Source organism: Paenarthrobacter sp. 10N417 (assembly GCF_056394745.1).
Window position 1 is genome coordinate 57,672 of record NZ_JBFTIL010000010.1, and the last position, 105,691, is coordinate 163,362.

At 62.1% G+C, this 105,691-nt stretch carries 98 protein-coding genes and 1 pseudogene (1 of these 99 running past the window's edge); 50 read left to right on the forward strand and 49 right to left on the reverse strand.

Features of this window, described 5'->3' with window-relative positions:
- Both AC1DCM_RS14035 and AC1DCM_RS14040 read left to right on the forward strand, forming a co-directional pair.
- A protein-coding gene (locus AC1DCM_RS14035; RefSeq protein ID WP_477518699.1) for an acyl-CoA dehydrogenase family protein crosses the window boundary here: on the forward strand, positions 1 to 71 show its 3' end. Its footprint begins 1,120 nt before the window's first position; the window shows 71 of its 1,191 coding nt (coding positions 1,121-1,191); its start codon lies beyond the left edge, outside the window; the stop codon is at positions 69 to 71.
- Between the two features lie 217 nt (positions 72 to 288).
- Complete coding sequence (locus AC1DCM_RS14040) at positions 289 to 2,025, forward strand: urocanate hydratase (protein ID WP_477518700.1); 1,737 nt, start codon at positions 289 to 291, stop codon at positions 2,023 to 2,025.
- 98 nt (positions 2,026 to 2,123) lie between these two features.
- On the opposite strand, the gene AC1DCM_RS14045 is transcribed toward AC1DCM_RS14040, so the two are convergent.
- Complete coding sequence (locus AC1DCM_RS14045; protein ID WP_477518701.1) at positions 2,124 to 3,776, reverse strand: MDR family MFS transporter; 1,653 nt, start codon at positions 3,774 to 3,776, stop codon at positions 2,124 to 2,126.
- Between the two features lie 132 nt (positions 3,777 to 3,908).
- Positions 3,909 to 4,382, reverse strand: a complete 474-nt coding sequence (gene rraA, locus AC1DCM_RS14050; RefSeq protein ID WP_477515483.1) for a ribonuclease E activity regulator RraA — start codon at positions 4,380 to 4,382, stop codon at positions 3,909 to 3,911.
- 159 nt (positions 4,383 to 4,541) lie between these two features.
- On the opposite strand from rraA, the gene AC1DCM_RS14055 reads away from it, so the two are divergent.
- Entirely contained in the window at positions 4,542 to 5,846 is a 1,305-nt protein-coding gene (locus AC1DCM_RS14055; protein ID WP_477518702.1) for an MFS transporter, read from the forward strand.
- Here AC1DCM_RS14055 and AC1DCM_RS14060 read toward each other — a convergent pair.
- The 6 genes from AC1DCM_RS14060 to AC1DCM_RS14085 all read right to left on the reverse strand — a co-directional run bounded on the left by AC1DCM_RS14060 (position 5,843) and on the right by AC1DCM_RS14085 (position 14,743).
- Positions 5,843 to 7,690, reverse strand: coding sequence for an FG-GAP repeat domain-containing protein (locus AC1DCM_RS14060; RefSeq protein WP_477518703.1), 1,848 nt, complete (start codon positions 7,688 to 7,690; stop codon positions 5,843 to 5,845). The two genes, AC1DCM_RS14055 and AC1DCM_RS14060, sit on opposite strands and share 4 nt — an antisense overlap.
- A 51-nt stretch (positions 7,691 to 7,741) precedes the next feature.
- Positions 7,742 to 8,980 (reverse strand): FG-GAP repeat domain-containing protein, encoded by a 1,239-nt coding sequence (locus tag AC1DCM_RS14065; protein ID WP_477518704.1) that lies wholly within the window; start codon positions 8,978 to 8,980, stop codon positions 7,742 to 7,744.
- Between the two features lie 120 nt (positions 8,981 to 9,100).
- Positions 9,101 to 10,384, reverse strand: a complete 1,284-nt coding sequence (locus tag AC1DCM_RS14070) for an FG-GAP repeat domain-containing protein (RefSeq protein ID WP_477518705.1) — start codon at positions 10,382 to 10,384, stop codon at positions 9,101 to 9,103.
- Positions 10,385 to 10,526: 142 nt separating this feature from the next.
- Entirely contained in the window at positions 10,527 to 12,248 is a 1,722-nt protein-coding gene (locus AC1DCM_RS14075) for an FG-GAP-like repeat-containing protein (RefSeq protein ID WP_477518706.1), read from the reverse strand.
- Positions 12,249 to 12,419: 171 nt separating this feature from the next.
- Positions 12,420 to 13,565, reverse strand: a complete 1,146-nt coding sequence (locus AC1DCM_RS14080) for an FG-GAP repeat domain-containing protein (RefSeq protein WP_477518707.1) — start codon at positions 13,563 to 13,565, stop codon at positions 12,420 to 12,422.
- A 50-nt stretch (positions 13,566 to 13,615) separates the two neighbouring features.
- Positions 13,616 to 14,743 carry an FG-GAP repeat domain-containing protein gene (locus tag AC1DCM_RS14085; protein WP_477518708.1) on the reverse strand — a complete coding sequence of 376 codons (1,128 nt, stop codon included), beginning with the start codon at positions 14,741 to 14,743 and terminating at the stop codon, positions 13,616 to 13,618.
- Positions 14,744 to 15,025: 282 nt separating this feature from the next.
- Between AC1DCM_RS14085 and AC1DCM_RS14090 the strand changes: the two genes are divergently transcribed.
- The 3 genes from AC1DCM_RS14090 (at position 15,026) to AC1DCM_RS14100 (ending at position 17,769) form a co-directional block, all read left to right on the forward strand.
- On the forward strand, positions 15,026 to 15,634 hold the full coding sequence (locus tag AC1DCM_RS14090; protein WP_442004505.1) for a TetR/AcrR family transcriptional regulator: 609 nt from the start codon (positions 15,026 to 15,028) through the stop codon (positions 15,632 to 15,634).
- 281 nt (positions 15,635 to 15,915) lie between these two features.
- Positions 15,916 to 17,106: an NAD(P)-dependent malic enzyme gene (locus tag AC1DCM_RS14095; RefSeq protein ID WP_477518709.1), complete on the forward strand. Its 1,191-nt coding sequence runs from the start codon at positions 15,916 to 15,918 to the stop codon at positions 17,104 to 17,106.
- Between the two features lie 159 nt (positions 17,107 to 17,265).
- Positions 17,266 to 17,769: a DUF456 domain-containing protein gene (locus AC1DCM_RS14100; protein WP_477518710.1), complete on the forward strand. Its 504-nt coding sequence runs from the start codon at positions 17,266 to 17,268 to the stop codon at positions 17,767 to 17,769.
- 75 nt (positions 17,770 to 17,844) lie between these two features.
- Here the strand turns inward: AC1DCM_RS14100 and AC1DCM_RS14105 are convergent, their stop codons facing one another.
- On the reverse strand, positions 17,845 to 18,792 hold the full coding sequence (locus AC1DCM_RS14105) for a polysaccharide deacetylase family protein (RefSeq protein WP_477518711.1): 948 nt from the start codon (positions 18,790 to 18,792) through the stop codon (positions 17,845 to 17,847).
- Complete coding sequence (locus AC1DCM_RS14110) at positions 18,789 to 20,369, reverse strand: purine-cytosine permease family protein (RefSeq protein ID WP_477518712.1); 1,581 nt, start codon at positions 20,367 to 20,369, stop codon at positions 18,789 to 18,791. Before AC1DCM_RS14110 ends, AC1DCM_RS14105 begins: the two co-directional genes overlap by 4 nt.
- Before the next feature lie 109 nt (positions 20,370 to 20,478).
- On the opposite strand from AC1DCM_RS14110, the gene AC1DCM_RS14115 reads away from it, so the two are divergent.
- Complete coding sequence (locus tag AC1DCM_RS14115) at positions 20,479 to 21,993, forward strand: PucR family transcriptional regulator (RefSeq protein ID WP_442004510.1); 1,515 nt, start codon at positions 20,479 to 20,481, stop codon at positions 21,991 to 21,993.
- A gap of 84 nt (positions 21,994 to 22,077) precedes the next feature.
- On the opposite strand, the gene purU is transcribed toward AC1DCM_RS14115, so the two are convergent.
- Genes purU through glyA form a run of 7 tightly spaced genes read right to left on the reverse strand, consistent with a single transcriptional unit; the run spans position 22,078 to position 30,919 of the window.
- Positions 22,078 to 22,977, reverse strand: a complete 900-nt coding sequence (gene purU / locus AC1DCM_RS14120) for a formyltetrahydrofolate deformylase (RefSeq protein ID WP_442018584.1) — start codon at positions 22,975 to 22,977, stop codon at positions 22,078 to 22,080.
- Between the two features lie 2 nt (positions 22,978 to 22,979).
- On the reverse strand, positions 22,980 to 24,371 hold the full coding sequence (locus tag AC1DCM_RS14125; protein ID WP_477518713.1) for an L-serine ammonia-lyase: 1,392 nt from the start codon (positions 24,369 to 24,371) through the stop codon (positions 22,980 to 22,982).
- Entirely contained in the window at positions 24,371 to 25,015 is a 645-nt protein-coding gene (locus tag AC1DCM_RS14130) for a sarcosine oxidase subunit gamma (RefSeq protein WP_477518714.1), read from the reverse strand. The genes AC1DCM_RS14125 and AC1DCM_RS14130 overlap by 1 nt, the downstream gene beginning before the upstream one ends.
- Positions 25,008 to 27,953 (reverse strand): 2Fe-2S iron-sulfur cluster-binding protein, encoded by a 2,946-nt coding sequence (locus AC1DCM_RS14135; RefSeq protein ID WP_477518715.1) that lies wholly within the window; start codon positions 27,951 to 27,953, stop codon positions 25,008 to 25,010. Before AC1DCM_RS14135 ends, AC1DCM_RS14130 begins: the two co-directional genes overlap by 8 nt.
- 2 nt (positions 27,954 to 27,955) lie before the next feature.
- A complete protein-coding gene (locus tag AC1DCM_RS14140; RefSeq protein WP_477518716.1) occupies positions 27,956 to 28,297 on the reverse strand; it encodes a sarcosine oxidase subunit delta in 342 nt (113 codons plus the stop codon).
- 16 nt (positions 28,298 to 28,313) lie between these two features.
- Positions 28,314 to 29,534, reverse strand: a complete 1,221-nt coding sequence (locus tag AC1DCM_RS14145; RefSeq protein ID WP_477518717.1) for a sarcosine oxidase subunit beta family protein — start codon at positions 29,532 to 29,534, stop codon at positions 28,314 to 28,316.
- Positions 29,531 to 30,919 carry a serine hydroxymethyltransferase gene (gene glyA, locus AC1DCM_RS14150; RefSeq protein WP_477518718.1) on the reverse strand — a complete coding sequence of 463 codons (1,389 nt, stop codon included), beginning with the start codon at positions 30,917 to 30,919 and terminating at the stop codon, positions 29,531 to 29,533. Before glyA ends, AC1DCM_RS14145 begins: the two co-directional genes overlap by 4 nt.
- 151 nt (positions 30,920 to 31,070) lie before the next feature.
- Here glyA and AC1DCM_RS14155 point away from each other — a divergent pair, with 151 nt between their 5' ends.
- The 4 genes from AC1DCM_RS14155 to AC1DCM_RS14170 all read left to right on the forward strand — a co-directional run bounded on the left by AC1DCM_RS14155 (position 31,071) and on the right by AC1DCM_RS14170 (position 36,295).
- A complete protein-coding gene (locus AC1DCM_RS14155; RefSeq protein WP_442004517.1) occupies positions 31,071 to 31,742 on the forward strand; it encodes a GntR family transcriptional regulator in 672 nt (223 codons plus the stop codon).
- 1,009 nt (positions 31,743 to 32,751) lie between these two features.
- Positions 32,752 to 34,119 carry an MFS transporter gene (locus AC1DCM_RS14160; protein ID WP_477518719.1) on the forward strand — a complete coding sequence of 456 codons (1,368 nt, stop codon included), beginning with the start codon at positions 32,752 to 32,754 and terminating at the stop codon, positions 34,117 to 34,119.
- A 29-nt stretch (positions 34,120 to 34,148) separates the two neighbouring features.
- Positions 34,149 to 35,405 carry an aminopeptidase P family protein gene (locus AC1DCM_RS14165; protein WP_477518720.1) on the forward strand — a complete coding sequence of 419 codons (1,257 nt, stop codon included), beginning with the start codon at positions 34,149 to 34,151 and terminating at the stop codon, positions 35,403 to 35,405.
- 86 nt (positions 35,406 to 35,491) lie between these two features.
- Positions 35,492 to 36,295, forward strand: a complete 804-nt coding sequence (locus AC1DCM_RS14170) for an IclR family transcriptional regulator (RefSeq protein ID WP_477518721.1) — start codon at positions 35,492 to 35,494, stop codon at positions 36,293 to 36,295.
- Between the two features lie 155 nt (positions 36,296 to 36,450).
- Here AC1DCM_RS14170 and AC1DCM_RS14175 read toward each other — a convergent pair whose 3' ends face one another.
- Positions 36,451 to 36,930 carry a DUF4383 domain-containing protein gene (locus AC1DCM_RS14175; protein ID WP_431117001.1) on the reverse strand — a complete coding sequence of 160 codons (480 nt, stop codon included), beginning with the start codon at positions 36,928 to 36,930 and terminating at the stop codon, positions 36,451 to 36,453.
- A gap of 154 nt (positions 36,931 to 37,084) precedes the next feature.
- Between AC1DCM_RS14175 and AC1DCM_RS14180 the strand changes: the two genes are divergently transcribed.
- The 3 genes from AC1DCM_RS14180 to AC1DCM_RS14190 all read left to right on the forward strand — a co-directional run bounded on the left by AC1DCM_RS14180 (position 37,085) and on the right by AC1DCM_RS14190 (position 38,982).
- On the forward strand, positions 37,085 to 38,056 hold the full coding sequence (locus AC1DCM_RS14180) for a hypothetical protein (protein WP_477518722.1): 972 nt from the start codon (positions 37,085 to 37,087) through the stop codon (positions 38,054 to 38,056).
- A 93-nt stretch (positions 38,057 to 38,149) separates the two neighbouring features.
- Positions 38,150 to 38,518: an ArsR/SmtB family transcription factor gene (locus AC1DCM_RS14185; RefSeq protein WP_477518776.1), complete on the forward strand. Its 369-nt coding sequence runs from the start codon at positions 38,150 to 38,152 to the stop codon at positions 38,516 to 38,518.
- Positions 38,515 to 38,982, forward strand: a complete 468-nt coding sequence (locus AC1DCM_RS14190; protein WP_477518723.1) for an SRPBCC family protein — start codon at positions 38,515 to 38,517, stop codon at positions 38,980 to 38,982. Before AC1DCM_RS14185 ends, AC1DCM_RS14190 begins: the two co-directional genes overlap by 4 nt.
- Here AC1DCM_RS14190 and AC1DCM_RS14195 read toward each other — a convergent pair.
- Positions 38,979 to 39,620, reverse strand: coding sequence for a LysE family translocator (locus AC1DCM_RS14195; protein WP_477518724.1), 642 nt, complete (start codon positions 39,618 to 39,620; stop codon positions 38,979 to 38,981). The genes AC1DCM_RS14190 and AC1DCM_RS14195 overlap by 4 nt on opposite strands.
- Positions 39,621 to 39,723: 103 nt before the next feature.
- On the opposite strand from AC1DCM_RS14195, the gene AC1DCM_RS14200 reads away from it, so the two are divergent.
- The gene (locus AC1DCM_RS14200) at positions 39,724 to 40,179 is read left to right on the forward strand and encodes an Lrp/AsnC family transcriptional regulator (protein ID WP_477518725.1); all 456 of its coding nucleotides are present in this window, start codon (positions 39,724 to 39,726) and stop codon (positions 40,177 to 40,179) included.
- 19 nt (positions 40,180 to 40,198) lie between these two features.
- Here AC1DCM_RS14200 and AC1DCM_RS14205 read toward each other — a convergent pair whose 3' ends face one another.
- Complete coding sequence (locus tag AC1DCM_RS14205) at positions 40,199 to 40,657, reverse strand: Lrp/AsnC family transcriptional regulator (RefSeq protein ID WP_442018628.1); 459 nt, start codon at positions 40,655 to 40,657, stop codon at positions 40,199 to 40,201.
- Positions 40,658 to 40,995: 338 nt separating this feature from the next.
- Between AC1DCM_RS14205 and gluQRS the strand changes: the two genes are divergently transcribed.
- Positions 40,996 to 41,883: a tRNA glutamyl-Q(34) synthetase GluQRS gene (gene gluQRS, locus AC1DCM_RS14210; RefSeq protein WP_477518726.1), complete on the forward strand. Its 888-nt coding sequence runs from the start codon at positions 40,996 to 40,998 to the stop codon at positions 41,881 to 41,883.
- Between the two features lie 24 nt (positions 41,884 to 41,907).
- Positions 41,908 to 43,032 carry a serine hydrolase domain-containing protein gene (locus tag AC1DCM_RS14215; RefSeq protein ID WP_477518727.1) on the forward strand — a complete coding sequence of 375 codons (1,125 nt, stop codon included), beginning with the start codon at positions 41,908 to 41,910 and terminating at the stop codon, positions 43,030 to 43,032.
- A gap of 202 nt (positions 43,033 to 43,234) precedes the next feature.
- Here AC1DCM_RS14215 and AC1DCM_RS14220 read toward each other — a convergent pair whose 3' ends face one another.
- Entirely contained in the window at positions 43,235 to 43,897 is a 663-nt protein-coding gene (locus AC1DCM_RS14220; protein WP_477518728.1) for a hypothetical protein, read from the reverse strand.
- A gap of 163 nt (positions 43,898 to 44,060) precedes the next feature.
- Positions 44,061 to 44,702, reverse strand: coding sequence for a TetR/AcrR family transcriptional regulator (locus AC1DCM_RS14225; protein ID WP_477518729.1), 642 nt, complete (start codon positions 44,700 to 44,702; stop codon positions 44,061 to 44,063).
- A 124-nt stretch (positions 44,703 to 44,826) separates the two neighbouring features.
- On the opposite strand from AC1DCM_RS14225, the gene AC1DCM_RS14230 reads away from it, so the two are divergent.
- Both AC1DCM_RS14230 and AC1DCM_RS14235 read left to right on the forward strand, forming a co-directional pair.
- Positions 44,827 to 45,615 (forward strand): SDR family NAD(P)-dependent oxidoreductase, encoded by a 789-nt coding sequence (locus tag AC1DCM_RS14230; RefSeq protein ID WP_477518730.1) that lies wholly within the window; start codon positions 44,827 to 44,829, stop codon positions 45,613 to 45,615.
- A 267-nt stretch (positions 45,616 to 45,882) separates the two neighbouring features.
- Positions 45,883 to 46,419, forward strand: coding sequence for an HD domain-containing protein (locus AC1DCM_RS14235; protein ID WP_477518731.1), 537 nt, complete (start codon positions 45,883 to 45,885; stop codon positions 46,417 to 46,419).
- A 25-nt stretch (positions 46,420 to 46,444) separates the two neighbouring features.
- Here AC1DCM_RS14235 and AC1DCM_RS14240 read toward each other — a convergent pair whose 3' ends face one another.
- The 4 genes from AC1DCM_RS14240 to AC1DCM_RS14255 all read right to left on the reverse strand — a co-directional run bounded on the left by AC1DCM_RS14240 (position 46,445) and on the right by AC1DCM_RS14255 (position 50,716).
- The gene (locus AC1DCM_RS14240) at positions 46,445 to 47,650 is read right to left on the reverse strand and encodes a type II toxin-antitoxin system HipA family toxin (RefSeq protein WP_477518732.1); all 1,206 of its coding nucleotides are present in this window, start codon (positions 47,648 to 47,650) and stop codon (positions 46,445 to 46,447) included.
- Entirely contained in the window at positions 47,647 to 47,901 is a 255-nt protein-coding gene (locus AC1DCM_RS14245) for a helix-turn-helix transcriptional regulator (RefSeq protein WP_477518733.1), read from the reverse strand. The genes AC1DCM_RS14240 and AC1DCM_RS14245 overlap by 4 nt, the downstream gene beginning before the upstream one ends.
- A 124-nt stretch (positions 47,902 to 48,025) precedes the next feature.
- Entirely contained in the window at positions 48,026 to 49,270 is a 1,245-nt protein-coding gene (locus tag AC1DCM_RS14250) for a low temperature requirement protein A (protein WP_477518734.1), read from the reverse strand.
- Between the two features lie 132 nt (positions 49,271 to 49,402).
- Positions 49,403 to 50,716 carry an ATP-binding protein gene (locus AC1DCM_RS14255; RefSeq protein WP_442006812.1) on the reverse strand — a complete coding sequence of 438 codons (1,314 nt, stop codon included), beginning with the start codon at positions 50,714 to 50,716 and terminating at the stop codon, positions 49,403 to 49,405.
- 212 nt (positions 50,717 to 50,928) lie between these two features.
- Between AC1DCM_RS14255 and AC1DCM_RS14260 the strand changes: the two genes are divergently transcribed.
- Genes AC1DCM_RS14260 through AC1DCM_RS14270 form a run of 3 tightly spaced genes read left to right on the forward strand, consistent with a single transcriptional unit; the run spans position 50,929 to position 54,414 of the window.
- Positions 50,929 to 52,086 (forward strand): FG-GAP repeat domain-containing protein, encoded by a 1,158-nt coding sequence (locus AC1DCM_RS14260; RefSeq protein ID WP_477518735.1) that lies wholly within the window; start codon positions 50,929 to 50,931, stop codon positions 52,084 to 52,086.
- Positions 52,073 to 53,233 (forward strand): FG-GAP repeat domain-containing protein, encoded by a 1,161-nt coding sequence (locus tag AC1DCM_RS14265; protein ID WP_477518736.1) that lies wholly within the window; start codon positions 52,073 to 52,075, stop codon positions 53,231 to 53,233. Before AC1DCM_RS14260 ends, AC1DCM_RS14265 begins: the two co-directional genes overlap by 14 nt.
- Before the next feature lie 29 nt (positions 53,234 to 53,262).
- Positions 53,263 to 54,414 carry an FG-GAP repeat domain-containing protein gene (locus tag AC1DCM_RS14270; RefSeq protein ID WP_477518737.1) on the forward strand — a complete coding sequence of 384 codons (1,152 nt, stop codon included), beginning with the start codon at positions 53,263 to 53,265 and terminating at the stop codon, positions 54,412 to 54,414.
- A gap of 47 nt (positions 54,415 to 54,461) precedes the next feature.
- Here AC1DCM_RS14270 and AC1DCM_RS14275 read toward each other — a convergent pair whose 3' ends face one another.
- Positions 54,462 to 55,223 carry an SDR family NAD(P)-dependent oxidoreductase gene (locus AC1DCM_RS14275; RefSeq protein ID WP_477518738.1) on the reverse strand — a complete coding sequence of 254 codons (762 nt, stop codon included), beginning with the start codon at positions 55,221 to 55,223 and terminating at the stop codon, positions 54,462 to 54,464.
- Complete coding sequence (locus AC1DCM_RS14280) at positions 55,223 to 56,131, reverse strand: fumarylacetoacetate hydrolase family protein (RefSeq protein WP_477518739.1); 909 nt, start codon at positions 56,129 to 56,131, stop codon at positions 55,223 to 55,225. The genes AC1DCM_RS14275 and AC1DCM_RS14280 overlap by 1 nt, the downstream gene beginning before the upstream one ends.
- 145 nt (positions 56,132 to 56,276) lie before the next feature.
- Between AC1DCM_RS14280 and AC1DCM_RS14285 the strand changes: the two genes are divergently transcribed.
- From AC1DCM_RS14285 to AC1DCM_RS14320, 8 genes are all read left to right on the forward strand, one after another.
- On the forward strand, positions 56,277 to 57,575 hold the full coding sequence (locus tag AC1DCM_RS14285; protein ID WP_477518740.1) for an L-fuconate dehydratase: 1,299 nt from the start codon (positions 56,277 to 56,279) through the stop codon (positions 57,573 to 57,575).
- 42 nt (positions 57,576 to 57,617) lie between these two features.
- Positions 57,618 to 59,150, forward strand: a complete 1,533-nt coding sequence (locus AC1DCM_RS14290; RefSeq protein ID WP_477518741.1) for a sugar ABC transporter ATP-binding protein — start codon at positions 57,618 to 57,620, stop codon at positions 59,148 to 59,150.
- Complete coding sequence (locus tag AC1DCM_RS14295; RefSeq protein ID WP_442018614.1) at positions 59,147 to 60,184, forward strand: ABC transporter permease; 1,038 nt, start codon at positions 59,147 to 59,149, stop codon at positions 60,182 to 60,184. The genes AC1DCM_RS14290 and AC1DCM_RS14295 overlap by 4 nt, the downstream gene beginning before the upstream one ends.
- Positions 60,185 to 60,254: 70 nt before the next feature.
- Positions 60,255 to 61,256 carry a substrate-binding domain-containing protein gene (locus AC1DCM_RS14300; RefSeq protein ID WP_477518742.1) on the forward strand — a complete coding sequence of 334 codons (1,002 nt, stop codon included), beginning with the start codon at positions 60,255 to 60,257 and terminating at the stop codon, positions 61,254 to 61,256.
- 105 nt (positions 61,257 to 61,361) lie between these two features.
- Positions 61,362 to 62,654: an alpha-L-fucosidase gene (locus tag AC1DCM_RS14305; RefSeq protein WP_477518743.1), complete on the forward strand. Its 1,293-nt coding sequence runs from the start codon at positions 61,362 to 61,364 to the stop codon at positions 62,652 to 62,654.
- Positions 62,647 to 62,961 carry an L-rhamnose mutarotase gene (locus tag AC1DCM_RS14310; protein WP_477518744.1) on the forward strand — a complete coding sequence of 105 codons (315 nt, stop codon included), beginning with the start codon at positions 62,647 to 62,649 and terminating at the stop codon, positions 62,959 to 62,961. Before AC1DCM_RS14305 ends, AC1DCM_RS14310 begins: the two co-directional genes overlap by 8 nt.
- Positions 62,946 to 63,923: an aldo/keto reductase gene (locus tag AC1DCM_RS14315; RefSeq protein ID WP_477518745.1), complete on the forward strand. Its 978-nt coding sequence runs from the start codon at positions 62,946 to 62,948 to the stop codon at positions 63,921 to 63,923. Before AC1DCM_RS14310 ends, AC1DCM_RS14315 begins: the two co-directional genes overlap by 16 nt.
- Complete coding sequence (locus tag AC1DCM_RS14320; protein WP_477518746.1) at positions 63,916 to 64,785, forward strand: amidohydrolase family protein; 870 nt, start codon at positions 63,916 to 63,918, stop codon at positions 64,783 to 64,785. Before AC1DCM_RS14315 ends, AC1DCM_RS14320 begins: the two co-directional genes overlap by 8 nt.
- Before the next feature lie 18 nt (positions 64,786 to 64,803).
- Here the strand turns inward: AC1DCM_RS14320 and AC1DCM_RS14325 are convergent, their stop codons facing one another.
- The 7 genes from AC1DCM_RS14325 to AC1DCM_RS14355 all read right to left on the reverse strand — a co-directional run bounded on the left by AC1DCM_RS14325 (position 64,804) and on the right by AC1DCM_RS14355 (position 72,071).
- Positions 64,804 to 65,475 carry a FadR/GntR family transcriptional regulator gene (locus AC1DCM_RS14325; RefSeq protein ID WP_442018619.1) on the reverse strand — a complete coding sequence of 224 codons (672 nt, stop codon included), beginning with the start codon at positions 65,473 to 65,475 and terminating at the stop codon, positions 64,804 to 64,806.
- Between the two features lie 183 nt (positions 65,476 to 65,658).
- Complete coding sequence (locus tag AC1DCM_RS14330; protein WP_442006798.1) at positions 65,659 to 67,170, reverse strand: amino acid permease; 1,512 nt, start codon at positions 67,168 to 67,170, stop codon at positions 65,659 to 65,661.
- 140 nt (positions 67,171 to 67,310) lie between these two features.
- Positions 67,311 to 68,726 (reverse strand): aspartate ammonia-lyase, encoded by a 1,416-nt coding sequence (locus AC1DCM_RS14335; protein ID WP_442006797.1) that lies wholly within the window; start codon positions 68,724 to 68,726, stop codon positions 67,311 to 67,313.
- A 13-nt stretch (positions 68,727 to 68,739) separates the two neighbouring features.
- Positions 68,740 to 69,744, reverse strand: a complete 1,005-nt coding sequence (locus AC1DCM_RS14340) for an asparaginase (protein WP_477518747.1) — start codon at positions 69,742 to 69,744, stop codon at positions 68,740 to 68,742.
- 17 nt (positions 69,745 to 69,761) lie between these two features.
- Entirely contained in the window at positions 69,762 to 70,487 is a 726-nt protein-coding gene (locus tag AC1DCM_RS14345; protein ID WP_442006795.1) for a FadR/GntR family transcriptional regulator, read from the reverse strand.
- 85 nt (positions 70,488 to 70,572) lie between these two features.
- Positions 70,573 to 71,853, reverse strand: a complete 1,281-nt coding sequence (locus AC1DCM_RS14350; RefSeq protein ID WP_477518748.1) for a type II toxin-antitoxin system HipA family toxin — start codon at positions 71,851 to 71,853, stop codon at positions 70,573 to 70,575.
- Positions 71,847 to 72,071 carry a helix-turn-helix domain-containing protein gene (locus tag AC1DCM_RS14355; RefSeq protein WP_477518749.1) on the reverse strand — a complete coding sequence of 75 codons (225 nt, stop codon included), beginning with the start codon at positions 72,069 to 72,071 and terminating at the stop codon, positions 71,847 to 71,849. The genes AC1DCM_RS14350 and AC1DCM_RS14355 overlap by 7 nt, the downstream gene beginning before the upstream one ends.
- A 164-nt stretch (positions 72,072 to 72,235) precedes the next feature.
- Here AC1DCM_RS14355 and AC1DCM_RS14360 point away from each other — a divergent pair, with 164 nt between their 5' ends.
- From AC1DCM_RS14360 to AC1DCM_RS14375, 4 genes are all read left to right on the forward strand, one after another.
- Complete coding sequence (locus AC1DCM_RS14360; protein ID WP_477518750.1) at positions 72,236 to 72,742, forward strand: hypothetical protein; 507 nt, start codon at positions 72,236 to 72,238, stop codon at positions 72,740 to 72,742.
- 78 nt (positions 72,743 to 72,820) lie between these two features.
- Entirely contained in the window at positions 72,821 to 73,429 is a 609-nt protein-coding gene (locus tag AC1DCM_RS14365) for a hypothetical protein (protein ID WP_477518751.1), read from the forward strand.
- A 60-nt stretch (positions 73,430 to 73,489) separates the two neighbouring features.
- Positions 73,490 to 73,951 (forward strand): DUF3817 domain-containing protein, encoded by a 462-nt coding sequence (locus tag AC1DCM_RS14370; protein ID WP_477518752.1) that lies wholly within the window; start codon positions 73,490 to 73,492, stop codon positions 73,949 to 73,951.
- Between the two features lie 410 nt (positions 73,952 to 74,361).
- Entirely contained in the window at positions 74,362 to 75,510 is a 1,149-nt protein-coding gene (locus AC1DCM_RS14375; protein WP_477518753.1) for a Fic family protein, read from the forward strand.
- On the opposite strand, the gene AC1DCM_RS14380 is transcribed toward AC1DCM_RS14375, so the two are convergent.
- The 6 genes from AC1DCM_RS14380 to AC1DCM_RS14405 form a co-directional block, all read right to left on the reverse strand.
- Positions 75,507 to 76,436, reverse strand: a complete 930-nt coding sequence (locus AC1DCM_RS14380) for a hypothetical protein (protein ID WP_477518754.1) — start codon at positions 76,434 to 76,436, stop codon at positions 75,507 to 75,509. The two genes, AC1DCM_RS14375 and AC1DCM_RS14380, sit on opposite strands and share 4 nt — an antisense overlap.
- Positions 76,437 to 76,444: 8 nt before the next feature.
- Complete coding sequence (locus AC1DCM_RS14385; protein WP_477518755.1) at positions 76,445 to 77,122, reverse strand: DUF6318 family protein; 678 nt, start codon at positions 77,120 to 77,122, stop codon at positions 76,445 to 76,447.
- 122 nt (positions 77,123 to 77,244) lie between these two features.
- Positions 77,245 to 77,451, reverse strand: a complete 207-nt coding sequence (locus tag AC1DCM_RS14390) for a hypothetical protein (protein ID WP_477518756.1) — start codon at positions 77,449 to 77,451, stop codon at positions 77,245 to 77,247.
- Positions 77,452 to 77,996: 545 nt separating this feature from the next.
- Complete coding sequence (locus AC1DCM_RS14395; RefSeq protein ID WP_477515537.1) at positions 77,997 to 78,374, reverse strand: RNA-binding S4 domain-containing protein; 378 nt, start codon at positions 78,372 to 78,374, stop codon at positions 77,997 to 77,999.
- A 150-nt stretch (positions 78,375 to 78,524) separates the two neighbouring features.
- A complete protein-coding gene (locus tag AC1DCM_RS14400; RefSeq protein WP_477518757.1) occupies positions 78,525 to 79,628 on the reverse strand; it encodes a sulfite oxidase in 1,104 nt (367 codons plus the stop codon).
- A gap of 162 nt (positions 79,629 to 79,790) precedes the next feature.
- The gene (locus tag AC1DCM_RS14405; RefSeq protein WP_477518758.1) at positions 79,791 to 80,825 is read right to left on the reverse strand and encodes an aldo/keto reductase; all 1,035 of its coding nucleotides are present in this window, start codon (positions 80,823 to 80,825) and stop codon (positions 79,791 to 79,793) included.
- Positions 80,826 to 81,072: 247 nt separating this feature from the next.
- On the opposite strand from AC1DCM_RS14405, the gene AC1DCM_RS14410 reads away from it, so the two are divergent.
- Positions 81,073 to 81,564, forward strand: coding sequence for a flavin reductase family protein (locus tag AC1DCM_RS14410; RefSeq protein WP_431116957.1), 492 nt, complete (start codon positions 81,073 to 81,075; stop codon positions 81,562 to 81,564).
- Here the strand turns inward: AC1DCM_RS14410 and AC1DCM_RS14415 are convergent.
- Positions 81,561 to 82,448, reverse strand: a complete 888-nt coding sequence (locus tag AC1DCM_RS14415) for a hypothetical protein (protein ID WP_477518759.1) — start codon at positions 82,446 to 82,448, stop codon at positions 81,561 to 81,563. The genes AC1DCM_RS14410 and AC1DCM_RS14415 overlap by 4 nt on opposite strands.
- Before the next feature lie 187 nt (positions 82,449 to 82,635).
- Between AC1DCM_RS14415 and AC1DCM_RS14420 the strand changes: the two genes are divergently transcribed.
- Positions 82,636 to 83,040, forward strand: coding sequence for a YchJ family protein (locus AC1DCM_RS14420; protein WP_477518760.1), 405 nt, complete (start codon positions 82,636 to 82,638; stop codon positions 83,038 to 83,040).
- A 4-nt stretch (positions 83,041 to 83,044) separates the two neighbouring features.
- Here AC1DCM_RS14420 and AC1DCM_RS14425 read toward each other — a convergent pair whose 3' ends face one another.
- Positions 83,045 to 85,009 carry an acyl-CoA dehydrogenase family protein gene (locus tag AC1DCM_RS14425; protein WP_477518761.1) on the reverse strand — a complete coding sequence of 655 codons (1,965 nt, stop codon included), beginning with the start codon at positions 85,007 to 85,009 and terminating at the stop codon, positions 83,045 to 83,047.
- 63 nt (positions 85,010 to 85,072) lie between these two features.
- Positions 85,073 to 85,375: a hypothetical protein gene (locus tag AC1DCM_RS14430; protein WP_477518762.1), complete on the reverse strand. Its 303-nt coding sequence runs from the start codon at positions 85,373 to 85,375 to the stop codon at positions 85,073 to 85,075.
- Positions 85,376 to 85,677: 302 nt separating this feature from the next.
- Between AC1DCM_RS14430 and AC1DCM_RS14435 the strand changes: the two genes are divergently transcribed.
- The 3 genes and pseudogenes from AC1DCM_RS14435 (at position 85,678) to AC1DCM_RS14445 (ending at position 91,884) form a co-directional block, all read left to right on the forward strand.
- Positions 85,678 to 87,135 carry a DUF3375 family protein gene (locus AC1DCM_RS14435; protein ID WP_477518763.1) on the forward strand — a complete coding sequence of 486 codons (1,458 nt, stop codon included), beginning with the start codon at positions 85,678 to 85,680 and terminating at the stop codon, positions 87,133 to 87,135.
- A pseudogene (locus AC1DCM_RS14440) lies at positions 87,128 to 88,006 on the forward strand (DUF4194 domain-containing protein); the annotation flags it as partial. The gene AC1DCM_RS14435 and the pseudogene AC1DCM_RS14440, both read left to right, overlap by 8 nt.
- A 407-nt stretch (positions 88,007 to 88,413) precedes the next feature.
- Complete coding sequence (locus AC1DCM_RS14445; RefSeq protein ID WP_477518764.1) at positions 88,414 to 91,884, forward strand: ATP-binding protein; 3,471 nt, start codon at positions 88,414 to 88,416, stop codon at positions 91,882 to 91,884.
- Between the two features lie 68 nt (positions 91,885 to 91,952).
- On the opposite strand, the gene AC1DCM_RS14450 is transcribed toward AC1DCM_RS14445, so the two are convergent.
- Positions 91,953 to 92,456, reverse strand: coding sequence for an FBP domain-containing protein (locus tag AC1DCM_RS14450; protein ID WP_377655101.1), 504 nt, complete (start codon positions 92,454 to 92,456; stop codon positions 91,953 to 91,955).
- 391 nt (positions 92,457 to 92,847) lie between these two features.
- On the opposite strand from AC1DCM_RS14450, the gene AC1DCM_RS14455 reads away from it, so the two are divergent.
- From AC1DCM_RS14455 to AC1DCM_RS14480, 6 genes are all read left to right on the forward strand, one after another.
- Positions 92,848 to 93,933: an iron-siderophore ABC transporter substrate-binding protein gene (locus tag AC1DCM_RS14455; RefSeq protein ID WP_477518765.1), complete on the forward strand. Its 1,086-nt coding sequence runs from the start codon at positions 92,848 to 92,850 to the stop codon at positions 93,931 to 93,933.
- Positions 93,934 to 93,938: 5 nt separating this feature from the next.
- Positions 93,939 to 95,054 carry a FecCD family ABC transporter permease gene (locus tag AC1DCM_RS14460; protein ID WP_477518766.1) on the forward strand — a complete coding sequence of 372 codons (1,116 nt, stop codon included), beginning with the start codon at positions 93,939 to 93,941 and terminating at the stop codon, positions 95,052 to 95,054.
- Entirely contained in the window at positions 95,051 to 96,160 is a 1,110-nt protein-coding gene (locus AC1DCM_RS14465) for a FecCD family ABC transporter permease (RefSeq protein WP_477518767.1), read from the forward strand. Before AC1DCM_RS14460 ends, AC1DCM_RS14465 begins: the two co-directional genes overlap by 4 nt.
- Position 96,161: 1 nt before the next feature.
- The gene (locus tag AC1DCM_RS14470; protein WP_477518768.1) at positions 96,162 to 96,986 is read left to right on the forward strand and encodes an ABC transporter ATP-binding protein; all 825 of its coding nucleotides are present in this window, start codon (positions 96,162 to 96,164) and stop codon (positions 96,984 to 96,986) included.
- Complete coding sequence (locus AC1DCM_RS14475; RefSeq protein ID WP_477518769.1) at positions 96,983 to 98,038, forward strand: siderophore-interacting protein; 1,056 nt, start codon at positions 96,983 to 96,985, stop codon at positions 98,036 to 98,038. The genes AC1DCM_RS14470 and AC1DCM_RS14475 overlap by 4 nt, the downstream gene beginning before the upstream one ends.
- Before the next feature lie 343 nt (positions 98,039 to 98,381).
- Positions 98,382 to 99,218: an SGNH/GDSL hydrolase family protein gene (locus AC1DCM_RS14480; protein WP_477518777.1), complete on the forward strand. Its 837-nt coding sequence runs from the start codon at positions 98,382 to 98,384 to the stop codon at positions 99,216 to 99,218.
- Between the two features lie 15 nt (positions 99,219 to 99,233).
- Here AC1DCM_RS14480 and AC1DCM_RS14485 read toward each other — a convergent pair whose 3' ends face one another.
- A complete protein-coding gene (locus AC1DCM_RS14485; RefSeq protein WP_477518770.1) occupies positions 99,234 to 99,521 on the reverse strand; it encodes a YciI family protein in 288 nt (95 codons plus the stop codon).
- A gap of 68 nt (positions 99,522 to 99,589) precedes the next feature.
- Between AC1DCM_RS14485 and AC1DCM_RS14490 the strand changes: the two genes are divergently transcribed.
- Both AC1DCM_RS14490 and AC1DCM_RS14495 read left to right on the forward strand, forming a co-directional pair.
- Entirely contained in the window at positions 99,590 to 100,069 is a 480-nt protein-coding gene (locus AC1DCM_RS14490) for a MarR family winged helix-turn-helix transcriptional regulator (RefSeq protein WP_216927438.1), read from the forward strand.
- Positions 100,070 to 100,108: 39 nt separating this feature from the next.
- Positions 100,109 to 100,873, forward strand: a complete 765-nt coding sequence (locus tag AC1DCM_RS14495) for an SGNH/GDSL hydrolase family protein (protein WP_477518771.1) — start codon at positions 100,109 to 100,111, stop codon at positions 100,871 to 100,873.
- A gap of 10 nt (positions 100,874 to 100,883) precedes the next feature.
- On the opposite strand, the gene AC1DCM_RS14500 is transcribed toward AC1DCM_RS14495, so the two are convergent.
- From AC1DCM_RS14500 to AC1DCM_RS14510, 3 genes are read right to left on the reverse strand one after another with little or no spacing between them, the layout of a single operon-like run.
- Positions 100,884 to 101,705 (reverse strand): FAD:protein FMN transferase, encoded by an 822-nt coding sequence (locus tag AC1DCM_RS14500; RefSeq protein ID WP_477518772.1) that lies wholly within the window; start codon positions 101,703 to 101,705, stop codon positions 100,884 to 100,886.
- On the reverse strand, positions 101,689 to 102,159 hold the full coding sequence (locus AC1DCM_RS14505; protein WP_477518773.1) for an FMN-binding protein: 471 nt from the start codon (positions 102,157 to 102,159) through the stop codon (positions 101,689 to 101,691). Before AC1DCM_RS14505 ends, AC1DCM_RS14500 begins: the two co-directional genes overlap by 17 nt.
- Complete coding sequence (locus AC1DCM_RS14510) at positions 102,156 to 103,616, reverse strand: ferredoxin reductase family protein (protein ID WP_477518774.1); 1,461 nt, start codon at positions 103,614 to 103,616, stop codon at positions 102,156 to 102,158. Before AC1DCM_RS14510 ends, AC1DCM_RS14505 begins: the two co-directional genes overlap by 4 nt.
- Positions 103,617 to 104,011: 395 nt before the next feature.
- On the opposite strand from AC1DCM_RS14510, the gene rpmB reads away from it, so the two are divergent.
- Genes rpmB through rpsN form a run of 3 tightly spaced genes read left to right on the forward strand, consistent with a single transcriptional unit; the run spans position 104,012 to position 104,725 of the window.
- Positions 104,012 to 104,248, forward strand: a complete 237-nt coding sequence (gene rpmB / locus AC1DCM_RS14515; protein WP_011776361.1) for a 50S ribosomal protein L28 — start codon at positions 104,012 to 104,014, stop codon at positions 104,246 to 104,248.
- Positions 104,248 to 104,415 (forward strand): 50S ribosomal protein L33, encoded by a 168-nt coding sequence (gene rpmG, locus AC1DCM_RS14520; RefSeq protein WP_003798558.1) that lies wholly within the window; start codon positions 104,248 to 104,250, stop codon positions 104,413 to 104,415. Before rpmB ends, rpmG begins: the two co-directional genes overlap by 1 nt.
- 4 nt (positions 104,416 to 104,419) lie before the next feature.
- A complete protein-coding gene (gene rpsN / locus AC1DCM_RS14525) occupies positions 104,420 to 104,725 on the forward strand; it encodes a 30S ribosomal protein S14 (RefSeq protein WP_216927432.1) in 306 nt (101 codons plus the stop codon).
- Positions 104,726 to 105,691: the final 966 nt, after the last annotated feature.

The window sequence follows — 105,691 nt, forward strand, 5'->3', positions numbered from 1 at the left end:
ACGAAGGGACATATGAAATCAACACCTTGGTGGCTGGCCGGGCGATCACGGGACTTGCGGCGTTCGTTTAGCACCCCCTGCCATCCCAAAGCGATGAGTGCTTCATCATCCCTTCCATCGTCCGGTACTTCGGACAGGATGCTCGCTTTTTCCTCCCTCAACCTAGGAAAATCCGGCCTACTTAGATCAGTAGCTCGTGGGCATAAAGAGACTCAGATATGAAGCTCCCTGTGCTTGGAGACAAACCATGGATCAAACGTTCCATGGATATTTCACGAAGGAGTCATCATGGCACCCGCCGATTTCACTACTGGTGCCCGTCCGGTTAAGGCCGCGCGGGGTACTGAGCTTACTGCCAAGTCGTGGCAGACTGAGGCGCCGTTGCGTATGTTGATGAACAATCTGGATCCGGAGGTCGCTGAGCGTCCGGATGATTTGGTGGTTTACGGCGGTACGGGCCGTGCTGTTCGGTCCTGGGCTGCGTTTGATGCGATCACCCGGACCCTGGAGACGATGGAGAAGGACGAGACCTTGCTGGTGCAGTCCGGCAAGCCGGTGGGTGTCTTCCGCACCCACGAGTGGGCGCCGCGCGTCCTGTTGGCGAACTCCAACCTGGTGGGGGACTGGGCAACGTGGCCGGAGTTCCGCCGCTTGGAGGCCGAGGGCCTGATGATGTACGGCCAGATGACCGCCGGGTCCTGGATTTACATCGGCACGCAGGGCATCCTGCAGGGCACGTACGAGACGTTCGCCGCGGTCGGGAATAAGCTCGCTGCGGAGGGTCGCCACCCGGCGCCTGCTGCTGATGGTTCGTCGGAGGGACCGTTGGCTGGGACCCTGACCCTGACCGGTGGGTGTGGTGGGATGGGCGGTGCGCAGCCGCTGGCCGTGACCCTGAATGATGGTGCGTGCCTGATCGTGGACGTGGACGTGGACGAGACCCGTCTGCGCCGCCGCGCCGGGAAGCGGTACCTGGATGAGGTCGAAACGGATCTGGATGCCGCGATCGCGAAGGTCCAGAAGGCCAAGGCCGAGCGCCGTGGCTGGTCGGTGGGGTTTGTGGGTAACGCCGCGGAGGTGTTCCCGGAACTGCTGGCCCGTCATAAGGCCGGGGAGGTGACCTTTGATGTGGTCACGGACCAGACGTCCGCGCATGATCCGTTGTCGTATTTGCCGGAGGGCATCACGGTGGCGGAGTGGCACACGGAGGCTGCTGCGGATCCGGAAGGGTTCACGAAGAAGGCCCAGGCGTCGATGGCCCGTCAGGTGCAGGCGATGGTGGAGTTCCAGGACGCCGGGGCCGAGGTCTTTGATTACGGCAACTCGATCCGTGATGAGGCGCGCAAGGGCGGGTATGACCGGGCGTTTGAGTTCCCTGGGTTCGTTCCGGCGTATATCCGTCCGTTGTTCTGCGAGGGCCTGGGCCCGTTCCGTTGGGTTGCGCTGTCGGGGGATCCGGAAGACATCGCGGTGACGGACAAGGCGATCAAGGAGTTGTTTCCGGAGAACACGCACCTGCACAAGTGGCTTGACGCTGCGGCGGAGCGGGTGGAGTTCGAGGGCCTGCCGGCACGGATTTGCTGGCTCGGGTACGGCGAGCGGGCCAAGGCGGGGTTGTTGTTCAACCAGCTGGTGAAGGAGGGCAAGGTCAAGGCCCCGATCGTGATCGGCCGTGACCACCTGGACTCCGGTTCCGTCGCGTCCCCGTACCGGGAGACCGAGGCCATGGCCGACGGCTCGGACGCGATTGCTGACTGGCCGTTGCTGAACGCCCTGCTGAACACCTCCTCGGGCGCTACCTGGGTGTCGATCCACCACGGCGGCGGTGTCGGTATCGGCCGGTCCCTGCACGCCGGGCAGGTTTCCGTGGCTGATGGCACTGACCTGGCCGCGGAGAAGCTCGAACGGCTCCTGACCAACGACCCCGGCATGGGCGTCATCCGCCACGTCGACGCCGGCTACGACCGCGCCGTCGAAGTCGCCAACGAACGCGGCGTCCGCATCCCCATGAATGAAGGCAAGTAGGCAAGAACCACAAAAGGAATGGCAGGTGGTCCACGGACTACCTGCCATTCCCCTGTCGAACGACTGAACCGTCTAAAAGTCCAGCAGTTCCTCAGGACTTAGTGGGCCGGGACAGATTCCTTGGCTGCTGCCTTCGGGTCCATGAGCTTCTTGTTAGGCAACGCGAAGCTGATGAGGAAGGCGACGAGCATCAGGCCAGCTGCCGTGAGCATCACAGTGTCAATTGACTGCGCGAAGCCCTCGGTGATGGGCCTGGTGAGGGTGCTGTTGGCTGCGTGAAGCCAGCTGGTGTCGTTCAGGGAATCGTTGTTGGCGCCATTCTTGAAGAAATCGAAGAGCTTGGCATTCGCGGGATCTGCCGCCACGGCCGGATCCTTCATCACCGCTTGGTAGTCCGGGCTGGAAGCAGCGGTCTTCATGCCATCGGCGATCTTGTCCGCGGCCAGGCTGAACAGCATGGAGATGAACACAGCCGTGCCCACAGCTCCACCCATGGAACGGAAGAATGCCGCCGTGGAGGTTCCGACGCCCATGTCCTTCGGGGGCACCGATACCTGCATGGCGAGTGTCAGCGGCTGCATGCAGAAGCCCAGGCCGACACCGAAGAACACGGCAATGAGTCCGGGAACCCAGAGACCCGTGTCCACGCCGAGCACCAGGCCCATGACGAGTGCGGCTCCAGTCAGGGTTGCCGTACCCAGGATGGGGAAGATCCGGTAAACGCCCGACGAGGAGATGGTGCGCCCGGCGCTGATCGAACCGAACAGGATGCCCACGGTGAACGTGATCATCATGAGCCCGGCTTCGGTGGGGGTGAGCCCCTTCACCAGCTGCAAGTACATGGGGAGCATGGCGATGGCGCCGAACATGCCGATGCCGATGATGAAGTTCAGCAGGGATGACAAACCGAAGGTTGCGTTCTTAAAGAGACGCAAGGGGATCAGCGCGTAGTCCCCGGCCCGCATCTCGGCGAACAAGAAGGCCACGATGCCAACGACGCCAAGGCCGTAGCAGATCCAGGATGAACCCGATGCCCAGCCCCAGGACCGGCCTTGCTCGGCGACAAGAAGGAGCGGAACGATTGCCAGGGTGATGGCTGCCGCGCCCCAATAGTCGATCTTTTGTTTCACGTGCCGTGCAGGGAGGTGAAGGAACATAAAGACCACGGTGAGTGCGGCCAGGCCAATGGGAAGGTTGATGAAGAATACCCAGCGCCAGCCGTCGAAGCCCAGGATGGTCGATGTTCCCGCGAAGGCGCCGCCGATGACAGGGCCAAGGACGGAGGAGATGCCGAATACGGACATGAAGTAGCCCTGGTACTTGGCCCGGTCCTTCAAAGCAACGATGTCGCCGATGATGGTCAGTGCCAGCGCCAAAAGGCCACCTGCGCCAAGGCCCTGAACGCCACGGGCGATTGCAAGCTCCGTCATGGAATGGACCGACCCGGCATAGAGGGATCCGGCCAGGAAGATCAGGATGGCTGCCAAGTACAGCGGACGGCGCCCGAAGATGTCGCTGAGCTTGCCGTAGAGCGGCGTACTCACAGTAGAAGTGATGAGGTACGCGGTGGTGGCCCAGGCCTGGAGTGACAAGCCGTCGAGGTCGTTGGCGATGGTGTAGATGGACGTCGACACAATGGTCTGGTCCAGTGAGGACAGGAACATGCCGAGCATGAGTCCCACCATGACGGTGAGCGTCTGACGATGGGTCAGGACCTCGCCGGCGGCCCGGACGGGCGCAGATTTGGACATATCTTCTCCAGAGGTGGCAGAAAAGTGGATTTAAGCAGGATAGTTGCTTTCAGTAACTATCCTAATGCCTGTTTGATTCCCGGAAGAAGAATGTTTCTTGAACAACCTTCGTAAGTCGGCCAGTCCCCGGGGTCAGCGCTCCACAAGAATGCCATCCGGATCGCTGTAGATCATGACACCGGGTTGGATCCTCACACGGTCAATCACCAGCTGGACATCAACCTCACCTACGCCCGTCTTAGCGCTCTTCTTCGGGTTGCTGCCCAGCGCCTTGATGCCCAGCGGCAGGCGGGCAAGGGCTTCGCGATCCCTGACGGCTCCGTTAATAATCACGCCTGACCAGCCATTGGCCACAGCACTTTCAGCGATCATGTCTCCCATGAGGGCAGTCCTCAATGATCCCTGTCCATCAACCACCAGAACGGCTCCTTCGCCGGGCGTCCCAAGGACGGTCTTCACCAGCGCGTTGTCCTCGAAGCACCTGATGGTGCGTACCTGTCCGCTGAAGTGCGTGTGACCGCCCAGGTTCTGGAACTGGACTGCAACCGACTCCAATTCCTCGCCTCGATCGTCATAGAGATCAGCCGTATTAATCTGCTCGCTCATGTCCTTCTCCTCCATACGTTTGAGGCCACACTAACGCGTGCGCCACGTGAGCGGCACGGGCACGTCGTGGGCTATGTGGATAACTGAGGTGAACTTCGGTTCCATGCCCTTCACCCGCGCTAATCTGAATCCAGACGTTCAATCTAGGGGGAACCTGCCATGAGCCTGTCCGACCTGCCCGGTCCTGTACCGGACCCCGCCATAGTCCGGGGCGGCACGGCCACAGCTCTCGCCGAACCAGTGGACCGGGTCCGCACCCTGTGGATTACTGGCGTCGTGCTCATCAACGTGGGCATCAATGCCGCATTCTTCGGCCCCATCCAGGTGCTCCTTGGGCAGCAGGCGGCGCACTTTGACGAAGCCCAAAAAGAAGCGATCCTCGCTCTGGTCACGGGCTGCGGCGCAGCCGTCTCCTTGGTGGCCAACCCCTTGTTCGGCGCTTTCAGTGACAGGACTGTGTCCCGCTTCGGACGCCGCGTTCCGTGGGTCCTCGTGGGAGCGATCCTAGGGGCAGTGGCACTCGTAGGACTGGCGGGAGCGCCGAACGTCGCAGTCATGACGGTGCTGTGGTGCTTGGTGCAGACCGGGTGCAACGGCGCTTACGCTGCCATCACGGCAGCGATTCCAGACCGCGTTCCAGTGCCCCAACGCGGCACTGTCGGTGGTTTGGCAGCCATGGGACAAACAGTTGGCATCCTGGCAGGCGCGGTGATTGCCGCCGTCGTGGCTGGAAACTTTGCCGCAGGCTACCTGGTGTGTGCAGCGGCGCTGCTGGCCGGCGTCGTGCTTTATCTGTTCAAGAATGACGACCAGCCGCTTCCAGCCCAGGCGCGTCCACCGTTCAGTCTTGTGCGTTTTTTCCAAGGCTTCTGGGTCTCCCCGAAACGCTACCCGGATTTCGCCTGGGCATGGCTCACGCGCTTGCTGGTGAATATTGGCAACCACATGGTCACGCTCTATCTGCTGTTCTTCCTCAGCGATGCCGTGCACGTGAAGGAAACCGAGGGCATCGAACCTGCATTCGGAGTGCTTATCCTGACCGGTCTGTATGCGGTCATGGTGATTATCACCAGCGTGATCGGGGGAACATTGAGCGACCGGATGGGCAAGCGGAAGCCTTTGGTGATCGCGTCGTCCGTGATCATCGCTATAGCGTCATTGATCCTCGGGTTTGCACCGACGTGGGCCGGCGCCATTACGGGCGCCATTGTCCTGGGCATCGGTTTTGGTGCCTATCTGGCCGTTGATTTCGCACTGATCACTCAGGTCCTGCCAACGGCGCTGGACCGTGGCAGGGACCTGGGTGTGATCAATGTGGCGAACTCGCTGCCGCAGGTGGTTGCCCCGCTGATTGCTTTCCCGTTTGTCACGTACTGGGGCGGCTACGTCTCGCTGTACGTAGCCGCCGCAGTCATCGGATTGCTGGGCGCCGTGTTCGTGGTGAAGATTAAGAGCGTTGTCTAGAAGACGGCGGTGAAGTTGCCCCAGCCCCAACCGACGACGGAGGACCCACTCCATCCACCCGCGCCGTTTCCGTAGTACATGTGCATTCGACCGGAATAGTCGATCCCATAAACATCCTGATGACCGTCTGCGTTGAAATCGCCGGCCGCTCCAACTCTGGCCATCACCTGCCACCCAACCCCTATGACCTGGCGTTGATCGATGGTGGAGCCATCGACTTGGTAGCTATAGAGCAGCCCGGAGGGAGTTCGGCCCATCAAGTCCTCGACGCCGTCGCCGTTGAAGTCGCCGGCTGGGAAGACCGTGTTGAACATGTTCCAACCAGTTCCGATCGGGTATCCACCGTAGGTCAGGCCACCACCGCTGTAGCTGGCGAATTGCCACAAGGTTCCGTTGGCGTCGCGGCCGTAAATGGCGCTATGGCCACCGTCGATGTTCGTACTGGTTGCTGAAAAGATGGTGTTGAAGACATTCCAGCCTGTGCCGATTTGCCGCGGTTGGAGCCATCCGCCTTGGCCGTCTCCCGGATAGAGGAAGAGGCGGCCCTCGGTATCCCGGGCCACGACATCGTTCTTGGCATCGCGGTCAAGATCGCCTGTCTTGAAGATGGACGTCATCCCAGACCATCCCTGCCCGACAGCGCGGGGCGCCTGCCACCCGCCCTGTGCTGACGTGGGATACATGCTAAGGATGCCGGACCGGTCGCGGGCCAGGAAATCCGTTGTTCCATCGCCATCGAATCCACTGGACCAGTGGGAATCCTTGATATTTTCCTTCCATTCGCTGGTCACAACCCGCAAAGTGTCCCAGCCGGACGAAACGGTGACCTCAGCCGCGACAAAGTGCTCGGAGTAGGCATGAGCCTGGTCCTGCGGAGTCGGACGATAGGTTGCACCGCTCGGTCGCTCCGCATAGGGAGGTCCGACCCAGCGGTACTTGACAATTGGGCTTGCCCCGGGCGGAATGGATACCTCGGAAAGGCTGAAGTCAGTTCGCAGAATGGAGCCAACAGCTCCTTCACCCAATACCTTGGGGCGACGAGGCTGAATAACGGGGCCTGCCGATTTCGAGACGACCATCGTGGGCAGAAATCCAGGTGAATAGACCTTCGCTCTGAAGGAAACCATCGAGCCTACGGCAAAAGAGGACAGGTAATAGTCATAGGACTTGTACTCGAGGTCCACCCCGTCAAGCATCCACTGGTAGTCAGCATGGGATACTCCGCCTTTCCACGTTCCAAGGTTGGTTCTCGCCCAAATCCCGGTTTCAGGCGGCCCCTCAATGTAGGCAGGCGTCAGGTTAACGTTTGGCTGAAGTTTTATAGCCGGGTTACTGACGGTGAACGTAGCCTGCGGAAAGTCATCCGTCACAGACGAAGCCCCGCTGTATTTTCGGGGGTCTATTGTCGCGGATGAACCGTCAGCAAAGCGAACCCTGGCCTGTCTGAGTGTGTATTTTCCGGTTGCCTCGCTTGCCTGCACGGTGCGAACTGCTGTCCCGTTAAGTTGTGGCTGGGCATCAGGAGAGAGTTTCCAGAACATGAAGCTCTCCGTTGCCCCGGATTCATCCAGCATTACAAAATCTACCGAGGTTGCAGGTCGTGCAACCGTGAAATTCAATCGGAGCTCACCACCCACGGGAACGGTTGCCGTGCTTGCTGCGCTGATGCTCAAGAACGCCGGATCCGGCGGCCATACGTAGGACTTCACGGCTGACGAACGAGCGCCTATTGGCGCTGCCTCAGCAGTTGGGGTGTGCAGAAGAAGACTCGCCAGCATGACCGTTGACACTAGTGCCAGGATACGCAGATGGCGGCCTGAGAATCGGGTGGAACAATTCGTCATGTCCAAGTCTCCTAAAGAGAAGCTGCGTTGCCAAAGGGCGGAAGAATGCGCCTAGAAGACGGCGGTGAAGCTACCCCAGCCCCAACCGACGACGGGTGAACCCTTCCACCGATAGCCGTAGATGCCGGAGTGGCGTATGCCCGAGGTATCGCCCAGATACATTGTCAGGCGGCCGGCGTTGTCGATTCCGTAGACATCGGAGTCTCCGTCCCCGTTGAAGTCGCCGGCTACGCCGATGCGTGCCAGTGATTCCCAGCCCCACCCGATGGAGCCGGCAAAACCTCCAGGCAGGCCATATTCTTCGAACCACCCGTTTCGTTGCGTGGTTCGCACTTCCAGGTTTCCCCAGAAAGGGCGGGTGAGAACAACAAGGTCCGAAGTGCCAAGGAAATGTCCGGCACCGACGACATAGTAGCTTTCCCACCCCGGCCCGATCTTGTATGGGGAGAGCCATCCACCCCGGCCGTTCCCTGGATAGAGGAACAGATTGCCCGCGTTGTCCTTTGCCAGGATGTCGTTTGTACCGTCACCGTTGAAGTCGCCGGGCGCCACAAGGTCCTTGAATCCCTGCCATCCCTGGCCGATCTGGAAGGCCTTCTTCCACCCTCCAGAACCATTTCCTTGGTAGAGGAAGAGACGTCCCTGGGGGTCCCGGGCTATGACGTCGACTGTGCCGTCGCCGTCGAAATCACCGGGAGAGACCAACAGGTCGAAGTTGTTCCAACCCCAACCGATCACTTGGGTTGCCTGCCAATTGCCGTGCCCGTCCGTGGGGTAGAGCAACAAACGGCCGGAGGAGTCACGGGCGAAGATATCAAGTGTGCCGTCGCCATTGAATCCGCGGGCGCGCGCCGCTGCTGCAACCCGCAACGGGTTGGCCGCCTGGACCGTGAGTTGCGAGTCGGCGTCGTAGACGATGGTAACGCTCGCAGCTATTACGCGTCCCAAGTCAGCTGATGTTGCGCGATACGTTAGGCCACTTGCGCCCGGAATCTCCACTCCATCCCTGGTCCAGGAGTAAGAAACGGACGGAGCTCCTCCCTCAGGTGAAACATGGGCAAACGTCTGCGAGATGTCCACCTTTAGCAAACCGCCGACGGTTGGATCGCCGCCCAGTTGGGGTGTGCCGTTGATATATACCAAGCGGGAAGGCACTCCAAGCGCCGGTACGGAACCATGTGCAGGCAGGGCCGGAGCCACAAGAAGACCCGCCACCAGGGACGCGGTCAGGATTGACAGTAAACGGCGCAGCCGTGGCGCGACGCTGGGTGAAGGAGTACAGGGCTCCAAGGGATCCTCCAAGGGAAGGGTTGGGCGAGATCCAACCGGCGGTAGTAAGGGTCATGCAGTGCTAAAGCAGGGACCCCGCCCAATCAATCCGGTCGGGGCCCCTTCCAACGAGATAAAGCCCTAGAAGACAGCGTTGAAGCCGCCCCAGCCCCAGCCAACTACAGCGGAGCCCTTCCAGCCGCCTGAGCCGTTGCCGTAGTACATGCGCATCTGACCCGAAGTGTCGATGCCCCAGACGTCGTTGGCGCCATCGCCGTCGAAGTCGCCGGCGCCGCCGAGCTTGGTGATGGCGTTCCAGCCCTGGCCGATCACACGGCTGGTGGTCCAGCCGCCATGACCATTGCCACCGTAGAAGACGAGGTTTCCGGCGCCGTCACGGGCCAGCACATCAGGCTTGTGGTCGCCGTCGAAATCACCCGGGGAGAACAGCGAAGTCATGCCGCCCCAGCCCCAGCCAATCGTCGAAGCAGCCAGGAATCCGCCTTGGCCGTTGCCCGGGTACAGCACGAGCTCACCGGAAGACTTGCGGGCAAGGAGGTCGTTGTTGCCGTCCCCACTAAAGTCGCCTGCCGCGAAGATGGTGCTGAAGATTCCCCAACCCCAACCGATCTGTTGTCTCGGGTACCAACCGCCGTGCCAGCCGGCTGGATAGAGGAAGAGCGAGCCGGCGCTGTCACGGGCGATCACGTCATTCTCGCCGTCGTTGTTGAAGTCGCCGGCAGCGAACATCGTGTTGAAGATATTCCACCCCGAGCCGACTTCATATGCCTGCTGCCACGTGCCATTTCCACCGGTGGGGAACAAGCCGAGGCGGCCCCAGGAGTCCCGGACGAACAGGCTCATCGTGTACGAATCCCAATACTCTGCGCGGTAGAAGCCAGACGTGTGGGGACGATCGATGTCTACGGGAGTCACGTAGTTGAAGTCCAAGGCATCCAAGGCCACAGCCGCAGTTCCGGACGAGGGGAGGTTGCCGGGGTTGTGGATCAAGGAACCGTCGCGCCAGTAGCCAACTTCCTGACCAGCGGCGGTTTGAATCTGCATGTACTGGGCAAGGTATGTTCCCGGCGGTGTCCCCTGTGCAAAGAAGACGTCGAACGAGTACGTCGAATCAGCGGAGCTGTACGAGCCCTGCGTCATCGTCGTGTGGAGTTTACCCGTTGCTGTATTCCGGAACAGGACGTACACGTCGGTAATCGGACCGGATGCCTGGAAGGTAACGTGTGATGTTGCCTGCCCTCCAGTGCTGATCGCGTCTGGCGTCGTGGAGACCGCTACAGGTACCGGTGCGAACGTGTCATCGGCATGGGCTGCGGGTGCCAAACCCAGACCGCCGACCAAAATAACGCTGCCCATAAATGCGGCCAGCCAACTGCGCACGCGGCGCAGAGGAGTGCTCCCCATGTTTCCCCCAAATCAGACCGGTCGCAGATGGCCAGCGCGTGTAAGTGACTTGAGAGTACATGGAGACGCGGACAGTCTGGGAATTTGCTGGCAAAAATTCAAGCAAAAGACAAGTCAAACCCAAAACGCAACCAAAATCGGCTTAGAAAACCGCCGTGAACCCGCCCCAGCCCCAGCCAACAACGCCGGCGCCTTTCCATCCTCCGATGCCGCTGCCGTAGTACATGTTCAGTTGGCCGGCGGTGTCGATGGCCCAGACGTCGTTGAAGCCATCTCCGTTGAAATCGCCGGCCCCACCAATGCGGGACATGACGTTCCAGCCTGTGCCAATGGACCGGGCGGTTGTCCATCCGCCGTTGCCGTTGCCACCGTAGAGCCGCAGGTTTCCGGTGCTGTCGCGGCCCAGGACGTCAGGGTTGCCGTCGCCGTCGAAGTCCCCGGGCGAGAAGACCTGGCTGAGGGCGTCCCACCCTTGGCCCACGGCGCCGGGGGCTTTGAAGCCGCCCGTCCCGTTGCCTGGGTACAGCACCAAGGCGCCCAAGGGAGTGCGGGCGAGGACATCGTTGTTGCCGTCGCCGGAGAAGTCGCCTGCGGCGATGATGGAATCGAAGACGTCCCAGCCCCAGCCGATTTGCTTGCGTGGAAGCCAGCCGCCAGTCCCGTTGCCCGGGTACAGGAACAAGGCCCCGTCGTGGTCCCTGGCGATGACGTCATTGAAACCGTCTCCGTCAAAGTCGCCCGCGTTGAAGACGATATCGAACACGTCCCAACCAAAGCCGATAGTCCGGGGAGTTTGCCAGTGGCCAGCGCCGTCAGTGGGGTAGAGGAGCAGGTTCGCCGCAGCATTCCGCGCGAACAGGTCCATGGAGGCCCCGGCGTCGAAACCTGCTGTGTGCGGCTTGTTCCGAATCACGGTGCGGCCGAAAACCGTAAACGGGCGGGTGGCCGTCACTGGATTACCCGCCTGGACTACTGCCCGGAAACCAACGACGGCGCCACGATCCGCTGCCTGTAGCGTGTAAGTCTTCGTCGTCGCACCGCTGATCAACGTACCGTTGCGCACCCATTCATACCTGACGCTTACGGGCCCGCCGGCTGTCCCACTGGAAACACTGCCTTCGTTGAAGACGCCGGTGAGCTTCTCGCCCACGATCAGCTTGCCCTGGAGGGTAGGAGCGGTTGCTGTGATGGGTGACGTGGGAGTCAGTGGGAGCGAGGATGCCGACACAGCCCGGTAGCCTGCCCGCGTGGCCGTGACCCGTACTGACAGCGTCTGGTCCAGGTCTGCTTCTGCAATGCGGTAAGTGTTGAGCGTGGCTCCAGGGATCGGCTGGCCATTGCGCAGCCACTGGTAGGCGAAGCCGGTGGGCGTTTGGGTCCAAGAGCCGTTGTCCGTCGTCAACACTTGGTCGTAGCGGGCTACGCCGGTGATGGTTGGCGGCTTGGTATTTGGATTGTCCACCAGCGGGAAATTGGGATTGTTGACGGCGAAGTCGACGCCGTCCAAGGCCCCCGGCCGCTGGGTTGGTGCTTCCAGCCCCTGCGAAAGGAAGAGGATGTTGCCGTCGCGGCCGTAGCGGACAACCCCCTGGCCCACGGGGAGCAGGATGTTGACGCTGAGGAGTTTGTAGCGCCCGGTTCGCTGGAAGGCGCTCCCGTCCACGGGCACTTTGGCTTGCGCACTGTAGGGCCCGGACAGCTGGCTGGTAGGTCCGTAGAGGGTGGCCTGCTCCAAGGTGTCCTCATTGACGTAGGTGAAACCTACTTCCTTCGCGGGACCGCTCAGGGTGAAGGACAAAGAGATAACACTCCCGGGACCCACCGTGGCTGGCGAAGTACGGGTGACCACTGTGGGAAGAGGCACGTTTGGTCCCGCAGCCGTAGCGCTGGGAGGCGGGACTGCAATTGCCAGCGCAGAGCACAGGAGGATGGCTAGAAGGATGTGAAAACCCGTCCGTACTGAATGCACAAAAGCTGAATGCACAAAAGCCCCTGGCCGCACAGATGAAAAAGTCGTCATGGTATCCCCCAATCCCTAGAACAAGGCGTTAAACCCGCCCCAACCCCAGCCAATGGTTTGGGCGCCGTTCCAGCCGCCGTCGCCGTCGCCGTAGTAGGCCAGCAGCTGGCCGGATCCGTCCACTGCATAGACGTCTACATTGCCGTTACCGTCGATGTCACCGGCGGCGCCAATAGCCGCCATGCCGTTCCAACCTTGCCCGATCACGGCCATGCCTGCCCAGCCGCCAGCTCCGTTGCCCTTGTACAGGCGCAGGGCACCTGAGGTGTCGCGAGCCAGGATGTCCACGTTGTGGTCGCCGTCAAAGTCGCCGGGCGTGACGATCTTGTTGACCACGTTCCAGCCGCTGCCAACAAGAGATCGGCTGAGCCAGCCGCCGTCGCCGTTTCCGGGGTAGAGGTAGAGCAGGCCGCCGGAGTCGCGGGCGAGGATGTCGTTGTTGCCGTCCCCATTGAAGTCGCCAGGGGAGACTATCGAGTTAAAGCCATTCCATCCCGAGCCTATTTGGCGGCCTGCGGAGAACCGGCCATCTCCGGTTCCTGCGTAGAGGAAGAGGTTCCCGGCCGAGTCCTTGGCGAGAATGTCGTTGTTGCCGTCCCCAGTGAAGTCGCCGGGGGAGAGGACGGTCCCGAAACCATTCCAGCCCGGACCCACGGTTCGGGCGGATTCCCAGGCGCCGCCAACGCGGGGATACAGCATGAGGGTGCCGTCTGCGCGGCGGGCAAGCAATTCGAAGGTGCCACGCCCGGTAAAGCCGTTGGCCCGGTTGGAGGCGGAGATCTCTACAGTCTCGGCGCTGCCAACTTCCATGGGGTCACAAGGATAGTTCGAGGCGACGTAAGCGGCGATGGTCTTGCCGCGGTCCTCTTCGGTGAGCCTGTAGTTCCACCACTCCGTGTGGTCGTCAGCGTGCTCGCCGTCACGGGTCCAGTAGATGTGGTAGTCGGGGCCAGCGGCCTGGCCGCAGCCCCGGTAGGAAGCAGGATCGATCTCCACGCTGAGCGTGGAGCCAACAAACGGCGCACCGTGAACCACGGGATCTGTGGGGTCCATGGTTGCCATGGCAGGTGCCGGGGCGAAAGCGACGGCGGCAATAAGCGCGGCCGCAATCCCGGCTACCGCTCGGCGCACGCCTGATGCACGGCATGATAGAGCGTTCATTGTGTCCTCCCCAGACTTATGCGCCTAATCTTACCGCGGCTGGGACTCCGCTAGAAGATTGCTGTGAAACCGCCCCAGCCATTGCCGACGACCTGGGATGTGCGCCATCCCGTCCGACCATCGCTGTAATAGATCACCAGGCGGCCCTGCTGGTCCACGCCGTAAACGTCCGGGAAGCCATCATTGTCGAAATCACCGGCAGCACCAGCGGCTTTGAGGACATTCCAGCCGACGCCGACCAGCCACGACCGCGTCCAGCCGCCCGCCCCGTTCCCGCCGTAGAAGTACAGGTAGCCGTTGCGGTCACGCGCCAACACGTCCACCTTGCCATCGCCGTTGAAATCGCCGGGCGTCAGCAGGGTGTCCATCACTTGCCAGCCCTGCCCGACGGCGGTCCTCGCCAGCCAGCCTCCGGAACCATTGCCCGGGTACAAATAGAGGGCGCCGCCGGGTTCCCTGGCCAGGATGTCGTTGTTGCCGTCCCCATTGAAGTCGCCGGGACTGACGATTGAGTCGAAAATGTTCCAGCCCTTGCCGATGGTCTGGGCCGGCTTCCAACCCCCGGTTCCGTCACCGGCATAGAGATAAAGAGTGCCTGCTGAATCCCGTGCGATCACGTCGCCCTTGCCGTCACCGTTGAAGTCTCCGGGGGAAAGGACAAGGTTGAAGACGTTCCACCCCCAGCCCACGGTGCGGGCGGCATCCCACGCGGCGCCCGTCCTCCCGTACAGCATCAACGAGCCGTCGCTTCCACGCGTCAGGAGTTCGAAGCTGCGGCCCGTGAATCCGTTGGCCCGGTTGGGTGCAGCGACGGGTCCGGTCTCGTCGCTGTGGAGGGTTTCGCCTCCGCAGGCGGTTTTGCTGGCGGTCAGGTGCACGGCCATCCGCGCGCCCGTGTCATCCTGCTGCAGGAGGTAGCTGCGCCCGGTTTCGCCCGCCACAAGGAAGCCGTCCCTTGTCCAGTAAACGGTGAAGTCCGGGCCCTTTCCGCCGCCGCAGCCATAGAAGGTGTACGGGCCGATTTCCGTTGTTAGCGTCTTTCCAACAAACGCATCGCCGATGACTACGGGGTCCGGTCCGTTGCTGGATGCGCCCGACGCCGGCAGGGGGCTCAGTGCCACCGCCGCCACAGCGGCGGTCAGCAGCGCTGCTGCCATCCGACGTCGAAAATTCCCCATAGTGGTCTTCCTCCCGCGCGTGCCAACCCAACTGAGTCGCCGTTGATGCCGTTTTGAGCGCCCAGAACGAGCTGATCTGCGACTCAGTTGTTTGTCCGTAATCTTCCTGCAGTGTATGTGTGGCACCCGCCCTTTCCCGGGAGCGGCATGGGATGCGTTCAAAGCGGGGCGCTCTCAGGAAACGGTCATTTTGCTCACGTATCATTGATGCGATCGGCCTGCCGCGGGTCTTGTGACCCAAGCCGGCCGTTTCCTTGCCAGCCTGCCAAGAGATCGCCGGAAATGCCCGAACCGTTTTCCCTGGAACCGTACTCCCTTGATCTGACGACGGGGTTGCCCCGTATGGCTGCCGCACCGACCACGCCGCGGCAGCAGCTGCGCTATGCCCGCATCCTGAAGACAGCGGCGGGCTTTGCCCAACGTCAGTTCGACACCTTGAGTTTGTCGGACGTTGCCGCCAAAGCGGACGTCCCGCTGGGCACGCTTTACCGCTACTTCCCCTCCACAGCGCACCTGATGTTGGCCGTCTACCGGCAGCAGTTGCGCGAGCTTCGCGACGGCGTGCGCCAGAGGAAGGGCAAGGGCCATGCTTTGTCAGGTCTGATGATGGAGATCTTCCACCTGAGGGTCATGCAGCCCGGCGTGGAGCACTGCCTCATCCGGCCTGCCGGGAAAGATAGCGATACCGCCCAGCTGCTGCGCGAGATTGATCTCTTGTCCGAAGAAGTTGTGGGTTCCTTGAGTAAAGAGCCCGGAAATGACGCCCCGAAGGCCAGGATTCTGTTGCATCTGGTCAGTGGTCTGGTCCAGGCCGTCCGGTGTCGTCGCTTGTCGCTCTTTGAAGCCGAAAAAGACCTCAAGAAGGCGTGCAGCCTGCTGACCGGAGAATGACGATATAGGTCTTCCGGTCTAGACCACCGGCTCTTAAGAATGCGTTTTTTCGCGTGAGCTGGATCACTTTTGAATCTGCCCAAACGTTTTACTCTCGAATCGTCTCTCTTGGTATTGAATCTTGTACCCTCCATGCTTCCCTACGCTGGAAGTACCGAAGCGGCTAGCAGCCCATACCTGCAGATGCACCTTCCGGGCCAGCCACCCTTGGTCCGAACCAGCAGTTCTGTTCCTGCCCGAATCATGCCGTGGGTCCACGGCTAGCCTGAGGAGACAAAGACGTGTCCATTGAGACAATCGCTACTGACAATGACGCCTTGGTACTGAGCGAAGAAGAGATCTTCGCAGCACACGAGGGCGGCAAGCTCACGATTTCCAGCACCGTTCCCCTGAACAACAAGCGTGACCTTTCCATCGCGTACACCCCGGGCGTCGCCCAGGTCAGCCGCGCGATCCACGCCAACCCCGAGCTCGCCCGCACCCACACCTGGGCTGAGCGCCTGGTTGTTGTTGTCAGCGACGGCACCGCCGTACTGGGCCTGGGCAACATCGGCCCCAGCGCTTCCCTCCCGGTCATGGAAGGAAAGTCTGCCCTCTTCAAGTCCTTCGGCGACCTCGACTCCATCCCGCTGGTTCTCAACACCACCAACGTGGACGAGATCATCGAGACCTTGGTCCGCCTCCGCCCGAGCTTCGGTGCAGTGAACCTTGAGGACATCTCCGCTCCACGTTGCTTCGAACTCGAAGAGCGCCTCATCGAAGCACTCGACTGCCCCGTCATGCACGACGACCAGCACGGCACCGCCGTCGTGGTTCTCGCTGCCCTGACCAACGCTGCCAAGGTGACCAAGCGCGAACTTTCGGGGCTCAAAGTCGTTGTCTCCGGCGCAGGTGCCGCCGGTATTGCGATTGCCGAGATTCTTCTGGCTGTTGGCATCAAGGACGTCATCCTGCTCGACTCCAAGGGCGTAGTCAACGCTGAGCGTGCCGATCTTGTGGCCGATCCCGGCAGCGTCAAGGCCCGCATGACTCAGCGCACCAACCCCCGCGGCATCACAGGTGGTCCGGGCGAGGGCCTGACCGGAGCCGATGTGTTCGTAGGCGTTTCCTCCTCCAAGCTGGATGAAGAACACCTGAAGCTCATGAACGATCAGTCGATCGTGTTCGCCCTGTCCAACCCGGACCCTGAAGTTCTCCCCGAGGTTGCCCAGAAGTACGCGGCCGTAGTTGCCACGGGCCGCAGCGACTTCCCGAACCAGATCAACAACGTGCTGGCCTTCCCAGGCATCTTCCGTGGCGCACTGGACGCCAAGGCCCGCCGCATCACGCCCGCAATGAAGATCGCCGCTGCACGCGCAATCGCTGAGCTGGCCGAGGAAGACCTCTCCGCTGACTACATCGTGCCGAGCCCGCTGGACGCCCGAGTGGCACCGGCAGTCACCGCGGCTGTTGCCGCAGCAGTGACCGAATAGCGGTTACGACTAACCAACCGACGACGGCGACGCCTCCCATGCTGGGGAGCGTCGCCGTCGTTGTTCGTTAAGGAGCAACGCGGGGTCACTTGTGGCCCATGTTGGCCTCCCAAAGGGGCCAGAAGTGACCCCGGGTTGCTGGCCCATAGACTTGGGGCCATGAATGCCGAACTCGTCGTGACTATCCTGTGCGGCCTGGCCATTGCGGTTGGGGTTGCCGGGACCATCATCCCTGTCCTTCCGGGAAGCATCCTCATTGGTGCGAGCCTCCTCGCGTGGGCAATTTGGGGCGGCGCCGGAACGCTCGGCTGGGTGATCTTCGCCATCGGCGTGGTGTTCGTAGTGGCCGGAATGGCTGCCAGTGCTGTGCTCACAGGGCGAAAGCTGAAACAGCACGGGATTCCCAACAGGTCCGTTGTGATTGGGATAGTTCTCGGCGTGGTGGGAATGTTCGTGATTCCGGTGGTCGGACTCGTGGTGGGGTTCGCCGTCGGGCTCCTGCTGAGCGAGGTCCAGCGGACCCGTGACTTCCGCACCGCTGTCCGTACGAGCGGCGCCGCGCTCAAGGCGACCGGCATCGGGATTCTCGTGGAGTTCGGTCTTGCTTGTGCCGCCGCGAGCACCTGGATCATTGGGGTTTGGATCAACGCCGTAAGCGCTTAAGGACCTCCGCCGAGATGGCAGCAGACCCCCATGTGCAGCCAGAACATGGGGGCGTGCTGCCATCTCGGCGAAGTGTTAGCTGAGGGTGGGTACCCGTACCTGGGCCGGGCGGAAGGAAGCACCGGCTCCTGGGAACAAGGGGACGTCGATCCGGGCGTGGGTGTGGATTTCCTGAACCGTATCCTTCGTGTGCTGTGCGATCTCGGCAAGAGTGGTGACCCACATGCCCTCAAGTCCCTTGACCCGTTCGATCAGCTGCTCCAAGGCGACGGCCCTGGACGGCCGACCGGAGATGAACGGGTGGTTGGTCAGGACGAAGCAGCTGCCCTGGGCATGGTGCGCCTGGGCGTCAAGAGTCCACATTTCCAAGGCCTTGGCCGGGCTTTCGATGACGCCGCTGCCCGTGATGCCGGGGTAGAACGCGTACTGCTCCCAGTCATCCAAGGCCCAGTCAACGGGAATCTCCACGATGTCCCGGGGGTCGTCCTCGGCCACTGACATACGGTAGGGGGCATCGCCGTCGAGCAGGCTTGAGTCGTAAAGGAAGCCTCGGTCCGCGAGCAGCGCGGGCGACTGCCAGTTCAACTCCCACCACGGAGCCCGGTAGCCCACTGGCCGAACACCGGCAACGTTGGCCAGTGCTTCCAAACCCCGGTCCAGGTAACTGGCCTCGGTTGCGGCGTCGATGGCCTGCATTGGCTCGTGAAGGTAGCCATGGTGGGCTATTTCGTGCCCACCGTCAGCGATCCTGCGCACTACATCCGGGTAGCTCTCCGCAGTAAATCCAGGGATGAAGAACGTTCCCTTGATGTCCTGGCGATCCAGGATCTGCAGGAGCCGCGGGACGGCGATTTTGGGACCATACGACTGGTGGCTCATGAGGGACATGCGCCGGGTGCTGGAGGGATCGTGGGCGATGGTGCAGGACTCGGCGTCGACGTCGAAGGTGAAGGACGCTGCGGCTTTGAAGCCCTCTGGCCAGGTGATCGGGTGGAGGGAGTCCGCGAAGGCGGGCTGGCTCATGCTGTGGTCCTTTCGGAAGCTACGGGAACTGCCGGAGCGCCCGGGGCAGCTTGAGTGACGGAGACGTGATTCGAATCAGCAAGGACAAACTTTCGGTGTGCCCGCGGCCCGAGGATTGCGTAGGCTGCGGCGCTGGTAAGTCCGCCGGCCAGCCATGAGAGATCCCAGCCGCCAAGTGCCACCGCGATGGGGCCTTGCATCACTGGTATCAGCCCGTACATGAACAGCCAGGTGCAGAAGATGCCAACCAGCAGGGAGACGATACCGGCCCAGTTGATCACAGGGAGGCGCTTGGTGCCGACCCCGTCGAAGAGCCGTTCAACCTTTCCGGGCCAGCGCTTCTCCAGCCAGAAGTAGTGCACCAACATGACGCCGCCCCATGCAGCTACCCACGCAACGAGGCCGATCAGCCAGGCGTCGAGCACCGAGGCGAAGTCCTCCTGGAAGATGAAGAACACCACGGCGAGCAGCGAGAAGACGCCGACGAACAGGTTGAGCTTGCGACGATTGATATTGATGTCCAGGGCCTGTGTGGCCACTGAGAAGGTGTAGATGTTCAGGATGTTGGTGGCAATGGGGCCGTGCAACACCATGAGGAGGACAGGAAGGGCAAGGACTCCGAAGTTCTGAACGATCAGTTTGCCGGGGTCGATCTCGCCGCTGTTGGTCGCAAGGCTCGCGCCGAGGACGCCGAGCCAAACCACGGGAATGAACTGGCCAAGGACCGAAGCCAGGTAGACCTTGCGCTTGGGAACGGAGGTGCTGACGAAGCGCGAGTAGTCCGCGGCGTACGTGAACCAGGTGATGCCCCAGCCGATGCCAATGGCGGTCATTACGGCGCTCATTGCAGCGATCCGCTCGGATCCCTCAAGGATGTGGCCAGCTGGACCGGCGTAACCCCAATCGATCTTCATGCCGATCCATGCAACGGCGGACATGACGGCCAGGATGATGATGGTGGGCGGAACAGTCCACTTTTCGAAAGCAGCGATCGCCTTGTAGCCGAACCAGGCAATGGCAACCTGGGCGGCCATGATGACGGTGGCGACGCCGATCTTCCAGACGTAGTTCTTTGCGGTGGGATCCACCCAGCCCAGCGTTCCGAAGAGAGCCATGACAAGGTCCAGAATGATCCACGTATTGACCGCGCACCACCCGATGACCAGGAGTGCCTGGATTGCGGCGGGGAGGTAGTTGCCGCGCCGGCCGAAGGCGGCCCGGGCCAGGACCATGCCTGTGGCGCCGGTCTTTTGGCCAAGGAGGACGAAGCAGCCAAACAGCAGCATGCCGATCAGGTTGCCCAGGACGAGGACAAAGACGGTGTCGGCAAAGCCGAGGCCGAGGTGGATTCCGAGTGCGCCCAGCACCCAGTTGATGGGAGCGAGGTTGGCGCCGGCCCAGATCCAGAACTGGCCTGAGACCTTGCGCGTACGGTCTGACTCGGGGATGGGCTGCAGCCAGGCTTCGCTGTCATGGGCCGGCGCCGTTGCCGGACCTGACTGCGCTGAGCCTGGCCGCGCTGAAGCAGGCTGCTGTGACGCAGGCTGCGATGACGCAGGGGAGAGGTTGTCTTGCATGAGGGAGATCCTCCGTGTGTGAAAGGGACTCCTTCAGCGTATGTGCCACACATCACAGCAACAAGATACGATGTGTCTAAAGAAACTGTATTCCACCTTACGGAGTGTCATGTCAATCCTTCTGGGCCAAGCCTTGGAACGTGAAAGCCTCAAAGCCGCCGAGCCCCGTCTCCTTAACTCAGTGGCGGATGCCCTGACCCGGCCCGTCCGTTGGGTGCACTCCAGCGAGGTTTTGGACATCGCTCCGCTCCTCAGCGGTGGCGAACTGCTCCTCAGCGGCGGCCAGGCGCTTGCCCTTGAGAGCGCCGAACGGCAAGCCCAATACGTCCGGGCGCTAGCGGCCCGTGGCATAGCTGCACTGGCACTCGAAACCGGATCGACACTGCCCGAAGTTCCCGGTCCCATGCTGGAGGCTGCCGAAGCCGCAGGCCTGCCCGTTATTGAATTGCGTCACGTTGTTCCTTTCGTTGCCGTCATGCAGGAGATCAACTCGCTCCTGGTCAGCGAGTCCGTCGAACAGCTTCAACGCGGCGATCAAACCAGCCACGCGATGGCCGCCGAACTCGCCCATGGCGGCGGACTTGACCAACTTCTGGCTGTTTTGGCAGAAAGGACAGGTTCCAGCGCGCGGTTGGTATCGCCGTCGGGCCTCACCCTGGGTTCCGCGGCGAGCTCGGCAGCAGGGTCTGCAGCGGGTCCAGCGGCCGGCTCGGATTCGCTGGCGGAGGACAGTGGGCTCATCACGGTTGATGTGCCGGTGCGTGGCGTCCTCGCCGCCCGCTTGGAGCTGCACGTGCCCGACGACGGCGATAGTGGCCTCGCGCGCGTGGCGGGAGAGCGGTCCGTGGACATCCTTGGCCTGGCCCTGTTGCAGCGGATGCCGCCAGGATTGAAGGAGTTGGCGGGCATTGAACTGATGCGTGCCATCAATTCCGGGAGCCAATCGTGGCAGCTCCAGCAGCTTGGGCCGGCGTCGGGCTTTCCCGTGAACGGCCAGGTTGCTGCGCTGGTGATCCGCTCCACCGGTGCAGGGCATCTTCGCTCGGCCCTTGATGCACTGCTGCGTATACACGTGCCGCACAGTGCCAGCTATGCGGATAATGCGGAGCTGATCGCGCTCGCTTCCCTTGGGGATGGCGCAGCAACCCGGGCAGCCCTGATGGATGCTCTCCGGGCCTTGGAGACGCCAGCCGGATCTGCGATAGCGCTTGGCCCCGTGGGCAAGGGGATCGATGAGGCTCCCTGGTCGCTGGCCGAGGCGCGACGGACGCTGGACCTGGATTTAGTGGGTGGTGGAGTGGTGGATGCTGAAGCCTTCGCCGTGGAACGCCTCGCTGAGGAACATCTCGACCCAGCCACCCGGGAAGGGTTCGTGCAGCGGCAGTTGGGTGCCGTCGTCGAGCATGACCGGCTGCGGCGATCCCAGCTTCTGCGGACGCTGACCGTCTGGCTGGACACTGGCTGCAACACAGCCCAGGCTGCGCGCGAACTGCACCTGGAACGGCAGTCCATGCACCACCGGCTGCAGCGGATCTTCGAGCTGTGCGGGGGAGACCCAAGGGGAACGGGCAGGCTCGCCGCCCTGCATTTGGCGGCGCGGCTGGCCCGTTTGCAGCTCCTTTAAACGCCAATTCGATGGTTCCCTGCACACACCGCCGTTCGCAACAGCGTCTGTGCAGGGAACCATCGAAATGGGGCGCGCAAGGCCTTACTTCAGCACAATCGTCCTGTTCCCATTCAGGATGATCCGCCCCTCGCAGTGCCAACGAACGGCGTTGCTGAGGGCCTTGCACTCCGTGTCCCGACCGGCGGCTACGAGATCGTCCGGTCCGAACGTGTGATCCACCTCAACCACCTGCTGGGAGATGATCGGGCCCTCGTCCAGCTCGCCGTTGACGTAGTGGGCGGTGGCACCCACGGTCTTCACTCCGCGGGCGTAGGCCTGGTGGTACGGCTTGGCACCCTTGAAGCTCGGCAGGAATGAGTGGTGGATGTTGATGGCGCGCCCGTCGAGCTTGCGGGCGAGATCGTCGCTGAGCACCTGCATGTACCGGGCCAGCACAATGAGTTCCACGTCCAGTTCGTCGATGATGTCCAGCAAACGTGCTTCCGCCGCAGGCTTGGTGGCAGCCGTAACGGGGACGTGGAAGAAGGGAATCCCGTGCCACTCAGCCAAGCCCTGGTGATCGGTGTGGTTGGACACGACGCCCACCACATCGATCGGAAGCTCACCGATCCGCGCACGGAACAGCAGGTCGTTCAGGCAGTGCCCAAACTTCGACACCATGATCAACACGCGACGCTTGGACCCTTGGCGTTCCAGCTGCCAGTTCATCGCGTACTTCTCGCCCACAGGGGAAAACGCAGCACGCAATGCATCCACAGTGGTCTCGTCACCGGAGGACGCGAAGTGAACCCGCATGAAGAAGTGGCCCTCGGCGCGGTCACCGTACTGCTTGTTGTCGATGATGTCGCAGCCATGCTCCAGCAGGAAGCCGGACACAGCGTGCACGATTCCGGGACCTTCAGGGCAGTCCAAGGTAAGGACGTGCTCCACGGTGGTCCCGGTGGAGGAATCGGTAGAAGATTCGGTTTGGATGGCAGTCATGGCTAGCACTCCACTACGTTGACGGCGAGTCCTCCGCGGGAGGTCTCCTTGTATTTGGATTTCATGTCGGCGCCTGTTTCGCGCATGGTCTTGATGGCCTTGTCCAGGGACACTTTGTGGCTGCCATCTCCGTGCAGGGCAAGGCGGGCAGCGTTGATCGCCTTGACGCTGGCGATGGCATTGCGTTCGATGCACGGGATCTGCACCAGTCCGCCCACGGGATCGCAGGTGAGGCCCAGGTTGTGCTCGATGCCCACCTCGGCGGCGTTCTCCACCTGCTCCGGCGTTCCGCCCAGGACTTCGCAAAGGCCTGCAGCGGCCATGGAGCAAGCGGAACCCACCTCGCCCTGGCAGCCCACTTCGGCACCTGAAATGGAGGCGTTGATCTTGAAGAGAATCCCGACGGCGGCCGCCGCGAGCAGGAACCGCACGACGCCGTCGTCGTTGGCTCCTGGAACAAACTTTGTGTAATAGTGCAGCACTGCAGGGACAATTCCCGCGGCACCATTGGTCGGTGCAGTGACGATCCTGCCGCCAGCCGCGTTCTCCTCGTTGACCGCCAACGCGAACAGGTTCACCCATTCCATGGCGAGGAGCGGGTCCGCCGAGCTGGCCCCGTTCAGGTCCGCGTCCGTTTCGGAAAGCTTCTTAAACAACGACGGCGCCCGTCGCCTGACTTTCAAACCTCCGGGGAGGATTCCCTCGGCCGAACAGCCGTTGTCCACGCATTCACGCATGACAGCCCAGATGCCCAGAAGGCGCTCCCGGAGCTCCTCCTCGGACCGCCAGACGAGTTCGTTGGCCAACATGACATCGGAAATTGACATGCCCTCGCGTGAGCAAATGGCAAGCAACTCGTCGGCAGTGGTGAACGGGTAGGGGAGGACGGTGTCATCGGCTACTACATTGTCCGTGCCTGTGGCGTCCCCATCCACCACAAAGCCGCCACCGATCGAGTAGTAGCTGCGCTCACGCAGTACTGCGCCGGTGTGGTCAAGGGCCCGGAACGTCATGCCGTTGGGGTGTGCCGGAAGGGACTTGCGGCGGTGGAGGACCACGTCCTCGTCCCAATTGAAGTCCACCCGGTGATCGCCGCCCAAGCGCAGTTCGGCGTCGAGGGCTGCTGCTGCCACTTGGTCGTCAGCGGTTTTGGTGTCGACGGTTTCGGGTGAGTGGCCCTGCAGCCCCAGCACCACGGCTTTGTCGGAGCCGTGGCCCCGCCCGGTGGCGCCCAGCGAGCCGAAGAGCTCAGCCTGGACGCGCACCGTGGCCGGAAGCTGGCCGGACGATTCAAGACCGTCCGTGAACTGCTTTGCCGCCCGCATCGGGCCGACCGTGTGTGAAGACGACGGCCCGATGCCAACAGAAAACAGATCAAGCACACTCAGTGCCATTAGGGGACCTCGGGGGAGGCGTACTCCCGCATGGCGTCGAGGAGCCAGCGTCCCAGGAAATCGGCAAACGAGGCCCGGGGAAAGATCCGGTAGTTCTCGTCCGAGGTCTTCCACAGCATCACGGGGATGTGTGCGAGCTCCGTTGAGACAGCTGTGCCGGCCTTGAAGACGCGGGGGTGAAGGTCCAACGAGCACGTCTTTTCGAGCACAGCGCGGGCGTGGCTGCCGGAGAGCTCGAACGTGGTGCGGTTGGCGGACAAGTCCACCACCTGACCTTCATCGCTGCCCAGTGCCGTGGTCAGGTCACTGACCAAGGAGCCGCCCAGCGAGTCGTGGGACTCCTCCGGAGCGACCACCAGGAACTCGGTAGGGCCAAGCCAGAGTGCGTTGACTGCTCCAGAGCCCGTCACTTCACCGCAAGCGGCCGGCAAGCCGCCGGTGATGGACGCAACGCGGGTTCCGGCGTCGGACGTTCGCTCAACCCGGATACCCACCATGGCCTGGTACGGGATTTCCTTGAGCGTCACCGTGCCCGGCACTGAGCCGGAGGTGAAGGCGTCAGCCAGGTGCTCGGCCGGGCTGCGGCGGGCACCCCGTACGCGGTCGACGTGTGCGGTTTCTGCTGGTGTTGCTGTTTCAGCCATCTTTGCGGGTCCCTTCAGCATCGAAAAGTACGGTTTCGCCGACAACCACGTCCACCAATTGGTCTCCCACCGAGGCCACGAGGGTCTCGCCGATGCGGTTGCGGCCGTTTTGGATCAGGGCCAGGCCGAAGGAACGGCCCAATGCGGCACTGTGGTAGCTCGAGGTTACGAAGCCTTCCATGGGGACGGGTCCGTACGCCGGGTTGACGGGGATGCCCTTCTCCACAAGCTGCGTGCCTTCCGGCAGCCTCAGCGAGTGATCCACGGGAAGGACGCTCACCAGGTGCTTGCGGTCCTCGCGGCTTGCGTCCTTGCGGAGGTAGGAGCGCTTGCCGATGAAGTCCTTGGCCTTGGAAACAATCCAGTCCATGCCGGCGTCCTGCGGGGTGACCGTGCCATCGGTGTCCTGCCCGACGATCGGGTAACCCTTCTCAGCGCGAAGGACGTGCATTGTTTCGGTGCCGTAAGGGGTGATGTTGAACTCGGCACCTGCGGCAGCAACGGCTTCCCAGGTGTTGAGCCCGTACCACGACGGGATGTTGATTTCGTAGGCCAGTTCGCCGGAGAAGGAGATACGGCAAACGCGTGCCTGCACTCCGGAGGCCAGGGTGGTCTCGCGGAACGTCATGAACGGGAAGGCTTCTGCGTCCAGGCCACCGTTTTCGGCGAGCTGGGGAGCAACCTTCGCGATCACTGCACGCGACTTGGGACCGACGACGGCGATGGTGCTCCACTGCTCCGTCACGGAAGTGCAGACTACATCGAGTTCCGGCCACTCCGTCTGGTGCCACTCTTCCAACCAGTCCAGCACCTTGGCAGCGCCGCCGGTGGTGGTGGTCATGAAGAAGCGGTCGTCGTCCAGGCGGAGGGTCACGCCGTCGTCGAAGATCATGCCGTCCGGGGTGCACATGACGCCGTAGCGGGCGGATCCCAGTGCGAGCTTCTTGAACGCGTTGGTGTACACGCGGTTCAGGAATTCGCCGGCGTCCTTGCCACGGATCTCGATCTTGCCGAGCGTGGTTGCGTCCATGAAGCCCACGGAATCGCGGACCGCTGCGCACTCACGCAGGACTGCCGTGTCCATGTCCTCGCCGGACTGCGGGTAGTACCAAGGGCGCTTCCACTGTCCAACGTCTTCGAACAGAGCACCCTGGGCAACGTGCCACGGGTGGATGGAGGTCACTCGGGCGGGATCGAACAGCTCACCGCGCTGGCGACCAGCCAAAGCGGCGAATGCGACCGGGGTGAACGGTGCGCGGTAGGCGGTGGTGCCGATCTCGCCGACGCCCGGAACGCTTTCCGCGCCGCCGAACTTCAGCGCGGCGGCGATGACGCCGATCGCGTTGACGCCGGAGGTCTTGCCTTGATCGTTGGCGGTGCTGATGGAGGTGTACCGCTTGACGTGTTCCACCGAGCGCATGCCGGCCCCGGTGGAGCGGAGGACGTCAGCCACGGACTGGTCGCGCTGGAAGTCGACGAAGTGGTGGTGCCACTCGCCCGGCTCACCGGTCTGACCGGGGACAAGCCACAGCTGGCGGGTCGGGGCGCTCGCGATGGGTGCCTGCAGGTCCACCGGGGTGGTTGCGGACTCAAAGCCAGCAGCGATGGATGCTGCCGCTCCGGCCGAGATGCCCTCTGCCAGGCAGTCCTGGAGTTCGTAGCTGCCGCGGCCTGCGCCAACAACCTGCTGGTCCCTTACGGTTGACGCCGGAATGAAGGCAGCCAGCTCGTCATCCCAACGCAGTTTGCCCTGGCGCTGGCTGTGGAGGTGCACCACAGGGCTCCAGCCACCGGAAACAGCAAGCAGATCGGCGGCGATGTGCTCGACGCCCGAGGTGAGTTCGCCGTCGTCGTTAATACTGCGGACGGTGACGCCGCTAAGGCGGCCCTCGTCATCGGCGCTCGTGTCGGCAACCGCGCTGCCAATGAGGACCCGGATACCGGACTCGACGGCGGCAGCGGCCTTCGCGCTGATCTGCGGACGGGCATCGACGACGGCGGCAATCGCCACGCCTGCTGCCTTCAGGTCCGCGGCGAGCAGGTAAGCGGAGTCGTTGGTGGTGCTGATGACGACGCGTGATCCGGCGGCGACCGCGTAGCGGTTGAGGTACGTGCGGACAGCCGAGGCGAGCATGATGCCCGGGCGGTCGTTGTTCTCAAAGACCAACGGACGCTCGTGGGCACCCGGTGCCAGGACAACCTGCTGTGCGCGGATGTGCCAGATACGCTGGCGCGAAACGCCAGGAGCGGCGGGAACGGTCAGGTGATCCGTGCGGTTCTGGGCTGCGATGAAGTAGTTGGAATCGTAGGAACCGAAGGCGGTGGTGCGGTTCAGCACGGTGCATTCTTCGGCGGAGACCAACTCGGCTTCAACGTCTGCAACCCATTCCAGGGCAGGCTTGCCCTCGATGGTTTCCTGCAGGCCTTCGGCCGTGGAGCCGGAGAGGAGCGAACCGCCCAGTTCCGGCTGGTCGTCGATCAGGATGACGCGGGCGCCGGTGCGGACTGCTTCGCGGGCAGCTGCCAGGCCGGCAACACCGCCACCGACCACCAGGACGTCCGTGTGGACGTACTTCTTGTCGTACTCAGCCTTGTCCTCGGCAGGGTCAAGCTTGCCCAAACCGGAGAGCAGTTCGACGTTCATTCCGTCCACGAGTGAAACGGCAGTGGCGGGGAGCATGGATTCGGCGACATGGCCCGGGAAGCGGGCGGCAATCTTGACCAAGGCGTTGGACTCTTCCACACCGGCTGCCATGATGCCGCGGTGGCGGTCCTCGTAAAGGGAGTTGCCTGCGTTGATGTGGCCGTTAGCCAGCAGAGCCGAGGCGATGGTGTCGCCGGGGTGGCCGGTGAATTCCTGGCCGTCCACGGTGAAGCGCCAAGCGATGCTGCGGTCAATGCGTCCGCCGGTGGCGAGGCGTGCGTTCTTGCTGGTCACTTCTAGACTCCTTCCGAGGAGGTGGGGGCTGTGGCGCCTGTTGTTGCGGCGCCGGGAGCGAGGCCTGGTTGAGTATCCGGGCGCGGCTGGCCCATCGCGTAGATGGACTGGATGTCGTAGGTCACGGTGTCCCGCAGCATGTTGAACCACTGGCGGCAACCCGTGCTGTGGACCCAGCGTTCAGCGAAAGAACCCTTGGTGTTCTCGCGGTAGAACAAGTATTCAGCCCACTCGCGGTCCGTGAGGTCGTTCGGGTTCTCCGGGTAGGCAACGTGTGCCTGGCCGCCGTAGTGGAATTCTGTTTCGTCGCGTGGCCCGCAGTTGGGGCATGAAATGAGTAGCATGTCTTTCCCGTCCTTCCTAGTGGGCCACGGCTGCGGCGCCGTGTTCGTCGATCAGGGCGCCGGTCTCGAAGCGTTCCAGGGCGAAGGGCTTGTTGAGCTTGTGCGGGGCACCGGTTGCGATGGTGTGCGCGAAGGTCAGGCCAGCCGCAGGAGTGCCCTTGAAGCCACCCGTTCCCCAACCGCAGTTGACGAACATGTTCTCTACGGGGGTGAGGCCAACAATCGGCGAGGCGTCGAGAGTGGTGTCCACGATGCCGCCCCAGGTCCGGAGCACGTGTGCACGGGCGAAGATCGGGAAGAGCTCCACGGCGGCCGCCATCTGCTCCTCGATCACGTGGAACGATCCGCGCTGGCCGTAGCCGTTATAGGAGTCCACGCCAGCGCCCATCACCAGTTCACCCTTGTGTGCCTGGGACACATAAACGTGGACGTGGTTGGACATGACCACCGTGGGGTGGACCGGCTCGTGCAGTTCAGACACGAGCGCCTGGAGCGGGTGGGACTGGATGGGGAGGCGGAAGCCGGCCATCTCTGCGAGGACCGAGCTGTGACCGGCGGCGCAAAGGCCTACCTTTTCGGTGTTGATGGTGCCACGGCTTGTCTTGACGCCGGTAACCCGGTTTCCGTCCTTGATGAAGCCAGTGACTTCGCAGTTCTGGATGATATCCACGCCGAGTTCATCGCACTTGCGGGCGAAGGCCCAGGCCACGTGGTCGTGCTTGGCGATGCCGGCACGTGGCTGGTAGGTAGCGCCCATGACCGGATAACGGATGTTGTCGCTGGTGTTCAGGATGGGGCAAAGTTCCTTGACCTGGTCAGGGTCCAGCCACTCGGCGTCCACGCCATTGAGGCGGTTGGCACCCACGCGGCGCATGCTTTCGCGGACGTCGCCCAGGGTGTGGGCGAGGTTCATCACGCCCCGCTGGCTGAACAGGAAGTCGTACTCCAGCTCTTCCGGCAGGATTTCCCACAGTTTGAGCGCGTGCTCGTAAATCGCAGCACTCTCGTCCCAGAGGTAGTTGGACCGGATGATGGTGGTGTTGCGGGCCATGTTGCCACCGGCCAGCCAGCCCTTTTCGAGGATGGCGATGTTGGTCATGCCGTGGTTCTTGGCCAGGAAGTAGGCCGTTGCCAGGCCGTGCCCGCCGCCGCCAACAATAACGGCGTCGTAGCTCTTCTTTGGGTCCGGGTTGCGCCAGAGGAAGTCGGGGTGTTCGGGGAGGTGGTCCGCGCTCACTGGGCTGCTCCAATCATTTCTTCGAGTTCAGTTGCGGCGTCGTTGCCGTTACTGAGGTGTGGGTAAAGCGGGAATTTGTCCGCCAGTGCGGTTACGCGGCGGCGGAGTTCTACGGCGGTGGCTTCGTCCAGGGTGACGTCACCTTCGGTGCCGCTTGCCTCGGTGCCGCTTGCCTCGGTGCCGCTGTTCGCTGCGGCGATCAACGCCGTCGCAATGATGTCCGAGACTTCGGTGAAGTCCTCAGCGCCGAAGCCGCGGGCGGCGAGGGCGGGGGTACCGATGCGCAGGCCCGAGGAAACCATCGGCGGGCGGGGGTCGAAGGGGACGGCGTTGCGGTTGACCGTGATGCCGATGCGGTGCAGCGTGTCCTCGGCCTGCTGTCCGTTAAGGACGGAGTGGCGGAGATCGGCGAGCACCAGGTGGACGTCGGTCCCACCGCTGACCACGGAAATGCCAGCTGCGGCTACGTCGTCCTGGAGGAGGCGATCGGCCAGGATCTTGGAACCCTCGAGTACGCGGACCTGGCGTTCCTGGAACTCCGGCTCGGCAGCCATCTTGAAGGCCACAGCCTTTGCTGCGATAACGTGCTCCAGCGGACCACCCTGCTGTCCCGGGAAGACGGCGGAGTTAACCTTCTTGGCGATGTCGGCGTCGTTCGTCAGGATGACGCCACCGCGGGGACCGCCCAGGGTCTTGTGCGTGGTGCTGGTGACAATGTGGGCGTGCGGGACCGGGCTCGGGTGCAGTCCAGCTGCGACCAGGCCAGCGAAGTGAGCCATGTCCACCATCAAGTAGGCGCCCACCAGGTCCGCGATGCGGCGGAACTCCGCGAAGTCCAACTGGCGGGAGTAAGCGGACCAGCCAGCGACGATCAGTTGCGGCTTGCTCTCGAGGGCGAGGCGCTCAACTTCAGCCATGTCTACGGTGTGGGTGTCCTCGCGGACGCCGTACGGGACCACGTTGTAGAGCTTGCCGGAGAAGTTGATGCGCATACCGTGGGTCAGGTGGCCGCCGTGGGCCAAGTTCAGGCCCATGATGGTGTCGCCAGGGGTGATCAGTGCGTGCATGGCCGAGGCGTTTGCCTGGGCGCCGGAGTGGGGCTGGACGTTGGCGAACTCTGCGCCAAACAGGGACTTCAGGCGGTCGATGGCCAGCTGCTCGATCACATCAACGTGTTCGCAGCCGCCGTAGTAGCGCTTGCCCGGGTAACCCTCGGCGTACTTGTTGGTAAGGACCGAGCCCTGTGCTTCCATGACGGCCGTGGGGGCGAAGTTCTCAGAGGCGATCATTTCCAGCGTGGACTGCTGGCGGATGAGTTCCAGGGCGATCGCCTGATCGACCTCCGGGTCCGCCTGTGCGAGCGGGCGGATCAGCGGTTCAACCATGGTGTTCTCCTTCAAAAGCTTGTCTAGTGGCCGACTGTTAGGCAACTGATATATTAGAACTATTGCCATAGTATGTTGAAGATCACATGGTCGTCAACAGGACTGCGGTAACTCATCCAGCAGACTGAAGTACGAGCAACGGGAGAGAGCAATGAGCGCCGCATTGGAAGCACTGGAATCAACTCCGCAGGGTTCGTCCCTGGCGGAGAACGCCTATCTGCTTCTGCGCGACAGGCTCATCATGCTGGACATCAAACCCGGCGACCCCATCAACGATGGCCAGATTGCTGCAGAACTGGGCATCGGACGCACGCCCGTCCGCGAGGCCATTAAGCGTCTCGAAAGCGACCACCTGGTGGTCTCCTATCCGCGGCGTGGGACGTTCGCCACTGGAGTGGACATCACCCAGCTCGCTGAGGTCTCCGAGATCCGCGAGCTCCTGGAGCCACTCGCCTCCAGGAAGGCTGCCCGCATGGCCAGCCCTGCCATGCGTTCAGAGCTCCGCGCTGTCGCTGGTGCAATCCGTGACCTTGAAGGCCAGGACAACTCCTCCCAGGAACTCATGCGCTACGACATCCAGGTTCACCGCCTGATCTACAAGGCCTCGGCGAACGCACACCTGGAAGACGTCCTGATCCGGTATGACAACCTCGCCACCCGCATCTGGTGCTACATGCTGGAAAGGATGCCCTCCGTCTCAGGCCACATCTCCGAGCACGCGGAACTGCTGACCGCCATAGCCGACGGCGACGAAGATCGCGCCGCCGAGCTCGCCCTGCACCACGTGGTCAGCTTCGAAGAGACGATCCGCAAGGTCCTCTAGGGTCTCATCTGCTCGGCCTTGCTGCCTCCGGCGGCGGGGTCATCCTCTGCGCGCTCGCTCGTACCTCGCTTAGACGCGCGCTGCCGGATAACCCCGCCCCCTCCCGATGCTCTCTCACATCCTGCGGTCTTTTTGCGGTCGTTCTCTCACGTCCTGCCGTCTTCTGGCGGTCCTTCTCTCACGTCCTGCGGCGGCGGTTGAATAGCTGTCACGTGCTAAAGCCCGACGTCGGCACTCGCCTGGGGTGGCCGACGTCGGGCTTTCTTCGTGGAAGTGAGAGAACGTTCCGAAATAGGCTGCAGGATGTGAGAGAACATCTGCGGAAGGGTTGTGTGTGAGAGGTGATCAGTGGGGTCCTCCAGGTCTCCGCTCCTTCGTCGCTTAGACGCGCGTTGCCGGATTAACCCTGCCCCCCGATGCTCTCTCACGTCCTGCGCCGGCGGTTGAATAGCTGTCACGCGCTAAAGCCCGACGTCGGCACCCACCGCGGGTGCCCGGCGTCGGGCTTTCTTCGTGGAAGTGAGAGAACGTTCCGAAATAGGCAGCACGATGTGAGAGAACATCTGGGTCGCCGTCGATTAGACGCGCCCTGCCCGATACCCCCGCGCCCTGCCCGGTACCCCCCGACGGTCTCTCACGTCCTGCCGTTTTTTGGAGGACGTTCTCTCATGTCCTGCGGCGGCGGTTGAATAGCTGCTTCGCGCTAAAGCCCGACGTCGGTGCTCACCTGGGGTGCCCGGCGTCGGGCTTTCTTCGTGGAAGTGAGAGAACGTTCCGAAATAGGCCGCACAATGTGAGAGAACATCCGGGGGTTTGGGGCGGTTGATGCAACTCGGTCTTCCTGACTGCAACATCGATGAGATCTGGCTCTCCGTCGCTGGATACGTCTGGAGCGGCCCGGAGAGCCTTGAATGACTTTTGGAAACGCTCTTGACCGTGACGCGGCCCACACGTAGTCTGGTGCAACAGCGTTGCTTCTAATGCAACCCCAAATATTCTTGGTGGACACATGAGTAATGAACTTTCCTCTGTGGCAGCCGCGCCGGGAGATCGGTCCAATGACGGACACAGCACTTCTCCCAAGCCCGGCCCCAATCACACAGTCAGCAAGGACACGCGCCGACGCGTTGTCATTGCAAGCTTCATCGGCAACTTCGTGGAGTGGTTCGACTACGCCGTCTATGGTTACCTGGCCGGCATTATCTCGACCGTTTTCTTCCCGGAATCCGATCGTCAAACGGCCCTGCTCGCGACGTTCGGTGTCTTTGCAGTCAGCTTCTTCGTAAGACCGCTTGGCGGATTCATCTGGGGCCACATCGGAGACAGACTGGGCCGAAAGCAAGCGTTGTCGCTCTCCATCGTCCTGATGTCAGTGGCCACGTTCTGCATCGCCTTGATCCCCGGATACGCCACTATCGGCGTGATGGCCCCCATCCTGCTGCTGCTCGTAAGGGTGGTCCAGGGCTTCTCCGCTGCAGGGGAGTACGCCGGCGCGTCCGCCTTCCTGGTGGAGTATGCGCCGTCGAATCGCCGCGGACTCTACGCCGCCGTCGTGCCTGCCAGTACGGCAGCGGGTCTCCTGCTGGGCTCCTTGCTGGCCGCCCTGCTGAGTTCAGTCCTGACGCCGGAACAGCTGAACGAATGGGGTTGGCGTCTGCCGTTCCTGTTGGCTGCGCCCATGGGCTTGATCGGCAGGTACATCCGCACCAAGCTCGAGGACACGCCTGCGTTCCGTGAGCTGTCCGAGAAGGAGCCCGCAGTCAAGGCTCCCGCCCTGGCGATGTTCAAGACGTACCGTAAGCAACTCATCATCGCCACCGGCGCAGTGCTGCTGAACGCCGTCGGCTTCTATGTGATCCTCAGCTACATGCCCACATACCTGTCAGTGGAACTGGGCTTCGGAGCGGCGGAATCGTTCCTGGCTACCACGATCGCCCTGGCCAGTTACATCGGCTTCATCTTCCTGACCGGCATTGCGTCGGACAAGTTCGGCCGTAAACGGATGCTCATCACCGCGTCTGTCCTGTTCGTGGTGCTGACCGTCCCTGCGTTCATGCTCCTGGATACCCGCAACTTCCTGGTGATCGTGCTGGTCCAGATCCTGCTGGGCGGAATGCTCACCCTCAACGACGGCACGCTACCCAGCTTCCTGGCCGAACTCTTCCCGACGAAGGTCCGCTACACCGGCTTCGCTGTCAGTTTCAACCTCTCCAACGCGTTGTTCGGCGGCACCGCGCCGTTCATGGCAACGCTCCTTATCGGCATGACCCACAATCAGCTGGCCCCCGGCTGGTACCTCGTGGCTGCCGCCCTTGTTTCCCTCATCGCAGTCCTGTTCGCCGCCGAGACTTCCAAGAAGCCACTGCAGCAGGTCTGAAACCAACCAACCCATTGAAAGGAACCACCATGACCATCACCGAGAACGAGGCCATCAACGATGTGGCCAAGCTCGATCGACTCAAGGTCCTCAACAACGGCGAGAAAGTCCCCCTGACTTTCTCGGATGCAGAGTTTGAGCGTCGCCTGACCGGCCTTCGCAGCATCATGGCCGATAAGGACCTCGACGCCGTCATCCTCACCAGCTACCACTCCATCAAGTACTACTCCGATTTCCTCTTCACCTATTTCGGCCGCTCCTACGGCATGGTGGTCACCAAGGATGACACTGTCACCATTACGGCAAATATCGACGCCGGTATGCCTTGGCGCAGCAGCTACGGCGACAACCTGGTGTACACGGACTGGCGCCGGGACAACTACATCCACGCTATCCAGGAAGTCCTGCGCACCCGCGGCATCAACCCGCGCCGCATCGGCGTCGAAGATGACTCCCTGCCGCTGGACAACCGCAACAAGATCCAGGCCGCATTCTCGGGAGCCACGCTGGTGGATGTTGCCCAGGCTGCGATGCGTCAGCGCATGATCAAGTCGGACGAGGAAATTGCAGTCATCAAGCACGGCGCCCGCATCGGCGATCTTGGCGGAGAGGCCATCCGCAGCGCGATCACCGCTGGAATCACTGAGTACGAGGTCGCCTTGATCGGCACCGAGGCCATGGTCCACGAGATCGCCCGCACCTTCCCGGACTCTGAAATCCGCGACACGTGGGTCTGGTTCCAGTCCGGAATCAACACCGACGGCGCGCACAACTGGGCAACCACCCGCAAGATCCAGGAACACGACATCCTGTCCCTGAACTGCTTCCCGATGACCAGCGGTTACTACACGGCTCTGGAACGCACCCTGTTCTACGGCGAACCGGACGCGCGCTCCTTGGAACTGTGGAACATCAACGTGGAGGTTCACAAGCGCGGCCTGGAACTCATCAAGCCCGGCGCAGTCTGCAAGGACATCGCCGCCGAGCTCAACGAGATCTACGTCGGTCACGGGCTCCTGGCGAATCGCACGTTCGGCTATGGCCACTCGTTCGGCGTCTTGAGTCACTACTACGGACGCGAAGCAGGCCTTGAACTGCGCGAAGACATCGACACCGTGCTGGAACCGGGCATGGTGGTTTCCATGGAACCGATGATCACAGTCCTGGACGGCCAACCAGGTGCCGGCGGCTACCGCGAGCACGACATCCTCGTGGTGGGCGAAGACGGTGCGGAGAACATCACCAAGTTCCCGTTCGGCCCTGAGTACAACATCATCGGAGCCTAGGTGACCGGGCCGGTGGGCGCAGTGCACGGCGTCCACCGGCCAAGCCCGGTCACTGTCCGCAAGCCTCAGCCAAATATAGTGAACCCATGACTCCCACGGAATCCAACGACGTTTCAGGCAACGGCGAAGCCAAAGGTACCTCGGTCATTGTCAACGCCATCGCGGTCCTGCGGAGTTTCAGTGCAGAAGAGCCGCTATTGGGGGTCACTGAAATCGCAGGGCGCATTGGCCTGCACAAGAGCACAGTTTCCCGCATCCTGGCGACCTTGGAGCAAGAGCATTTGGTGGAGCGCGACGTCGATTCGCGCAGGTTCCGCTTGGGGTTGGGAATGATCGCCATGGCGGGCCCACTCCTGGCGGAACTCGAAGAGCGGCGCGTGGCGTATCCGGTACTACGGGAACTGACCGAGCGCACGGGGGAGACCAGCGCGCTCATGGTCTGGAACGGCACCGAATCCATGAGTGTGGAGCAGATCCCCAGCCGGCACCAGGTCAAGCACCTGGCCCCTTTGGGAGTCCGTTACAACGAGGCACTCAGCTCATCCGTTCAGGTCTTCCTTGCCGCGGAGGACAAGGACCGCGTCCGGAATCTACTCCGGAGCGGTGCGGTCACTCTTCCTGGCCTCGATGAGGAAGCCATGGAGGCGTACTTGCAGCGGCTGGAGGATTCCACGAAACGCCGCTGGGCAGTGAACTTTGGCGAGACGTCAATCGAAGAAGTGGGCGTGGCCTCGCCCGTCTACGACCACAGGGGAAACATTGTGGCGGCCGTGCTCATCCCCGCACCAAAGTTCCGGGTCTCGCAGGACACGCTGACCAGTCTCGGCGAAGCTTGTGCCGACGCCGCGGCCAAGGTCACCACACGCCTTGGTGGCCGCGCCCCACGCTGAGCTGCAGGATCACCGAGATGGCACTTAAGACCAATCGCAGGCCCAAACATTGGGGTCAAATGCCAACTCGGCGCGGAATGGCGAGACAAAAATAACGGCGACCGTCCCCACTAAGGGGCCGACCGCCGTCGTTCGTTGAGCCGACGTCCGCGACGTTACATCCTCCGCCGTGCCGTCGTTGTCTCGTCCATGGCATCCCTGCCCAGCCAAGCACCCAGACCGATCATGGCCACGCCAAGAACAAAGTGCAGCCAGTTGTCAGCGGTGTTGAACGGAACAAAGTTGGCGCCCGTTTCCTGGTTGATGATTAGGCCGTAGATCCAAAGAACGAGATATACGGCGCCGCCACCAATGAGGAAGAGGCGAGCCATGCGTCCTGTCCTGGCCATGGCCAAACCGGCCACGCCAAACAGCAGGTGGACGATGTTGTGGAGAATGGATACTTGGAACACTCCAAGCAGCATGGCGCCGGATTCATGTCCCGCGAAGGTCATGGCGCCGTAATTGGTGGTGATACCCGGGATAAAGCCCAGGACGCCTACCAGCAGAAAAACAATGCCAACGCCCATGGCGGTGTTGTGAAGCGACAACCCCATCGCATGATGGTGTTCGGTGGGGTGCGAAGCGGTGGTCATGAAGTCCTCCCTTTCACGCTGTTACACGGCTCTTCTCATGGAGAACCGTCCCGCGGCAAGGGGTGTCGGAAAACCTTGCCGACGCCGCCATAATACTCCTGAAATGCCTCCGATAGCAGGGGAATGGCCACTTGGTGCCAGTTAGCATGGGTTCATGAGCCAGGCTCCCAACGGCGACTTCCAATCGGTCTTCCATGACACTCGGGATCTCACTCCCTTCCGCGAAGGATATGTGCGCACAACGGTCCGCGGGTTGGCTGATGGCGTGGGTGAAGTGCTGTCCGGCGTCCTGAGTGGCCGGGATCCTGCCCGCCTTTCTGTGCTTGGCGATGTCCCCCGGTTGAAGCGCTTGTCCACCAAGCAGGCCAAGGCAATGCATGAGGCAGTTTTCACCTCTACTGAGCCTGAGCGGCTTATCTCCCTGGGCCGCCTCTACCCTGGGTGGGCAGGCTTGTGCTACGTGATGGCGGGACTGTTGGCGTACAAACACGGCGGCTATCTGCGGGCGTCGGAATTGCTGCGGCGCGGCTTAACAACAAGGATCGACGACGACGCGAGCCAGTTCTCGGCTCTCTACCTTGGGCAGGTGGTCACCAGGGTTGAGGTGGCCGAACGCATTGAAGTCCCGGTTTTGTTCAGTGAGGAGTCCGTGTTCCTCGCACTGGCGCATTGCCTTCGGGAGATGGGAATGATCGAGGCGGCGTTGGAAGCAGTGGTGGGTTTGCCGCCGTCGTTGCCTTCAGCCCTGGCACGCTGCACCGCGGCGTTTACGCTCGGCCGGCACCGCGACGTGGTGATGTGCACGGAGGGTTTGTTGAATACGGATGACCTCTCGGCAGCCTTGCTTCTGATCCGGGCTCGATCGCAGCGGGCGCGTGGCGACTTTGAATCGGCCCAGTCAGCGCTGAAAGAGGTCCTTCGCCGGAGGAAGACCAGCCTGGCTCTGCGCAATGATGCCATCACGGACCGCGCCCTTCTTGCGTTGGACCAGGGCCGACGGACGCTGACTCCCCGTTCCAAGCGACCCGCCCCGCCGGCAGAGCTGGAGACCCTGGAAGTGATCCGCAAGGATGCAGAGATGCGTCGTTTGTGGGAGAACGACTTCAGGGAGCTCAGCGGGGAATAGGGCATTGTGCAGGCACCGATGCAAGCGTAATCTTGTAATCAACCAAGTGATTGATAAAGCATTTGGTTGACAAAGGAAAGGTCGCGCAGGGTTATGGATCCCGATGCTTTGGACAAGGCGTTCATGGCCCTTGCTGATCCCGTCAGACGGGGAATCGTTGCCCGGCTGGCACGGGGAGAGGCAACGGTCAATGAACTGGCAGAGCCCTTCGCGATCACCAAGCAGGCCGTTTCAAAACACATCCAAGTCCTGGAGCATGCAGGGTTGGTGACCCGCTCCCGCGACGCCCAACGCAGGCCAGTGCACCTGGACGCAGCCGCCCTCGAAGAGCTGACGGCATGGATAGACCAATATCGACTGATCGCCGAGCGTCGCTACCGGCTACTCGACGAGCTCCTGATCGAATCCGGCCCCGGGGTCCCCCAGGGGTCACAACAAAAAGAAGAAGAGGAATTGAAATGAGCAATCCAACGGCGATTACTGCTGATGACGGCGTTCCGTTCGTAGATACCGTCCGCGAATTCGATGCACCGGTCAGCGCAGTGTTCAAGGCGCACGTGGACCCCGATCTCCTGGCCAAGTGGCTGGGTCCGCGGGACGCGAGACTGAACGTCACCGAATACAACGCCACCACCGGCGGCAGCTGGCACTACGAAAGTGGCCACGAGGACGCAATGTATGGATTCCGTGGGGTCTTCCACACAGTAGACACCGACGAGCTGATCATCATGACCTTCGAATTCGACGGCGCACCGAGCCAGGTGGGCATCAGCACCACCAGGTTCGAGGAAATCGACGGGCGCACCAGAATCGTCGTCCGCGAGGTCTACCCTTCAGTGGAAGCGCGTGACATGGCGCTTGCCACAGGCATGAATCATGGCGTAGTCGAAGGCTACGAGCGACTTGACGAGGTTCTTGCCGCTTAGCCCCGCACCACGACAGGAAGGATTTGCTCTGTCAACAGCACTGCTCCCAGCCCAACCATGATGATCCCGCTGGCCAGCGTCACCACGCGCGCGGCGCCCGGACGTGAAGCGAGCAGCTTCCGTGAAGTCAACGCCACCCCGGTGTACACCAGGCCGGCGAGGATCACGAACGTTAGCCCCAGCAACCCGGATTGAACAGCGACAGGAAGCGCAGCCTCAGAGCTGACGAACTGAGGTACCAGAGCCACAAAGAACAGCAGGCCTTTGGGGTTGATCCCGCTGGTGCCCATGCCTTGGAAGAACGTACGGAGCTGGTTTCCGGACTGCACGACGGCGCCTTCCGCACTAAAGCTTGCCCCTCGCCATGAGCGGATGGTCACGAAGCCGAGCCACAACAGGTAGGCGGCGCCGGCAATCGTGAGCCAGCCAAGCAGGCCCGGAACTCCCGCCAACAAGGCTGCCAGTCCTGCCGTCATCAGCACGGTGTGAATCACATAGCCGCTGCACAATCCCGCGACAGCAGGCACGAAGCTGCGCTGACGAAGTCCGGCCGAAATCGAATACGCCCAATCCACGCCGGGTGTGCAGGCCAACGAGACTGCGACGAGCATGAAGGCGAGGAACAGCTGTGGGTTCACGATCTCTCCAGGAATGTAGTGGGTAGGAAAACTCTAGGGAAAATCGCCCGATAAGTGTTCCCTGATTTATCCCTGAAACCGGCTATTTGGGTAAGATCATTGCGTGATTGACCACATTGATAGAAGTATTTTGCGCCACCTCCAGGAAGATGGTCGAATGACCGCTACTGCCTTGGCATCGAAGGTGGGATTGACGGTGGCGCCGTGCCATCGAAGACTCCGGGATCTGGAGTCTTCAGGGGTAATCCGGGGCTATCGCGCGGACGTCGATCCAGCTGCCGTAGGACTCGGATTCGAGGCAATCGTATTCGTCACCCTTCGACAGGTGGAGCGCACCATCATGGCGGAGTTCGAGGAACGTGTGACCGCAAGCCCGAACATCGTTGAGGCGCAGCGGCTGTTCGGCTCTCCCGACTATTTGTTGAAGGTCATCGCGGCTGACCTACCTGCCTATCAGCGCTTCTATGACGACGAACTGGCAGCCCTGCCGGCGGTCGAACGTCTCACTTCCACGTTGGTGATGAAGAACCTGAAGACCAACATAGGGCCGCCGGTCTGAGGACTATTCCTTCCAGGGACTATTCCTTGAGCAGCCCGGTAGTCCGGTAGGGAATCACTTCGCGTAGGAACATGCTAGTGGACGTACGCACGATTCCCGGGCACAGTCTGATTTCCTCGGAGACCCGGTAGAGGTCATCCGGGCTCTTGGCTACCACCCTGATGATGAGGTCGGTATCGCCGGCAGGGGCGTGGCATTCGAGCACCTCAGGGATCTCCCGGAGCGCGGCGATGGCTTCATTGAGGTGGCTTTGGTCGAGTTCGGCGCTCACAGCAGCGGCCACACCTCGCCCAAGTGCCGAGGGCAGCACGCGGCTGCTGTTGGGGCGCAATGCTCCCGACGCCGTCATCCGCTCCAGGCGCGACTGGACCGTGCCGCGAGCCAGGTGCAGTTTCTGGGCAAGGACCATGATGGGAACGCGGGGATCCTCATCAAGTGCGGCGATGATCCTGCGGTCCGTCGTGTCGAGTTCCTGCAAAATGACCACTTCCTGTCTGCAATTTCAACTCTGATTAGTCAGATCGACCACTCAATGCCACGTCTGTTGCACCAACTGTATGCGTACTGCTGAAATGGTGACAACGAAGCAGGGCGAGGCTACCGCCGGATCCCGCAGGCAGCAGGCACCTGGAACACCACCCGGACCCCTGTACAGGTTTCCCGCAAGGAAGCAGCCGCTGATTGACTCTTGTTCACAGCATTGTCATTCTGCACCCGCCCGTCCTGACGGGCAGCACAGCAAGAGCCCCTGAGCCACCGGATCGTTGCGGTAGCTGAGGGGCTCTTGTGTTGTGTGCCGACGCATAGGCTTGGACCATGACGTCTGCAGGCCGCTTCGCCCCGAGCCCTTCCGGGGAACTGCATGTAGGCAATCTCCGTACGGCGATCCTCGCGTGGCTCTTCGCCAAATACACTGGGCGCGACTTCCTGCTGCGCGTTGAGGACCTGGACCGGGCGCGGTCCGGCGCAGAAGCGGAGCAGCTCCGCGACCTGAAGGCCGTCGGCGTCAGTTGGGACGCCGCCGTCGTACGTCAGACTGAACGCGGAGCGCTGTATGAGGAAGCGATCGGCCGCCTGGCTGCCGAGGGCCGCACTTACGAGTGCTTCTGTACCCGCCGCGAAATCCAGGAAGCGCCCTCGGCCCCGCACTCTCCACAAGGCGCCTATCCGGGTACGTGCCGCAGGCTGTCCGAGGCCGAGCGCGAGATCCGCCGGACGTCGCGTCCGGCATCGATCCGCCTCCGATCGGAGGTCGCCGAGTGGGCTGTTGAGGACCAGTTGCACGGCCGCTACGTGGGTGCGGTGGACGACTTTGTGCTGCGTCGCAACGACGGCGTCACGGCCTACAACCTGGCAGTTGTAGTAGACGATGCCGCCCAGGGAATCGACCAGGTGGTCCGCGGTGACGACCTCCTTCCGTCCACTCCTCGGCAGGCGTACTTGGCCACCCTGTTGGGCTTGCCAGTCCCGGAATATGCCCACGTTCCGCTGGTGGTAAACCACGACGGCGTGAGGCTGGCAAAGCGGGACGGTGCAGTGACGCTGGGTGACCTCGCCGCCGTCGGAGTTTCAGCGGAGCGGGTCCGGGACCTCCTCCTTGAGTCGTTGGGATTACCGGCTGGTTCCTTGCACGATGCCGTGCCTGAATTCGACCCCCGAAGGCTGCCGAGGGAGCCGTGGGTGTGGAAAACCCCGAGAGGTTGAGTGCGGGCCAAGTAGGCTGTCTGGATGCATTCACAGGTGATCGCCCCAGGTTTCGAGTCCGTAGCCGAGCTGTTCGGTAGGTTCCTCGAACGAGACCCTGGGTATTCTGCCCAAGTGGCGGCGTACCATCGGGGCGTCAAAGTGCTGGATCTCAGCGGCGGGCCTCACATCCGTCCTGAGTCAGTCACGGGTGTTTTCTCGTGCTCCAAGGGCATGGCAGGCCTTGTCATAGCTCTGCTGGTTCAAGACGGCGAACTGGATCTCGACGCGGAAGTGGTCAAATATTGGCCGGAGTTCGGTGCCGAAGGAAAGGCCTCCATCACTGTTTCCCAACTCCTTTCGCACCAGGCCGGACTGTTGGGCGTCGAGGGAGGCGTGAGCCTTGAGGAAGTCAACAATTCCGAACTCGCGGCCGCGAAGCTCGCCAAACTTCCCCCGCTGTGGAAGCCGGGTGCGGCGTTCGGTTATCACGCCCTGACGATCGGCATTTTCATGGAGGAGCTGTGCCGGCGAGTCACGGGTTCCACGGTCCAGGAGATCTTCGAACATCGCATCCGATCCGTGACGGGTGCCCACTTCTACCTTGGCCTACCGGATGCTGAGGAAGAACGCTTCGCGCCTTTCCGCTGGGCGGCAGATCCCACGTGGCCCTGGGTGGACCCCGCCAGCCATTTCGGCTTGTCGGCCAATGCTGCAGAGGGCGACATCCTGGACCTTCCGAACATCCGCGAGGTCCGCGCCGCCGGTATGAGCTCGGTAGCGGGCGTTTCCAGCGCTGAGGGCATGGCCAGAATCTACGCTGCAGCGGCGACGGGGTTAGCGGCCGTCGGCCAGGCCGCCGTCGCACCCCTCCTGACGGAGGAGACCATCCGCAGGGTTTCCGCTGAGCAGGTGTTTGGGATCGATCGCGTCTTCGGCGAGACCGGCTGCTTTGGCACGGTTTTCATGAAGTCGCACAGCCGGATGCCGTTCGGCAGCTACCGCGCGTTCGGGCACGACGGCGCCAGCGCGTCTTTGGGGTTCGCGGACCCGGCGTATGAACTTGGCTTTGGATACGTTCCGCAACAGGCCGAGCCCGGAGGAATTGGTTGCCGCAACCTCCTGCTCAGTTCAGCCGTGCGGGAGGCGATAGCAGGGCTCTCGGCGTAGTCACGCAGTTGCCCTTTTGGCCACTTTGGCTGCCGGTCAGGAACCAAGGTCTGGCTGTCGTAGGTGGTCACCCGAATACCCGCCGTCACCAGCATGCCAGGGGTGCGGGTCCCTCGAACCTCGCCAAGGCAGCTGCATACGGAGGCGCTGTTCGTCCGGGGAGTTGGCCGGCCCGATGCTGCGGATTGAGGAAAACGGAGGGCTAGGGGCGCTCTTGGAGAATAGTGCTCGCTGTTTCTATGTCTCGAACCCACCCGGAGGTTTCGGTGCATCTCATGTCCACAAGCTCAATGACGCGCTGCAGGTCGTCTCCGAGGTTGCGGCTGAAGATCGGTTCATGGTGTGCGATGCGGTTACGTAGTAGGCGGATGGCTTCCAAGTCACCATAGATTCGCCCCCGCAGTGAAGCGGCCGTCGATAGGGAAGTGTGCGGGAACAGTGACAGAATCGCCGGTTCCCATATGCGCTCGTCATGGCGTGCAGTAAACATCTTCTGCCAAAAAACGAACTTGAGCTCAGCGATGACTTTCCCTGTAGTGGGTTCGTTGTTCCTGGTCGCCACGAGGTCTCGCCGTGGGCTGTAGCCGCGGTTCTGAGATGTACCCGGAAGACTCCCTTCGAACGTACTGTTCCATGGCCAGTCCGGACCGTAAACGGCGGTCAAGACTTCCGAAACAGCATTACGAACGGTAACTTCCGCGAAATGAGCGGGAAGCATCAACGCCGCCGACGCACGGGCGTTCCATCCGTAAAGGTCCAAAGCCACCTTCATGTCTCCTGACGCGGCCTGTAGATAGGTGGACATACGAGGTCCGGAGAGGGACGCGTGTATCGCGGTCTGGGTGGCTGGCTTTGCATAAGACACGTATTGATCCTAGGCTTGGTAATACGAGTCGCGTGCTTCGTGGGCTTAGGCCTCCTCTCGCGGACAAAAGATTAGTGGAAAAGAGCCCGCCTTCCGGCGGGCTCTTTTTCATTTCCTGGCCTTCGGATGGACTCAGCCGCTCTCCATTGGAGTTTGGAGCGGCTCACCCAGTCCTGGGGCGGGTGAGGGGTGTCTTTGAGAGCTGCGCGGCTGGAACTCCGGCGGCCATGCCGGCCCACAAGGTGTCCGTGGTGGCAGCAACAACGTCCTCAATGCTGTTGCCGTCCAACTGCTTGCCTGCCGCAAGGAGCGCGGCGCCGTGCAAGCTCACGAAGCACACCATGGCCAGGGTTTCCGTGTCGCCCGGAGCCAACGCTCCACCATCCTGTGCCTCTGCAATGAGGGAGCGCGCCACATGGATCCCTTGCTCGCCGATGTTCCGCAACTCAGTGCTGGACCCTGGGTGATGCTTGGTGGAGTACATGACGGTCAAGAGTGCCGGGTGGGAGACCGCGAAGTCCACGTAGGCGTTGGCCACGCTGGCAAAGCGCTGATGAAGGTCATCTCCGGCATGGGCAGCCGCGAGTATGCGCTGGTTCATCAGCTCAAAGCCAGCCAACGCCAAGGCGTCGATGAGGGCTTGCTTGTCGCGGAAATGTTTGGCCGGCGCACCGTGGCTGACATTAAGGTCCCGGGCCAATTGCCTCAGGGAGAGTCCGTCGACGCCGGCTTGCTCAATGGTTTCCATAGCGCGCTCCAGTAGCGCCTCGCGCAGCTTGCCATGGTGGTAGGGCTGGTCCGTCATAACTCATAGTCTAGCTGAGAAGTAGTCATTGACAACAATGTAGACACTGCCTACGATGTTGGCATTGACTACTTCGAGTCGAGCCGGTTAAATCCAAAGCCGGCGTTTACAGATTGGAACCGCCATGACCATGACCTATTCGGGTACTACTGCATTGATCACAGGCGCCAGCTCCGGGCTTGGCGCCGAATTCGCAAGCCGCTTTGCCGCCCGGGGCTCCAACCTTGTCTTGGTGGCCCGCCGCGCAGATCGCCTTGAAGAACTGGCCGCGAAATTGCGGGCCGAGCACGGCATAGCCGTCACCGTGCTTCCCATGGACTTGGGCCGTCCTGGTGTTGGCAAGGAACTCGTGGACGAAATGATCAAGCGCGGAATCACCGTGGACACCCTCATCAACAATGCAGGCTTCGGAACCCGCGCCGCCTTGGTGGAGGAAGACCCGGAGGTCATCGCTTCCGAGATCGCACTCAATGTGGCTGCCTTGGTGGACATCACCCGGGCCTTCATGCCGGGCATGCTCTCCTCGGGCAAGGGTGCGCTGGTGAATGTCGCCAGCACCGCCGCGTTCCAGCCGATCCCTGGCATGGCGGTCTACGGGGCCACCAAGGCATTCGTCCTCAGCTTCACCGAGGCCGTTGCCCACGAGGCCAAGAGCTCGGGACTGCGTGTGCTTGCCCTCTGCCCGGGCGCCACCCGCACCGAGTTTTTCGATGTCCTCGGCAGCGAATCCGCGGCAGTCGGGCGGATGCAAACCTCAGCGCAGGTTGTGCAAACAGCGCTCAAAGCGCTGGACCGTCCCGCAACGCCGGCAAGTGTTGTGTCTGGCTGGGCTAACCGGATCGCCGCCGGTCTTGCACAGCGAGTGCCGAGGGCGCTCGCTGTGGGCATCGCCGCCCGCGCTGTTCAGGAGTAGTTCCAGGAGGAGTAGTGCCCGGCAGTAGGGCAGGAGTAGTTCCAGGAGGAGTAGTGCCCGGCAGTAGGGCAGGAGTAGTTCCAGGAGGAGTAGTGCCCGGCAGTAGGGCAGGAGTAGTTCCAGGAGGAGTAGTGCCCGGCAGTAGGGCAGGAGTAGTCCCTGTTCAGGAGTGGTGCTGTACCCGAGTAGGTGCTGCGCGGGACTTTGCGGCTAGCCTGAAGAAAGGTCCGATCCCTGTTCGGGGCCTACATCAATCCGGAGGCCAGCATGACCGAACCACGCTTCACCGTTGAGACCGCGAAGATACTCGCCGAGGTGGCCCACAACCGCCAAAAGGACAAGCTCAAGCGTCCTTATCGGGAGCATGTCCTGGCGGTGGGGGACGCGCTCGCCGACTTTGACGAGGACATCCAGATTGCGGGCTACCTTCACGACATCGCCGAGGACACTCCCATCACGCGGCAAGCCCTGTTGGATATGGGAGTCTCCGAGCGTGCCCTTGCCATCATCGAACGCGTCACGCGCCGCTTCCACGACGACCCCGACGATTATGAAGCAGGGATCCGATTTGTGGCCGAGGATCACGACGCCACCTTGGTCAAAATCGCCGATAATGCCCACAATTCCTTGCCGGAACGCGTACAGGCGCTGGCGGAGAAATGGCCCGACAAGCCGCCCATGACCCGCTACGCCGACGCCCGACCGGTGCTCTACACGGCCGTGCCGCGGGAAGAAGTGGAGTTGATCCTGCAGAGGGTAAACCCGTATCTACTTCCGGAGCTCAATGACATCGTTCCTGACTAAGCCTGCCCTGAGTAGCCACGACGGGTCAGCCCTCCAGCAGGCGCCGACGATGCTTGAGCTCCTTGGTCCATTCCCTGGTTTGCCTCGCCCCGAACGGTGAGGCGCCGCCGTCGAGGTCGCTGATCAAGGAGCCAGTTGCCTTGAGTGCGATGTCCACTGAATGCTGGGCCGCCCGTTCAGTCAGCCCAAGCTTCGCCGCCCAGGCGAGGAAGTGCTTGCGTGAGATGCCGGTCTTCTTCCCGCCGACGGCCAAAGCCAGCGTCTTGTCGCCGTAGACCACTGTGGAGGGAATGTCGTAGACCGGGGCGACGGTGAATTCGCGGACGCCAAGAACTCCAGGCGCCTCCACCATGGAAACGTTCTTGGCATGCAGGTCCCCGTTCCCCGTCAGCCAGGCAAACGCGAGTTGGATGACCAGATTGCGCACTGCTGGAAGGCGTGCAGGGCAATGCCCGGCCAGCGCTGAACAGACTTCGCTGAACGGAACGCTGTATTTGTCCGCCGGGTACAGCCCCAGGATCTGGGCGCCGTCCTCCACAGCCAGACGCAGAGGGGAGCCGTCGGGGGCGGTGACCCGGTCAAAACGCTCCACCAGAAGGCCCGCCCGGCCGCCGACGTCGTGCACCAACTGCACGTTGCTCACCGGAATCCGCAGCCGTCGCGCATAACGGAACATCAGGAACTCGTTTTCCACCACCGATGGGAACTCCGGAGCGTTGAGCTTAAGGATGTAGCGCTTGCCCGCCTGCGCCACGGGGAGTGAAATCATTCCGGCAGATAACTTGTCCTGCACACCCGCCAACGCTACGGGATCGATCAATCCGGAATCGCCCAGCAACGCATCAAAGTCCAGCGGCAGTTTTGAGTCAAGCACGACGGCGGTGCCCCCTTCCGCCAGAGCCTCGCCGTGGGGGACCGTCTGGACATCGCCCACTGCATCGCCACCCGCCGCCATGAGGAGGGCGAGTTCGTCGTCCGCGCTTGCCTTGACGCTGCGTCGCAGCGAGTTGAGTCGCCGGCCCTCAGGCAGCAGTCCGGTGAAGTAGGGCGGTACTGCACCGCTGGGTGTGAAAACAGGCTCGGTACTCACGGGGAGCGTCGTTGCCACGGCGGGTAGGCCGGCGTCGAGGTAGCGCGGGAGGTAGGTGAACTTGGTGCCGCCCTCGTGCCGCTCGAGGCGCGCCGCGAGGATGCCCTGTTTGTAGACGTCGGCGATGCGGTGGAAGGTCATGGTGCTGTCTCAGAAGGTGTCTCAGAAGCGGTAGGCCTGCCGGCTTGGCGGAGGGAAAGTTCCAGGCCGAGGGTGTCGAGCATGGCCAAAAGGGGCTCAAGCTGGACTGTGCTCTTGCCTGTTTCCACGAATCGGACGAACCGCTCCGAGACACCTGCGAGGTCGGCGAGGTCCTGTTGGCTCAGGCTCAACGAGGCACGGCGGGCTCGCACTTCAGAACCCAAAGTTGCCATAAGGTTGGTGGCTGCCACGCGGTCCTCCCTTGGTAGGAATCGGTACGAACGTGCCGATTCCTTAGTTTATACCCCTATACAAAGCCAAATCAAGGGCATTTATCATGAGAACCGGCACGAACGTACCGGGTTTCATGGGCATCTAACCGGCCGCCGCCTCCAGTCGACGCAACGCTGCTGCCCGGCCCTTGTGTCCCTGGCGTTCATCGAAAACGATCGAGAGGCCGAGCACCACCATCATTTCCAGCATGCACACAGGCACGGATGCGCCCGCGGCCGCCATGGYGATACTCGCGGCGAGGCCAAGCACTACCGAGGTAGTGCCCCAAAGGTGGCTGCGCTCCAGCCCAAGCATGATGCCGTAAAGGGTGCTGAGCGAGACCTTGAACAGGATGACCGGGATGGCGATCGAGGCAACTGCGGCGGCCGCCGGGATGTGGGCTTCATCATCAATGAAGTAGGCGGCAACGTGAAGTCCGGCGCCGGTGGCGGCGATGGCTGCGAAAAGGGGAAGGTGCCCGTATCCGAATATCCATGAGCGGTGCCGTTGCACGTGGAGGGCCGGGCCCGAGGGCAGGATGAAGTAAATCCACCACAGGGCAAAGGCCAGCCCTGTCCCGCTCAAACCAACCAGCGCAGCATCCAACGTCCAGCCGTGGAGGGCAACGATCGCGCGCAGCGTTTCAATCGCGCCGATCAAACATTCGCCCAACGCAATGATGGCCAGGAGCCCGTAGCGTTCTGCGATGTGATGGGCGTGCCACGGGGTGCGGATGTTCCGTTCCGCGAAGTACGGCGCCGCCATCTCCAGGATGAACAACGGGGCTGCCATGAGGAAGGTGGTGGCCACGCTCGCATCGATCAAAAGGACCCCCACCCAGCCGACTTGCACCACTGCAACGTACTTTGCATACCGCAAGCACGTTTCACGGCGTGCTGGGTCCTGGCGGGCAGCGCGCAGCCACTGGAAGATCAGGGCCACGCGCATGATGATGTAGCCCAGCACCATGGCCACGTTGTCCACGTGTTTGCCTTCGATGATCGAGTGGAACATCGGCTCTATGCCCATGGCCAGGATGAGCACTCCCACCATTTGGACCATGGTTACGACGCGGAACACCCAGTCGTCGGTGTCGTAGGCGCTGGCGAACCACGTGAAGTTGATCCACGCCCAGATAGTTGCGAACATGGCGAACGCGAATGCCAGGAGCCCCGGCCAGAAATGTGCCTCCGCCACAGCATGGGCGAATTGGCTACCGGCGACGCCGAAGGCAATGACAAACGTCAGGTCGAAGAACAGCTCCAGCGGAGTGGCTGTGCGGTGCTTTTCGTGCGGATCGCGGCCGCCCATGCGGGACAGCGCATGGCGCAGGGGATTTGTGGACATGGGTCAAAGATTACCCGTGCACCTGTTCCCGCGCCGAGATCGCCGGAGAACGTCCGAGTTCGCCGTAGCTCCGGCGATCTCGCCGCGCTGAGGCGATCTCGCAGCGTTCCGGTGGTCTCGCGGATGAAACCCCTACACGCGTCCCAGCACATCGATGTCTTCGAGGAACTCCTGGTACACCTCGTCGCTCACCGTCGTGCGGGTATCGGCGATGGCGTCGAGGTAGTCCTGTGTGACCGGGCCCTTCCGTCCGTTCGACGAAACGGTGGACGACGCCCCCGAAGTAGCGGCGTCGTCGTACACGGCTTTTTCCAAGGCGCGCTGGGAGGCACTGCGTGCCGCAAACTCGATGTCCGCCGGCGAGAAGCCCTGGGTGCGTTCCACCAACTGGGCAATGTCGACGTCGTCCACCACGGTGGCAGGGATGAACCGCTGCCACATTGCCTCGCGGGCGTGGACGTCCGGCAGGCCGATGGGGATGACGTAATCGAACCGGCCGTGGCGCAGGAAGGCGGTGTCCAAGGCGCGGATGAAGTTGGTGGCGCAGACCAGGAGGCGGCCGGGCTGTTCGCGGAATGCCGGGATGATCTTGAGGAGCTCGTTGGTGACGCCCTGCAACGGCGACGGCGGATCGCCCGCCCGCTGCGAGGCAATCTCTTCCACTTCGTCGATGAACACCACGGCGTGTTCCAGCTCGGCGATTTCCAGGAACGTCTCCCGCAGAGCCCCGGCGAGGCCCTTGGGATCAGACGCCAGACGCGACGGGAACACCTCCACGAAAGGCCACTCGAGCCGAGACGCGATGGCCTTGGCGAAGGTTGTCTTGCCGGTGCCCGGAGGACCGAAAAGCACGACGGCGCGGGGCGGCACCACGCCGTACTCGTCGGCGAGGTCGGCCTCAGCCAGCGGGAGAACCAGACGGCGTTCCAACAGTTCCTTCTCGCGCTTCATGCCCGCCACGTTTTCCCACAGGTCCCGGGCCAGGATCCGGCCACCCAGAAGGCTCAGTGGCTCCAGCTCCTGGCGTTGTACAGGGATGGTCCGTTCGAAGTAGCGCAGGTTCTTCTTCACCACAAAGCCGCGGCCCAGGAAGGCTTCCACGCGTGTCTCGGTTTCCGGCATGAGCGCGGACAGCTTGTTGAGGCCGTGCGGAGCCATGCGGTTCTCGACGGCGGACAGCAGCGAAGTGCCGATGCCCCTGCCGCGGAACTCCGTCAGCGTGGCAAGGAAAACGACCCAGCCTTGGTCATGGGCCGCACGTCCAACGGCGGCGCCAACTACTTGGTCGCCCTGGACCGCCACAACTGCATGGTCCTTTTCGCACGAGGCAAGGACCTCGGAGAGTGCGTACACGGGCTCTACACCATCGGCCTTGAGTGACTCCCAGAGGTGCAGGATGCCGTCAAGATCGGACGAATGGAAGTCCCTGATGCGCCAGTTGGTCATGGGGTTGCTCCTGCGTGTGCTTGGTGGATCGCCGTTGATTCCTTGGAGTTGAGCATAGGGGAAGCGTCCGCCCTGGGACGTTGCAGGCCCGTTGCGTTACGCAGCCAAGACCCGACGGCGGCCTGTCGCCACCGCGTTTCGTCCCGGCGTCGTTTCCCGCACCTAAGATAAGCGCAACACCTAGCTGGGCCACGCCGTAAAGAGGGGGATCCGTGGGTTTGTTTTCCAGGAGGGCGACCGCCGGTGGCAGCATCGCGGGGATGCTGTGTGCGCTGCTGATCGGCACAACGTTTGCTCCGGCCGCGGAAGCTGTCGACGCCGATGACCTCGCTATTTCGGGGCCCGGAGTGGTGGGCAGCGCCCTTTCCGTGATGGGCGCCTACGAATACTTCCTTTCCTGCGATCCAAGTGAACAACCAAGCTATTCCATCCAGTGGTTAAGGAACGGACAGCCGGTGACAACGAGCCCGACGTATGCGCCTGTTTACTACGATCTGGACATTGAGGACGTCGGAAGCCGGATATCAGCAATTGTTACAGGGGCCAGTGCATGCAACCCGGCGCGCATTGTGGTGGAGGACCCGCAGGTCATCAGGGCGCAGCCAATGCGGGCGGAAGGCTTCACCGGCCGAGGTGTGTTTGAGTTGGTGGGACGACGGCCCGATGGCGTTCTCATGATGTATCTGGGGAAGCAAGGCGCCCAAGGTTGGACGCAAGTGCTTCGCGTCGGTGCTGGCTGGTCTGGGTACGCACGTATCATCGCCCCCGGTGACTTCACGAGCGACGGCGTTGGTGACCTTCTGGGCACCAACAATTCAGGGACGCTATTCGCCTTCGGCGGAACCGGCGACGGCGGCTTTGCCACCACGTACCCTTACGAGATCGGCTGGGGTTGGAATGCCATTGACAAGATTGTTGGTCCCGGGGATTTCGACGGCGATGGTACCAATGATCTTCTTGGCGCCGACGCCAATGGCGACCTGTACCTCTACTCCCAGCACAAAGACAGCGGGTGGAATCCTCGCTTGAAGGTCGGCCAGGGATGGCATGTCATGGATCTGATTTTCGCGCCGGGTGACTTTGACGGTGATGGCAACGTCGATGTCATGGCCAAGGACAAAGAAGGCCGGCTGTTCCTGTATGGCGGCAACGGTCTTGGCGGATGGGCCAGCGCCCGACAGATCGGCCAAGGCTGGAACGCCTTGTCCAACATTGGAAGCGTTGGTGATTTCAACCGCGATAGCTTCAACGACATCCACGGCGTTAATGCCGCTGGCGACCTTGTGATGTACTACGGCAACGGCCTAGGTGGTTGGAAAGGCGTCGAAACCGTCGGTTGGGGATGGGGTGGTTTCAATGGGCTTTACTAAGAGGCTGCGGCGGGCGGGTGCTTCAGGGTTGCTGGCGCTGCTGTTCTCGGCTTCGGCCGTGCTGCCAAGCGCCACAGCGGTGGACGCTGCCGATGTCAGGGTAACCGGGTACACCATCATGGGCTCAACGCTGACAGTAGAAGCCGCACACACCTACTTTGAAGGCTGCAGCGGTTCTAGTTGGAAACCGAACCACAACATTCAGTGGTTGAGGGATGGCGTGCCGCTTCCCGGTGCCAGCTGGTATAGCTATCGACTCACACCTGCCGATCTGGGAAGCCATATTTCGGCAGTAGTCACAGCCTCGCCCGTGAATTGCGCAGGTCAGACACTCACCACGCCACCCTCCGACGCCATCCGGAAGGAACCCGCGCGGGCAGAGGGCTTCACGGGCCGGGGCGCCTTCGAACTCATGGCCCGCAGGCATGACGGCACCCTGATGTTGTACCTCGGCCGCGACAGTTCAAAGGGGTGGAAGGAAGTGCGGCAAGTAGGTCCGGGGTGGGCTGGCTTCACCAAAATCATCGCTCCTGGGGATGTGGGCAGCGACGGCGTCAACGACCTCCTGACCGCCGACCGTGCCGGGCGAATGTACCAATTCAACGGAACGGGTGACGGCGGATTCCATACCTATATGGACCCGGGCATTGACTACGGTTACGGGCCAGGCTGGGACGCTTTCGACAAAGTGGTGGGCCCTGGCGACTTCAACGGTGATGGACTCAACGATCTCCTTGCCAGTGAGTCCAATGGCGATCTGTATCTTTTTCCCTCAGGCTTTGACCGGGTTATCAAGCCCGGCGTTCAAGTCGGCCATGGCTGGGACGTTATGGACCTGCTGATCGGACCGGGCGACTGGGACGGCGACGGCAACGTGGACGTCCTGGCCAAGGACAAGTCGGGCCGGCTCTACCTGTATGGCGGGAATGGCCGTGGCGGGTGGGCCGTCCCAAGCCAGATCGGGCAGGGGTGGAACGCGTTGACGATGGTTGGCAGTGCGGGTGACTTCAATCGGGATGGTTTCAATGATGTCCATGGGGTGAACGCTGCCGGTGATTTGTTGATGTACTACGGCGACGGGCGTGGCGGCTGGAAAGGCGTTGAGGCCGTGGGTTGGGGCTGGAATATTTTCAACGGGCTCTACTGATTCAAGGCCCACTGAGGGGGAGGGCGGCCATGTCACCAAAGAACTCGATCATCAAAAGCATTGCGGCGCTGTTGTTCGGTCCGGCGCTCGTTGTTTCGAGCTTCGTTTCCCCAGCCCACGCTGCGGATGCGTCCGGCGTGAAGATCTCCGGTGCACCTATTGTCGGCTCGGCGCTGTTCGTTCAGGGTGCCCAGGACTACTTTTTGGGCTACGGAGGGGATGGGGATCCTGGCTACTCCGTCCAATGGCTCCGGGACGGCCAACCCGTAGACGGGAACCCGCTCTACAACCAGAATCTCTACGTCCTGGAGAAAGACGACATCGGCGGGCGAATCTCGGCAATAGTCAAGGCTTCGCCCGGCAAGTGCCCCGGCCAGGAACTGGTCACGGAAGCAACACCGGCCGTAGCGCAGGGACCGGTGCGCGCGGCTGGCTTCACCGGCCGTGGGGTTTTTGAGCTGGTTGGCCGTACCCATGGCGGCGCACTCATGCTCTACCTCGGTAAGGACAACGTCAAAGGGTGGAAGGAATCCCGCTATGTAGGTCCGGGGTGGGGCTTTTTCACCAAGATCATTGCCACGGGCGACGTGACCCACGACGGTATCGCTGACCTCATGGTCGAGAACACCTCGGGGACGCTCTACCGGTTCCCGGGAACGGGCGACGGAGGGTTCCATACGCTGTACCCGCAAGCCACCTGGGAGTGGCAGCCGACGGTTCTTGCGGTTGGACCAGGGGACTTCGACGGGGACGGAATGAACGATCTCCTCAGCGCAGAGACGAACGGCGACCTTTACATCACCCCGTCCAAGCCCTTCGGCAGCTGGAATCCGCGCGTGAAAGTCGGCCAAGGCTGGGACGTCATGGACCTGCTCATCGGGCCTGGTGACTGGGATGGAGACGGCAACGTGGACGTCCTGGCGAAAGACAAAGCCGGACGCCTGTATCTGTATGGCGGCGACGGCCGCGGCGGCTGGACCACCGCTCGGCAGATCGGGCAGGGCTGGAACGCCTTGACGATGATCGGCAGTGCTGGCGACTTCAACCGGGACGGTTTCAACGATGTCCACGGCGTGAACGCCGCTGGCGATCTGGTGATGTACTACGGCGATGGCCGCGGGGGCTGGAAGGGTGTTGAGACTGTCGGTTGGGGCTGGAACATTTTCAACGGGCTCTACTGAAACGCCACCAAAGCGCCCCGCTAAACCAGCCCCAACCAAAGCAGCCCCTACTGAACCGGGCGCAACCGCAATCCCTGCATGCCGCCGTCGACGGCCAGTGAGGTTCCCGACGTCGAACCGGACAGTGGGCTCGCGAGGTAGGCCACCGCGCCTGCAACCTCGGCCGGGTCCACCATCCGGCCGTGTGGTTGACGGGCATTGAGTGCGGCGCGCTCAGCTGCCGGGTCAGCGGCGGAATCCAGGAGGCGGCCCACCCAGGGCGTGTCCACAGTGCCTGGATTTACGCAGTTCACGCGGATGCCCTCGCGAACGTGGTCGGCAGCCATGGCAAGCGTCAACGACAGCACTGCGCCCTTGGACGCCGAGTACAGTGCCCGCTGGGGAAGCCCGGCGGTCGCGGCGATYGAGCAGGTATTCACGATCGAAGCGGCCGGCGACTCCCGCAGGTACGGCAGGGCAGCCCGGCTGACGCGCGCAATTCCTACGACGTTGATGTTCAGCACCCGGAGCCACTCGTCGTCGTCGTTCGCGGCGATGTCACCTTGGGCGCCAATGCCGGCGTTGTTGACCACGATGTCCAGGCGGCCAAACTGCTTGGCAACGGTTTCGACGGCGGTGCGCACCGAGGCGTCATCGGCCACGTTGCATTCGACGCCGAAGTGCGGGCTGGTGTCCGGTGTCAGGTCCAGGACGGCAACCTGCGCACCGCCGGCGGCGAGCCGGTCCGCGATGGCCGCACCAATTCCGGAGGCTCCCCCGGTCACGAGTGCTGTCAGGCCTTCGAATTCCTGCCCCACTGGGGATGCCATCAGGCGTTGATGTGGGCGGGGGCGGCGGAAACGGTCCCGGCCTGCGCGCGGTAATATTCCTGCCGCTGGCGTCCCAGGCCGTCGATCTCCAGCTCCACCACGTCGCCGGGCTGGATGTACGGGAAACGACCAGACAGGGCCACACCCTCGGGTGTGCCGGTGATGATGACGTCGCCAGGCTCCAGGACCATGTACTGGCTGAGGTGGTGAACGATCGTGGCCGGATCGAAAATCATGTCCGAGGTGTTCGAGTCCTGGCGGGCTTCGCCGTTGACCGAGGTCCTCAGACGGAGGTTGCTGGCATCCACCTCAGATGCGGGAACCAGCCACGGGCCAAGGGGAGTGGAGGCGGGGAGTGACTTGCCCTTGGTCCATTGTCCGGCGGCTCCGGGGATCTGGTAGTCGCGCTCGGAGAGGTCGTTGGCCACTGCGTAGCCGGCGATGCATGCTTCGGCCTCGTCCAGGGAGGAAAGGTAGGACGCTTCCTTGCCGATCACTATTGCCAATTCCACTTCCCAGTCATACTTTTCCGACGACGGCGGGATGGGGGCAGCGTCGAAAGGACCGCTAATGGTGTTGGACGGCTTCAGGAAAACCACCGGTACCTCGGGCGGCGTGGCCCCGGATTCGGCGGCGTGCGCGGTGTAATTCAGGCCAATGCAGATGACGGAGCCTGGACGGGCCACGGGCGCTCCGATGCGCACCCCGTCCGCGGAGATTTCAGGGAGTTCCGCGGATTCCAGGGCTGCGCGGGTGCGGGCGAAACCGTCCGAGGCGAGGAAAACGCCGTCGATGTCGTTGGTCAGCGGCGAGAGATCGAAGTACTTCTCTGTGCCGTCGGCGTCCTGGGCGATGACGGCCGGTTGTTCGTTTCCGGCCGTACCCAGCCTGGCGAATTTCAAGGTCATGGCTTCCTCCGTGCGTTTGGGACTAACATCCGAGCTCTAGTGTGCTGTTTCACTACATAATACGGAAATGTGACCCATTGACAAGGCAGACATCGGATGTTTAGCTCTACCTAGATCAACCGCCAGCTGCCAAGCAAGGAGCGCAATGAGCGTCATCACCGCAGTGGAAACTTTCGATATCCGCTTTCCCACCTCACAGGACCTCGATGGCTCCGACGCCATGAACCCGGACCCCGACTATTCAGCCGCCTACCTGATTGTTCGCACCGATGCCGGTGACGGTCATGAAGGCCACGGCTTTGTCTTCACGATAGGGCGCGGAAACGAGGTTGAGACGGCAGCCCTCGACGCTCTTCGGGACCACATCCTGGGGCGCAATGTGGAGGAACTCCTGGGAGACATGGGCGCCACGTGGAAGCTGATGGCCCACGATTCCCAACTCCGATGGCTTGGTCCGGAGAAGGGCGTCATGCATATGGCGATCGGCGCGGTGGTTAACGCCCTCTGGGATCTGAAGGCCAAGCGGGCCGGACTGCCGCTCTGGGAACTGCTTGCAAACATGAGTCCGGAGGAACTCGTGGCATTGGTTGACTTCCGTTACCTCAGCGATGCCCTCACGCCGGATGAAGCACTGGCGATCTTCCGGGCTGCGGAGCCGGGCAGGGAAGTACGCAAAGTGGCTCTTCGCGCTGAAGGCTACCCCGCTTACACCACGACGCCGGGCTGGCTGGGTTACAGCGACGAGAAGCTGACGCGCCTGGCCAAGGAAGCCGTGGCCGATGGGTTTGCGCAGATCAAGCTCAAGGTGGGCGCCTCCTTGGAGGACGATATCCGGCGCGTGGGAATTGCCCGTGCGGCGGTGGGGCCGGACATCAGGATCGCGGTGGATGCCAACCAGCGCTGGGATGTCCAGGAAGCCATCGATTGGATGGCCCATCTGGCGCCTTATGACATCGCCTGGATCGAGGAACCCACCAGCCCCGATGACATCCTGGGGCACGCGGCCATCGCCCGCGGGGTTGACCCTGTCCCTGTGGCTACCGGGGAGCACGTTCAGAACCGGGTGATGTTCAAGCAAATGCTCCAGGCTGGCTCTCTCCAGGTCCTGCAGATTGATGCAGCCCGGGTAGCAGGAGTCAACGAGAACATCGCCATCCTCCTGCTGGCAGCCAAGTTCGGTGTGCCTGTTTGCCCTCATGCCGGCGGCGTAGGGCTGTGCGAGGCCGTTCAGCACCTGTCCATGTTCGACTTCGTTGCCGTTTCAGGCACAAAGGAAGGCAGGATGATCGAGTTCGTGGACCATCTGCACCAGCACTTCATCACACCCGTGGACGTCCGAAGCGGCGTCTACTGGCCGCCGTCGGCTCCTGGCGCGGGCAACGAAATGGTCCGTGAAACACTGGCCGAATACGCGTTCCCCGACGGCCCCGTCTGGGCCCGATAACGTACCGCGACAGCACGTGCACGCTCACAAGGAAGTGATCGCATGACCCAGCAAGCACCACCGCTGCTCTCCCTCCATGGAGTCAGCAAGACTTTCCCCGGAGTCCGGGCCCTGAACAACATGGGACTGGAGCTTCGCCATGGTGAAGTCCTTGCGCTCGTGGGAGAGAACGGTGCCGGAAAGTCCACGCTGATGAAGCTTCTTTCGGGCATCTATACACCGGACAGCGGCACCTTTGAGCTGAACGGAACGGCCTTTGTGCCGGACAGTCCCAAGCACGCGCAGGAACTGGGCATCAGCATCATCCATCAGGAATTCAACCTGATGCCGGACCTCACCGTGGCCCAGAACATTTTCATCGGCCGCGAACCCCGGCGCTTCGGAGTGCTGAACGAGCGGGCCCTTAACCACCAGACGCAGGAGCTGCTGGACAGGATCGGCCTGCAGCTGAATCCCCGTCAAAAGGTGGGGCAGCTGACGGTGGCCAAGCAGCAGATGGTGGAAATCGCGAAAGCACTGAGCCACGATTCCAAAGTGATCATCATGGACGAACCGACGGCAGCCCTGAATGACGCCGAGGTGGCAGCGCTGCACCAGATCATTCGTGGGTTCATCTGTCCCGACACCGGCGTCATCTACATCTCGCACCGCATGGACGAACTCAAGCAGATCTCACAACGCATCACGGTGATTCGCGACGGCGAGTACGTCGACACAGTCAGCACGGCGGAGACCACCATGAAGGAAGTCATTTCCCTGATGGTTGGGCGCCAGATTTCGGGAGAACAGCGTCCGACGGCGGTCCCCGCCGAGGTGGCTAACGACGTCGTGCTTTCGGTTGAGGGGTTATCGACGCGAGCCTTGCTGCGGGATGTCGGCTTCGACCTCCGACGCGGCGAAATCCTTGGCTTCGCCGGGCTCATGGGAGCAGGTCGGACGGAAGTGGCGCGTGCCCTGGTGGGCGCCGATCGTGCGACGTTCACCCGGCTACAGGTACGCGGCGCTGACGCTGCCATCGCGAACCCTGCTGCTGCCGCGAAACTGGGCATCGGGTATCTGTCCGAGGACCGCAAGCATCTTGGCCTCATGCTTGAGCGGGACGTGAAAGAGAACATCATGCTCTCTTCGCTCGCCGCGAATGCCCCTGGCGGTTTCATCAAGGATTCGGCCTTGCGCCGGACCGCTGAGGAATACAGCAGGAAGCTTCGGATCAAAACGCCATCCATCCACCAGCTGGCCCGCAATCTCTCCGGCGGCAACCAGCAGAAGATCGTGATAGCCAAGTGGCTGGTGAAGGACTGCGACATTCTCATCTTTGATGAACCCACTCGCGGAATCGACGTTGGCGCCAAGGAGGAAATTTACAGGCTCCTTAACGAACTGGCCGCTGGTGGGAAATCGATCATCATGATCTCCTCGGAGCTTCCCGAGATCCTGCGCATGTCCCACAGGATCGCCGTTATGGCCGAAGGCCGGATCACAGGCTTCCTCAGCAACGCTGAAGCCACCCAGGAACAAATCATGGAGCTGGCCACCCGCCGCGCCATCGCCACACCAGGAGCAATGACAGCATGAGCCTTGTAGAGACCCCCGCGTCCCGCAACCAGGGTACAAAGCCCGAATCCGCCGAACAGAAGCCCGTACGTGACCTCGCTACGAGGTTCCGTTCCTCCCTTCAACAGCTCCTGGCCTTCGGTTCACTCATTGTCCTGGTGATCTTTTTCGGCGCAATAAACTCGCGGTTCCTGGTGCCGAGCAATCTTTCGGACATCCTGCTCTCCACCGTGGTGATCGGGTTGCTGGCCCTCGGCGCAACGTTCGTGATCATCACCGGCGGCATTGATCTCTCTGTCGGTACCGGCATGAGCCTGTGCTCGGTGATGACAGGCGTGGTCTTGACCTATCTCGGGCTGCCGCTGTGGGCCGGCGTCATTGGCGGCATCCTGATGGGAGCCGTGATCGGTGCCGTCAACGGGTTCCTGATCTCCTTCCTGAAGATTCCACCGTTCATCGCCACCCTGGCCACCATGCTCGTTGCACAGGGTATGGCCCTGGTAGTCTCCGGAACCAAGCCGATCTATTTCACCAGCACTGAAGGCTTCGCCAACCTTGCCCTCGGCAAGCCCATCCCGGGCCTGGTGGTTCCCAACGCGGTATTCATCTTCTTCGCAGTGGCCGTACTGGCAGGGCTTGTCATGAGCAAGACACTCTTGGGCCGCTACACCTTTTCCATCGGCTCCAACGAGGAAGCCACGGCACTTTCCGGCATCAACGTCCGGAACTGGAAGTTGTGGATCTACACGGCTGCAGGAGCCTTCACAGGCCTGGCCGGCGTCATCATCGCAGCCCGCCTGAACTCAGCCCAGCCCGGGCAGGGGATGGGCTACGAGCTCCAGGCGATTGCCGCCGTCGTGATCGGTGGGACATCCCTGGCCGGAGGCAAAGGCTCCATCGTCGGAACAGTGATCGGCGCCCTCATCATGTCCGTCCTGACCAACGGCCTGCGCATCATCTCCGTGCCGCAGGAATGGCAGAACGTGGCAATCGGGGTCGTGATCCTCGTAGCGGTCTATCTGGACATGCTGCGCAGGAAGGAGACCGCCAAATAGCCGCTGTGCTTCCGCTCCAACCACCCGCAACCTCTCCAGAACGCATCCTCAGAAAAGGGAGTCTTCAATCGTGAGCAAGTCCATCCACAACCGCCGTTCCTTCCTTACCCTCACCGGCCTCGCCCTCGGTGCCGTCGCTATCGCCGGCTGCGAGGCACCGGCCGGATCTGGCACCGCCAGCGGGGCAGCAGCAGACGGCGCCAAGCCGTACATCGCCGTCGTGTCCAAAGGTTTCCAGCACCAGTTCTGGCAGGCCGTTAAGCAAGGCGCGGACAAGGCTGCCAAGGAATTCAACGTCGATATCAGCTTTGAGGGCCCGAACACCGAGAAGGACGTGGACCAGCAGATCCAGATGCTCACCACCGCCCTGGGCAAGTCGCCTGCAGCCATCGGCTTCGCGGCACTGGACTCGCAGGCCGCCACGCCCCTCCTGGAGCAGGCCAAGAGCAAGAACATCCCCGTCATTGCCTTCGACTCCGGCGTTGACTCCACCATCCCGGCCACCACGGCTTCCACCGACAACAAGGCTGCAGCGGCAGAGGCTGCCAAGCACCTCGCTGAACTGATTGGCGGATCGGGCGAGATCGCCATCATCGGGCACGACCAGACCTCCAAGTCAGGCACTGACCGCCGGGACGGCTTCAAGGAATACATCGAGAAGAACAACCCCGGTGTCAAGATCGTCGCCATCCAGTATGCCGGCGGCGACCAGCTGCTCTCGGCAGACGCAGCCAAGGCAATCATCACCGCCAACCCGAACCTCAAAGGAATGTACGGAACCAACGAAGGCTCGGCAATCGGCGTCGTCAAGGCCGTGGAAGAACTCGGCCTCAAGGGCAAGCTGACGATCGTCGGATTCGACTCCGGCAAGGCGCAAATCGACGCCATCAAGTCCGGACTCATGGCGGGCGCCGTCACCCAGAACCCGGTCGGCATTGGCTACGAAACCGTCAAGGCAGCCGTTGCCGCCATCAAGGGTGAGAAATTACCGAGCAAGATCGACACGGGCTTCTACTGGTACGACGCAAAGAACATCGACTCCGAGACCATTAAGCCCAACCTCTACGAATAGAATCACGCCCGATTGGGTGGGGCCCTGTGCCCCTCTGCGCCCCTCCCAATCCTGCCCTGTCGCTCCAAAAGCACCACCAACTCCCGGCACACGGAAGGTATCCCGTTGATCCAGCACGCACCTTGGTTTGAAGAGTCCCGCTTTGGCATGTTTGTCCATTGGGGCCTCTACGCACTGCCTGCCCGGCACGAGTGGGTGATGAACCGGGAGGAAACCACTGTGGAGGAGTACTCCAAATACTTCCGGCGCTTTGACCCCGATCTCTACGATCCAAACGAGTGGGCACGCGCAGCGCGTAAGGCCGGCATGAAGTACGTGGTCCTCACCACCAAGCATCACGACGGCTTCTGCCTGTGGGACTCCGCCCTGACCGACTACAAAGCCACGAACACGCCAGCCGGCCGTGACCTGATCGCACCCTACGTTCAAGCGCTGCGGGATGAAGGGCTCAAAGTCGGCTTCTACCACTCGCTGATCGACTGGCACCACCCCGACTTCACCATCGATGGCGTGCACCCGCAGCGCAACGCCACCGACGTCGAAAGCGTCAACGCCGGGCGCGATATGGCACGCTACCGCGAGTACCTGCACGGCCAGGTTCGTGAGCTCCTCAGCAACTACGGCACCATCGACTACCTGTTCTTCGATTTCTCCTACGACGAAGATGAACACGCCGGGTTCTGGGGCGCGAAAGGCGCCAAGGACTGGGACTCCGAAACCCTGCTCGCCATAGTGCGGGAACTCCAGCCAGACCTCGTGGTCAACGACCGCCTGGGCATCCCCGGAGACTTTGTCACCCCTGAGCAGTACCAGCCAGCAGGTCCCATGATGGTCGACGACGCCCCGGTCGCCTGGGAAGCCTGCCAAACGTTGAACGGCAGCTGGGGTTACGACCGTGACAACCTCAGCTACAAATCCGTGGACCTGCTGATCCGAATGCTGGTGGATGGAGTCTCCAAGGGCGGAAACCTTCTGCTCAACGTAGGCCCAACAGGCCGCGGCAGCATCGACCCCAGGGCGCTCGCCTCCCTCGAAGAGATCGGCGACTGGATGCAACTGCACTCCCGCTCGATTTACGGTGCAGGAACATCCCAGTTCACAGCACCACCGGATACCCGCTACACCCAGCGCGGGAACCGGCTGTACGTGCACCTCTTCGCCTGGCCCTTTGAATTCGTCCATCTCCCGGACCTGGCTGGCAAGGTGGAGTACGCCCAACTCCTCAACGATGCGTCCGAAGTCTTCCTCCAGGAGGGGGACCCCGGACAGCAAGCCATCAACATCACCCCCGGCGGCCAGCCAGCCGGGACGCTGACCATCAAGCTCCCCGTCCAGCGGCCCGACGTCGCTGTGCCCGTGCTTGAGCTGTTCCTGAAGCCGGGGGACTTCAATGACTGAAAGCATCGCCCTCCACACCCGCCTCAAGCCCGGAACCGAGGAGGAATACGCCCACGCCCACGCGAACATCCCGCCCGAACTGGTCGAAGCCCTCAAAGGAGCCGGCGTGCGGAATTGGCGGATCTGGCGCAGCGGGCTGGACCTTTTCCACGTGGTGGACGTCGAGGACTACCAAGCCATGCGCCATGCGCTCGCCGATCATCCAGCTAATATCCCTTGGCAGGCCCGGATGGCCGAACTTCTTGAGGTTCAGGACGATTACTCTGGGAACGATTCGGGCATCCAGAAAGTATGGGAGCTGCCATGAACCTGGAACCACTTAACCTCGGCCGGCTGGGATTCGGTGCAGCCGGCATCGGGAATCTGTACAAGGTCATCCCTGATGGGGAAGCCATGGCCACTGTCCTGGCCGCTTGGGACTCCGGCTTTCGCTATTTCGATACCGCACCGCACTATGGCCTGGGCTTGTCTGAGCAGAGATTGGGCGCTGTCCTCCGGGACAAACCCAGGGACGAATTCGTCATCTCCACTAAAGTGGGCCGCTTGTTGGAAGCCAACCCCGATGCCGGATCGGCAACGGCCGGCTTGGCGAAGGACGACGAAGGCTTCGACGTCCCCGCAACCAGCAGGCGTGTGTGGGACTTCACCGAAGCCGGCATCCGCCGTAGCATCGAGGACTCCCTGGAACGCTTGGGCCTGGACCACGTGGACATCGCGTATCTCCACGATCCCGATGTTCACGATCTACAGGCCGGGATCTCGCAGGCCTTGCCAGCGCTGGAGAAACTGCGCGAAGAAGGCGTGGTCAAAGCCATCGGTGTAGGCACCAACTCCGCCGAGGCAGCCTTGGACTGTGTCGAGGCCGCGGACCTGGACCTCGTCATGCTCGCGGGCCGCTACACGCTGCTTGAGCAGCCCAGCGTCCCGTTGCTTGACCGCTGCGTGGAGCGCCGCACCGGCGTCGTGAACGTTGGCGTCTACAACTCCGGGCTGCTGGCCCGTCCCGAAGTCCCCGACGACGCGCATTACAACTACGACCGCGCCCCGCGTGAAGTTCTCGAGCGTGCGCGGGCACTTGCCGCGGTCTGCCGGGATTTCGGCGTTGAACTTCCGACGGCGGCACTCCAGTTTCCCTTGCGGCATCCGGCCGTGGTGAATGTGACAGTCGGAGCCAGCAGACCAGAACAAGTCACCTCGAACGCCAGCCGTATGCAGGAATCCGTGCCGGAAGAATTGTGGGACGCACTGGAGGCTCTGGGGCGTGATTGACGCGCATCTGCACCTGTGGAACCTGGACGCCTTTGTGACCGGAGGTGCCCGACCCTACTCGTGGCTGGGCCCGCAGCACGGCGCGCTGTTCCGCAGCTTCGGGGAGCATGAGGCTGGAGAAGTCCTGACCGCAGCGGGGATCAGGGGAGCGGTGTTGGTCCAGGCCGACGACACGCTTGCCGACACGCAGAGCATGCTCGGCGTGGCCGCGCGCAATCCATGGGTGCTCGGCGTCGTGGGGTGGATCCAACTGGATTCGCCAACACAAGCTGCGGAACAACTGGACGCGTTCACCGCTCATTCCGTATTCAGGGGAGTCCGGCACTTGGTGCACGATGATCCCCGCGATGACTTCCTTGGCCTTCCCTCGGTACGGGAATCCCTGGCCTTGGTTGCCGCCCGCGGCCTGGCCTTCGACGTCCCCGATGCCTTCCCACGTCACTTGGGAGCAACTGCCCGGCTTGCCCGCGAACTTCCGGAGCTGACCGTGGTCCTGGATCATCTGGGCAAGCCACCCCTTGCGGACGCGACTGCAATGGACCTTTGGCGTTCTCATTTTCGAGAACTTGGGCGCCTGCCCAACACGGTGGCCAAAGTATCCGGCCTGCACCTACCCGGCGTGGAGTATTCGGCCGATTCGTTGCGGTCACTGTTCGACGAAGCGTTGGAAGCCTTCGGCCCCGATCGCTTGATGATCGGCAGCGACTGGCCAGTCAGCACGCTCGGTGCGCCCTACGGCAGGACCCTGGATGTGTTGTTGGAACTCATCTCTTCACTGAGCGTCCCGGAACAGGATGCTGTGCTCGAGGCGACAGCGATTCGTACCTACGGGCTGCCGGCTACGCCGCTTCCACAGGATTAGCGCTTCCCGGACCAGGGCTTAGAGCGCCTGCCGCAGCCAGTTCTCCACGCCGCTGATGTGGACGGTCACGAGTGCCCGGACCAGCTCGGCGTCGCCGCGTTCCAAGGCATCGGCGATCGCGCGGTGCTCGGCAAGGGTGTGCGCCACGGCTTTTTCCTGCGTCAGGCCACGCCAGATCCGGGCACGAACCGTGCTGCTGGACAGGGCTTCCAAGAGACTGCCAAGGTAGTCGTTCCCTGCCGCTTCGGTAATGATGCTGTGGAATTCGAGGTCGTGGGCTACCAGTTCTTCGACGTCGGTGTTTTCATCGATGCCGTCCATGGTGGCGCGCAGTGCTGTGAGCTCGGCCGGCCCGATCTTGCCGGCAGCGAGGTGGGCGGTGGCGGGTTCCAGGATTCGTCGGACCTCAAAGAGTTCCAGGATGGAGCGGTCCTGATGCAGGTCAACCACAAAAGCCACGGCTTCGTTGAGCAGCTTGGCGTCGAGGCTGGTGACGTAGGTTCCATCGCCGCGGCGGACGTCGAGCACGCGGATCAGCTCCAGCGCCTTCACCGCTTCACGCAGTGAACTGCGCGAAAGGCCGAGCCGCTCGCTCAGTTCTTTCTCCGGTGGAAGCCGATCCCCGGCTTTGAGTTCCCCGCGGATCAGCATGTCCTTGATCTTGCCGATCGCCTCATCTGTGACAGCCATGGGTCCATAGTAGTCGCGAATCATCGGATGTTTGGCTTAGGCGCGTTCTCACCCATCTAGCCGTGGTTGTTCCCAGCCCTGGGAACAACCACGGCTACTTGGGTTCATTAACCAACGACGGCGGCACTCAGGTTCCGATGTTACGGAACCCGGGTGCCGCCGTCGGGCGCTGCTTGGGGCTTGTTAGGAGTCGCCGCCGCGCATGGGGCGGTTGGCAACCACCGGAGCGCTGCCGGTGTAGCCGTCGCGGGTCGCAGCAAGCTCGTGGATCTGCTTGCGGCACAGGTACCAGCCGACCACCATCAGTGCGCATGCGATCGCGGTGACCAGCATGGTGAGTGGGGAGTCGATGAAGACCATCACCAGCACGCCCACCAGGAACAGGAGCGAGAGGTAACCGGTATACGGCGCACCAAACATCCGGAAGGACGGGCGCTTGAGCCAGCCCTTGTCTGCCCAGCGTTTGAGCTGCATCTGGCACAGGACAATGGTTGCCCAGGTGACGATGATGCCCACCGAAGCAACGTTCAGGACGATCTCGAACGCCTGTGACGGGACGAGGTAGTTCAGCGGAACGCCGAGCAGCGAGACGCCTGCGGTGATCGCGATGCCACCGTAGGGGACACCAGCCTTGTTCATGCGCTGGGCAAACTTCGGTGCGGAGCCGGCAACGGACATCGAGCGCAGAATACGGCCGGTGGAGTACAGGCCGGCATTCAGCGAGGACAGTGCGGCGGTGAGAACCACAAGGTTCATGATGACGTCCACGCCCTGGATGCCGATGGATCCGAAGAACGTTACGAACGGGCTGACGCCCTTCTCGTATGAGGTGTACGGGAGCAGCAGAGCCAGCAGGATGACCGAGCCAACGTAGAACACTGCGATACGGAAGACCACGGAGTTGATGGCCTTGGGCATGATCTTCTCAGGGTTCGGGGTTTCACCGGCGGCGGTGCCGATGAGCTCGATCGATGCGTAGGCGAACAGCACACCCTGCATGAGGATGATCATGGGAAGGATGCCATTGGGGAAGATGCCGCCGTTGTCCGAAAGGAGGCTGAAGCCAACTTCCTGGCCCTCGACGGGTGTGCCGAAGATGACGAAGTAGGTGCCCACCACCAGGAACGCCACCAGTGCGGCCACCTTGATGATGGCAAACCAGAATTCAAGCTCGCCGAAGACCTTGACCGATACGAGGTTCAGGCCCAGGACCACGACAAGTGCGATCAGCGCCCATGCCCACTGTGGAACCACGCCGATCCACGGGACGTATTTGCCGAAGAAGTTCATGTACAGCGCCGCTGCTGTGATGTCCACGATGGTGGTGGTGGCCCAGTTGATCCAGTAGAACCAACCGGAAACGAACGCGGCCTTCTCACCGAAGAACTCACGGGCGTAAGAAACGAAGGATCCCGACGACGGGCGGTGGAGAACGAGTTCACCGAGCGCGCGGAGGATCAGGAACGCGAAGAAGCCACATACGGCGTAGGCGATGACGAGCGAAGGGCCGGCAGCGTTGAGGCGGCCACCTGCGCCGAGGAACAGACCGGTGCCGATTGCACCGCCGATCGCGATCATCTGGATCTGGCGGGGCTTCAGATCCTTGTGGTAGCCCTTGTCCTCTGTGTGGAGGGCTTTCTCGCTGGCATGCGCTTGGGCCGGGACCGTGTGGTCCGTAATGGGTGGGTTGGTCATTGGAATCCTTAGGGGTGTCCTGTTGGGGGTGTCCTGGACGCGTCCGGTCGGGGGCCGGAGCGCAGGACAGGGCCTCGGGGGTGTGCCTTATCGGGCGGGACGGCTCTTTTGAGCCGCTGGGCTTACTGGCCGGTTTCGGCTTACTTGCTCAGGTTTGCCAGACGTTCCGGGCTGAGCAGTTCCTCAAGCTGGGCAGCGGTCAACAGACCGTGCTCCAGTACGAGTTCTGCAACACCCTTGCCGGTGGCCAGCGCTTCTTGGGCGATGGCCGTGGCGGAGGCATAACCGATGTGGGGGTTCAATGCCGTGACGAGACCGATCGACTGCTCCACGGTAAGCCGTAGCCGTTCGGTGTTTGCGGTGATTCCCCGGACGCAGCGTGCCGTAAGGGTGCGGCACGCTGCTTCCAGGTGGGAGATGCTCTTGTGCAGGCTGTGCACAATGATCGGTTCGAAGGCGTTCAGCTGAAGCTGGCCCGCCTCCGCGGCCATGGTGACTGTGACATCGTTGCCGATGACTTCGTACGCCACCTGGCTGACCACTTCCGGGATCACCGGATTGATCTTGCCGGGCATGATCGACGAGCCGGACTGTACGGCCGGCAGGTTGATCTCGCCCAAACCCGCACGCGGTCCAGAGGACAGCAGGCGGAGGTCGTTACAAATCTTGGAGAGCTTCACTGCCACGCGCTTAAGGACGCCGGACAGGTGAACAAAGGCGCCAACATCCTGGGTGGCCTCAATGAGGTCCGCGGAGGTAAGGAGCGGAAGGCCAGTGATTTCAGCGAGATGACGGCACGCAGCATCCGCGTAACCGACTGGCGCATTCAGGCCCGTGCCAATGGCGGTAGCCCCAAGGTTGATCTCGTGGATCAGCATGTGGGACTCGTCCAGGCGCGCCCGGTCCTCGGCAATGGTCACGGCGTATCCGCCGAATTCCTGGCCCAGGGTCATGGGAACGGCGTCCTGAAGCTGGGTGCGGCCCATCTTCACTACCGTGCGGAATTCGCGGCCCTTCTCGGCAAACGCCAACTCGAGTTCTTCCAGGGCGAGGAGGAGTTCCTTCACCGAGAAGATCGTGGCAAGGTTCACCGCCGTCGGGTAGACGTCGTTGGTGGACTGGCTCAGGTTTACATGGTCGTTCGGGTGCAGCTTGGAGTAATCGCCCTTGGGGTGGCCAAGGATTTCCAGCGCGCGGTTGGCGATGACCTCGTTGGCGTTCATGTTGGAACTGGTTCCCGCGCCGCCCTGGATCACGTCCACCATGAACTGCTCCTGGAGCATGCCATCCATGACGTCCTGGCAGGCCTGCTCGATGGCTCCGGCACGTTCAGCATCCAGGAGGCCGAGCTCGTGGTTGGTGCGTGCTGCCGCCATTTTTACCGCGGCGAGGCCGCGGACCAAGTGACGGTTGGTGGACAGGGGCTGTCCGGTGATGGGGAAGTTCTCGATAGCCCGCAGGGTGTGGACGCCCCAGTAGGCGTTCCCGGGAATGTCGCGGTCCCCCAGGAGGTCGTGTTCGGAACGGATGGGGATCGCCTGATCGACGGTGGTCATAGCTGTCCTTGGTTTAGTTCTTGCTGAAAAATTGCGCTGCGCGGAGCTCGCCGACCGGATGGCCGCCGCCCAGCACCGGTGGGCTTTGAAGCGTGTCCAGGCTGCCGCCGTCGACGCCCAACTGGCGGAGAACCTCAACGGTGACGGGCATGCGTGCGCGGTCACCGCCGTCGGAAATCTTCACGGCCGCGCCACGGCCGTCCGGCAAGCCCACCAGCTGGAGGCCTTCAAAACCGTCCTTGGCCAGCAGCCCCGGGACGGCGCGCATCAGCGCGGTGACGTCGCGGCCTTCGCCTGCGACCATCTCGGGGAAGCGGCGCATGGCGTGGGCAACCTTGCCCTCGTCGGTGCTTTGGTCAGCGGCGGCGATGCGGCCGTAAGCGCGGGCCATGCCGTGAAGTGTGTGCGCAAAAAGCGGAGTGCCACAGCCATCCGTGCTCACTGCGGCTGCATCCTCGCCAGTGAGTTCGGTGATGGTGTCACGAACCAGGACCTGAAGCGGGTGTTCCGGGTTCAGGTAGCCCTCCACGGGCCAACCGTTGATGACGCACACAGCGGTCATGGAGGCGTGCTTGCCGGAGCAGTTCTGCGCAAGTTGGGTGGGGCCGTTGCCGGCGCGGAGCCACTCTTCGCGCTCAACGACGCCGTACGGCAGGTCAGTGCTGTTGCCCAGCGCCGCTTCGGTCAGGCCGTGAAGCGCCAGGATTTCGGCGGCGCCGTCGCGATGCGCTTTGCTGCCCGAGTGGCTGGCCGCCGTCAGGGCGAGGAGGTTCTGGGGGATGTCCAAGCCTGCACGGAGGAGGGCTACGGCCTGCAGCGGCTTAAGGGAGGAACGCGGATACATCGGCGCGTCCGGCTCGCCGGCTTCGATGGCACTGCTGCCATCGGCGTTCAGGGCGATCAGCGATCCATAGTGGATGCTCTCCACCAAGCCGTCGCGGGTCTGTTCGACGAGCGGGACGTGGTTGGGTGTTCTCTGTGCTGTTTGGGCCGCTGCTGCCGCGGTCACTTGGGGCATGGTGTCCTTTGGGTGGTTCATTTGCTGAGGATCGTGTCCAGTGCGACGCTGACGGCCTGAAGGTGATCGGCCATCGCTTTGCTCGCTGCTTCGGCGTCGCCTGCTTCGATTGCGTTCAGCACGGCAACATGTTCCTCGTCCGAGCGGTGTTGCCGGTCGGCGACGAGGTTGAGGGTTTCAGACTGGTGGGCCAAGGCCTCGCGGATATCGGAGACGACGCTGGCGAACACCCGGTTGCCACTGGCCCGGGCGACGGCGGAATGGAAGCTGGCGTCCAGGTTTACCCAAGATTCGGGGTCGTTCTCATGGAGCATTTCCTGGACGATGTCCTTCAGATGCTCAAGTTCTTCTTCGGTGCGGCGCTGGGCTGCCAGGCCGGCTGCGGGAATCTCAATGTGCGGACGTGCCTCGTTCAGATCACGTGCACTGTACTGGCCCAAGGTAAGGTCATTGGCGACCTTGTTGGCCACAATGAACGTGCCCTTGCCGGTCTTGGTCACGGTCAAACCCAGTGTGTTGCACGAGCGCAGGGCTTCGCGGATGACCGAGCGGCTTACGCCGTACTGGGCTGCCAGCGTTGCTTCAGAGCTCAGCTTGGTGCCGATATCGAACTGTCCGCCCTCGATAGCCCTTCTGAGCGCCGCGAAGACAGCCTCAGCCGCGGAAATGCGCGAGATCGGGGTGGGCCCAGCGGGCTTGCCCGGTGCGGGCTGTCCGGCTGTCCGGCTGTCTGACAGGTTCACGTTATCGAATATGGCACGGGTCACAAGGCTGTGTCAACGCTGAAAGGCTTGTTTCAGGCTTTGGGGGTCTTGGCGATCGGCTGGCTCACTGGACCAATGGCAGCTTGCGTACGTTGGCCACTGTATCGTCGGCGACTTTCGGCAGCCGCCCCATGTGGTTTTGCAGTTCGTCTTTGGCGGCATCAAACGCTTCCACCAGCTGCCCACAGTAGTTTCCAACAATCTCTTCCGCTACGTCGGGCGTGACGCCGAACTGCCTACCCGTGGAGACCAGCATTTGCCTGCTGATTTTCTGTAGACGGTATTCGCCCTTCACGCTCATGGCGAGATCGATGCTTGACTCTCCATCCCAGTAGGGAGCATATGTAGCGAGGTCATAAAGCGGTGCTATTTGCACTTCACTGCCCCGGAGCAGGATCGAGTAGTTCTTGGCGTGAGCATCCGTGCAACCGGCCACAGTGTTGAACACGAAGGCCCGGTAAAGTGCTTCTCCAGCTTTGCGGCGGTCTCTTTCGAGGGGAAACGACCGCGCAAGTGAAGCCATGTCGCCGGCCCCAGGACCCCCGTCGCGATGCTGGTACTTCTTTGCCGGCGAAACGCTCAGAGACTGGCAGAGGTCCTCTTGGTGAATGCGGCGCCAGACGCTATCGGTCAGTTGACGGTCATAGCGCCGTGTCACGAATACGTCCCAAGAACCGATGCGTGCAAGTTCGGAGCTCGCCACCTCAAGGCCGAGCAAGGCTGCCGCCCTCATGGTCAGCTGCTCGACGACGTCGAGCCTGCTGAAGTTCCCTGCTGTCGGCTTCAAGATGTGAGTTGTTGGTGTCGCATCTGCCGGGACTCCCCACGTCCCATCGGGGAGTTGATGAAGGGCGATTTTCGGTTGTGCTCCTGCAAGACTGAAACGTCCTGCTGCATCGTCGTATGGCGTGCCATCCTCATATTCAGCCACGACATGATCCAGCATGGTGGCAACATCGGATTCCGAGACCGGGGTGACCGAGTTCCTGGCGAGCCCGCCGTCCGGGGATTCTGTTCCCGGACGCATGAATTGGAGTGCGCCAGCGACATCTGCACCGATGTACTCAAGGATGGCGAAAGGGTTTGATGGGGAGACCCCAAACCTCCTCGCTATGGTCCGCAAGGCTCCGTCGCTGTCCGGGAGCAAGCCTTGCAGGAAGGGCAGGACTGCGCGCTTCTTGTGTGAAGCGGCGGCCAGTGGCATGGAAAGCGATAATGGTGTCGCGTCGGGGATTGCCTGATATTCCGGTTTATAGCGGAATGTCAGATTTCCTGACGGCGACTGCTCGACCCGGCCGCAGGGTGTCCCATCCATGAACACGTCGAGTGCACGGGTATTTACCATCGGACGTGGCCAGTCTCGCTGTTGCGTATGGCAAGCTCGAACCCCAAAGCTTGGAAGACGTCCATAAATTTTGAGGTCTCCACTGTTGCCTTGCCGGATTCAAGATCTATCACGAAGGTTCGCGAAACGTTCGCCCGGCTGGCCAGCTCCGCCTGAGACCAGCCGCGCTCCTCACGAAGCTCACGTACCAAGGGCCCAGCCTCCCTGACTGTGCGCATTCTGCAACTCCTGTCGTCGTACGGCAACATTGGAGAATGTCGCCGTACGACGACTTTAGCATTTGTTGCCGTACGGCGACAGTACCCCCCCTGCGCGCCACCCACGGACCCGGAAGGGGAGCTCGCAGGGCACCGCAACGGTGCGGCCGTTGACACAATGGATCATGCTCTTCACCAAAAAGTCTCTCACCGCCGAAGGTTTCACGGGCTTTCGAGCCTTGGACGAACTCGACGTCATGCGCGTCCCCCAGGGTCCCGGGGTCTTTGCCCTGCTTTGCCCCGCTGATTTCGAGCCCGTCTTCCTCAACCAGAGCACCGCGGGCACCTTCAAGAAAAAGGACCCGTCCCTCAAACGGGAAGCTCTGGAGGCGGAGTGGGTTTCCGACGCTTCCCTGTTGTACCTGGGCAAAGCCAGTGCCGGAAGCCAGGGAAATCGGGGGCTGCGGAAGCAGATCCAGGAGTTCATGGATTACGGTCGCGGGCGACCCACCGTCGTCTGGGACGCCCGGCTCATCTGGCAGCTCCGGGATGCTCTGGACCTGATCATCGCGTGGAAGGAACTCCCTCCTTCCGAGGTGAATGCAGCCGAGGCTGCCTACCATGCTGATTTCGTTGCCACCTATGGCCGCCTACCGTTTGCAAATCTGGTTCAAGCCCGCTCCAAGAAATAGGGCGTTAGGCACGACGGCGGCAGCGGGCTTCTGTTGGGGGCCTGCCATGGGAGCCGCGAGCGGCGCATAATGTCATGCATGACGGCCAGTAACCCCGCTGGAAGCAAACCGCATGGATCCCGCATCACCGTCGAGGTGCGTGTCCTCCGCATCGGCGCCGGGCAAACCGACTACGAGGGACTCAACCGCTACGTCGACTTCCTCCGGAAGCCGCAAGGACTCCACATGACGCTGCTGCACGTGGGTATCCTCGATGATCTGGTCCAGGACATTGAAGCCTGGACCAAAGGAATGTTCCGGTCAGAGAATGTACTTCCCGAGCTTGTGGGTTGGTTGACAGAGTTGCCTGTATTGCAGGGTTTTCTGGGGAAATCGGACAAACTGATCCCTCTGGGCGGTGGCCGTCTTATGGGACTGGAAGTGGACGTTCCTCAAGAGGTTCACGACTATCAGGCTCTTCTCGTTCAGGGGCTCCATGTGCTCTTGGATGACCTAGGCCTGGATAACATCGACGACTTCATCCTGAGCTCACCCGCCCTTGGCTACAGGTCACCCCGCTGGTTGCCCCATATCGCCGTCGGCAAGGCCCGGACCCGCCATGAGCCGCCCATGGAGATTGCTCCAGTGCCCGTTGAATTCGGGGATTCGCAGATCCGGCACCGGGACTCGCTTCCTCTCCCGGGGTGAACGTGTTTGTCCTGTCACGGTAAATTGGACGGGACTCCCGTTTCCCAGCCAAGGACTTCCATGCAGCCCCGCACCCTGTTTCGTACCGTTGCTTTTGCCGAAGCTGTGACGTGGACGCTGCTGATGATTGGGCTGTTCCTTAAGTACGTCACCCACACCACGGAGGTAGGCGTCAGCATAGCCGGAGGCATTCATGGCTTTGTCTTCCTTTGCTATGCAGCAACAGCCGCTTTCACTTGGATCAACCAGAAATGGCCGGCCCGAACGGGTCTGCTTGCCATCGTCTCTGCCGTGATCCCGTACGTCACTATTCCCGTGGAAAAGTCGCTCGACCGTCGGGGTCTCCTTGCCGGCGGTTGGCGCTTTGCCCCTGGGGGAGAGGAACCTCAAGGCGGGCTGGAGAAAGGGCAGGCTTGGATCCTGGGAAACCCGATCCTGGCCATTGCGATTGTCTTGGTGGGCGTGGCTGGCGTGTTCAGCTTCCTCCTGTTCATGGGCCCGCCGGATACCTGGTTCTCCTGATCCAGCTTCGCTCTGTGGCTTCCTGACCTTCTTTGCACCCGCTCTTCGGCGACCAAGCTTTACAAGCGATGGGAAGCATATTGGACATGCTTCCCATCGCTGCTTTTGAAAGCGTTTAGGATTCTCGGCCGTGGAAGCACATTGGTCCGCCGATCGGAATCCAGTCCTGCCGCTCAGGGTTCGTGATGGATTTGAGCGCTCGCTTCCAAACGATCGCCCTTCCTTCCTCCCCACCAGAGACCGTTGCTGGACAGGACAGTGAAAGGCAGCCCTTTCGAAGCAGGAACTTAATTCCAGATCAGTGCAACATTAAATCTTTCAGCGCGAACCAGCGGCAAAACCCCCGCAGTACAGGGCTAGGATTGGGTACGGAATTAATTGTTACAAACCGTTATCGAAAGTTCTGAGTCGTGAAGCCGATCGAGTTTCCAGAGTTTCCGTTCAACTCTCCCCTGGCTAAGTCCATCATTCAGCTTGAGCGAGTACGAGCCGATCTGGGCGAAGGAACCACACCGCCGGAGCTTTACTCTCAGCTCCGGAAGTTGTTCCAGTTACTCTCGAGCATCATGAGTGCCCGGATCGAAGGGAACAGGACTTCAATTGTTGATGCCGTCTCAGGGGTCCAACGGGCTGGTCGCGAAAACATCAAGCAAGTCGATGATGTTCAGGAGATCGTGCAGCTGCAGGAGGCAACCACTTTCGTCGATTCAGTCGTGGAGCGCGGGACCAATCTGACCCATGGCTTTGTGAGGGAACTGCACAGAATCTCAGTCGAAGGATTGGAGCGCGAGGGAGACAGGACGCCGGGAATGTACCGTGTGTCGGATGTGACCATTAGTGGCTCGGCTCATCGTCCTCCTTCCCCGGGAGATGTCCACAGTGACATGACCGCCCTTCTCGACTTCATTAACGCCGACGTGGACCAGAACTATGAGTTGTTGAAGATTGCTTTGGCCCATCATCGCTTCGTTTGGATACATCCCTTCGGAAACGGAAATGGTCGTGTAGGCAGGCTTTTGACCTATGCCGCGATGCGTAGGCAAGGCTTTTCGGAAAGCGCGGGTTACCGGACCCTGAACCCGACAGCCGTGTTCGGAGAGAACCGGGAACTCTACTACGAGCGGCTGGAGGACGCTGATTCCCTTCTGCCCGATTCATTGATTCGATGGGCTACATACGTTCTCGAGGGCCTGCTGAACGACCTCACCAGACTGTCAAAGCTGGGGAACAAAGAGTATGTAACGAACTCTCTATTGATTCCGGCCATCCAGCGCGGGCTGGAAGTGGCGCGTTTTACTAAGGCGGAAACAGATGCTCTCATCATCATTGCCCAGAAGACTGAGGTGAAGGCGGCGGACCTCCAACCCGCGTTCCCTGGTTCTGCGGCATCCCGGAGCCAAGGAATCCGGAGACTCTTGGAGCGAGGAGTCATCGAACCGATTGGTGACGGAAGGCGAAGCTACCGGCTTCGCCTAGCGCCCAGTGAATTGACACCGCTCTTGGTGAGGGAACTGGACAGAAGGGACTTCCTACCTGCCATTCTGCAGGAGTCACTCTAAAGTCCTGGAGCGTCGGGGCAGCCCCAGGATTTGGGGTTTTCCTGGCAGGTGTCGGCGACGAGTGCTTTTTCTGTTTTCCAGACCTGGATGGTTTTGGGTGGTGTGGTGAGGTCCAGGGTTCCGTTGATGGGCAGTGGGGGTCCGTTGTTCACGGAGTAGGTTCCGGTGAAGCTGGTGGTGATGGTGGCGGGGTAGTTCCCTGTTGCTGTGTAGATGTGGCTGGTGCGGGTGTCGTTGAGGAGCCAGTCGGCTTCGGGGATCGAGTAGCCGGCCACTTGGGTGGGGCCGAGGGTGGTGGTGTCGCCGAAGTTGTAGGTGAAGCTTGCCGGGGTTGCCGTCAGGTGCACTGCCTGGCCGAGGATGGTGACGTCGAAGGCTTGTTCGGCGGCGGTGGTGTAGAAGTTCGTGGGTCCGCCCTTGAGGGTGTGGGGGAAGGGCTGGGCTTCGAGGATTCCGGGGTTGACGGGGAGTTGGCGGAAGTCGTTCAGGATCCGGGCTGCGATGTTGGCCAGGACGTTCTCGGGTTTGGCGTCGTACAGACACGTCGGACCGGTGATCGCCCGATACTCCGTCCAGTCCGGATTTGAGATGGCCTTTGGTGCTTTTTTCCACACAACAGGGGTACCTTCGGCGCCTCCCTCCGTTGTGGGTGGGCACTCGAGTCCTTGGCATCCCAAGCCTCCACCGCCAGCGCGGCAAAGGGTATCCGGCTTGTACTGGTAGGGATCGTCTGCTGCGGCATTGGAGTTGAGGGATTCTGACGGTATCCCAGTTTCTGGATTCAGCGTGAATCTTGCGTCGATACTTATGGCGGTATCGTGCTTTCCCACGCTGACTCGAGTTTCGTCCTCTGCCACTGACGGAGCAGAGCCGATAGACAGGACCACGACGAGGGAGAAAAATACGATTGCGCTAAGACGAGTCATTCGCACGGCTAGCCCACAATCAGTCCGTTGTCGATAACTTGCCAATGTCCCCTTTGGTAGCTAACCATGACAGCTTCGGGGGTGTTGTACTCGGGCGTGGCCTGCTGACCGGAGTTGCCGTTAGCGTCGAAATACTCAATTTGCTCTTGGAGGACCTGCACCTTAGCGGCTTGAGGGTCTGTGCCGGCTTTCCACAGGACTTCGATAACAGGAACACTGATACGCCCGCCGACCACCCACCGGCCGTCGACGTAGTTGAGCTCGATCGCCCTCTTATATGCGGCGCCTGAAACTGTTGTTGTATCAGTGGCAAGGCTCCAGGGTCCGAGATCACCCGTTTCGGTGGCGTACGAATAAGTCGCGTACCAATACCTGATAAATGCCTCAAGCCCAGCCTTCGAGTTCTCCTTCGCGAGCTCAGGCATCACCGGCACGGGCACATTCTCTGCTTTGCCCTTCGCATCGGCTGGCTTGTACACAGTGGCAGGAGCGGCACTCCCGGAAGGGCCGGTGCCCGAAGGACCTGGCGACGAAGCGCCCGAGGTAGGCGCCGTCGTCGAGCTTGATTCGGAAGGAGAGCCGCCGGGCGGCCCGCCCTGACAACCAGTGAGAAGCAACGCGGCTGTGAGTCCGAAGACCGCTCCTCGAATGCGGGCATGTGAAGAATAGGCAAAAAGGCGTGACATGACAGGCTCCCCCAGCAACTGTTTGGCGATGTGTCGGCCAGTCTAGGCGGGGGAAGGGAGGGTTTCACGTCGAAGGGGACCGCTTGTGGATAACTATTGTTCGTGGAGCTGTTGCCCGGAGTTTACGAGACGCCGCGCCGAGGGCTCTCTGCTGCGAGCTGCCTGACCCAGTCGGGAGTTTCCTTTCCGAGGCGTCGGTCTGTGACCAGTCGTAGCTGGGCGGCCGCGATTTGCACCCCGCGGTCACGCGCCGCGGCGCCGCGGTCGATTCTGTCGGTTGCCCCGGTCCCTGCGCCGTGGTGTGCTGGTGCTCTCATTGGCTCCGTCATCGCCAACCCCTTATCTGGTGTCGCTTGCCGTCGGTTCATTGTTGCCCGTTTTCGGGTTGGGGTCCAGCTCAACATCGAGGTCCGGGTCGGGGTAACTGGGCGGGACTTCGGGTGGCGATAGGCCATCCATCTTTGTCGATTCTGCCGCTTCTTCCAGTGGATAACTCCAAGCCACAGTTATAAATTCAACTTCTTCACGGCTTGGTGTTGATTCGGCCAATACAGTCATTACCTGAAGGCCCACCTGTGCGCGGCGGGGTTCTTGGGAAAGGATGCTGTCGAAAGCCCACTCAGCCCGTCGCCACCATTCGGCCCTGTTATCGGACGGACCCGGTCTTTTGTCGCAGGGACCTCCAGGCAATCCAAGCGGCAATGCTGGCCGCGGCTAGTGCAGCCAGGGGCGCCATGCCTGCAACAGATTGCCACCACTCAACCGGCCCGGTGTGGATGTTCACGTCGATGGGGGGAGGTGGCTGGGGGATCACTCCACCAAGCTAAATGGCCGCTAGCCAGCAATACAGCCATCGGGGGCTGTATGTGGACAATTAACCCCGCAATTTCTCCATATCCCGCCTGTCCTTCTTGGTGGGCCGGCCGGCACCGCGGTCGCGCTGGGGAAGGCCAAGCTTCGGGGCAACGGGCCGAGGGGGAGTGTGGTCGGTGAAGCAATGCGAGGCAGCCTCGGCGCCGACGCGTTTCGCGATCAGCCGCCGTACTTCGAGGATCCGTTCCCAACCGGATTCTCGCACGCGGATGGTGTCTCCAATGATCACGGTTTGCGAGGCCTTCACCGGATTTCCATTGATCCGGATGTGGCCGGCACGGCAGGCGGCGGTGGCCGCGGATCGGGTCTTGTAAGCGCGGATCGCCCACAACCAGGCATCGACGCGGACGTTTGCCGGGGATGATGACGGGATACTCATGATTGGGAAGAGTCTAACCGGGCCTAGCAAGACCCGCGAGAACGCCGGAAACGTGCGAGTACAAGGGGAAGCCACCGAGCACGCCTAAGAGTTCCGGCGATCACGCAGCTCTCCCGCGATCTCGGCGAGAAACACCGACCCGAGAAACAACTACCGAACCGTCACCTCAACCCGCTGGGCCATGTTGTTCCCGATGCCCTGGTAGTTCCACACCTGGTCGCTGGGCTGCAGCGCACCCGAGGAGTCCATCGCACGGCACCGCAACTCGTGCTCTCCCGGGCTCGCGACCCACACCATAGTCCAGGATCGCCAAGCAAAGTCACCTACAGCAGGTTCCAGATGGGCCGGCATCCATTCGCCGTCGATCCCCACCTCCACCCGTTCCACTTCGCCGTGACCGGACCACGCCCTGCCGTGCAGCATCACAGGACCGGCATCCACTACCCGGCGTCGGGTAAAGAAATCAGGAATCCCGGGTGGCACCATCAGGGAGCGGACGCGAATGTGCGACACGGGCAAACCTGGCCCATCGGGTCCCTGGAGGTAGTGATACGCCACGGCCTGTTGGAATCCCATGAAACGTGAAGTCACTGCCTCGATGGAGGTCAACCACTTCACACTTGCCATGCCATACCAGCCGGGCACCAACAGCCGCAGCGGGAAACCGTGCTGGATCGGTAGCGGGTTGCCGTTCATGGCGTAGACCAACATGACTTCAGGATGCATCGCTTCGGCGATCGAAAGACTGCGGGCGTACGGTTCCTCGACTCCACCCTGGATACCGCTGTCGGCACCCGTAAAGACAAGTTCGACGGCGTCACTCGCCAACCCTGCCTCCTCCAGCAGTGGTGCCAACGGAGTTCCAGTCCATTCCGCAGTGCCTACAGCTCCCAGCACCCAGGGCTGGCTGAGCGGACGTGGCTGCAGCAGTGAGCGTCCATTTCCGGCGCACTCCATGGTGACAGGCATGGTGACTGAGGGCCGCGACTTGATGTCGTCGAGGCTCAGTTCCAGACTGTTATTAAGGGCGCCACCGAGCCGCAGGCGCCATTCCTCGGCGGTAACGTGCGGGATATCGAAGTGAATGAGCAGATAGTGCAGGCCTGCTGGCGTGATGTCGTCGTGGAGGGCTTCGAGCGGCATTGAATGGTTGCGGCCGGAGAGCTGCAACTCTTCGTGGGTCAGGGGACCTTCGGTCGGCTGTCCCGTGATGACGGCTTTCGCCGCGTCTTGCTTGACATGGTGTTTGGACATGGGAGGCGGCGTTCTACTGGACCTGACGCTGCGGGCGTGCCGCAGCACTTAGGACAAGGATCACGCGGGGACCTAATGCCGTCAATAGGCGATTGCGAGGCCCGGTATGCACTGTCCGCGAGCGAAGAAGCCCGCAGAGCGGTCCCCACAACGGGTGGCGAGCTACCGACGTCGAAGTTCCGGGTACTCCAGATGCGGAGCAACCGTGCCGGCGTCCCGCTCAAGGAAGTTGACGGCGGGGGCCACGATGTCATCGATTTCATCTAAAACCGCGTCGTTGAGCACCACATCGGCGGCCTTCAAGTAGTCGGTGAGATGGTCCTCGGTCCGCGGTCCAATAATCACACTGGTGACGGCTGGATGGTTCAACGCAAAGGCCACAGCGAGCTGGATGAGGGTCAGTCCGTACCTGGCGGCCAGTTGTGCGAGTGCGTCTGCCGCGTGCAGCTTGCCTTGGTTGAAGGGCGCGTTCACATCGAACCGGCCGGGCACAGCGGCCGAACGCGAGCTTTCGGGCTGGCCCGCGCCAACGCGGTAACCGCCAGCCAGCCACCCACCGTCGAGCGGTCCATAACTCAAAACCCCGACGCCGTACTGCTGGGTGATGGGGAAAACGTCGCGTTCGTTGGCGCGAACCAGAAGCGAATAGGGAACCTGGTCCACCACCGGCGGCGTCAGGTGGTTGGTGTTCGCGATCCACTGTGCCTCGACGAGTTGCGCGGGGCTGAACACCGACGTGCCGTAGTAGAGGATCTTGCCCTGCCGGATGAGATCGTTCAGGGTGGTGATGGTCTCAAGGAGATCGGTGTTGTAGTCGGGACGGTGCGCTTGGTAGAGGTCGATCCTGTCCGTGTTCAGCCGCCTCAAGCTGTCCTCCACAGCCCGGACAATCCACCGACGCGAATTTCCGGCATGCGCTGGGTTGGATCCCATCTGGCCATGGAATTTGGTGGCGAGGAATACGTCGTCGCGCCTTCCTTGGATTGCCTGGCCCACCACGACTTCCGCCTCGCCCTGCGAGTAAATATCGGCGGTGTCGATGCTGGTGATGCCGCCGTCGAGCGCAGCCTGGATGATGCGGATGCTCTCCGCAGGTCCCGTGGGAGCGGTGCCGGTGCCGAAGTTCAATGTACCCAGGGTGAGAGGGCTGATCAGGGCGCCAGTGCGTCCAAGCGTTCGTAGCTCGTTGAGGCTCATGTCGGCTTCCTGTGGTGGGTCAAGGGGATGTCCAATCGAGGCTACACACGGCTGTGGGACGCCCAAATGCAAACGGTAGAACTTCTTCGTTTTTCGTCTCGCGGGGTAATGGAAGCGGCCTTAGTTCGCGACATTTCTTGACATGCGGCAACACAAATGTCTTTCGAATCAACAAATATTGCCGTTCCCGGAAGCGGGTGAATTATGGGAAAGGAACTCAAGCAACGCACGATAGGGGACAGCAAAAATGACACAGACGACCGTGGAAGAAACGGCAGCCATCAAGGCTGCATTTGCGCAGTTCCCGTCCGGAGTGGCTGCCTTCAGTGCCATGGTGGATTTCACGCCGGAGGCATTGGTGGCATCGTCCTTCACGGTGGGAGTGTCACTGGAACCGCCGTTGGTGATGTTCGCAGTGCAGAACTCCTCCACAACGTGGCCCAAGCTTCGGCAGGCCAGCCGGTTGGGTGTGTCCGTGCTGGCCGAGGGTCAGGAAGCGGCCTGCCTTCAGCTGTCCTCCAAAACCCGGGACCGCTTCGCCGGATTGTCCACCAGCGTCAGTGACTCAGGGGCCGTTCTAATCGACGGCGCGGTGCTGGGTTTCGAGTGCGAGGTTGTCTCCGAGACGCCCGCCGGGGACCACGCGATCGTTGTCCTCGAGGTCAAAGCGACCACCATCAACCACGAATCCAAACCACTGATCTACCACGGAGCAGCGTTCCGGCAGCTCGCCGCTTAGGAGTTGCGGCTTACCCCGCTGAGCGAACCCTTACGGACCGGGCTCGAAGACTTTCCATTCTTGGAAGTGTTCGGGCCCGATTTCTTGGAGTTGTTCCCTTGGGCCGAGCTGTTACCTTGGCTGGATTTTGTAGACTCAGGACCGGACTTTTTCGGACCATTGCCCGGCGACGCCTCGGTGCCCGAAGACTGCTTAGCATCCGGGGCCTTCGGGGCGGGTGGTTCCTCATTGCTGGATGGCGGTGTTGGCTCGCCCACCTCACGGACCGTTACCTTGATGGCGGGCGGTTCCTCTGCCTTTGCGCGCTCGGCCGCCCTCCGGTCAGCTTCCGCGACGGCGTCGGCCCAGTCCTTCGCAAGCACGGGTGGTTCCTTGCTGGCGGCCACGAGCAAGGGGTGGTGGGCGGTCTGTGTTTCGACCACTTCCTTAACCTGGGCAGGCTTGGGTACCTTCCTGGGGCTAACCTTCCACGCACCGTCCTTGACGGCAGAAGCGGCATCCGAGACCCGGCGTCGAACATCGCCAAAGCGATCCTTCTTGGGCTCTGCCACAACAGGATGGGCTGCCACCTCGGCAGTGGAACCGGTAGGAACGTAGGCAAGATCTTCAAGAGGTGACTCAACAGCGTGACTGGAGTAATCGACGTCGTCACCCGCCAAAGCGGGTACGTGTTCCGGAGCAGGGGGCAAGTGGACGATGGCGACCGTTTCCTTCTTGGGGAAGACGCCGATCATCGCCAGGAGAATCACTGACACAAGCCGTCCGACTCCGGCAACTACCAGAGTGATGATGATGACCAACCCGAGGCCCAGGAACATGAGGATAGCCATCCCCACCGTGCCCAAATATGTCAGGTTGATGGCGAGTGTTGTCGGATCCTCCACGTAGCCTCCCCTGGCAGTCGTTTTGCGATGCGCGCATTGCCCACCCAGCTTGCACATCTAGCCTACGGTCCAGCACCGACGGAATCACGCCCCGCACCACCCTCTGGCAGGGGTTGTTTCGAAGCTGTTACATGGCGTGGGAAAATATGTTGTCCAGCTCTCATTTTCAGCCTCGGATTGGGACAACGTGACCCCTGATTTCAGCCGACTCCGCAACAGTGCGTGCCCCTGCCTCTCCGGGGAGCCCTATAACGATTGTTGTGGGCGCTTCCACCGCGGCGAGGCCGATGCGCCCACAGCCGAGCAGCTTATGCGTTCCCGGTATTCGGCGTTCGTCATTCTGGATCCGGCATACCTCCTGCGCACTTGGCACGCGTCAACCCGCCCGGCTTCCTTGGAGCTGGACGCGGACACGCAATGGCGCAGGCTCGACATCCTGGGCACGTCAAACGGCGGGCCCTTGGACACCACGGGGACCGTTGATTTCGCTGCGCACTACCGGTCAGACGGTGAACGGGGAGTGCAGCGCGAACACGGCCGTTTCGTACGCGAGGACAAGCGCTGGTACTACGTGGACGGGGACGTCCTGTAGCGGGCTACCGATATTTCCGGTGCAGGTTCTCCTTGCTTGAGGCGCCCGGGGAAGCATCGGCGATCCACGGCCCGGTTCCTTCGGACTGATCCAGGACCCCGGCCTCCAGCCAGGCGTAATCGCCGGCGAGGACTTTGCGCGAAAGCTGGTGGTCGCCGTCGTCGGTGTTTCGCCACAGCTGATCGAAGTATTCGTCCACCCGCACACGCGCCTGTTCACAGTAGGCCTCGGCGAGTTCAAAGGCTGCCGCGCCGTGTTCCGGGTGGGTACGGAGCAGCATTTCGGCCCGGGAGCAGCATGCTGCCATGGCGAACAGTTCGGCGCCGATGTCCACGATCCTGCCCAGGAACGCTTGTTTGTGTTCCAGTTTCGCTTGCCAGCGCCCCATGCCGTAGAAGGTCTGCCGGGCGAGCCGGCGCGAGGACCTTTCAACAAACCGCAGGTGCTTGCCCAATCGCCCGAACTCGCCGTAGGAGCGCGGATCCATGCCTGCTCCGGCAACGAGTCTCGGCAGCCAGCGGGCATAGAAACCTGAAGCTCCGACGGCGGCCCTCGCCTTGTCCTGCAGGCTGGCATCCGCTGAGGCGAGGTCGCCCGCGGCGGCAAGGTGTGCGTCCACTGCTTCGCGGGCTATCAGGAGTTTCATGATCTCGCTGGAACCCTCGAAGATCCGGTTGATGCGGAGATCCCGGAGCAGCTGCTCGGCCGCCACAGCGCGTTCGCCCCTTGCTTCAAGGGATTCGGCGGTTTCAAAGCCGCGGCCACCGCGGATCTGAACCAGTTCATCGGCGATCCGGCAGCTCAGTTCGGTGGACCAGAGCTTGGCCAGCGCGGCCTCGATGCGCACGTCCTTTTGGCCGGCGTCTGCCATCTCGGCTGACAGTTCAAACACAGCTTCCAACGCGAAGGTGGTGGCGGCGATGAACGCAATCTTCTTTCCTACGGCCTCGTGCTTGCCCACCGGGCGGCCCCATTGTGTCCGCGCGTTGGACCATTCGCGGGCGATCTTCAGGCTCCATTTTCCAGCGGCAACGCACAGACCAGGGATGGAAAGGCGTCCGGTATTGAGGGTGGTGAGGGCGATTTTGAGGCCTTGACCTTCGCGGCCCAGACGGTTCTCCACCGGCACACGCACTTGGTGGAAACGGGTCACACCATTCTCGATGCCGCGCAGGCCCATAAAGCTGTTCCGGTTTTCCACGGTGATGCCCGGGGAGTCCATCTCCACGACGAACGCGGAGATGCCGCCCTTGTGCGTGGTGCCGTCGGCGTCGGTGTGGGCAGGAACCCTGGCCATAACAACCACGAGCTCGGCGATCACCCCGTTGGTGGTCCAGAGTTTCACGCCGTCCAAAAGGTAAGACCGGCCGTCGTCCGAGAGTACGGCAGTGGCGCCCATCCTGGCGGGGTCGCTGCCGACGTCGGGCTCTGTCAGGAGGAAGGCCGTAATGGCGCCGGCAGCGCAGCGGGGAAGGTATTCCTGCTTTTGCTCCGGCGTGCCGAATTCCTTCACGGGCTCAGGAACGCCGATGGATTGATGCGCCGAAATCAGTGCGCCAAGGCTCGGATGAACGGAGCCAACCAGAGCGAGTGCGCGGCCATAGTAGACCAAGGACAGTCCCAGGCCGCCGTACTCGCGGGGAATTTTCATGCCGAAAACGCCAAGGTCCGCGAGGCCTGCAAGGTACTCGTCCGGGATCTTCGCGTCGCGTTCGATCACCCGTCCGGACATGGACCTGCAGAACGCCTCCAGCCTGGCCATGAACTCTTCGCCGCGCTCCACGTCCTCCGTTTTGGCTTGTGGCCATGGGTGGATCAGGCTGAGGTCGAAGCTACCCAAGTACAGGCCCTTGGCAAAGCTGGGCCGGTTCCATTCAGTTTCGCGGGCGGCCTCGGCGACGGCGCGGGCTTCTTCTGCTGTGGCGTTGACGCTTGCGGCGGCGAGACTGTTGTCAGTAGCGGACGTCATGGGATAACTCCTCTAGCCGGTTGTGCCGGATGGAGCCAGGGTCCGCCTCGGGTGGGGAACCCTTCAGCTGTCCCTCAATGCTACCCGCGAGTAGCTACCCGTGCTAGGGGAAACCTGGGGCTGGAATTCGGCCGGGATTTCGACGTTTCCTGCATGGTGGACCAAGCTGTCCCACGCAAAATTGATGCCATGCACCAAGCCGCCCAGGACTGCCTTGACCGTGTACCAGGCCATTCCCATGGCGCCGATGAGAACGATAGTTGCTATGGCTGCTGCCGCGATGAACGCCACCAAAACGGCGGCGAAGGCCAGCGTTCCAATGAATACGTAGGTGGCTGTTTCCAGAGCGGTAAAGTCGAAATCCATGGTTCCCCCTATGCGACACTGCGTGGGTAGACGCGGCGTGGCTGCGTCGATGATCCGACACTAGGGGCGGGCGTGGTTTTCGGCCAGCACAGAATCGCGTCGCGGCCGTGTCGATATGGGATCGAAACCGAACCGGGGCGGTATGTTACGGAATGATTGCGGGGCCAGCCTTCGAATCGTGCCTGGAAGGCTCGACGGCGGCCCTTTCAGCACCGCCCGACGCGGCGGTGATGCTCTGCGTTAACCTTGTACGGGGCAGTTTCCGCTGCCAGCCAGGTTTCGCAGCAGCTGAAGGAGAGTAGTTGTCCCGTTCAGCCATGTCCTCCGCCGACGCCATCAGTGCCCGGCTTCGCGACCTCGAGCAACTAACCAAAGGTCCAGCCTGGGCCCTCACACGTTCGGCCCCTTGGGTGATCGCGGTGCTGCAGGCTTCCTTCACCCGCACCCGGCCGCAGCTTCCGCTGGAAGAGTTCCATGCCGACGTCGACGCCTTCCTTGAGCAGCTCCGCCGCCAGGAACCAGGGCTGGGCGGCCAGCAGAACGGCAAGGCCTTCGGCGACGAATGGACGCGCAAGCAGTTCCTGACACGCCGCAACCAGTCCGGCCAGATCGTCTACGAGGTCACCGAAGCAGCGGCGCGTGTGCTCGCATTCCTGGACAGCCTCTCAAGCGAGCGTTCCACGCTCAACGGTTCCCGCTTGGGTACGCTGCTTGGCGATGTGGAGAAGCTCGCCAACGAGACCAACCCGGACCAGAGCGCACGTTTGGAGGCGCTGGAGGAAGAAATCCAGGAGCGCCAGCAACTCGTCGAGGACATCAGCTCCGGCGAGTTCGACGGCCTCCTGGACGACGAAGAAGCTGTTGAGGCTGCAGGCAACATCCTTGACCTCGCCGCCAGCCTGCCCGCTGACTACAAGAAAATGCGTGACCGCATCGAGGAGTTGGTGGGCGAACTCCGCAACCAGATCATCGAGGAGTCTCTGAGCAAGGGCGCAACCATGGCCCAGGTTCTGGAGGCCGACAAACGCCTGCGTCAAAGTCCAGAGGGCCGAACGTTCCGCTCCTTCACAGCCTTTCTGGAAGACCCGCAGCAGCAGTTGCGTTTCCGCTCTGCGATCGGGGAGGTCCTGAGCCGTCAGTTCGCGGACGATCTTTCGCACGAGGACCGCGAAACGCTGAAGAACCTCGTGGCCGAACTGCGCACCCAGCACAGCCAGATCCAGAGAATCTACGGCAAGCTCTCCGAGAGCCTGAACACCTATATCCAGAGCGACGACGTCCGCCAGTCGGTCAGCCTGCGCAAGGTCTTAGCTGAGGCAGAGCAAGCCATCCGGTCCATGCCCTACGAGCGTGATCGACCCGGCCTGGTCCGCGGCCCCGTTCTGTACAACGCAGGGTTCGAGTCGCTGGCCATGGTCAAACTTTTCGACCCCGACGAATTTGCAACGCCGCCCCGATTGGCGGACCCCATCGCCTTCAGTGACTCGGACCGGGTTCGGTCAGCCCGCACTGGAAAGGCGAAGCCTGCTGTTGTGCGGGCCGCCATGGCCGGCGCAGCTACCCTGGGCGAGGCGTGGGAAAACCTGCCCGCCGAGGAACGACACGTCAACACTGTCCGAACCCTGTTGTCCATGGCGCTGCATGGTGGTGCGGCCTTCGACCGGGCCGCCTGGGAACACATCGACTTCGAACAAATCGACGGCAGCATCCGCACCGCGTACCTGCCTGTCGTCACGCTGAATGAGGATTCTGATGACTGAGGAAATCACGACGACGGACGTCACCGAGGAGGGGCACGTCACCGTTGAGCACGTTGCCGACGAGCACGGCATCGTTGAGGCGGCTGAAGTCGCGGCTGAAACGGCGTCTCACGCCAGCCATGGTGACCCATTCCGGGTCACCCCGCGGGACACGTTCGTTGACGGCGCCGCGCTCTTCCCGGGCGACACAGGGGTGCTGCCGATGAAGGTCCGTCACGCGCTGGTCAAACTGCTGAAAGGCCCCTACATCGACGGCGGCCGCGACGAGAAGCTCTGGACCACACTCCTGGACAACCAACTCATTCTCCGCAGCCGCCTCTCCGAACTGTTCCTCACTCTCCAGCTGGATCACGACCGCAAGATCGCCGTCCTCCGCCCCGTCGACCCCGAGATCATCGGCGCCAGCTCACGATCAAGCATCCTCCGGCAACAGCGTGCACTGAGCCGCGTGGAAACCATCGTCCTCCTCCGCCTGCGCCTCCTCCTGGACCGCCACGTCACAGCCCAGACGGACCCCACCATCACCCGCGAAGAGATCTCGGACCTCGTCGCCAATTACACCCCCGCAGGCCAACAGGATGCACTCCGCGACTCCGACGTCGTCACCCGCACCATCACCAAACTCCTGGCCCGCCAACTCCTCCTCCCCACCCCCTTGGACGACACGTACACCATCAGCAACGCCCTCCCGCTGGCCCTCCCCTTCGAAAACATCGGCGACATCCCAGCCCAAATAGAGGCCCTCATAGCGGTAGCCGCCGACGAATCAGGAACAGAGCCGCTGCTGGATCTGGATTCTGAGAGCCTCGACTCCTCTGCCGACGACGACGCCGCTGACGGGCACGACTCTGATGGTGAGGACGACGACGCCGATGCCGCCCCCGCCCCTTCGCCGGACGACTCTGCTGCAAGCAGCGAGCCGCCCGGCTCCGGCATGCCCGATGCCACTCCCGGGGCGGCATCGGCGCCGTCTACCTTGGGTGCCGACCTCACCGACGCGGACGTACCAGAAGTCCTCAATCCAGCGCCGTCAGCCGCCATCGCTGACCACGAAAATGAAGATGGTGCCGGGGTCAATCCAAATGGCGACCTCGTCGATCTTGCTAAACGGTTTGACGCGGGTTCGGAAGCCGGGAACGGCACGAGCGGCGATCCCGGAGACATGCGGCAGCATGCGTCTAAGGGAGGAACGACCGAGCATGCAGAGCATGTGTCCGGTACCGCCGCGGACAGCAGTACCGCCGCGATAGGCGACCAGACAACAGAGGAGCCAGCCAAGTGACGATCGCAACGATGCTCCCGCTCGGCGAGCTCACGAACCCCGGACAGATGCGCCTGGCACTCGTGCAGGTGGTCAACTGGGGCACGTTCCATGGGGCCCACACTATGCACGTGGACCGCAACGGCACCCTTTTGACGGGCAATTCCGGCGTCGGCAAGTCGACGTTGTTTGATGCCATGCTCCGGGTGTTTGATGCCCGCCCGCGGTCCAATGAGGCTGCTGCTCAGCGTTCCGGGGGCGCTGTGGAGGACAAGAGGACCACGTTTACTTATATGCGCGGCAAGGTCGGTGATAAGGCTGTTGGCGATGGTTCGGCCAGTGCCTTCCAGCGCCCTGGTGCCACGTGGTCCGCCGTCGCTCTGACGTTTGATAACGCGGCCGGCACGAAGGTGACGGTCTCTGCGCTGTTTGATTTGCCGAAGAATGGCACGGAGTCCAGCGTCGGGCGTTTTTATGTGATTGACAACAAGCCGCTGGACTTGGAAGCGATCGAGGGGATTGCCCAGAAGAGGTTCACCAAGGGTGCCCTGGAAGGGATCTTCCCTGACGGCCAGGTCTTCGACGTCCATAAGACGTTTGCGGAGCGGTTCCGCAGGCTCCTCGGCATCAATTCTGACCAGGCACTTCCCTTGCTGCGTGTGATTCAGGCCGGGAAGGGCCTTGGCGGCAGCGTTAATACGTTCTTCCGCGACCAGGTACTTGATGCTCCGGCTACGTTGGCTGCGGCTGATGATGTGGTGGAGGAATTCAGCAACCTGATGTCCATCCGCCAGCGATTGGAGGATGTCCGGCAGCAGCGCGACCAATTGGCGCCGGTTCCGGGGCTGAACAAGGACTATGCTCAGGCGTTGTTGGATGCGAACAGGCTTCGCGAGTTGGCTGGCGAGGAATTTGAAGCGTACAAGCAGCAGCTTGCGGTCACTGTCCACGCCAAGACCTTGGCGCGTTTCAAGGAATTGGCTCAGTCCAAGGCGCAGGAGCTCGCGGCCGAGCGCACGGTCCGGGATGCCTTGGCCAAGGAACTCCGTGAGCTGGAGCTGGATTACAACAACCGCGGCGGTAACGCGATTTCGGCTATCGAGCAATCGTTGGAGAACGCCCGAGTAAGTCTGAAGTTGCGCCAACAGGTGGAGGAATCCGCCCGCAAGGCGCTGGCCGATGCAGGGCTGAACCTTGAATGGTCTGCCGAGGGCTGGGACCAGGCCCATGAGCAGGCTGCCACCCGTTCGGCGGAGTTGAAGGACGATTCGGAGGCTTTGAAGGAGCTCCGTTTCGAGGCCTTCGACGGCCATGCGACCAAAAAACGCGAGCTGGCCGCCGCTGAGCAGGAGCTGCTGTCGCTGCGGTCGCGCAAATCTCTGCTGCCGCCGTCGAGTATTGAGAACAGAGCCGCGATTGCAGCTGCAACCGGCATCCCCGAGGAGCGGATGCCGTTCGGCGGCGAGTTGATTGACCTCGCCGAGGGCCAGGATCAGTGGCGTCCGGCCGCAGAGCGCGCACTGCGTAACCTCGCCACCACGCTGTTGGTCCCTGGAGAGCATTTCGCTGCGGTTACGCGGTACTTGAACGACAACACGGTCCGGGGCGCACTGCGTGCAGTGGATGTGTCCAAGCCCGTTGCCGGTGGCGCGCTGGCTGTGGAGGACGTGTCCGACGGCGACCTCTTGACTAAGTTGAGCATCCTCACCTCGGGCGCCAACGCCGACGCCGGCGAGTGGATCCGCGAGCGGATCGCCTTGGACTTCGCGTACCCGTGCGTGGAGGACCCGGACGAGCTTGCTTCGATGGATAAGGGCCTCAGCCTGGGTGGTGTGGTCAAACGCAACCGGCACACCGTGGAAAAGGACGACCGTTTCACGAGCCGGCAGGATTACGTCCTCGGCTTCGATAATGCGTCCAAGCTTGAACTGGTGGCGGCCAGGGTGGGCGAGCTGGAAAACGAGCTCGCAAAGGCTGCCGAATTGGCGCAAAGCCGTGAGGATTCCCACCAAGGGATGGCCCGCCAATTGGAAGCCCTTCGCCGGGTGGCCGAGGATGAGCGTCCATGGGAACAGGTCTCCGCAGCGGTTGCGGCGGACGAGCTTACCCGGATTGAGCAGCGGCTGACGGACGCACTGGCTGCCCAGGCGGACCTGGAACCGTTGCGCGCCAACATCGAGGCCGTACGGGAAAAGCACCAGTCCTCCACAGGCGCGGCCGCCGTGCTGCAGAGTGAATACAAAGCGCTCGACCAAAAGATGGTCACAGCTGACGGCCTGCTCGATGCCGCGAGGTTGAAGCTTGAGCAAGCACCGCCGTCGAGCTCTACCGTGGCCGCGCTGGAACCGTATTTTGCCGGCGTCGGCGAGGTGTCCGAACTTTACGAACTCGACAACCTGGCCAACAGCGTCCGCAACAAGCTGCTCGACGAGCTGCACGCCGCCGAATCACGCAGCCAGGCTACGGCAGAGCGTCTGACGCGAATATTCGAGGCTTTCGTGCGCGACTGGGGCAGCGCTATCAGCGCTGACTATGGCACGTCCATTGGTGCTGCCGGGGACTTCGAATCGCGATATCACGCGATCGTGAGCGATGGCTTGCCCGCCCAGGAGGCGGAGTTCCGGCTGTTCTTCAACCAGCGCACGCACGAATCGTTCAGTACGCTCCTGCACCTGCTGGACGAGGAGCGCCGGAGCATCACCAGCCGGATCCTGCCCCTCAACGGCATCCTGTCCGAGGTCAATTTCCACGAAGGCAGCTATCTGGAACTGGACATCAAGCAGACGCTTCCGGCTACGGCCAAGCAGTTCAAGGATGCGATCCAGAACGCGCTGAAGGCCAAGCACACGCGGCCCTCCCGCAGTGCGTCTGCCGCGGCTGGAACAGAGGCCGACGACGACGCCGAGCTCACCGCCCGCTACAAGTCCCTGGAGACCCTTGTGAAGCGTCTCGGTTCCCAAACTCCTGAGGACCGCCGTTGGCGCGCCGAGGTTTTGGACGTCCGCGGTCACCTGTTTATCCAGTGCAAGGAGCACAGGGAGGTGGCGGCGAAGTCGGCCAGAACGGGCAAGTCCGGTAAGAAGAAGACCGAGGTCTTCATGCATGCCGATACCGGTTCCATGTCCGGCGGTGAGCGTCAGCGGTTCACGGCGTTCATCATGGCAGCGGCCTTGAGCTACCAGCTGGGCATTGCCGAGCAGGGCTTCACCACCTACGGCACGGTGATGATGGACGAAGCTTTCGTGTTGGCATCCGAGGAATTCGCCGGGGCCGGAATCAAGGCGCTCCACGAATTCGGCTTCCAGTTGTTGCTGGCCGCGCCGGAAAACGTGATCGATCTGTCCCGGCACCTTGGCTCGGTCACGGAAATCCTCCGCGACAAGCGGACCAACCGCTCCGGCGTGCTCACCGCTCCCGTCATTGCAGGCCTTGGCGAGCCTGGCGCATGGCGATCCGAAGCCAACCCCGTAGACATCGTCCTCCGATAAAGCAACGCGGGGTCACTTATGGCCCGTGGTGGAGACCTTAATGGGCCATATGTGACCCCGCGTTGGTTTTAGCGGGTGGAAGTCCCGCGCACCCGATCCAGGAACTGGGCCGTCCGCTCTTCGAGCCCGGCGATTTGCCGAACCACGACGACGGCCGGGTCCGGGTTGATCTCGTTGGCGGGCGGTTCCTTGCGCACATTGGCGCTGCAACCGAACTCGGCACAGATCAGGGTCCCAACGGTGTTGCCGTCCTTGCCTGACTGTCCGGCCTTCTTGGCAACCCACAGGTAGACGTCATCCTTGGAGAACACGTCGCGGCACAGTTCACAGAGCACCACGCGCTTCTTCCCTGAGCCACCTTCAGGAGCGCGAAGCATGATTCCGGTGAGCTTGCCCCGGTGCGGCACCACCAGGTAACCGCGCTGCGGCATTTTTTCGTCGCGCCAACCGAGGAACTCAAGGTTGTCCCAGTCGATGGTTTCAAAGTCGCGGGGAAGATTGAGCTTGGCAGCTTCGGACCGGCTGGCATTGATGAACGATGAACGGATTTGTTGGGCAGTGATTTTCTGCACGGCAAAGCTTCTTTCGGAGATGATCGACGTCGCGCAAACAGGAGCGCGTTAACTGGCAGGGGGCGTCGGTCACCAGTGAAAGCGAGGCACAGCAAAGAGACCCAAAATAGGGGTGCCAGGGCTGGGAGCTAGAGTGATGCCGACGGGTGGGGGAGTGCCAAGCAGGCCAAAATGGCCACCTCGCCAACCATGGCTGCTGCAACGGAATCCGTGCGCACGCTCATCTCCTCGTCGTTCTCTCTGGAACTCGTCGTTCTCCCTGGAAGCGGTAGTCCGCTGCCGATATCTTAGCAATGCCCTGGCGAGGTGATTACGTTATGCAAACGTTTCGTAATTATTCAAAGGGTAGGCTAGCCTTACTTAGGTTCGCATCCCTTACCTAAGGAGTCCCGTGGCTTCCCTTCTTCCACGCCGTGCCCTGCTGAAGACCGCAGGCACCGCCACAGCCGCTTTGGCCGTCGTCGCCCTTTCCCTCACTGGCTGCTCCACCGGGCCCGCCACCACCACGACTCCTGCGACGGAGCAGGCAGAAACCGCTGCCTTCCCCGTGACCATCAAGCACGCTTTCGGTGAGACCACCATCAAGGAACAGCCCAAGCGCGTAGTCACCATCTCCTGGGTCAATGACGACGTCGCAATAGCCCTGGGCGTTGTCCCGGTTGGCGTTCCCAAGAACGAGTGGGGCAATAACGACAAGGGCTCCACGCCGTGGAAGGATGCCGCGCTGGAAAAGCTTGGGGCAGGCTTCGGTTCGGACAAGGCTCCCGTGCAGTTCTCCGAGGCGGACGGCATCAACTTCACAGAGATCGCCAAGCTGAACCCGGACGTCATACTCGGCGCCTACTCCGGCCTGGAGGAAGCCGATTACAAGAAGCTTTCGGAAATCGCTCCCGTGGTTGCTTACCCGGAGCTCGCCTACGGTACGCCGTGGCAGGAGAGCGCCACCATCATCGGTAAGGCCCTCGGCAAGGAAGCCGAAGCCAAGAAGCTGATCGAGGACACCGAAGCCACCGTCAAGGACAAGGTTTCCAAGTACCCGCAGATCAAGGACAAGACCTTTATCTACGGCAACCTGGAGCCGGCCAAGGGCGACGGCGTGAACGTCTACACGGCCATCGACAACCGCCCGCGCTTCCTCTCCGAAATCGGCATGAAGCTCGCTCCGGTAGTGGAGCAGAACACGAAGACCAACAAGGACTTCTTCATCCCGTGGTCTGCTGAGAAAGCCAACGAGCTCCAGTCCGATGTCTTCGTGACGTGGGTGCCGGAAGCCGCCACCGCCGACGCCATCAAGGCCGACCCCCTGCTGGGCCAGATACCCGCCGTCAAGTCCGGCGCACTCGTTGCCGACGCCGATCAAACCCTTACTCTGTCCATCTCCGCCTCCTCGCCGCTGAGCCTGCCGTGGGCCCTGGACACGTTCCTGCCGCAGCTGGGCAGCGCAGCGGACAAGGCTGCCGACGCGGCAGGCAAGTAACTGCAATGAAATTGAGTGCGACTACGGCGGCTTCCGTGGGGAAGGTTGGCGGCACATCAGTGCCGGGTAACCAGCGAGGTAGCGACCCCCGGAGCAATGCGGCGGGAGGGGGAACCCGTCCCAACGTGACAGGTGGGCGGAGTGCCTGGCTGGTGGCCGCCGTCGTCGTACTCGTCGCTGCGTGCGCAGCATCCTTGGCAATCGGCGCGCGCGGGCTTCCCCTGACCACCATTTGGGAAGCACTCACCAACTTCAATCCTGAAAGCGGCGACCACGCAGTGGTCATCGCACGGATTCCCCGAACAGTATTGGGTCTCCTGGCAGGCGCCGCCCTGGGCTTGGCCGGAGCGGCAATGCAAGGAGTGGCCCGCAATCCCCTGGCTGATCCCGGCATCCTGGGACTCAACGCGGGTGCGGCCCTGGCTGTTGTCGTGGGCATCTATGTTTTCGGTGTCGGTTCGCTGACCGGCTACATTTGGTTCGCCTTCATCGGCGCCGCAGCAGCCGCCGTCGTCGTTTACGCGATCGCATCCAGGGGTCGTGACGGCGCGACGCCGGTCAAGCTCGCCCTCGCGGGTGCGGCGCTGAGCGCGGGCTTGTTCTCGCTGATGAACGTCATCCTGGTTTCAAGTCAGGACACTTTGGACCGATTCCGGTTCTGGCAGGTGGGAAGCATTGGCGGACGCGATTGGTCCGTCCTGTTGCCCGCACTTCCCTTCCTGGCCGTCGGCGCCGTGATCGTCCTGGCCAGTGGCCGCATCTTGAACAGCCTCGCGTTGGGTGACGACATCGCCCGTGGACTTGGCCAGAATGTGGCCCTGTCCCGCGGAATCGTTGGCCTGGGGATCGTCTTGCTATGCGGATCCGCTACTGCGCTGGCTGGACCCATTGGCTTCCTCGGCCTGGTGATTCCCCACGCTGTTCGCTCGCTCACTGGTCCGGACTACCGCTGGATCCTGCCGTTCTCCACGATCTCGGCGCCCATCCTGCTGATCATCGCCGATGTGATCGGCCGCGTGGTCCTGCTTCCGGGAGAAGTTCCCGCCGGCATCATGACCGCGCTCGTGGGGGCGCCGGTCTTTGTTTGGCTCATCCGCCGCGGAAAGGGGGCCGGGCTGTGACCACCGTTCACAAACTCCCCACCGAGTTGGCACTTAACACCAATGATTCCCAGAAACATGGGCATCAAATGTCACTTCGGCGCGTGCTCAGCCCCACGCTTTTTCTGGGCTTCGCCCTCGTGGTGATGTTCAGCGTGTACGTTCTCCTGGGCAGCTACACCGTCACCATTCCTGATTTCTTCACCATCGTCATCAACCACCTGACCGGGGGCGAGAAAATTCCAGGAGCCAGCTTCATCGTGATGGAGCACAAGCTGCCGCGCGCTACCGTCGGAACGCTGATCGGCGTGGCCTTTGGCCTGGCAGGTGCGCTTTTCCAGACCATGCTGCGCAATCCGCTGGCCAGCCCGGATGTCATTGGTATCAGTTACGGCGCCAGTGCTGCAGCCGTGACGGCCATCGTGATCTTTAGTGCTTCCGGGGCCGTCGTTTCCTGGGCAGCTCTTGGCGGAGCGCTGGGTGTTGCTGCCATCATCTACGCGATTTCCCGCGGCGGCTCCGGGGCTGGCGGAGGCAGCCGCGGCAACGCTGCAGGCAACCGCCTCATCCTGGCTGGTGTTGGTATCGCTGCTGCACTTCATGCAGTGGTCAACTTTCTTATGACCCGTGCGGACATCCGTACCGCGGCTGACGTCCTCGTCTGGCTTAACGGTTCCCTGAACTCCGCCACGTGGGACCGGGCAGGCGTCCTCGCAGTGTCCTTGCTGGTTCTGGTTCCGGCTGTCATCATCCTGGCCGGCCCGCTGCGCATCCTCGAACTCGGTGACGATGCAGCCGCCGGCTTGGGCATCAAGGTCAACGCCACCCGGCTGGGACTGGTGTTGACCGCCGTGGGGCTTGCCGCCGTCGCAACGGCCGCTGCCGGTCCCGTCGCGTTCGTCGCTTTCCTGGCCGGACCAATTGCACGCCGCATCGTCCGTAAACCCAGCCTGCCGGCGTCGGCCTTTACCGGCGCGCTGATCGTGCTGGCCGCTGACTTCTTCGCCTCCAGCATCGCCCCCGTCATCCTCGACGGAACCGTCCTCCCGGTCGGCGTCATCACCGGCGCCCTCGGTGCACCCTTCCTGCTGTGGCTCCTGGTCACCTCGAATCGAAAGGAAGCCTGACATGGCCATCCTTAATGCCAAGGACCTGACACTTCAATACGAGCACCGCAAGGTGGTTGAGGGTCTCACCACCGAAATCCCCGAAGGGAAAGTCACCATGATCGTGGGCGCAAATGCCTGCGGTAAGTCCACGCTGCTCCGTGGATTGTCGCGGCTCCTCAAGCCCGCCGGCGGTGCCGTGACCCTCGACGGCAAGGACATCCACTCCCGACCCGCCCGCGAACTCGCGCGCACCCTTGGCCTGCTGCCGCAGCACCCCACTGCACCGGACGGCATCACCGTGCGCGACCTCGTGGGCCGCGGTCGCTACCCGCACCAAGGCTTCTTCCGCAGCTGGAGTTCGACTGACGAGGCCGCGGTGCAGCGGGCGCTCGAAGCCACTGCAACACTGGAACTCGCAGAGCGGAGCGTCGACGAACTGTCCGGTGGCCAGCGCCAGCGCGTCTGGATTGCCATGGCCCTTGCGCAGGAAACCGACGTGCTGCTGCTTGACGAGCCAACCACGTATCTGGACCTTGCGCACCAGGTTGAAGTGTTGGACCTCGTTACGGACCTCAACCGCAGCCGGGGCACCACCGTGGCGATCGTGCTCCACGACCTCAACCTCGCCGCGCGCTACGCCGACCACGTCATCGCCATGAAAGGCGGATGCATCGTGGCCGAAGGACCCGCACCCGTCGTGGTCACCGAGCAACTGGTCTACGACGTCTTTGGCCTGGAATCCCGCGTGGTTCCCGACCCCATCTCGGGAACACCGCTCATTGTCCCCATCGGACGCCACCATGCACAGCCCGTTTCAACCAACGAACTGGAGATCGCCTCATGAGTGCCCAACCAACACGGACCCAAGCGAGCGCCGCCGTGGAACCGATGACCCTCGCCTTCGACGTCACCGTCTCGGCCGTGCAGGACCTGAGCCCAAACTTCCGCCGGATCACGTTTGGAGGCTACTCACTGCGCGGCTTCGGGGTTGCAGGGGACACCTTGGACCTGCGCGTGAAGCTGATGGTTCCTTCATTAGATGCGGACGGCAACGTTCTTCCTTTGCCTCCCTTCAAGATGGAAGAAGCCGGCTGGTACCAGGAATGGTTGGCCATGGACCCGTCCGTCCGCGGTGACATGCGCACTTACACCGTCAGGGCTGAGCGACTCGACGCCGTCTACCCCGAGATCGACATCGACTTTGTGATGCACTTCGACGATGCAGGCCACGGCGGGCCCGCAGCCAACTGGGCGAAAGAAGCCAAGCCCGGCGACGCCATCACCATCATCGGCCCCAACAACCGTGCGGCGCAGTGCACCACAGCCGGAGCCTACGGCGGCATCGAATGGCGCCCCGGCCTGGCCCAGAGAGTCCTGCTCGCCGGCGACGAAACCGCCGTCCCTGCCATCAGCGCAATCTTGGAAAGCCTGCCCGCCGACATGACCGGCCACGCCTTCCTCGAGGTACCCGAAGCCGGCGACTTCCAGGACATCTCCACCGAAGCCGACATTGAAATAACCTGGCTTGCCCGTGGAGCAGCCATCGGACGCTCACGCCCCCACGGCGAACTCCTCAAGGAAGCGGTCGCCAAGGCCGTTCCCGTGCCGGGATGGGTAGGCCTCAAGGGCACAGACTCCGCTGCCGGTCCCGAGCCCGAAGACGTCAACGTGGACCAGGACATCCTCTGGGAAACCCCGCAACGCATGGACACCGCAGCCATCGAAGCCACCAAGAACCCCACTCTGCCTGCCGGCGCACTGCCGTTCTACGCCTGGATCGCCGGGGAAGCGTTCGTGATCAAGGAAATGCGGCGGTACTTGGTGCGGGACGTTGGAATTGATCGGAAGCAAGTGGCGTTCATGGGGTACTGGYGACGGGGCAAGGCAGAGGGCTAAGCGTGTTTTGCCGCCGTTGCTGGGTTGGGCCGCAGCGGCAGTTTTGCCGTCGCTTAGACACAACCCATAGGTGCCGTTCCGGTCGCTGGGCGACCTCCGCGCCACGATGGGCCGCGATGCGCTCCTACACAAAACTGCCGCTGCGGCCTTGCGGGCACGTCGCCCTTCCGATGTTCTCTCACTTCCCGCCGCTTTTTGGGGGATCTTCTTTCACTTCCCGCGGGTTTTTTGGGGATGTTCTTTCACTTCCCCCCGGTTTATGGGGGATGTTCTCTCATGTCCCGTTCGTCCTGTTCACTTGGGGTTGGTTGGGGTGTAACCGTGGGTGGGTAGCGTCGGCTGGATGCGGGATGTTTACGCGGCTGGGCACAGCGGACGACGGCGGTACGTCGCCCTTGGGGATTCCTTCACCGAGGGCGTGGGGGACCCGAGCAAGGTGCTGCCCAATGGGGTTCGCGGGTGGGCAGACCGGGTCGCCGAGAAATTGGCCAAAGCGCAGCCGGGCTGGGAGTACGCGAATCTCGCAGTGCGCAGCAAGAGGCTCCGACACATCATCGATGAACAGCTCGAGCCCGCACTGGCCATGGAGCCAACACTCATCACCTTGTATGCCGGCGGCAATGACATCCTGGACTTTGGCACGAACATGGACGCGCTCCTTAACGACTACGAGTTGCTTGTCGCGCGCCTGAGCGAAACGGGAGCTACGGTGGTCCTCTTTACCGGCTTTGACGTGAAGGTCTCAGCCGTCCTGGAACCATTCAAGAAGCGCAACACCATGTACAACCAAAAGGTCCGTGATGTTGCTGCAAAATATGGGGCGATCCTGGTGGATTACTGGTGCTTCGACGCCTACAAAGACTCACGCATGTGGGCCCCGGACCGGCTCCACATGTCCAAGGCCGGCCACAAGTTTCTCGCCGCACAAGTCCTGGACCACCTAAACGTCCCGCACAAGATTTCTTTGAAGCAGTGGGACCCGCCCCAAAGAATGACCATGCGCGAATGGGAACGCAGGCAGCGGCGCTGGGTGAACGACTGGGTGCTGCCGCTTTTTGGACGTAAACTCCGCGGCGTCACGCTGGGGGACTGCCTGAATCCGCGGTGGCCCCAACCCGTGAAGGTCCCCCGGAAGGGTGGACTGAAGAAACTGGTCGAAAACCAGCAGCCTTCGCAGTGAAGCTGCTAGCAAGCCTCACTTGTCCAGCAGGTTTTCGTAGCCCTCGGCCACGCTGGTCGCGGTGAATTCGATGATCTCGAACTCGGCCACGCCGTTGCTGTAGAACGGGTCTTTGGCCAGTGAGTCATCCAGCGTTGCCCGGTCAGCTTTGGAGAGCAACACGCCGCCCGTGGCTGGAACGCGACGTCCCGACGCAAGGAACACGCCGGCGTCGAACGCTTCCTTAAGCCAGGCCATGTGGCCTGGACGGTGGAAATCGACGATTTCGTCCGGAACTTTGTAGGTCAGGGCAACAACGAACATTCCGTCAGCCTACCGTTTGCGGCTGCAGCAAGGCCGGGCCAACCGGCTAATTCTCCTAAGATGGATCCATGACTGAACCCCGCTGGCTTAATGCCGACGAACGCCGTGCCTGGTTGGCCCTCCTGAGCATCAATACCTTGCTTCCGTCGGCGTTGGATACGCAGCTTCAGTCTGCCGGGAAATTGTCGCTGTTCGACTACAACGTGTTGGCGATGCTCTCGGAAACCGAGGGCCGGTACCTGCCCATGAGCGAGCTCGCGGCCCGGACCAGCGCGTCGCTATCGCGGCTGTCGCACGTGGTCACCAAACTCCAGAAGCGCGGCTGGGTGGAACGCCAGGCGCACCCGGGCGACGCGCGGGTCACCGTTGCCCACCTGACCGAGGCCGGCATGTCCACCATTGTGGCCCTCGCTCCCGGTCACGTTGAGTCCGTGCGGGCGCTGATGCTCGACTCACTCTCGCCCGACGACGTCGCGGACCTCGCGCGCATCGGCGAGAAAATCGTCTCCCGGCTGGACAATAACCACTGGATCCTGCGCGAGTCGTAGCTTTTTACCCAAACGGTCGGCTAATGGCAGACTGGCGGCATGGATTTTTCTGCCCGTTATGTTGCCTTAGGGGATTCCTTCACTGAGGGCGTTGGCGACGACGACCCAACCCGCCCCAACGGCGTCCGGGGATGGGCCGACGTCGTTGCCCGGCAGTTGGCCCACAGCAACGAGGACTTCGGCTATGCCAACCTCGCCATCCGCGGCAGGAAGCTCCGCCAAATCATGGCAGAACAAGTGGACGCGGCGGTCGCATTAAAGCCCACGTTGGTGACGATGTACGCCGGTGCCAACGACATCCTGCGGCCCAAGATCGATATTGATTCGCTTTTGGAGGATTACGACGCCGGCATCGCCAAGTTGAGCGCGACGGGAGCCACCGTAGTGCTTTTCACGGGCTTTGACGCCCGCGGTTCGAAGGTTTTCAGCACGATGCGTGGTCGGACCGCGATCTACAACGAACTGCTGCGCGAAATCGCCGAGAACCATGGTGCCCTGCTGGTGGACTACTGGCGGTTCGATGAGTACTACGACGTCCGGATGTGGGCGCAGGACCGGATGCACATGTCGACCGCGGGCCACGTTAATATGGCCAGGCGCGTGCTGGACGTCCTCGAGCATGAGCATGTGCTCGAGGTCCCGGAGCTCGCGCCGCTTCCCACGCTGAACAGGTCCGAAGCCATCCGGGCAAACGCGCGATGGGTCCGGGAATTCGCCGGCCCGTGGGTGGTGCGCCGTGTGCGGGGGACGTCGTCGGGCGACGGGCTGAGCCCGAGATATCCGGCTCTGATCCGCCCGGTCTAATGGGCGGGGCTCAGGCGCCGTTACGGAAACCCGGCGTGGCGAGCAAAGTCCCGGCCCTGCCAACCGCGAGTACTTCGACGCCCCATTTCTCCACTGCCTGGTCCAAGGTTCGCGTTCCGCCCGCGACGATTGCCGTTGCCAGGACATCAGCCGTGACAATGTCCGGTGACGCGACGGAAACCTGAACAAACTCCGTCCGTTCGGCCCCGACGGTCCAAATGTGTTCTCCCCTTTCAGTCGAGCCAGACGTTGCCAAGGCCGTCATTCCGCCTTCGGCCGAGGCGCTGAGGCGGTATGTACTGAGCAGCTTCTGGCGATCGAACGGATCAACGATGCCCGCCAGCCACAGGTTGGGATCTTCAAAGGCAGAGTCCACGGGCCCGGCTGATCCGTTCACCAGCACGTCCCCGCCAGCGTTGAGGCACCAATCGTGCAGGCCGAGCGCACCTAAGGACAGCGCAGCTTCGCGCATGGCGTGGGCTTTGACGATTCCGGAAAGATCCAACGCGCCGTCCGGTCGCTCGGCCGTGAATGCCCCGTGGGTGTCCACGCGCCATTCCGAGGCCTCCGCATAGACTTCCTGTATTAACTCCGAGGCATAAGCCAACGTCAGTTCGCCACGGGCCAGCCGGCTTGCCTCAGATCCTTCGCGATAAAGGCTGAACGTCAGGTCGAGCTGAGTAAATATCTCTCCTACGACGTCGACGGCGGACTGCAGCTCGTCGACGGCGGTTTGGGCGGACGTGTCGCTCGCCACGGTCAGGCTCACCACAGTGCCCATGCTGCGGAAGGTACGCGCACGGAGCTGTTCGCCGTTAAAAGTTGGCTGCATCGAGGGCCGCCTGGAGGGAGGTGAGATAGGCCTCACTGGTGACGGTCGCGCCACTGACAGTTTGTACATTGGCTGACTGGGCCTGCAGGACCTCGGACCGCAAGACCGGTGCTGCCCGGCTGCTGATCTGTGCAGACTTCCGTTCCGCATCGGTGAGCTGGAGGGGTGTGACCTCGGTGATCTTGCCATTCTGGATTGTCACCTGCACCTGGACTGTGCCGAAACGGGTCCCGACCGACGCGCCGTCGTACGTTGCCGCCGTCGTGCTTTCCGTGCTGCTGCCGCCCCCGGTGGAGGTGCTGCCGTTCTCCGCCGAATCGCCAGCAGACAGGCTGCTGCTCAGGCTTGTTGTGGTGGAAGTACCTGTTTCGGCCACATGGGCGCCTGCTTGCCAGCCCGCGAGCAGGATGCCCGCGGAGGCCAGGGCCGTTGCCATTGCTGCCCGGATTCTCACCAGTCGAACCTTTCGTAGTGGATTTGTTCTGGAGTTAGCCCGGCCGACTGTGCATCCTGCACCACTTTGTCGGCCCAGCCAGCAGGGCCGCAGACGTAGACGTCAGCCTCGGCCACGTCCGGGACATAGGAGTGGAGCGTGAAACCGGCTTGAACGGCTGCTTGGGGCAGCCATTCGTTGGAGCGTGCGGAGCGCGGGCCGGTCAGGTGGAAGAGCGTTGCGCCGCGGGATTGGCAAAGGGCCATGATTTCCTGCCCAAGGAAGAGCTCTGATTCGTCGTGTCCGCGCAGCAAAACAGTTGCATTACCAGGCTCAAATGGGGTGGATTCCAGCAGCGATCTCAGAGGAGTGATGCCAATGCCGGCGCCGATCATCACCACCCTGTTGCGGGACCGGGCGGCGGTGCTGAACATCCCATAGGGTCCTTCAAGGGCGACTCTGGTGCCGGGCCTAAGGCGGGCCAGCCGGTCCGATCCGTCGCCCAGGTTCCGGACCGTGATACGGAGTTTGCCCGCCGTAGTGCCCGTGGCCGGAAGGGGTTCGGCGGACAGGCTGAAGGGGTGCGGCTGCCACCAGAATCCGGGAGCCAGGAACCTCCAGATGAAGAATCTCCCGCCGGAACCAGCGAGCCCGTCCAGGCGCAGTCCAGTCATTTCGATGCTGAAGACGTCTGATGCAACACGGACCACGCGGCTGACCCTGAGCTCATGCCGGAATGTCGCTGCGAGTGGCTTGTAAATCCTGTAGAACAGGAGCGCCGTGCCCGTTCCGATGCAGACGGCCAGCCAATACCAGCGCTGCCAGGTTCCTTCGGCAAAGAGTCCGCCAACGCTGAACTGGTGGGGGATGGCCGTTGCCACGGCTGCATACGTCAGGAGATGGACGACGTACCAGAATTCATAAGGGAACCTGCGACGGACGGCCACCAGCGAGGTCACCACTACGGCGATGAACAGCGCCATAGCGACGAATGCAAGCCACATATCCGGCACGTTGACCCACAGGGAGACGGCCTCGCTGACAGGGTCAAGCCCTTCTGCCGCGCCATAACCGACCGCGATGAGGAGCCCATGTGCAAGCAGCAGGTACAGGGCTGGCTTGCCCAGTGATTTGTGGATCTCAAGAGCACGGTCATGCCCGATTGTGTTGTCGATCAACGGGATCCGGGCCGCGAGAAGCAGCATGAGGAGGACCACGTCCATGCCGACCAAACCAGCCACGATTCCCAGGCTTGTCGCTGTTCCGGCAAAGGAGGAGAATCCGCCTGCGCCGCCGTCTGCGAGCCACAAGGCGACCGCGACCACCGGTGACACCCACCCGAGGAAACCCAAAAGGTCGGCCCGGGCCAGCCGCCGTCGGGCTTGCGCCCGAAAGGGTTCGACGGCGGCTGGTGGCGTCCGTGGGCCCGGCGCCGAGGACCGTTCAGCACCCGAAACACGTGAGAGAAGCGATGTCATGATCCAAGACTCGCCAATGATCCTTTCGTTCTGCTGTGAAAGGGCTTGTGAGGGCTTATGATTCCTGATTGGTCTTAATTTGGCCTGGCCCGTAGAATAGTTAGGCGCTAGGTAGTGCGGATCGTGTGCAATTGCTCCGGTTGGCGGTGAGGTCAGTCTGACTGACATCCCGATGGCCGGTAGTTAGGGGCTCAAGTTGCGTGCATTCCTGTATTCGCCCGGTATCCCAGGATCTGTTCCAGTGTTTATCACTGCCCGGTTCTGAGGCCCAACCTTCTTCGCCGTACTTGATGCGGAAACTACCGAAATGGTATGGATCGGATGCGAACGCTGCCTGTCGCACGGTAACGCAGGAACATCTGCACACCRTTACATTCAATCTTTGGAGGAGAGTCATGGCAGCACACTGCCAAGTGACCGGGGCCGAGCCGGGCTTTGGACACAGCATTTCGCACTCGCACCGCCGCAACAAGCGTCGGTTCGACCCGAACATTCAGAAGAAGCGCTACTGGGTTCCGTCCCTGCGCCGTAACGTCACGCTGACCCTGTCAGCCCGTGGCATCAAGACAATCGACGTACGCGGCATCGACTCTGTCGTCGCCGACATCCTGGCACGAGGAGTAAAGCTCTAATGGCAAAGGACAAGGACGTACGTCCGATCATCAAGCTGAAGTCCACTGCGGGCACGGGTTACACCTACGTAACGCGCAAGAACCGTCGTAACGATCCTGACCGTCTGGTCCTGAAGAAGTACGACCCCAAGATCCGCCAGCACGTCGAATTCCGAGAGGAGCGCTAAACACATGGCAAAGAAGTCCAAGATTGCTCGCAACGAGCAGCGCAAGGTCATTGTTGAGCGTTACGCTGCCAAGCGTCTCGAACTGAAGAAGACCCTGGTTGACCCCAACGCGACTGACGAAGCACGCGAAGCTGCACGCCTCGGCCTGCAGAAGCTGCCCCGCAACGCCTCCCCGATCCGTCTGCGTAACCGCGACCAGATCGACGGCCGTCCCCGCGGCACCTTCCAGAAGTTCGGTATCTCCCGTGTTCGCTTCCGCGACATGGCTCACCGCGGTGAGCTCCCGGGCATCACCAAGTCTTCCTGGTAATCACGAAGCTCTGAAAGGGCCGGTAACCGTTATGGTTGCCGGCCTTTTCTGCGTTTAAGCGCGCTTGTCTGTGGTACCGGTGCGGCGTGTGGCTTGGGCGGGGGTCATCCTCTGCGCGCTCGGTCGTTCCTCCCTTGGACGCGCGCTGCCGGATGACCCCCGCCCCCTTCGGTTGTTCTCTCACGTAATCGTTGTTTTTGAGCGTCCTTCTCTCACATCGCGACGTGTTTGGGGGATCGTTCTGTCACGTCCCGAAGTGTTTCGAGCGTCGTTCTCTCACGTAATCGTTGTTTTTGAGCGTCCTTCTCTCACGTCCGGACGTGTTTGGGGGTTTGTTCTCTCATGTTGTGTCGGCTTTTGGGTTGGAGGGGGTTGGGAATGTTCGACGGCGGTTGCTGGGTTGGGTGCGCGGCTGTCTGGCTGGGTGGGGTTTTGGTTGGTGTGACGGGGTTCACGGGTGGTTGTTGTGGTGGTTTTGGGCTGTTTTTGGGTTTGGGTGGTTCTGTTTGGCTTGTGTTTGCGGGGTTTGTGGGGGTGTGAGGGTGGATTTGTGTCGGGGCTGCTGGGCGTGTAATGTCTTCTGAGTCGCCGCGAGTGAGACAGCCTGGTGCTGGGAACTGCGGGGGCCAACCCCTTTGATAACAGCCTGGAATATGGTGCGCTTTGGGCGTGCCGGTAACGGGTGGGGCCGATGCGGCGGGATCGAAAATCGCGGAAACGTTGATTTGCATGGTTCCGGTTGATCGGGTAAGTTTGAAAAGTTGCTCCGGAGCGATCCTGTGGCCCTGTTAGGGGTTCTGGTGGTGCCGGTTAGTGTCTGTTGTTTGAGAACTCAATAGTGTGCCAAGTTTGTTGATGCCGATTGTTTTATTGATTGGTTGAAATTATGGCCAGGCCGTTGCGCACCCCCGTGTGTGGTGGTTTGGTTTTCAGCTGGTTTCGAATTTTGTGCAGCCGTGCCTGTCG

Excerpts from the sequence above, each read along its gene's own strand:
- AC1DCM_RS14290 (WP_477518741.1), top strand. The coding sequence starts at position 57,618 with ATGACCCAGCAAGCACCACCGCTGCTCTCCCTCCATGGAGTCAGCAAG.
- AC1DCM_RS14160 (WP_477518719.1), top strand. The coding sequence starts at position 32,752 with ATGAGTAATGAACTTTCCTCTGTGGCAGCCGCGCCGGGAGATCGGTCC.
- AC1DCM_RS14495 (WP_477518771.1), top strand. The coding sequence starts at position 100,109 with ATGGATTTTTCTGCCCGTTATGTTGCCTTAGGGGATTCCTTCACTGAG.
- AC1DCM_RS14155 (WP_442004517.1), top strand. The coding sequence starts at position 31,071 with ATGAGCGCCGCATTGGAAGCACTGGAATCAACTCCGCAGGGTTCGTCC.
- AC1DCM_RS14060 (WP_477518703.1), bottom strand. The coding sequence starts at position 7,690 with ATGACGAATTGTTCCACCCGATTCTCAGGCCGCCATCTGCGTATCCTG.
- rpmB (WP_011776361.1), top strand. The coding sequence starts at position 104,012 with ATGGCAGCACACTGCCAAGTGACCGGGGCCGAGCCGGGCTTTGGACAC.
- AC1DCM_RS14380 (WP_477518754.1), bottom strand. The coding sequence starts at position 76,436 with ATGACTCGTCTTAGCGCAATCGTATTTTTCTCCCTCGTCGTGGTCCTG.
- AC1DCM_RS14225 (WP_477518729.1), bottom strand. The coding sequence starts at position 44,702 with ATGACGGACCAGCCCTACCACCATGGCAAGCTGCGCGAGGCGCTACTG.
- AC1DCM_RS14105 (WP_477518711.1), bottom strand. The coding sequence starts at position 18,792 with ATGAGCCAGCCCGCCTTCGCGGACTCCCTCCACCCGATCACCTGGCCA.
- AC1DCM_RS14085 (WP_477518708.1), bottom strand. The coding sequence starts at position 14,743 with ATGGGGAATTTTCGACGTCGGATGGCAGCAGCGCTGCTGACCGCCGCT.
- AC1DCM_RS14230 (WP_477518730.1), top strand. The coding sequence starts at position 44,827 with ATGACCATGACCTATTCGGGTACTACTGCATTGATCACAGGCGCCAGC.
- AC1DCM_RS14295 (WP_442018614.1), top strand. The coding sequence starts at position 59,147 with ATGAGCCTTGTAGAGACCCCCGCGTCCCGCAACCAGGGTACAAAGCCC.
- AC1DCM_RS14090 (WP_442004505.1), top strand. The coding sequence starts at position 15,026 with ATGCCCGAACCGTTTTCCCTGGAACCGTACTCCCTTGATCTGACGACG.
- AC1DCM_RS14325 (WP_442018619.1), bottom strand. The coding sequence starts at position 65,475 with ATGGCTGTCACAGATGAGGCGATCGGCAAGATCAAGGACATGCTGATC.
- AC1DCM_RS14240 (WP_477518732.1), bottom strand. The coding sequence starts at position 47,650 with ATGACCTTCCACCGCATCGCCGACGTCTACAAACAGGGCATCCTCGCG.
- AC1DCM_RS14165 (WP_477518720.1), top strand. The coding sequence starts at position 34,149 with ATGACCATCACCGAGAACGAGGCCATCAACGATGTGGCCAAGCTCGAT.
- AC1DCM_RS14255 (WP_442006812.1), bottom strand. The coding sequence starts at position 50,716 with ATGACCAACTGGCGCATCAGGGACTTCCATTCGTCCGATCTTGACGGC.
- AC1DCM_RS14365 (WP_477518751.1), top strand. The coding sequence starts at position 72,821 with ATGACGGCCAGTAACCCCGCTGGAAGCAAACCGCATGGATCCCGCATC.
- AC1DCM_RS14110 (WP_477518712.1), bottom strand. The coding sequence starts at position 20,369 with ATGCAAGACAACCTCTCCCCTGCGTCATCGCAGCCTGCGTCACAGCAG.
- rpmG (WP_003798558.1), top strand. The coding sequence starts at position 104,248 with ATGGCAAAGGACAAGGACGTACGTCCGATCATCAAGCTGAAGTCCACT.
- AC1DCM_RS14410 (WP_431116957.1), top strand. The coding sequence starts at position 81,073 with ATGACACAGACGACCGTGGAAGAAACGGCAGCCATCAAGGCTGCATTT.
- AC1DCM_RS14430 (WP_477518762.1), bottom strand. The coding sequence starts at position 85,375 with ATGGATTTCGACTTTACCGCTCTGGAAACAGCCACCTACGTATTCATT.
- AC1DCM_RS14485 (WP_477518770.1), bottom strand. The coding sequence starts at position 99,521 with ATGTTCGTTGTTGCCCTGACCTACAAAGTTCCGGACGAAATCGTCGAT.
- AC1DCM_RS14280 (WP_477518739.1), bottom strand. The coding sequence starts at position 56,131 with ATGACCTTGAAATTCGCCAGGCTGGGTACGGCCGGAAACGAACAACCG.
- AC1DCM_RS14370 (WP_477518752.1), top strand. The coding sequence starts at position 73,490 with ATGCAGCCCCGCACCCTGTTTCGTACCGTTGCTTTTGCCGAAGCTGTG.
- glyA (WP_477518718.1), bottom strand. The coding sequence starts at position 30,919 with ATGGTTGAACCGCTGATCCGCCCGCTCGCACAGGCGGACCCGGAGGTC.
- AC1DCM_RS14100 (WP_477518710.1), top strand. The coding sequence starts at position 17,266 with ATGAATGCCGAACTCGTCGTGACTATCCTGTGCGGCCTGGCCATTGCG.
- AC1DCM_RS14285 (WP_477518740.1), top strand. The coding sequence starts at position 56,277 with ATGAGCGTCATCACCGCAGTGGAAACTTTCGATATCCGCTTTCCCACC.
- AC1DCM_RS14070 (WP_477518705.1), bottom strand. The coding sequence starts at position 10,384 with ATGGGGAGCACTCCTCTGCGCCGCGTGCGCAGTTGGCTGGCCGCATTT.
- AC1DCM_RS14310 (WP_477518744.1), top strand. The coding sequence starts at position 62,647 with ATGACTGAAAGCATCGCCCTCCACACCCGCCTCAAGCCCGGAACCGAG.
- AC1DCM_RS14055 (WP_477518702.1), top strand. The coding sequence starts at position 4,542 with ATGAGCCTGTCCGACCTGCCCGGTCCTGTACCGGACCCCGCCATAGTC.
- purU (WP_442018584.1), bottom strand. The coding sequence starts at position 22,977 with ATGACTGCCATCCAAACCGAATCTTCTACCGATTCCTCCACCGGGACC.
- AC1DCM_RS14460 (WP_477518766.1), top strand. The coding sequence starts at position 93,939 with ATGAAATTGAGTGCGACTACGGCGGCTTCCGTGGGGAAGGTTGGCGGC.
- AC1DCM_RS14235 (WP_477518731.1), top strand. The coding sequence starts at position 45,883 with ATGACCGAACCACGCTTCACCGTTGAGACCGCGAAGATACTCGCCGAG.
- AC1DCM_RS14400 (WP_477518757.1), bottom strand. The coding sequence starts at position 79,628 with ATGTCCAAACACCATGTCAAGCAAGACGCGGCGAAAGCCGTCATCACG.
- AC1DCM_RS14355 (WP_477518749.1), bottom strand. The coding sequence starts at position 72,071 with ATGCGCACAGTCAGGGAGGCTGGGCCCTTGGTACGTGAGCTTCGTGAG.
- AC1DCM_RS14080 (WP_477518707.1), bottom strand. The coding sequence starts at position 13,565 with ATGAACGCTCTATCATGCCGTGCATCAGGCGTGCGCCGAGCGGTAGCC.
- AC1DCM_RS14335 (WP_442006797.1), bottom strand. The coding sequence starts at position 68,726 with ATGACCACCGTCGATCAGGCGATCCCCATCCGTTCCGAACACGACCTC.
- AC1DCM_RS14175 (WP_431117001.1), bottom strand. The coding sequence starts at position 36,930 with ATGACCACCGCTTCGCACCCCACCGAACACCATCATGCGATGGGGTTG.
- AC1DCM_RS14125 (WP_477518713.1), bottom strand. The coding sequence starts at position 24,371 with ATGGCACTGAGTGTGCTTGATCTGTTTTCTGTTGGCATCGGGCCGTCG.
- AC1DCM_RS14510 (WP_477518774.1), bottom strand. The coding sequence starts at position 103,616 with ATGACATCGCTTCTCTCACGTGTTTCGGGTGCTGAACGGTCCTCGGCG.
- AC1DCM_RS14490 (WP_216927438.1), top strand. The coding sequence starts at position 99,590 with ATGACTGAACCCCGCTGGCTTAATGCCGACGAACGCCGTGCCTGGTTG.
- AC1DCM_RS14140 (WP_477518716.1), bottom strand. The coding sequence starts at position 28,297 with ATGCTACTCATTTCATGCCCCAACTGCGGGCCACGCGACGAAACAGAA.
- AC1DCM_RS14185 (WP_477518776.1), top strand. The coding sequence starts at position 38,150 with ATGGATCCCGATGCTTTGGACAAGGCGTTCATGGCCCTTGCTGATCCC.
- AC1DCM_RS14480 (WP_477518777.1), top strand. The coding sequence starts at position 98,382 with ATGCGGGATGTTTACGCGGCTGGGCACAGCGGACGACGGCGGTACGTC.
- AC1DCM_RS14425 (WP_477518761.1), bottom strand. The coding sequence starts at position 85,009 with ATGACGTCCGCTACTGACAACAGTCTCGCCGCCGCAAGCGTCAACGCC.
- rpsN (WP_216927432.1), top strand. The coding sequence starts at position 104,420 with ATGGCAAAGAAGTCCAAGATTGCTCGCAACGAGCAGCGCAAGGTCATT.
- AC1DCM_RS14170 (WP_477518721.1), top strand. The coding sequence starts at position 35,492 with ATGACTCCCACGGAATCCAACGACGTTTCAGGCAACGGCGAAGCCAAA.
- AC1DCM_RS14270 (WP_477518737.1), top strand. The coding sequence starts at position 53,263 with ATGTCACCAAAGAACTCGATCATCAAAAGCATTGCGGCGCTGTTGTTC.
- AC1DCM_RS14470 (WP_477518768.1), top strand. The coding sequence starts at position 96,162 with ATGGCCATCCTTAATGCCAAGGACCTGACACTTCAATACGAGCACCGC.
- AC1DCM_RS14265 (WP_477518736.1), top strand. The coding sequence starts at position 52,073 with ATGGGCTTTACTAAGAGGCTGCGGCGGGCGGGTGCTTCAGGGTTGCTG.
- AC1DCM_RS14405 (WP_477518758.1), bottom strand. The coding sequence starts at position 80,825 with ATGAGCCTCAACGAGCTACGAACGCTTGGACGCACTGGCGCCCTGATC.
- AC1DCM_RS14340 (WP_477518747.1), bottom strand. The coding sequence starts at position 69,744 with ATGCCCCAAGTGACCGCGGCAGCAGCGGCCCAAACAGCACAGAGAACA.
- AC1DCM_RS14130 (WP_477518714.1), bottom strand. The coding sequence starts at position 25,015 with ATGGCTGAAACAGCAACACCAGCAGAAACCGCACACGTCGACCGCGTA.
- AC1DCM_RS14390 (WP_477518756.1), bottom strand. The coding sequence starts at position 77,451 with ATGACGGAGCCAATGAGAGCACCAGCACACCACGGCGCAGGGACCGGG.
- AC1DCM_RS14350 (WP_477518748.1), bottom strand. The coding sequence starts at position 71,853 with ATGGTAAATACCCGTGCACTCGACGTGTTCATGGATGGGACACCCTGC.
- AC1DCM_RS14330 (WP_442006798.1), bottom strand. The coding sequence starts at position 67,170 with ATGACCAACCCACCCATTACGGACCACACGGTCCCGGCCCAAGCGCAT.
- AC1DCM_RS14045 (WP_477518701.1), bottom strand. The coding sequence starts at position 3,776 with ATGTCCAAATCTGCGCCCGTCCGGGCCGCCGGCGAGGTCCTGACCCAT.
- AC1DCM_RS14190 (WP_477518723.1), top strand. The coding sequence starts at position 38,515 with ATGAGCAATCCAACGGCGATTACTGCTGATGACGGCGTTCCGTTCGTA.
- AC1DCM_RS14215 (WP_477518727.1), top strand. The coding sequence starts at position 41,908 with ATGCATTCACAGGTGATCGCCCCAGGTTTCGAGTCCGTAGCCGAGCTG.
- AC1DCM_RS14500 (WP_477518772.1), bottom strand. The coding sequence starts at position 101,705 with ATGCAGCCAACTTTTAACGGCGAACAGCTCCGTGCGCGTACCTTCCGC.
- AC1DCM_RS14315 (WP_477518745.1), top strand. The coding sequence starts at position 62,946 with ATGGGAGCTGCCATGAACCTGGAACCACTTAACCTCGGCCGGCTGGGA.
- gluQRS (WP_477518726.1), top strand. The coding sequence starts at position 40,996 with ATGACGTCTGCAGGCCGCTTCGCCCCGAGCCCTTCCGGGGAACTGCAT.
- AC1DCM_RS14180 (WP_477518722.1), top strand. The coding sequence starts at position 37,085 with ATGAGCCAGGCTCCCAACGGCGACTTCCAATCGGTCTTCCATGACACT.
- AC1DCM_RS14360 (WP_477518750.1), top strand. The coding sequence starts at position 72,236 with ATGCTCTTCACCAAAAAGTCTCTCACCGCCGAAGGTTTCACGGGCTTT.
- AC1DCM_RS14040 (WP_477518700.1), top strand. The coding sequence starts at position 289 with ATGGCACCCGCCGATTTCACTACTGGTGCCCGTCCGGTTAAGGCCGCG.
- AC1DCM_RS14395 (WP_477515537.1), bottom strand. The coding sequence starts at position 78,374 with ATGAGTATCCCGTCATCATCCCCGGCAAACGTCCGCGTCGATGCCTGG.
- AC1DCM_RS14385 (WP_477518755.1), bottom strand. The coding sequence starts at position 77,122 with ATGTCACGCCTTTTTGCCTATTCTTCACATGCCCGCATTCGAGGAGCG.
- rraA (WP_477515483.1), bottom strand. The coding sequence starts at position 4,382 with ATGAGCGAGCAGATTAATACGGCTGATCTCTATGACGATCGAGGCGAG.
- AC1DCM_RS14115 (WP_442004510.1), top strand. The coding sequence starts at position 20,479 with ATGTCAATCCTTCTGGGCCAAGCCTTGGAACGTGAAAGCCTCAAAGCC.